Raw genomic sequence first — 111,682 nt, 5'->3', positions numbered from 1 at the left:
CGCGCGCAAAAGTCCGTGGTCCCAAATCCATTCCACGATATGCGTCATGATCTCTTTCCCGCTCGGAAATAAGCGTCCATCATCTCGGCATAGGTTTCGGCAAGGCGGCGCTGCGCCGTCTCGTCGATTTCGGAATCGATCAGGATCAATCCGACATAAGTTGCATATTCCAGTGTCGCCGCCATCGCCGCGCGGTCCTGCGCGATCCCGAACCGCTCCGCATAAAGCCCGGTCAAAACCTCAAGCCGCAGCGCGTCCGCCTCCCGCACGATCGCAGCCACATCCGGCGCGCGCCGCGCCACTTCGCGGATGCCAAGCTCGACGTGATAATCGATCTGCATCGCCATCTCGGTCAGCGCCCGATCGCGCGCATCCGGCGGCGCATCGCGCGGCAGTCGCGCCAGCAGATCATCGGTCTGGGTCTTGATCCAATGCCGGGTCATGGCCTGCAGGAACGCGCCATGATCGTCGAAATGGTGGTAAAACGACCCCCGCGTGACCTTGGCCGCAGACAGCATTGGGGCGAGCTTCACCGCCTCCGCCCCACCCGCCGACAATTGCCGCAGCCCCAGATCCAGCCAATCCTCTCGCGTCAGACGCGCGCTCATCCCACGATCCCCCACAGGCCAAGGGCCGCGACCGGCAGAAACAGCCACCCCTGCGGCAGTTTCGCGTGGCTTTGCCCGATCGCTACGACAATCCCCACTCCGCTTATCCAGAACCCCGCCGCCAGTACGAGCCCCGCCACCGCGTAGGCCGACTCGCCAAGGATCGCCGCCAGGGCAAAGAACAGCGCCATCGCCGCAATCGCGACCGAAGTGAAATGCCAGCACAGATACTGCGTGTCGCGCACAATCGGGTCGAGACCGCTGCGCCGCAAGGGCCCGGCAATCTGCCGCCCGCCGAGGATCAGGTGAACCGCAAACCAGATCGCAGCAAGCGCGGAGGCAAGGCTAAGGGGACCCATGGCTTACTCCTTTTCCATACCCAATGGTACGGAATCGCACGTATGTCAATACCATTTAGTATGGTACGCCTGTACCCAAACACAAAAAAGGGGCCACGGCGACCGTGACCCCTCGTTCATCTCTACGGATTAGGCGCCTTAGCGGCGGATGCCCAACCGCTTGATCAGGTCCTGATAACGGGCCTCATCCTTGGCGCGGGCGTAATCCAGAAGCTTCCGGCGCTGCGCAACCATCTTAAGAAGACCACGGCGACCGTGGTTGTCCTTCTTGTGGGTCTTGAAGTGCTCGGTCAGGGTGGAGATGCGGCTGGTCAGGATGGCAACCTGGACTTCCGGCGACCCGGTGTCGCCTTCTTTCGTGCCGAATTCCTTCATCAGGCGCTGCTTTTCTTCAGCTGTGATCGACATCGGGGTCTCCTTCAGACGTTTGTTTGGGCGCGATCCGTTCGGATCGACAGGGGTATGGCGCAAGCCGGGATGTCGTCCAGCAGGGCCCGTGGAGGGTCCGCGCAAAGGCGGATGCGGGGCCGTACACCGAATCTCGCGCCATGGGAACCCCCATCCCCGCTCGCCCGGCATCCCGACCCGATCCATCGCGCCTTTAGGACAAATTTTCGGGAGAAAGGGGCTTGGTGTTTAGGGTTCGGAAAGACACCTTCGCTATGCCTGTCCTTGCCGTCCCCACGACCAACGCCGTCAGGCACCAGTGCGGGACCGGAACTGCGCCAGGAGGCGGGGTCAGACCTCGGATCGGGGTCCATGCGTCCTGAACCCGTCTTAACCCGCCCATAAGCCCGAAGGAATTCATATGCTTGTCGCCGGAAGTGTCCTTGCCCTGCTGCTCGCCGGCCTCACCGTGGATGGCCTGCTTCATCCAACGCTAGACGAGGATGGCGCCGATACGGACGCCGATAACACCGATCAAGACGAACACAACGGCGAGGTCACCTCGCTGGAGAACTTCCTCTACCCCGACGGTGACGGCGACGCTGGTGACCAGTCGCTTCAGGGCCGCGCCGAGGCCTTGGGCTATACCCCCCTCGATGACGTCGACGCCCTGCCGACCGGCGATACCGGCACAGTGGACCCGGTGGCCGCAGCGGCCCCCGATGACGCGTCCGACCCCGTAGAAACGGCTTCCGACGCGGCTGAAGCCTCTGGCGACAGCGACGGCGTTTCGCTCGACGGCGATGTCGACCTCATCCCTGATGCGGGTGATCTTGGCTCAAATTTCGACGCGGCCGTTAACGCGCAGACCCTGCTCGACGTGACAGAAACCATCACGCTGCCAAATGGCAGCGAAGTGCCCTTGGTCAGCGATTTCGAAAGCGAAACGGACCTCCTCGTCATGGAATTCGACGGCGCAGAGGGCGACGCCCCCGAGATCACCGTCTCGTCCAACACCGAAAGCCCGGACAAGATCGTGGAAGCGAACGGGCTGCCCATCACCCTGGTGCAGGACGCCCCTGACTTCACCGAAAAGCACATCTCCGTAGTGATGAACGGCCTTGAAGACGACTTTGCCGGTATGGATTTCGATGAATTCGAAGGCCTTATTGATGACGTCGAATCGGCTTCCGACGACGCTGATCCCACCTCAGACACTATTGACTCCATACCCGACGGCCTGCCGAACGCCGAGGTGCTGGATGATCTCTTCGACACCCTCGAAGATAATCTATCCGATGTCGGCGTCACTTCGGATGCGCTCGACGCCCGCGCCATGCTCGATCCTGCCTTCGGGACCGGTGGCAGCGATGCCATGACCGGCAGCTTCAATGCAGACGTCCTGACCGGCGACGAAGGACAGGACGCGCTTTTCGGGGACGAGGGCGATGACACCCTGTCCGGAGGCGGTGGCAATGATGAAATACACGGCGACTTCGGCGACGATGAGCTCGACGGCGGCGACGGCATCGACTTCCTCGATGGCGGCGACGGCAATGATGCACTCGATGGTGGCGACGGAGACGATGTTGTCTTCGGCGGCGATGGCGATGATCAGATCGCAGGCGGTGCAGGTGACGACATCCTTCAGGGCGGCACGGGCGCCGACACTCTGGACGGCGGCTCAGGCGCCGACATCCTGAACGGCACCTTCGGCAATCACGACGGGGCTGATCAGGATGCCGGGGACCTGCTCCTGGGAGGCGACGGCGATGATTCCCTCCTTCTCGGCAAAGGGGATATCGCAACGGGCGGCGCGGGCGAAGATAGCTTCACCGGCGGCGATCACATGGGGGAAACCGCTGGCACCGTCACCGATTTCAACCCGTCTGAAGATCGAATCGAGGTGATCTACGACCCCGAAACCAACCCCGACCCGTTGATCGAGGTGCGCGACTTCGTGGACGGCTCCGGGGCCGATGTCATCCTGGATGGTCAGGTCATTCTAAGCGTATCCGGAGCGCAGGGCCTCAACCCCAACCTGATCGAACTGCGCGCAAGCACCTGATCCGCCGCCCGCGCGCCAGTCACGCTCCGGCGAAATGCGGCAGGACCGCCGCCAAAACCGCCTCCGGCACCTCTTCCATCGCAAAATGGCCAGAGCCTTCAAGCTCGACCCCGCGCAAATCCTCCGCCCAATCGCGCCAAACCCCCAAAGGATCGCCGGTCTTCGCGGGAAACCCACCGGATCCCCACAGGAACAGAAGCGGGGCCGCGATTTTCGCACCCGCCGCCCGGCTCTCCGCATCGATCCGCCGGTCAATCGTCGCCCCCGCGCGGTAGTCGTTGCACATCGCCGACACCCGGTCCGGATCGGCGCCTTGCGCGCGATAACTCTCCAACGCCGGGCATCCGAACACCTCCAGCGACCGGCCATGGGTCCAACTCGACAGCGTCCAATCCACATACCCCGGCCCATCTGCCGCAATCATCCGTTCCGGTAACGGCGCAGGCTGCGCCAGAAACGTCCAGTGATACGCGGCCATCGCAAGATCCGCGTCCCACGCCGCCCAGAAATCCCCGGTCGGCACGATCTCGATGATCCCCAAACGATCCACTCGCTCGGGCGAATCCAGGGCAAGCCGATACGCCACCCGGGCGCCGCGGTCATGGCCCAGAACATGCGCCCGCGGCAGGTCCAGCGCGTCCATCAATCCAACGATATCGCGCGCCATTTCGCGCTTGGCATAGGCCGCCACACCCTCCGGCGCGTCACTGTCGCCATACCCCCGCAGGTCCGGCACGATCACATCGAACTGTCCCGCCAGGGCTGGCGCGACCGTCTCCCAGCAATGGTGATTTTGCGGAAACCCATGCAGCAGAATAATCGGCACACCCGCGCCGGCGCGATGCACCGATAAACGCACTGCCCCGACATCGACCATGTTCTGCTCAAAGCCCTCAATCGCCATGCCACACCTCCGGCTGAACCCTGTACCCGATATAGAGCGGATGCTTCGGATGCCCCGCCTTGGACAAGCCAAGATGCATCAACGGCACCTCCGCCTTACGCAACATCGCCGCCACCTCCGGCCCGCGCCCGCGATGCGCCCCATGCGTGCCCCATGCACAGATCACCGCATCCGCCCACTCAAGCGAGCCCATGATCGCTGCGTCATTTTCCGGCCCGACCGGATCCGCCGCCGCGCGCATGTCGCGCGGGTCCGTCGCGCGCCAGGCAAAGATGTTCAAGACCCGAAACGCCCCGAACCCCAACGCCCGCGCGCGCCGTTCGCACCGCTCCACCGTTGGGTCATTCTGAAGTTCCGTTGCGGTCGACGGGTTCAACATGATGAACAACGCCCGCCGCCCCTCCGCATCCCAGACCCGTGTCAACGCATAGCGATACCGCTCACAAGGCGAATAGACCGCGACCGAGGCTGCATCCCCCTTCAAATGTTCCCGCTCGATCACGAAACGCCCCTCCTTGTTCCAGAAGCATGCAAATCACCCCCCATCTCGCACCATCGACCGCCCGTGGCGCGCCGACAGGGGGGCTGCATTCACAAATTGAAAACCCGTTCGGGATGCAATTCGCCGGCCCGAAACCGCCCCACCGCCACCGGAACCCCGTCCAGCGACGCCCATGCCAGATCGCCGTACTCCACCGCGCCTGGCAAAACGGCCCCGGGGTTGCCATTGCGCAACCGCACAGCCCCCTGCTCTGTCGCGCGCAGTTCCGGCAAACTGTCCAAAGCCAATCCCACCGGCGCCAGCAAAGCGTCGATCTCTGGCGTCTTGGCCAGCGTCTCCACCCGCTCCAGCGCCACCGCTTCGTCCAAGTCGAAGGGCCCGACCCACATGCGCTTCAACCACACGACATGCCCCAGACACCCCAGCGCTTCGCCAAGGTCCCGCGCGATCGACCGCACATAGCCCCCCGACCCGCAGACGAACCGCAAGTCCACATGATCCGCGTCGACCCGCCCGACAAGGCTCAATTCATCCACGAACAAATCCCGCGCGGCCAGCTCCATCTCGCCGCCACCGCGCGCAATGTCATAGGCACGCTCCCCATCGACCTTCACGGCGGAAAACTGCGGCGGCACCTGATGGATATCGCCCACAAACGCGGGCAGCGCGGCGGCGATGTCAGTGTCACTCGGCCGCTCGGATCGCTCGGCGATCACCGCCCCCTCGGCGTCGTCCGTGCGCGTCGCCTGGCCCATACGCATCCGGAAATCATAGGCCTTCAACGCATCGCCCAGATAGGCAATCGTCTTCGTCGCCTCGCCCAAAGCGATCGGCAGAAGCCCCGTCGCATCGGGGTCCAGCGTGCCTGCATGACCGGCCTTTTTCGCGTCGAAACACCACCGGACCTTGTTGACCACCGCGGTCGAGGTCATCCCCGCCGGTTTGTCGATCAACAGCCATCCCGATACGTCGCGGCCCTTGCGTTTGCGTCCCATCCCCACCTCCGGCGCTACGGACGCGACGCCCTAACCATCTCCCGAAGTGGCGTCAACATCCTCGCCCTCCACCACGCCCAGGATGGGCCCGACCGGAAAACCAAGGTCCGATCGCCCGATCTCGGGCGCATGAAGGCGCGACACGCGGCCGTCGAAATACAGCGCATTCGGCGTGTTCAGATGATCGCGGAAGAACCGCGCGAAATGATGAAAATTCACCGCCTGATCCGAGATCACCATCCAAAGACGGCGCCCATCTTCGTCCACACCCACCCCGTTGCGAATGTTCAGGCTCTCGCTGTCGCGCAGGAACCGGGGGTGCAAGGCGCCGTCAATCACCAACATCGGGCCCGATTGCGTCGCATGGGTGCAGGCCGGAGGGTCCTCGGCAAACTGCCGGCTCTCGACCACCGCGGCCTCGCCCTCGCCCAGGCACAGCACACCATTGGGCAGCAGCCCGAAATTCCCGGGCCCGTCGGAGGTGATGATGCGCATCTCCTCTTCGCCATCCTCGACATAGAGGCCCACCGGCGAGCGATCCTCGTGGAACATGCCCGCGTTCATCGCGATGCCAAGCCTGCGCCCCTCGGGCAAGGCATCCTCGACGCGCCCGAAGGTCCCGTAAACCTCGCCCTCGCCATTGCGCAGGAACAATTGCACATCCGCCTCGGCCAGATCGACGCGGCATGCCGTGAATTCCGCCTCGTCGAACAACACCGTCTCGCACTGCGCGCCGACCTGCGTCGGGGCCAACAGAGCCGCAAGAAAAGCTGCCGCGCGGATCATGCGTCCCCCTCGCCGCTCTCGGCATCCCGGCGCGCCACGGCTTCTACATCCCGGCGCACATCCGCCCGCGCCAGCATCTCGCGCGTCTCATCCATCCGATCGAACGTCTCGTCGATGACAAAGCGCAGGTCGGGCGCATATTTCAACGTCATGTCTTTCATCAAAGCGCGCCGCAATTCGCCCCGGTTGCGCTTGAGCGCTTCAATCGCCTCATCCCGTGCGCCACCGCCCAGTGGCATCACGTAGACCGTCGCGATCTTCAGGTCCGGTGAAGTGCGCACTTCGCCCACCGTGATCGACATCCGGTTCAGGTCGGGATCATGCACATCCCCCTTGGCCAGCACGCTCGACAACGTGCGGCGGATCAATTCGCCCACGCGCAACTGGCGTTGCGACGGGCCGGGGCCATCGTGATGCGTATTCCGCGCCATATCTACTCTCTCTCACTCTCCTCCAGAGGTAGGCCATGCGCCCGCCCCCCGCAAGCGCACGCTTCCCTGTCCGGCAGGGTTCCGTTACGACGCTTTCAAACGCGAAGGAGCCTTAGGATGGACAGCACCGCAATCGCCGTGATGGGCGCATCGGGCCGTATGGGCCGGATGCTGATCGAGGTCATCAACGCCTCCGACAAGGCGCATCTGATTGCCGTGACCGAACGCGCGGGCCATGACTGGATCGGGGCCGACCTCGGCGCGGCCATGGGCGGAGCCGCCTCGGGCGTGCCGGTCTACGACGATCCGCTCGACGCCATCGTCAAGGCGCAGGCCGTGATCGACTTCACCTCACCCGCCGCGACGCTGGCTCACGCGAAATTGACCGCACAGGCCCGCTGCGTCCATGTGATCGGCACGACCGGCATGGATGACGATCAAATCGCCGCGTTGGAGCCCTGCGCCCGCCACGCCACGATCATCCGCGCGGGCAACATGAGCCTTGGCGTGAACCTGCTGGTCAAACTCACCCAACAGGTCGCTGCAGCGCTTGATGAAGACTTCGACATCGAAATCGTCGAGGCGCATCACCGCCACAAGGTCGACGCCCCGTCAGGCACGGCCCTGATGCTCGGAGAGGCTGCCGCACAAGGGCGAAACGTCGATCTCGGCGCGGTCTCGGACCGTGGGCGCGACGGGCTGACCGGTGCCCGCACCCGTGGCGATATCGGCTTCACCGCGATCCGGGGCGGCGATGTGGTCGGCGAGCATGACGTGATCTTCGCGGCCGATGGCGAACGCATCATTCTGCGGCATCTGGCAACGGATCGGGCGATATTCGCGCGCGGCGCGCTCAAGGCCGCGTTGTGGGGACAGGGCCGAGGGCCGGGACAGTTCGACATGATGGACGTGCTTGGCCTGTGATTGATTGACGGCCCCGCAACGCTACCTCCCCCTGATCCGAAAGCTCAGAGCGTGGAGGCCCCTATGATCCTCAAAACCCCCATGTCCCTCAGGACCCTTATCGCCGCAACCGCTGCCACCTTGTGTCTGGTCGGCCCGGCGCTGGCCGAGCTGACCCGGATCACCGACCGCGACACGTTCCTCGCCTATGTTCAGGGCCGCGAGCTGAGCCGCATCGGCGTCTCGCTTCTGGTCAATCCCGATGGCTCCATCGCCGGGCGCGCGCTTGGGCGCGATGTGACCGGAACCTGGGTTTGGGAGGGCGGGCTTTTCTGTCGCACGCTCGATGCCGGCGATCGCCAGTTCGGTCGCAATTGTCAGGTCGTGTCCGTGGATGGAAATTCGATCCGCTTTCACGCCGATCAGGGCACCGGCGACATCGCCGATTTCCGCATCCGTTGATTTCCGCGCATTCCGTTCAGGTGGACGTTTCCGCGACCGCCTGAACGCATTTTTCGCCGAATTCCCATTCCGATACGCGCAAACCCGTCCCCGTGAACGCATCCCGGCCCTCAGAAATCAATGGCCAGGCCCTTCTTTTCCCAATCGCCGTAGCGCACCGGTTCCGGCCCGTCGCGCCCGCCCAATTCAGTAGGCAGGTCCAGCTTTTTCGCCGTTTTCCGGCGCTCTTCCGCCTCGGCCAAGGCCCGTTGCGCCTCGGGCGGCAGATCCTTTGGGTCGCTCATCGGCTCACAGCTCCGCTTGTCTCATCCGTCCCCCCTGATATACGCGGCGCTTGTCCCGGAACAAGGATCACGTGCCCATGCAGGCCCGACAAGCCGCCCTTCATCTTCTCGATGCCGTCCTGCGCGAAAAGCGCATGCTCGCCCATGTGAAGGTGCCCGCCGACGGGCCCGAGGCCGCCCGCGCCAGCCGTCTCGCCACGCAGGTCCTGCGCCAGATCGGGGCTGCCGATGCGGTCTTGGCCCCCTATGCGATGCGTAAGCCGCAACTCGCCGTGCAGAACATCCTGCGCCTCGGCGTGGTGGAGCTTCTGGGCAATGGTGAAGACGCCCATGGCGTTACCCATGACCTTGTTTCCATTGCGAAAAAGCACCCCAAATCGGCCAAGGCCTCCGGCATGGTCAACGCCGTGTTGCGCAAGGTGATCGACGATGGCCCCGGCGCCTTTGCCGCCGCCCCCGCGCAGCGCGTGCCACCCTGGGTCGACAAGGCCCTGCGTAAGCGGATCGGCAAGGAGGGCCTCGCCGCGCTTCAGGCCGCCCATGCCAAGGCCCCGCCGCTCGACATCACGCCGAAGGACCCGACTTTCTCCATCGAAGGCGCGGACCGCCTGCCCACCGGTTCCCTGCGCTTTCAAACCCATCCGCAGGTCACCGCCTTGCCCGGCTATGACAACGGCGCGTTCTGGGTGCAGGATGCCGCCGCCGCGCTGCCCGTGCGGCTTCTGCCTGACATCAAAGGAAAATCTGTTCTCGACCTCTGCGCCGCACCCGGCGGCAAGACGATGCAACTGGCCGCATTGGGCGCTGATGTGACCGCGCTTGACGTGTCCGAGCCGCGCATGGCCCGCGTCGCCGAGAACCTCGCGCGCACCGGGCTTGCGGCCACGCTCGTCACTGAAGACGCTTTCGATCACACCACGTGTTACGACGCGATTTTGCTCGATGCGCCCTGCACCGCTACCGGCACCATTCGCCGCCACCCCGACTTGCCCTTTGTCAAGAATGGGCGCGAGGTGGAGCCGCTGACCAAGCTGCAAATGCAGCTGCTTGACCATGCTTTGACGCTTCTGAACCCCGGCGGCACGCTGGTGTATTGTACCTGTTCGCTCCTGCCCGTGGAGGGCGAGCATCAAGTCACCGCCGCGTTGAAACGCCATCCCGATCTGCGCGTGATCGCCGCCGATCCCGTGGCCCTTGGCGGCGACGCCGACTGGGCCAGCCAGGAGGGCGGTCTGCGTCTTTTCCCGTCCCATTGGGCGGATCGCGGCGGGCTGGACGGGTTTTACATGGCCGCGCTGCGCCGTCCGTGACAGGCGGATTTCGACACCCTATCCTCCGCCGCACCCCAACACGCTGAGCCGCACCTGATGTCCGAGCCGCATTCCCCGTCCCCCGGCAGACCCCGCCTCCGCCAAGCCTATCGGTGGTCCGCTTGGCGCGCGGGGTTCGGGCCGCAAATACGGGGCTTTCTGTGGCGCCCGGAGCCGCGATTTCCCGGCGTCGCGGTGCGCGGGCGGCAATATCTTGCGGGCAATTACCGGCTTGGCGGCGCGCTCGTCGAGGCTCCCGGTCAAAGCCCGTGGGACATCGCCTGTCCCAGCGACGCGTTCGAGGCGGCTCTGCACGGCTTCGATTGGCTCGATGATCTGGCCGCACTGCCCGATGGCGGCGGGCGGGCCACGGCGCAGGCCTGGCTGTCGGATTGGCTGACGCGCTACGGTGCCGGCAAGGGGCCGGGCTGGACCCCTGATCTGACCGGTCGGCGACAGATCCGCTGGATCAGTCAGGCCCCGACCCTGACACAAGCCCAGGACACTGCCGAGACCGCCGCCTTCTTTGCCGCCCTGTCGCGACAGACGCATTTCCTGGCCCGCACCTGGCACAAAAGCTCCGGCGGTTTGCCCCGTTTCGAGGCGCTGACCGGGCTGATCTATTCGGCCTGCGCCTTGATCGGGATGGAAACTCTGCTCGACCCCGCGCTGCAGGGTCTGGCGCAGGAATGCACCCGCAACGTCGATGCACAGGGCGGCATCATCACCCGTAACCCCGAGGAATTGCTGGAGGTTTTCGTACTGCTCACCTGGGCCGCGCAGATCCTGCAGGAAACCGGCAAACGACCCGATCCGGCCATCGACACCGCCATCATGCGCATCGCCCCGACCCTGCGCGCGATCCGTCACGCCGATGGCGGGCTGGTGCGCGCCCATGGCGGCGGGCGCGGTGAGGCCGCGCGTTTGACCGGGGCACTGATCCAATCCGGCGTGCGACCCTCGCGCATGAAGGGCCTCGCGATGGGCTATGCGCGCATGGCGTCGGGCCGCGTCACCGTGATCACCGATGCCGCGCCGCCGATGATTGGCCCGGCCTCAACAAACGCCCACGCAGGCACCCTCGCGTTCGAGATGACATCGGCCAACCATCCGCTGATCGTCAACGCAGGATCGGGCGCGGCCTTCGGGCCCGATTGGCGCCGCGCAGGTCGCGCCACGCTCAGCCATTCGACCGTCTCGCTGCAGGGCTATTCCTCATCGCGGTTTTCCCCCAACGCCCGCAACACGCCGCCCGAACGCCTGGGCTTTGCGCAGGGCCCCTCGGATGTATCGGTGCAATGGTCCGAAATCGCCAATGGCGAGGGTGTGACGCTCTCTCATGACGGATGGCGGCGCACCCATGGGTTGGTGCATCTGCGCTCGCTCACGCTTGAAGATCACGGCAACCTGCTGCGCGGCGAAGACGGGCTGGCCGCGCTCGACATCAAGGGGCGCGAGACCCTGCAATCGATCAACCGTACCCTGCCGCCCGACGTCGGCCTGCGCTTTGCGGCGCGGTTCCACTTGCATCCGGATGTGATCGTGGAGCTGGACCTTGGCGGCGCGGCCATCTCGCTGACCCTGCCCAACGAAGAAGTCTGGGTGTTCCGCCATGGCGGCGAGGGTGAGATGTCGATCCTGCCCTCGGTCTACTTCGACGCTGCCCGCCTGAAACCCCGCGCGACAAAACAGATCGTTTTATCCAATCGCGTCCAGGGGTATGGGGCTGCCGTGTCCTGGTCGATCGCGCGGCCCTCCGCGCTGTTGCCTGCCCCTGACCTGCCGTCCTAAGGCGGCCACCACATGAGGTGCCCATGCAAGACCCCGCCCCGCTGACCCGCGCATTGTTGTCTGTTTCCGACAAGACCGGCCTTCTCGAATTCGCGCAGGCCTTGGCGGATCGCGGCGTCGCCTTGCTCAGCACCGGTGGCACGGCAAAGGCGCTGCGGGATGCGGGCCTCGCGGTGACGGATGTCGCCGAGGTCACCGGCTTTCCCGAGATGATGGACGGGCGCGTGAAAACGCTGCATCCGATGATCCACGGCGGCTTGCTCGCGTTGCGCGACAATCCCGATCACGTCGCGGCGATGGAGACCCATGGGATCGGCGCAATCGACCTGTTGGTTGTGAATCTTTATCCGTTCGAGGCGACCGTTTCGGCGGGCGCGGATTATGATACCTGCATCGAGAACATCGACATCGGCGGCCCCGCGATGATCCGGGCGGCGGCCAAGAACCATGGCGCGGTCACGGTGCTGACAACGCCCGGCCAATATCCCGGCCTTCTGGACGAGCTCGACAAGGCCAATGGCACCACCTTCGCGTTTCGGCAGCGCATGGCGCAGGCCGCCTATGCGCGTACCGCGGCCTATGATGCGGCGGTGTCGAACTGGATGGCGGGCGCCGCCGAGATCGAAACACCGCCCCACCGCGCCTTCGCCGGCACCCTCGCACAAGAGATGCGCTACGGCGAAAACCCGCACCAATCCGCCGCCTTCTACGTCGATGGCACCGGCCGGCCCGGAGTCGCGACCGCCACGCAGCATCAGGGCAAGGCGCTGAGCTACAACAACATCAATGATACCGATGCGGCGTTTGAACTGGTCGCGGAATTTCCGCCCTCTGACGGGCCCGCGGTGGCGATCATCAAGCACGCCAACCCCTGCGGCGTGGCGCGCGGCGACACAATGGTAGAAGCCTACCGCGCCGCCTTCGATTGCGACCGCACCAGCGCCTTTGGCGGTATCGTCGCGTTGAACCAGACGCTCGATGGCGCCACCGCCGAGGAGATCGTGGGCATCTTCACCGAAGTGGTCATTGCCCCCGACGCCGATGACGACGCCAAGGCCGTGTTCGCGGCCAAGAAGAACCTGCGCCTTCTGACGACCGGCGGCCTGCCCAACCCCAAGACGCGCGTGACCGCCTACAAGCAAGTGGCAGGCGGGCTTCTGGTGCAAGACAAGGACATCGGCCGTATCGACCCCGCCGCCTTGAAGATCGTCTCCAGGCGGGAGCCGACGGGGCAGGAGATGCTGGATCTGCGTTTTGCCTGGACGGTGGCCAAACACGTCAAATCCAACGCCATCATCTACGCCAAGAACGCCGCCACGGTTGGCATCGGCGCGGGCCAGATGAGCCGCGTCGACAGCTCGACCATCGCTGCGCTCAAGGCCGCGCGGATGGGGGCTGACATCGGCCTGCCCGACACGCCCGCCAAGGGCTCCGTCGTGGCTTCGGACGCATTTTTTCCCTTTGCCGACGGCCTTCTGGCCGCCGCCGAGGCGGGCGCGACCGCCGTGATCCAGCCCGGGGGCTCGATGCGCGATGACGAGGTGATCGCCGCCGCCGACGACGCGGGCCTTGCCATGGTGTTCACCGGCATGCGCCACTTCCGGCACTGAAAGGATACGCAGATGCGCTTCGCCCTCCCCATATCCCTTGCGGCCCTTCTGATCGCTGGCCCGGCCCTTGCCGATGGCAGACTTGCGATCACGGGCCTGGAAGAGGTCGCCGCCGCGTCCTGCGGGCATACGGCGGCAACGCTTGACCCCGATGGTCTGGCCGCCGCACTTGACGCGGCTGGTGGGGAGGCCATGGGCCTGCGTAATGCCGACACCATCATCGGCATAATTTACGAAAGCGATCCACCGGGCGGCGCGCGCATGTGGGCCTCCACCACGGCGGGCCGGGGCGGTTGCACGACCCTGATCCGCATCCTCAGTCAACCCGCTGAAGCCACCTTGGCCGAGGTGCAATAAGACGAGAAACGCCCTATCTGACACCGAACGCACAACCGAAAGGTCCCCCATGCGGCTCGTTTTCTTCAGCGCGGCAATTTGGTTCGCCCTCGATCAGGGGTCGAAATACGGCGTGCTTTACGGCCTGAATCTGATCGAACGCTGGCATATCGAGGTGATGCCGCCACTTCTGAACTTCCACCTGGGCTGGAACACGGGCATCAACTTCGGCCTCTTCGGCGGCGGGCCTGAGATCATGCGCTGGGTTCTGATCGGTATCGCGGCGGTGATCGTGGGATGGCTCCTGTACTGGGCCAAGACCGGGCTGACCCGCCCAATCGCCCTCATCGCGGCGGGTGCCGTGATTGGCGGTGCGCTTGGCAATTCGCTGGACCGGACGATCCACGGCGCGGTGATCGACTTTCTCAACATGTCGTGCTGCGGGATCTCCAACCCCTTTGCGTTCAATGTCGCCGATGTGGGCATCTTCGCGGGGGCCTTTGGTCTGATCTTCTTTGCGGATTCCCGCGCAGAGACGGCCTGATACCGCGTGACGCCCAACCCAAGTTGCGCTAAACCACGCGGGCAAGGAGAGGTTTGGATGCCGATGCACCGTACAGTTTTGGGAATGACACTCGCCGTTCTGGCGCTGTCGGCCTGCAGTGGCGGGGTGCCGACACTGATGAACCTGCGCAACACGGAATCGGGCCCTGACGAGTTCAGCGTCGTCCCAACGCGCGAGCTTGAACTGCCCACCTCGGGTGAGCTTCCCGCGCCCACGCCGGGCGGTTTCAACCGCGCCGATCCGACCCCCGAAGCCGATGCCATCGCGGCGCTTGGCGGCAACATCAACGCCGCGCCGACGGCCGATAGCCTTGTGGCCTACGCCTCCCGGTTCGGCGTCAGCGGCAACATCCGCGGCACGCTTCTGGCCGAGGACGAAGACTTCCGCCGCCGCAACGACGGGCGCGTGCTGGAACGGTTGTTCCGCAACAACGTCTACTTCGATGCCTACCGCGATCAGTCCCTTGACCAATACGCGGAGCTTGAGCGTCTGCGCAGGCAGGGAGTCCAGACCCCGACCGCCCCCCCGGCCCGCTAAGCCCCGTTTTTACGACCCTCCCGCGCTGGCCCGCCATCAGGCCTTTTCATAACGTCTGCGTCATGGCGGTTGATGCGGCCCGGCTTTCCCATACATTCCCTTCAACTGACCCAAAGCCGGAGACTGCCCCCATGTTCCGACGCCTTGGCCTGGCTCTTGCTACGGCTCTCGCTCCCCTGTCTGCCCAGGCAACAGGCGAGATCACCGATTTCACCCTCGACAACGGCCTGCAGGTCGTCGTGGTGGAAGACCACCGGTCCCCCTCCGTGACGCATATGATCTGGTATCGCGCGGGAGCGGCGGACGAATTGCCCGGACAGGGCGGCGTCGCGCATTTGCTGGAACATCTGATGTTCAACGGCACCGACGAATTGGCGCCCGGTGAGTTTTCCGAAACCGTGGAGGCCAATGGCGGCTCGGACAATGCGTTCACGTCGTGGGATTACACCGCCTATCATCAGACCGTGGCCGCCGATCGGCTTGGCCTGATGATGCAGATGGAAGCGGACCGGATGCGCGATCTGGTGCTGGTGCCCGAGGAGGTTGTGACCGAAATCTCCGTGGTGCTCGAAGAACGGGCGCAGCGCACGGATGGCTCGCCCGGTGCGTTGTTCAACGAACAGATGTCGGCGGCGTTCTATCGCAACCATCCCTACATGCGCCCGATTATCGGCTGGCGGCATGAGATCATGGACCTCAACATCGACATGCTGCAGGATTGGTACGACCTGCATTATCACCCCAACAATGCGATTTTGGTTGTCTCGGGCGCTGTGACCCCGGAAGAAGTCCGCGCGCTGGCCGAAGAACATTACGGCCCGATCCCCGCGAACCCCGATATCGCCTCCGAAGAGGCCCGCGTGCGCCCCTCCGAGCCGCCGCAAAACGCGCTGCGTCGCGTGACCTACGAAGATCCGCGCGTCGCCAACCCCTACATGTCGATGCTGTTTCCGGTCGATGACACGATGGTCAATGACGTCCGCTCCGCCGCGACGATGGAGTTGCTGCGCGCCGTGTTGAGCGACAGCGATTTCACCTCTGTCTTCGCCCGCGAATTGCAGATCGAAAACGAAGTGTCGCTGTTCGCCGCCGCCTACTACAACGCAACCAGCCTCGATCATCGGCCCTTCACGCTTCTCAACATGCCGGTGCCTGGCCGCAGTCTTGATCAGGCCGAGGCCGATATTCTGGGCGTCATCGACGACTTCCTCGCGGACGGCATTGACCAGGCCGCCTTCGACCGCATCCAGTTCCAGTGGCAGGCCAGCCAAATCTACGCCCAGGATGACGCCGCCGGGCAGGCGCGCAGCCTTGGCACCGCGCTGACCACCGGTTTCACCGTCGAAGACTGGGAAAGCTGGCTCGATATCACCGCGACGATCACCCCCGATGAGGTCATGGACATGGCCCGTGTGCTGTTCGCGCAAGAGCCCGCCGTGATCGGCCATATCACCCGCCCCGCCCCCGCAGATGAAGAGGTGTCGCAATGACCATCACCCGTTTCGTGATCCCGCTTCTGACCGCGTCGTTGCTCAGCGCGCCGGTCACGCTCCACGCCCAGGCCCAGACGCAGGCACAACCTGCCACCGAAGAGATGGCTCCGGTCGAGGCAATCATCGACATCCAGCATGTCGTGTCTCCCGGCGGAATCGAGGCCTGGCTCGTGCAGGACAATACGATCCCCTTCATGGCCATCGAGATGTGGTTTGATGGCGGCGGTTCGCTCGACCGACCCGGCGCGCGCGGCGCCACGAACCTGATGATGGCGCTGCTTGAAGAAGGCACCGCCGATATGGATGCGCAGGCCTTCGCCACCGCGCAGGAAGGCTTCGCGGCCAGCTTCGGCTTTGATACCTACCGCGATGAAGTCGCGATCAGCGCGCGCGTTCTGACCCAGAACCGCGCCGAGGCGCTGGCCCTGTTGCGCGAGGCCATGCTCGCCCCCTCGTTCGAACCCTCCGCGTTGGAGCGGGTCCGGCAGCAGGTGATCTCGGGCATTGAATTCGATCTCACCGATCCCGACACGATCTCGGGCCTGACCTTCAACGCCTTGGCCTATGGCGATCATCCCTATGCGACCAGCCTCGATGGCACCGTCGAAAGCGTCGCGGCGCTGACCCGCGATGACATCGTGGCCGCGCACCGCAGTGCTTTGGTCCGTGACCGGGTGTCCGTCGGGGTCGCCGGCGACATCACGCCCGAGGAATTGGGCCCGCTGCTCGACGATTTGCTCGGCGATCTGCCCGAGGCCGACCTGCCCCTTCCCGAACAGGCCACGTTTCAGGCGCCCGGCGGCATCGAAGTTGTGGACCTTGCCGTCCCGCAATCCTCTGTGCTCTTTGGCAATCAGGGGATCTCGCGGACAGACCCGGATTTCTTCCCCTATTTCGTGATGAACCAGATCCTCGGTGCGGGTGGGTATCGCTCCCGCCTCAATCAGGAAGTCCGCGAAGAGCGCGGCCTGACCTATGGCATCAGCACCTGGACCGCCCTGTCCGATTACATCGCGATGCATCAAGGCGCGTTCAGTTCGTCCAACGATCTGGTCGCGCAGGCCATCGAAGTGGTTCTGGCGGAATGGCAAGACCTGTCCGAGAACGGTGTCACGCCCGCGGAACTGGAGGCTGCGCAGCGCTACATGACCGGTGCCTATCCCCTGCGGTTCAGCGGCAACGCGTCCATCGCGGGCACCCTCGCCGCGATGCAGGCCGATGACATGCCCATCGACTACATCAACACCCGCAACGCCCGAGTGATGGAAGTCACGCTGGACGACATCCAGCGTGTAGCAGGGCGCGTGATCGACCCCGAGACCCTGCAATTCGTCGTGGTCGGTCAGCCCGAGGGACTTGAGCCGTCCAACTGATCCCTCGCACAGGGAATCGGTTCCAAGAGACCCGCGGTCATGCTATCCCTTGGGGCATGGCCGCCCCGAACCCCAACATAAGCGCAGATGACCGCAAGCCGGTGATCCGCCAACTCGACGACGCCGCGATCAATCGCATCGCGGCGGGCGAGGTTGTGGAACGGCCCGCCTCGGCGGTGAAGGAACTGGTCGAAAACGCCATCGACGCCGATGCCCGCCGCATCGTGATCGAGGTCGCGCAGGGCGGCAAAACCCTGATCCGCGTCACCGATGATGGCGTCGGCATGGAGGCCGAGGACCTGCCCCTGGCCCTGTCGCGCCACGCCACCTCCAAGATCGACGGCTCGGATTTGCTCAACATCCATTCCTTCGGCTTCCGGGGCGAGGCGTTGCCCTCGCTCGGCTCCGTCGGGCGGCTCTCGATCACCTCCCGGGCGTCCGACGCGGGCCACGTGATCCGTGTGGCGGGCGGCGATCACGATGCGGTCAAACCCGCCGCGCTGAACCGGGGCACTGTGGTCGAGCTGCGCGATTTGTTCTACGCCACGCCCGCGCGGTTGAAATTCCTCCGCTCCGACCGCGCCGAGATGCAGGCAATCACCGATGTCGTCAAACGCCTGGCCATGGCCGAACCCGCCGTGGGCTTCACGCTCAGGGACGTCACCGATGGCGAACGCCTGGTGTTCCGCGCCGATCCCGAAAGCGGCGACCTGTTCGACGCGTTGCGCGGACGGCTGACAACGATCCTGGGCCGCGCCTTCACCGAAAACGCGCTCGCCATCGACGCCGAACGCGAGGGCCTGCGCCTGACCGGTTACGCGGGCCTGCCGACCTATTCGCGTGGTTCCGCGGTGGCGCAGTTCCTCTTCGTCAACGGCCGTCCGGTGCGCGACAAACTGCTGACCGGGGCCCTGCGCGCCGCCTATATGGACGTGCTCAGCCGCGACCGGCACCCCGCGGCGGTACTGTTCATCGACTGCCCCCCTGAGCGGGTGGATGTGAACGTGCATCCAGCAAAATCCGAAGTGCGATTCCGCGAGCCCGGAATCGCGCGCGGCCTCATCGTGTCGGGCCTGCGTCATGCGTTGGCCGAGGCCGGGCACCGCGCCTCTTCGACCGTCGCAGACGCCACGATGCAGGCGTTTTCCGCGCGCCCCATCGGCGCCCCGCTTGGCGCACAGCCGACCTTGTCCGGCGCGCCGCGCGTGTATCAGATGGACCGCCCGTCGCAGGGCCGCATGGGCGGACTGGCGGAAGCTGCGCCGGATTGGGGCAACGCGCCCTCCGCGCGGGTCGAGGAACCGGTGATCGAAAGCGATGGCCCGCTTGGGGCCGCGCGCGCTCAGGTGCATGAGAATTACATCGTCGCCCAAACCCCCAACGGGATCGTTTTGGTGGATCAGCACGCGGCGCATGAACGGCTGGTCTACGAAAAGCTGAAGACGCAGATGGCGCAGCACGGCGTCGCCCGGCAGGCCCTGCTGATTCCCGAAATCATCACCCTCGGCCCCGAGGCGGACCGGCTGATAGATCACGCCACGGAATTAGAGCGCTTCGGCCTTGTGATCGAAGCGTTCGGCCCCGGCACCATTGCCGTGCGCGAGACCCCGGCCCTGCTTGGCGAGATCAACGCCGAGGCCCTTCTGCGCGACGTTCTGGATGAGCTCTCCGATCTTGGCGACAGCCAGACCCTGCAGGCGCGTGTTGAAGCGGTGCTAAGCCGGGTGGCCTGCCATGGCTCAATCCGCTCGGGTCGGCAGATGCGCGCCGACGAGATGAACGCGCTCTTGCGCGAGATGGAGGCGACGCCGCTCTCGGGCCAGTGCAACCACGGGCGGCCCACCTATGTGGAGCTGAAACTGAGCGATATCGAACGGCTGTTCGGGCGGAGCTGAACCATGGAAAATGCCCCTTTCTTCGCCTTTCTGGACGCCGTCGCGGCCCGTCTGCGCGCCGCAAGCCCGTTCGGCCCAGAGGTTGATCCGCTGCCCGCCTATTTCCTGTTGGTGCTGCTGGCCGCGCTGATCCTGTTCGTTGCATGGACGATCCGGGGCGCGCGGTTGCGCCGTGCCGCGCGCGATCTGACCAGCATGGAAGCGCTGCGCCGCGAGATGGCCGCGATGGAGGCTCGCGCAGAGCGTCTGCCGCAATTGGAACAAGCGCTCGGCGACACCCGCGACGAACGCGACGGCCTGCTTGGCGCGCTCAACCAGGCCGAGGCGCGGCTTGAGACGGAACAGGCGACGCACAAGGCCCGGCTGGAAGAGCTTCAAGGGTTGAATGAGACCCTGAAATCGCAGTTCAAGAACCTCGCCGGTGAGGTTTTGGAAGGCAATTCCAAGGCCTTTCTCGACCGTGTCACCGAACGTTTCGCCACCCATTCCGAGACCGCCAGGGCCGAATTGGACGCGCGGCAGAAGGCCATCGACGGCATGGTCAAACCGCTTAACGAGAAGCTCGGTGCCTTCGACACTGTCTTGCGCGACATGGAGAAATCCCGCACCGATGCCTATTCCGCGATCAAGACGCAGGTCAGCGAATTGAAACTGGGGCAATCGCAGTTGACCGGCGAGACGCGCAAACTGGTGCAGGCCCTGCGCGCGCCCAAAACGCGCGGGCGCTGGGGCGAGATGCAGCTGCGGCAGGTCTGCGAAATGGCAGGCATGTCAGAGCATGTGGATTTCGAAACCGAAGTCAGCCACCGCACCGATGACGGTCTGCAACGGCCCGATGCGATCGTGCGAATGCCCGGTGGCCGGTCATTGGTGATCGACGCGAAGACCTCGCTTGATGGGTATCTTGATGCGTTGGAGGCCGACACGCCCGAGGCGCGCGACATCGCCATCACTCGCCATGCGCGCCAGGTGGCCGACCACGTCCGCGCCCTCTCGTCCAAGCGCTACCACGACCTTTTGCAGAACACGCCCGATTTCGTCGTGATGTTCATCCCTGGCGACGTGTTCCTGTCTGCGGCGGTTGAGGCCGATCCGAACCTTATCGAACGGGCCATGGAAGCGCGCGTGGTCATCGCCACGCCCTCGACCCTGATTGCGCTGTTGCGCACCATCGCGTTCGGCTGGCAGCAGGAGGCGATTGCCGAGAACGCCATCACCATCCACCGCGAGGCGAAGGAGCTTTATGGCCGTCTCGCCACTTTCGCGGCCAATCTGCAAAAGGTCGGCACCGCGCTCAACCGCTCCGTGGACAGCTACAACAAGGCGATGGGTTCGCTGGAAGCGCGGGTCCTGCCCTCGGCGCGTAAGCTTGAGGCCATGCAGGTGGTGCAGGAGGCCTCCGACGATCTCAAGGATGCGCCCCGGGTCGAAGCCGTTCCACGGACCCTGACCGCTCCGGAATTGACCGTGGTGAATGGCGACGACGACTGACGCGCGCGCCGGTGCCTAACGCGCAAACGTATCCCGCAAGATCGCGGCAAGCTGCGCGGCATCTTCCTCGGTGAACGCGGCGGGCTGGTCGCTGTCGATATCCAGAACTGCGATGATCTCTCCCGCTCCGTCATGCACTGGCAACACGATTTCCGAACGTGTCGACGACGCGCAGGCGATATGCCCCGGAAACGCCTCCACATCCGCGACCAGCTGCACTTCGCCCGTGCGCGCCGCCGCCCCGCAAACGCCTTTTTCGAAGGGGATTTGCAAACAACCATGCCCGCCTTGATAGGGCCCGATCTTCAAAAGCCCCGGCTCCGTCACCCGATAGAACCCGGTCCAGTCGAACCGGTCATCGGCATGGTGAAGCTCAGAGGCAAGTGTGGCCATCAGGGCAACGTGATCGGTTTCGCCTTCGGTCAACGAGGCGATGATCTTGGCGAGATCAGCGTAGTCTGCACGTTTGGGATTTTGCATTTTCATGGAACAAAGATGGGCTCAGTTGCGCTCGATCGCGATGGCGGTGCCTTCTCCGCCGCCGATGCAGATGGCCGCGATCCCGCGTTTCAGGCCACGTGCCTCAAGGGCATGGAGCAGCGTCACCATGATCCGCGCACCGGACGCGCCGATCGGGTGGCCAAGCGCGCAGGCCCCGCCGTTCACGTTTACCTTGTCGCGGGGGATGTTCATCTCGTGCATGAAGGCCATCGGCACCACAGCGAAGGCTTCGTTGACCTCCCACAGGTCCACGTCGTCCGTCGTCCATCCCAACCGGTCGAGCAGTTTTTGCGCCGCGGGCACCGGCGCCGTCGGGAACAACGCGGGCGCCTGCGCGTGGGACGCATGGCCCAGAACGCGGGCGCGGATCGGCAGACCTTGCGCTTCGGCCGCCTCGGCGCGTGCCAGAACCAGCGCCGCCGCGCCGTCCGAGATTGACGAGGAATTGGCCGCCGTGACCGTGCCGCCCTCGCGGAACGCGGGCTTGAGATGCGGGATCTTGTCGGGGCGCGCATTGCCGGGCTGCTCGTCGGTCGCGACATCCGCGCGCGCGGCCCGCGTCGTCACCGTCACGGGCGTCACCTCCGCGTCGAACGCGCCCTCCTTGATCGCGTTCAGCGCGTTCTCCAACGATTGCAGCGCATAGGCATCCTGCGCGTCACGGGTGAACTGAAACGCCTCCGCGCAATCTTCCGCAAACGTACCCATCAGACGGCCCTTGTCATAGGCGTCTTCCAGTCCGTCGAGGAACATATGATCCAGCGTTTTCTGGTGTCCGATCCGCGCCCCACCCCGCATCGCGGGCACCAAATAGGGCGCGTTTGTCATTGATTCCATGCCCCCCGCAACAATCACATCCGCCTGACCAAGCGCCAGTGCATCATGCGCCATCATCGCCGCTTTCATGCCCGATCCACACATCTTGTTGAGCGTTGTCGCCGGCACACTGTCATCGAGGCCCGCGTGAAACCCGGCCTGTCGCGCGGGGGCCTGTCCTTGCCCTGCGGGCAAGACGCATCCCATGAGGACCTCGTCGACACGAGGCCCGCCCGCGCCCTGCAACGCCGCGCGCATGGCCGCGCCGCCCAGTTCAGACGCCGCTAGCGGCGAGAGGCTGCCCTGAAACCCGCCCATCGGCGTGCGCGCCGCCCCGGTGATGACAACTTGATTCATCTTTCCGAATTTCCCCCGGATGCTGACAACGAATTTGTAAGACTTGGCTCCTAGCCTCCCCAACAAATCGCTTTGTTGGAGAAAACGCCATGCCTCTCACGTCCAGTGACCACGATCACGCACAGGTTGTCCATGTTGAGGACAGCCGCCTTGATGCAAGTATCGCGATTCAGTTCAAGGAAGACTTTCGCAACCTGACGGATGGCGATGCGGATGTGATCCTCGATATGTCGCAAGTCGAGTTCCTCGATTCCAGCGGCCTTGGCTCGATCGTTGCCGTCTATAAGGCAATGGGACCGAATCGAGCCATGGCGCTTGCCGGGCTTCAACCCGCCGTCGAAAAGGTCATGATGCTGACCCGGATGAATACCGTCTTCGCGATCTTCCCGACGTTGGGGGATGCGCTCTCCGCCGCCGCCGCGCCGCACGCCGCCGAGTGATCAACACGCATCCAATCGGCAGATCACGTATGGGGAGGGGTCCGTTTGGCGCCGACTGAACATGTTTTCACCCTCACCTCCGAGGTGGAGGAAGTGCGCAGCACCCTTGAAGGGGTCCGGCAAAGCATCGACGACACTCCTGCCTTTGCGGAGATTGGGGATGTCGCTCAGATCATTCTGGGCGAGGTTCTCAATAACATTGTGGAACATGCCTATCAGTTCGAAGCCGGTCACCCGGTCGAACTGATTCTGGCCTTCCGTGATATGACCCTGGACGTCAGGGTCACGGATCACGGCATCACCATGCCCGAAGGAAGCCCACCAAACGGCGGCATGCCTGCGCTGGACGAGGACGGTCGTGACGCCTTGCCCGAAGGTGGCTTCGGATGGGCCATGATCCACGCGTTGACCACAGGGCTGAGCTATTCCCGGGACGGCGATTGCAATCTGTTGGCCTTTTCGATTCCGATTCCCGCATCTTGAATGGCGGCTCTGTACCGGGATCGCACGGTACAACAAGTTCGGCAGAAACCTTTGCATTGTTCAGAAATTGGAGCGTTTTGACACGACAATGCCTTGTTTCGATCAAACGCCCGCCCCCAACGCCGACGATACAGAGAGGGTAGCTGCAGAGGCTTCCCTCGACGTCGCGTGTCAAAGCCCCCACCCAGTGCGTGGCGTCGAGGTCCTCTGCGGCGACAACCTTCCCGAAATAAAATCGCCTGACACACCGCGCGTCGATCGCACTTGCCATCACCGCCACCGCGCCTAGGGTTCCCCAGCTGACAAGAAGGGGAGCATCATGCGCGATTTTCACAAACCAGGCCGGTCGGCCGTTTTCGCCGATCAAGGGATGTGCGCCACATCGCACCCCCTCGCCACGCAGACCGCCATCGCCCTGTTGCAAGCGGGCGGCAACGCGGTGGATGCCGCCATCGGCGCGGCAATCCTGCTCGGCTTTTGTGAACCGCAAAGCACCGGCATCGGCGGCGACATGTTCGCCCTCGTCTCGCAACCCGACGGCCAGATCATCGGCCTCAACGCGTCCGGCCGCGCCCCCGCCGGGATTGATGCCGACGCCCTTCGCGCCAAATACGACACCATGCCGCTTTATGACGTCGGCGCCGTCACCGTCCCCGGCGCCATCGACGGCTTCTGCCGCCTGCATGGCGATCACGGGCACCTGCCACTCGACCGCGTCCTCGCCCCCTCGATCCACTATGCCGACGCCGGTATCCCGGTCGCCCCGCGCGTTGCGTTCGACTACACCCAAAGCGCCGCACTCCTCTCCGGCCACGCCCGCAGCCTGTTCCTGAAAGACGACGCCCCCCTGCCGGTCGGCGCGCGTTTCGCCGCCCCAGGGCAGGCCGAGGTCCTGCGCCGTGTTGCCGCAGAAGGGCGCACCGGGTTCTACGAGGGCGAGGTCGCCGAGGATATGGTCGCCTCCCTCCGCGCGCTCGGCGGCAGCCACACGCTGGACGATTTCGCGGCAACGCAATGCACCTACGTCGAGCCGCTCCGCTCCAGATATCGCGGCGCGGAATTGCTTGAACTGCCGCCCAACGGGCAGGGCGCGACGGCGATGCTGATCCTCAACATGCTCGAAACGATGGACCCGCAGGACGACCCATTCAGCACCCAGCGCGCGCATCTGGAGGCCGAGGCCACCAAGCTCGGCTACGACGCCCGCGACCAGTTCATCGCCGATATGGATCACGTCACCCGCCTCGATCATATGCTGTCGAAGGGCACCGCAAAGGCCCTGGCGGACCTGATCAACCCCGACACGGCCATGCCCGACCCGCGCGCCGCCTCCGACAATGTCCACAAGGAGACGATCTACATCACCGTCGTCGACAAAGATCGGCGCGCCGTCAGCCTGATCTATTCGATCTTCCATTCCTTCGGCTCCGGCCTCGCGTCCGACACATTCGGTATCCTGTTCCAGAACCGCGGCGGCGGATTCACCCTCGAACAGGGGCACCCGAACGAAGTCGGCCCCGGCAAGCGTCCGATGCACACGATCATCCCCGGAATGCTGAAACTCGACGACGGATCGCTGATGCCCTTCGGCGTCATGGGCGGCGCGTATCAATCCGCGGGCCACGCGCGTTTCGTGTCGAATATCGTGGATTACGGCATGGGTCCGCAGGCTGCCATCGACGGCCCGCGCAGCTTTGCTGAGGCCGGGCATGTGAAGGTCGAACGCGGGTATGGGCAAGCGGTGCACGACGGGCTCGCCGCCAAGGGCCACAACGTGCAGATCCCCGAGACAGCGGTCGGTGGCGCGCAAGCCATCCGCATCCGGCCCGATGGCGTGCTTGAAGGCGGCAGCGACCCCCGCAAGGACGGCATCGCGCTGGGATACTGACCGCCGGGCGCACCGCCGCGCCTAGTTCGCGGCGGGCCCGAAGATCTGGTTCAACACCTCGTTGATCGCATTGCCCAGGTTGCCCTGACCCTGCGTATTGCCGATCGGAACCCGCGTCCCGCGCGGGGTCACCGGCCCCACAAGCCGCCCGCTTCCGTCCCGGACCAAACCGTAGTCATTCAACACTTGCGGTTGCTCGGCGGGCCGCGCTTCGGCGATTGGGTCGATCATAGGCAAGGGCCGCGCGGGTAGATCCGAGTGGATATTTTCCATTGCCTGCCGCCAGATCTCCGCGGGCAACCCGCCCCCGGTCACACCGCTGAGCGGGCGGTTATCATCATATCCCATCCACACACCGGCCACGTAATCCGCCGTGAACCCAACGAACCAGGCATCTCGCGCGCTGTTCGTCGTACCGGTTTTGCCAGCCGTAGGCCGATCCGACAGACCTGCCCGTCGCCCGGTGCCCGCCGCCGTGACCTGGCTCATCATGTAAGTGAGTTGCCGCGCCGAGCCTTCCGAAATCACACGTTCCTGGATACCTGTGCTTTGTTCGAACATCGGGGTGTCTTCCCCCAACAACCGTAGCTCCGTGAGGCCGAAGGGCCGCACCGCTGAGCCACCGTTCAGGATGCCCGCATAGGCCCCCGTCATCTCGATCAGGGTCGATTCCGACGCCCCCAGCGCCAGCGCCGGGCCCGCCGCCAGATCGCTCTCGATGCCGAATTGCGACGCCACCGTCCGCACCAGATCGCGGCCCACCTCTTCCGACAGGCGCACCGCGGTCGTGTTCAGCGAATCGCGCAGCGCATCGGTCAGCGTCACGGTCCCGGAATACCTGTTGGTGTAATTCTCAGGGCAATACGGCCCAGACCCCGGCACGTCGATGCACAGCTCCGCATCGAGCACCAGATCATCGAACCGGAACCCCAGATCCAGCGCGGTCGCGTAGACGAACGGTTTGAACGCCGATCCCGTCTGGCGGAACGCTTGCGTCGCGCGGTTGAACAAGCCCCCCCCGGCCAAATCGCGCCCGCCCACCATCGCGCGCACCGCGCCATCGGCGCTCATAACCACGATTGCAGTTTCCGCCTCGGACCCGTCGCGCACCTGATTGGCGAATACATTGGCCACCGCGGCCTCGGCCGCCGCCTGGATGTCGGGGTCGAACGTGGTGCGGATGATGACGTCTTCGGTGGTCTCGCCGGTCAGGAAATCAGGGCCGGATTGCATGATCCAATCGGCGAAATACCCGCCGGTGTCCTGCCCTGCGGCGGCCGACAAGGTCGCCGGGTTGGCCCGCGCGCGATCCGCTTCCGCAGCGCTCAGGTAGGATTGCTCTTCCATCAGACCAAGTACCAGATTGGCGCGTTCCTGGCTCCGTTGCAGGTTGTTGGTCGGCGCAAACCGCGTCGGCGCCACCAAGAGCCCCGCCAACATCGCGGCTTGCTGCGGGTTCACTTCGGTCGACGAGATGCCGAAATACCGCTGTGACGCGGCCTCGAACCCGCGTGCGCCCGCGCCCAGATAGGCCCGGTTCAGGTAGATCGAAAGGATTTCCGATTTGCTGTACCGCAGCTCCATCGCGAATGCGAAAACCATCTCCTGCGCCTTTCGCCAGAGGGTCGTGCGACGGCAATCGGCCTCATACGCGGCCTCGCTGTCCCATGTGTCCTGATCGAAGGGCACGCCAAGGCACATCAATTTCGCCGTCTGCTGCGTCAGGGTAGACCCGCCATGCCCGCGCAACGGCCCACGCCCTTCGCGCATGTTGATCCGGATCGCACTCGCGATTCCGCGCGGGCTGACGCCCAAATGCCGCCAGAACCGGCGATCCTCGGTCGCCACCACGGCGTTGACCAAATGCGGCGACGTGGTGTCGGGGTCGATCGCCCCGCCAAACTGCTCCCCGCGCCAGGCAAATACCTCGCCGTGCCGGTCCAACATCGTGACCGACCCACGCGCGCGGGCATCGACCAACGTGTCGGCATCGGGCAGCTGCGTGTAATAATAGCCAATCGCCATCGCGATCAGCAGCGTCACCACAACCGCACCGCGCCAGATCACGCGCCAGATCAATCCGAAAACAAACCGGAAGACCGCGCCGAAAAAGCCTGCGATGCCGCCGCGCCGCGGGGCCTTGCGGCGCGGTTGACGCCCGCCACCGCGTCCGCCGCTACCCGATCCACGACCCCCGCCGCCGCCCGAGGACGCGCGTTTCGACTTCGCAGGTCGTCTTGGGGCAGCCCGTTTCGGGGCTTGCGTGCCGCGACGGTCGGCAACCAACCGGCGTCTGCCATTTCCAGAAGGGCTCATTTGTGCCTCTTGCCTCATTCAGGGGCCCAATTGCGGCAAGTGCCGGGGCCTTCTTCATTTGGGGATGAAGATAGGCAAATTCGAGTCGCTTGCGAAGGGGGCAGAGCCAACAGGTGGATTTTCGTTTCGCACAAAAAATAGGCTTCTGCCTAAAAATGCGCAAAAATTTTGCAAATGCCTCTTCCGATGGCGTGGAATCCGCGCCGCATTCGTTGCTCTCGCCCCCCTCTCGGCCTGTCTTAACCCCACAGACGGCCCGGCCAGCAGGCCGTGGGGGACAGTTAACAACCGTGAGGGGTGGTAAAACGTGAAACTCATCATTGCAGCAATCAAACCGTTCAAGCTGGAGGAGGTCCGCGAAGCGCTGACCACCATCGGCGTGCGCGGCATGATGGTGACAGAGATCAAGGGCTTCGGCTCGCAATCCGGACACACCGAGATTTATCGCGGCGCCGAATATGCCGTGAATTTCGTGCCAAAGGTGAAACTGGAGATCGTTGTGGCCGCGTCCATGGCCGATCAGGTCGTGGAGACCATCCAGAACACCGCCAAGACCGACAAGATCGGCGACGGCAAGATTTTCGTCCTCGACGTGCAAAGCGCCGTGCGCGTGCGCACCGGCGAGACCAACGACGACGCGCTTTGACGCCAGCGTCCCTGCAATTCAAAGGTATGAGAGACAGATGAAAACCAAGTATCTCCTTCCCGTCGCAGCCGTGGCTCTTGCCACGCTTCCGACGATGGGCATCGCGCAGGACGCCGCGCCGTCCTTCGACGAAATCGGCCCCTACATCATGACCACCCTGCTGTTCTGCATGGCCGGTTTCCTCGTGTTCTTCATGGCCGCGGGCTTTGCCATGCTCGAAGGCGGGCTGGTGCGCTCCAAGAACGTCACCATGCAGATGACCAAGAATATCGGGCTCTTTTCTGTGGCCGCGATCATGTATTGGCTCATGGGCTTCAACCTCATGTATCCGGGCGATTTCAACGGTTACGTGGGCAGCTTCTTCCAGATCACCGTGCTCGACCCAGTGGGCGTTGCGGCGGCGGATGCGGCGCTTGACTATGCCTCCGTGGGTTCGGATTTCTTCTTCCAGCTGGTGTTTGTGGCTGCCACCGCCTCGATCGTGTCGGGCGCACTGGCCGAACGCATCAAGCTTTGGCCGTTCCTGATCTTCGTCGTGCTGCTGACCGGTGTGCTTTACCCGATTTCCGGCTCCTGGCAGTGGGGCGGCGGCTGGTTGTCCGAGGCTGGCTTCTCCGACTTCGCCGGTTCGACCGTTGTGCACTCCGTGGGTGGTTGGGCTGCTCTGGCCGGTGCCATCGTGCTCGGCCCGCGTCTTGGCAAGTACAAGGACGGCAAAGTGAACCCGATGCCCGGTTCGAACCTTGCCCTCGCAACGCTGGGTACGTTCATCCTGTGGCTGGGTTGGTTCGGCTTCAACGGCGGCTCGCAGCTTGCCATGGGCACCGTGGGTGACGTCTCCGACGTGTCGCGCATTTTCGCCAACACCAACATGGCTGCCGCTGCGGGCGCCGTCACCGCCCTGATCCTGACGCAGGTGATGTATGGCAAGCCCGACCTGACCATGGTGCTCAACGGCGCTCTGGCCGGCCTGGTCTCCATCACCGCCGAGCCGCTGGCGCCCACCCTCTTTGGTGCGCTCTGGATCGGTGCCGTCGGTGGTGTGATCGTCGTGCTGACCGTGCCGCTTCTCGACAAGCTCAAGATCGACGACGTCGTCGGCGCCATCCCGGTTCACCTCTTCGCAGGGATCTGGGGCACCATCGCCGTGGTCTTCTACAACGGCGACGCCGCCCTCGGCACGCAGCTCATGGGGATCGTCGCCTACGGTGTGTTCACCTTCGTCGCGAGCCTGATCATCTGGTTCATCCTGAAGGCCGTGATCGGCATCCGGGTCAGCGAAGAGGAAGAGATCAACGGTCTCGATGTCTCCGAACTGGGCATGGAAGCCTACCCGGAATTCACCAAGGCCTGAGCCTCGGCAGATCCATCCGGGCCGCGCCTCCCTGCGGTCCGGACCAAACCGAAAGGGCGCCCCGCAACGGGCGCCCTTTTTCTGTCATGAGGCAATCAAAAGACCCGTTCAGATGAACGCATTTTTTACGGAAATCCCATGCAACTGCATGAATACCCGATCCGCTGGACGCATCTTCCGGCTGCGGTTCAGCTGGCCGCGTTCACGAAACACGCGGTCCGCTCGGCCATATCCACCGGTGAAATTTCGCGCGGGAAGAAGTCCACGAATCCCGTTTCCGGCAGCATAAGATAGGTAAACGCCGTATGATCCACGAGGTAATAGGGATCGGTGCCATCGTCGTGGCTCTGATAATAGACCCGGTACGCATCCGCCGCAGCATCGGTCTGCTCCGGCGTCCCGGTCAGGCCCAACATCCGTTCGTGAATGTTGTCCGTGAAGGCCGCAACCACCTCCGGCGTGTCGCGGTTCGGGTCGACCGAAACAAATGTCGGCTGTACGCTAATTCCTTGACCTTCAAGAATATCTACCGCTTCCGCATTGCGCACCGCATCCAACGGGCAGACATCCGGGCAAAACGTATACCCGAAATACATCAACGTCGGTTCGGTGATCACATCCGCGTCCGTCACCGTGTCACCGGTCTCGGAAACCAAGGTGAACGGGCCGCCAATCGTCCCGCTCCCGCCCGCCACAACACCCTGACGGCATTGCGCAAATTGATCGTCCCCGCCCGCGCGCGCGATGTAGATGGCCGCGCCGGTGCCAATGAGAAGCGTACCGATCAACGCCGCAGAGGCCAGTGCGTAAGTCCGTGTCATCCGGAATGCTCCCATGTCCAACATCTCGCCACGTTGATTACCTAGGCACGCGGCCCTATCAATTCACGAACCCGTTGATGTGACAGGATGCCCCGCATGGCCGTGACCGAGCCTCTGAACGATCCGGCCCTGACGCTGGTGCAGGAGGACAGCCGCGTCGACTGGGTGCGGTTGCACACGCTTCTGGTCCTGCGCTGGCTTGCGATCCTCGGGCAAACCATCGCCGTCGTGATCTCGGCCTTCTACATTGGACTGCGCGTCGAACTGGGCCTGTGCTTTCTGGCAATCGGGGCCGGGGTCGTGTCGAATCTTGTGGCGATGACGATCTTTCCCGAAAATCAACGGCTTAGCGACCGAGATGCGATGCTGACCTTGCTGTTCGATCTGTCGCAGCTGGCGTTTCTTCTGTTCCTGACCGGCGGGTTGAACAACCCCTTCGCGCTTCTGATCCTCGCGCCCGTGACCATCTCGGCCACCGCGCTCACGCTGCGCTCGACCCTGATCCTCGGGGTCTTGGCAATCTTCCTGATCACCTGCCTTGCCTTCTGGTACCTGCCGCTGACCACCGTGTCGGGGGAGGTTCTGACCCTGCCGGGGCTCTTCATTTTCGGCTTCTGGATCTCGATTGTGATCGGCATCCTGTTCCTGTCGGCCTATGCCCGCCGCGTCGCCTCCGAGACGCATCGGATGAGCCAGGCCCTGCTGGCGACCCAGATGGCACTGGCCCGCGAGCAGAAATTGACCGACCTGGGCGGCGTTGTTGCAGCAGCGGCCCATGAACTCGGCACGCCGCTGGCCACAATCAAACTGGTCTCCTCCGAGCTGCTCGACGAGTTGGAAGGGCAGCCCGAACTGGCGGAGGACGCCGCCTTGATCCGCGATCAGGCCGACCGATGCCGCGATATCCTGCATTCCATGGGGCGCGCCGGAAAGGACGATCTGCACCTGCGCAGCGCGCCCTTCGGTGCCGTGATTTCCGAGGCCGCAGAACCACATGCTGACCGCGGCGTGGCGTTGCTGTTCGACTTTCATCCGAACGATGCGGCGGAAGCGCCGGAGCCCACGCAACAACCCCAAATCTGGCGCAAACCCGAGGTGATCCACGGCGTGCGCAACCTGATCCAGAACGCAGTGGATTTCGCGGAGGATCAGGTCTGGATCGAGGGCGCGTGGGGTGACGGAACCCTGCGCCTGAGTATCACCGACGACGGCGCTGGCTTTCCCGGCGATCTTCTCGGTCGACTCGGCGATCCGTTCCTGCGCCGTCGCGGGGCAGGCGCTCGCGATGCAAGGCCGGGCTATGAAGGCATGGGTTTGGGTCTGTTCATCGCCAAGACCTTACTGGAGCGTTCCGGTGCCGAGGTGCGGTTTCTCAACGCCAGCAATCCGTTCCTGACCGATGAGGAAAACTCCCGGAAAGCCGGTGCGCGGGTGGAGGTAACATGGCCCGAAAGCGAGATCGTGCCGCAGGAACCGCACGGTGCGCTTGGCCCCAACTTACTGCTAAATGATTGATTTCACGAAATTTTTGCATCTAACGTCACACATTGTCAACCCTTGGTTGATCGTTAACCTGCCGTTAACCGTTTATCCCCATGCTGTCCGACGGACCATAGAAAAGGGTCGGTTTTGGACAACGCCGCGACATTCGTATTCCTCATCATTGTGCTGTGTACCGGCGCCGCCGCAGTTATACTGACTGCCCGCCTTCTGCTTCGGGGGGGCGCGCGCAACGGCCCGGATAGCGCTGGCGCCCGGCTGTCGATGGACGTCATGCATTCCTATCGGTTCCGCGATGGATACCTGTTGTCCGATATCACGCCCGATGATGCCTTTCTCGACACCGATGCGGATCGCGCCACCGCGTTGCGGCAATTGGTGGCCGCGCTGTCTCCGCTCAGCCCGGACATGGCGGATCGCATCAAGGTGCTGCAGGATCGCGGGCAGGCCTTCGTGCTCGAGGCGCGCATCGGCGCGGACACGGTGTCGATCGGCGGTCGCAAGGAAGATGACGCGCTGGTGTTGACCATCGGTCCCACCGGCGGGACGACCGGGCGGCAAGTCGTCGAGGTCGCGACGCTGGAAACTCTGCAATCGGAATTGTCGGACCTGCGCACCATGCTCGACGGTCAGAACGCGCTGCTTTGGCGCGAAGATGAACGACGGCGCGTGGTCTGGGCCAATGCCGCCTACCTTCGCATTGTCGAACGGCTGCGGGACGGCGAAACCCCCGGATGGCCCCTGCCGCAGGTGTTTCCCGACCAATTGGTGCCCGCACCCGCAGACGGCACGCTGCGGCGGTGTCAGCTGGACCTGCCCGACCGCGAAGACCCCGCCTGGTTCGAGGTCAGCCGTGAAGGTCTTCCCAATGGTGCCGCGACTTACACCGCGCAGCGGATCGACCGTCTGGTTACCGCCGAAACCTCGCTCCGGACCTTTCTGCAAACCTCAACCAAGACCTTTGCCGCCCTGCCCATCGGCCTTGCCGTGTTCGACCGGCGGCGCGAATTGGTCACATTCAATCCGGCGCTGCTGAACCTGACGAATGTGCCGTTCAACATGCTATCGGACCGCCCGACGCTGAGCGCGTTCCTCGATGCATTGCGCGAACATCAGCGCATCCCGGAGCCGCGCGACTACAAGTCGTGGCGCAATGAGATCGCACGCCTTGAAGAGGGCGCGGAGACCGGCACCTATCAGGAGATCTGGGAACTGCCCGACGGAAAATCCTTCCGCGTTCTGGGCCGCCCGCACCCCGACGGCGCCATTGCCTTCATGTTCGAAGACATCAGCGCGGAAGTATCCCTGACCCGAAAATTCCGCGCCGATCTGGATATGTTCCAGGCCGTTCTCGACACCTTGCCCGTCGGCATTGCCGTGTTCCACGCCGACGGCACCATGCTCAGCAGCAACGAAGGCTACGCGCGTTTGTGGGGCGACAATCCCAATGGCCACGAGCAGATGCCAACATTGGGCGAGGCCTCCGCGCTGTGGGCTGCGCGCTGTGATCCCTCGGGCGTTTGGGGCGACATCCGCCAGTTCGTGGCGCATGAGATCGATCGCGGCCCCTGGGTCGAAAAGGTAAGCACCCGGGACGGCTTGCACATGGCCGTCCGGATAGAGCCCGCCCGCGGGCGCAGCACCGTGGTGCAATTCCTGCCGCTCGACGACAGCATGACCGACCCGCTTTCGGGCCTTGTGGCAGCGAGCGCTACGCCTTTGCTGGATGCCGCGAGGGCACTTGGGCAACCGGAAAGCGACGGCTCGGTTCAGACCGCCTGAACCCGCGCATGACGTGATTTCCGGTGCCGCCACATTGGCCGGACTTTTCCGATTCAGCTTCCGTCGAAACTCCGTTAGGCTTTGCCGGAAGATGACCTCCGCTGATCCCGTTTCCCTGCCCGATGACGATGCGCCGATCCTCCCGGATTGGCCCGTTCTCGCGCGCGCAGCGCTGGCGGATGAAGCCGCCACAGATGCGTTGGCGCATCGCTTGGCAAGGGCGCTGGAGCCGGGCGACACGCTGCTTTTGTCCGGCGCGCTCGGGGCCGGAAAAACCCATATCGCGCGGGCGGTGATCCGGGCGTGGACGGACCAGCCCGATGAACCCGTTCCAAGCCCGACCTTCACCTTGGTTCAGACCTACGCAACCGCCAGGGCCGAGATCTGGCATGCGGATCTCTATCGCCTTTCCGATCCGCAGGAGCTGGCGGAGCTTGGCCTTGACGACGTATTCGGCACGGCGCTTTGCCTGATCGAATGGCCCGATCGCGCCGCGCCCGATTGGCCTGAAGGTTGCCTTCTGCATCTCGACAGATGCCCCGACGACGCGCGCCAAGCCACGCTCACGGCCCGGCCCGGGACTGCCGCCGCCGCGCGTCTGTCCAAGGCATTGGAAGAATGATCGAAGGGTTCCTGGAGCAACACGGATGGGGTCAGGCCCGGCGCGCGTCTTTGGCCGGCGATGCCTCCACCCGCCGCTACACGCGGCTGATCGACGGCGCGCGACGCGCGATGCTGATGGAGGATCACGATGCTGATAACCTGGCCCGCTTCCTTCGCATGAGCGCGCATTTGCGGGGTCTCGAACTTTCCGCGCCGGATATTCTTGCAGAAGATCAGGCAAGTGGATGCCTTCTCATCGAGGATTTCGGCGACCTGACCCTGTCGCGACTCCTGCGCGACGATCCCGATACCGCGCGACGCGCCTACCGCGTGACCACCGCGATGCTGCCCCGGCTGAACGCGGCGCCACCCAGTGACCTCGCCGCGCCTGACCCCGCAGAGATGGCCGAGATGGTTGGCCTGACCTTCGACTTCATTCCCGAAAGCCAAGACCTGCGCGCGCAGCTTCTGCCTGTGCTGGCGGAAGCTATTGCCGAAAACGCGCCCGGCCCGCCGGTCCTGTCCTTGCGCGATGTGCATGGCGATAACCTGATCTGGCTGCCAGAGCGCGATGGGGATGCGCGGATCGGATTGCTGGATTATCAGGATGCGATGCTCCTGCCCGATGGGTACGACTTGGCCTCGCTTCTCGATGATCCAAGGCGTGAGATCCCTGAAGAATGGCACACACTTCTTGTAGATGATATGAAACGCTTCGCCACCCTGTCGCTGCAACGCAACCTTCGGATCCTCGGCATATTCCACCGCCTTGCCGTGCAATACGGCAAACCAAGATACCGCGCCTACCTCCCCCGGACGCGCGCCCTGATCTCCCGCGCCGCAGGCCGCCTGCCGTCGCTTCGCACGCCGGTCGCGGCACTGCTCGACCGCACCGCCCACTGGATCGCCTCATGACCGCGCCTTGCCTTATCCTGGCCGCCGGGTTTGGCACCCGCATGGGTGCACTGACGCGGGATCGCCCGAAACCTCTGATCGAAGTGGCGGGGCAAAACCTGCTGGACCACGCGCTCGCGGTTGCACGGGGCGCGCGCTGTGCACCCATCGCCGTGAATGCCCATTACCGCGCCGATCAGATCACCGACCATCTGCGCGATCAAAGCGACGTCACCCCCTTGATCGAAGCCCCCGATATTCTGGACTCTGGTGGCGCCGTGAAGAACGCAATGGCCGCGCTTGGACCGGGCGCGATCATGACTTTGAACGCCGACAACATCTGGCACGGGGCGAACCCTCTCACGGCGCTTTCCGACGCCTTCGACACTGCGGACATGGGGGCATTGTTGTTGCTCACCCCGGGCAATCGCGCAGTGGGGCGGCAGGGTGGCGGTGACTTCGTGATGGACCGTGACGGCCGACTGACCCTGGACAAATCCGACGACAGTCTGGTGTATCTGGGCGCTCAAATGCTCGACCCGGCCCCCTGCTACGCGGACCCGCGCGATGTCTTTTCGTTGCGCGACACGTGGCAAGCCTACGCCGCTGATGGGCGTCTTTTCGGCCTGATATACGCAGGCCTTTGGGCCGATGTCGGCCACCCCGATGGCATTGCCTTGGCCGAAGCGATGTTGGAGACCGGCGATGTTTGAGCCGTCCACCGCACCCCGCATTTTCGCGACGCCCTTGGGCGTGGACTTCTGCGCCGACCTCATCGCAGGGATCTCGGATCGTCTCGACGGTCAAGGGCCCGAGGCGCTCGCCCGTGTCGATGTTCTTGTCGCAAACGCGCGCATGCAACGCAGGTTGCAGGCGCTTTATATGGAGCGAGGGCCGGGGCTTTTGCCGCGCATTCGGCCGGTGCTCGCGTTGTCTGATACCGCCAATCTGGAAGGCCTTCCTCCGGCCAAAAGCCCGCTGGAAGTGCGATTGGAATTGTCGCAACTCATCGCGCAATTGATCGATGCCAACCCCGATCTTGCCCCGCGTGCAGCCCTTTATGACCTCGCCGACAGCCTCGCCGATTTCATGGGTGAGATGGCGGAAGAAGGCATCACGCCCGCCCAGATCACGGCGCTCGACATGGGCGGCCATTCCGAGCATTGGAGCCGCGCGCGCGCTTTCCTGCAGATCACCTCTGACATGTTGGCGCAAGATGATCGGCTGATCCCCGAGGCGCGGCAGGCGCTTGTCGTTGACCGGCTGATTGCGAAATGGCAGCACACGCCACCGATGCATCCGGTTATCGTCGCGGGCTCCACCGGATCGCGGCGGGCCACGTTTCGGCTAATGCAGGCAGTGGCCAGCTTGCCGCAAGGCGCGGTAATCCTGCCCGGGCTCGACACGGATCTGCCCCGCCCCGTCTGGCGCCGCCTGCTGGACGATCGACGGCGTGAATTGTCGGGCGAAGATCACCCGCAATTCCGGCTGGCACGCGTCTTGGACGAAGCCAGGATCGACCCCGCCGATGTGCTGCTCTGGACGCAAAGCCAACCCGCGAACGCGGCCCGCAACACAGCAGTGTCGCTTGCCCTGCGCCCCGCACCCGTCACCAACCAATGGCGTACCGAAGGGCCGAATCTGCCCGATATTGCTCGGGCCATGGCCGATGTCAGCCTGATCGAAGCCCCATCCCCGCAGGCCGAGGCCACGGCCATCGCCCTGCGCTTGCGCGCCGCGATTGAACGCGGCGAACGGGCCGCCTTGGTGACCCCGGACCGGCGGCTTGCCCGCAAGGTCACCGCACAGCTCGACCGGTGGCGCATTCTGCCTGATGACAGCGCGGGACAGGTTCTCGCCCAGACCGCGCCGGGTCGGTTCTTGAGGCAAGTGGCCGAGGCCCTCAGCGCGCCGATCACGGCGGAGGCACTGATTGCCCTGCTGAAGCACCCGCTCTGCCATTCCGGAACCGATCGAAGGAAGCACACCCTCCGCGTCAACACCCTCGAGCTCAGATTACTGCGGCGCGGGTTGGCGTTTCCGACACCCGAGGCTGTGCTGAGTTGGGCACACGATCAAGACGACGACGCGATGATCCCATGGGCCGAATGGCTGACTCCGTTGCTGGCCGAAAAGCACTCTGATGGCCCTCGCCCCATCGCCGATCACGTCGCGGCGCATGTCGAATTGGCCCGCCACCTTGCGTGCGAACCGAGCGCGGAGGGCAGTGGCGAGCTTTACGACCAGGAGCCGGGGCAGGAGGCCGCGCGCCTGATGGCAGACCTGGCCGCCGATGCGCCCCATGGCGGCCTGATGTCAGCGCGGGACTACGCCGATTTCTTCACCGCGCTCGCCCATGATCGCGAAGTGCGCTTCGCCCTGCGTCCCCATGCCGACATCCTGATCTGGGGCACGCAAGAAGCGCGCGTTCAGGGTGCCGATATCACGATCCTCGCGGGTCTGAACGAAGGCACCTGGCCCGGTGCTGCGGAGGCCGATCCGTGGTTGAACCGACCCTTGCGCGCCGAGGCGGGCCTGCGCCTGCCGGACCGCGTGATCGGCCTCAGCGCCCATGATTTTCAACAAGGCATCGCCGGTGGTGCGATCTGGCTGAGCCGGGCAAAGCGCGATGATGAAACCGACACCGTGCCCGCGCGCTGGCTGAACCGGATGGTGAACCTGCTGGACGGAGCCAGCCCGGCGTCAGCGCAAGCTCTCGAGGACATGCGGGCGCGTGGCGATGCGTGGCTGGCGCAGGTCAGCCATTTGACGCAGCCCGAGGCCTTCGAAAAACCTGCTCCGCGACCCGCCCCCGCGCCGCAATCCGGGCCGCGCCTGACCGAGCTTTCGGTCACCGAAGTCGAGAAGCTGATCCGCGATCCCTATGCGATCTACGCCAAGCGGATCCTCAAACTCCAACCCATCGAGCCATTGCGCGCCAGCCCCGATGCGCGACTCCGCGGCAATGTGGTGCATGCAATCCTGGATGCATTCGTCGATGAAACGCGCGCGGGCCTGCCCGACGGGGCCAATGACATCTTCATGGATATCGCGACGCAAATTCTTCTAGAAGAAGCGCCATGGCCCGCTGCCCGGCAATTCTGGGACGCCCGATTGCGGCGCGTGTTGCCTTGGTATCTTGCGGAAGAGGCCAAGCTGCGCGCTTTGGCCGAGCCCTGGATGCTGGAGCAGAAAAAGCATTGGGACATCCCCGGCCTCGACTTGCGGCTCACCGGCAAAGGCGACCGCATCGACCGTCTTCCGGACGGGCGCGTGGCGATTTACGATTACAAGACCGGCAACCTGCCGTCCGACAAACAGGAAATCGCCTATAACAAGCAGCTCCTGATCGAAGGCCTGATGGCGCGCGGCGGGGCCTTTTCCGACACACCGCTGGAAGTGGCAAAGCTGACCTATATCGGCTTGGGCAGCACGCCCGATATCCGCGACCAGCCCGTCGATGATGAAACCTTCGCACAGATCCTTGCCGGGCTGAAAACCTTGATCACGCATTACCGCCTCAGGGCAGTCGGTTTTCCATCGCGCCGGTCGGTCAAGCAGACCCGTTTTGACGGCGATTACGATCACCTCGCGCGGCTTGGCGAGTGGGACGAGACACAAGAGGCCAAGGTTATTCCGGTCGGAGGCGACGCCGATGGATGACGCCACCCGCGCCCAGACCCGCGCCGCGCAGCCTGACATGTCAACCTGGCTTGGCGCGAATGCGGGCTCGGGCAAGACACGCGTTTTGACCGACCGCGTGGCGCGTTTGCTGCTTGATGGCGTGCGACCGGAACGGATCCTGTGCCTGACCTACACCAAGGCGGCCGCGATGGAGATGCAAAACCGCCTCTTCGAGCGCCTCGGCGCATGGGCGATGAAGGACGATGCGGCGCTGCGGAAGACGCTGACAGACATTGGCGTGGACGGACTGCCGCCTGAAAAACTGGACGAAGCGCGCACCCTGTTCGCACGCGCAATCGAGGCCCCGGGGGGGCTGAAAATCCAGACGATCCATTCGTTCTGCTCTTCCGTCCTGCGCCGCTTTCCCCTTGAGGCGCAGGTCAGCCCGGCCTTCACCGAGATCGACGAGCGGGTGCAGACCCGGCTGCTGACCGACCTGCTTGATGACATGGCCGGAGACGAAAAGGGCCGCGAAGCGCTGCGCCTGATCGCGGCGCATCTACCGGACGATGAAGGCGCGGTCAGGCTGGCTCGCGACGTGGCCGGAAAGGCCGAGGCGATGACACCGGCCGCCACTTGGGACGACATCTGCAACTGGGCTGGGATCGACCCGACCCTGACCGAAGACAAAATCATCGCGAACGTGATCGAGGGCGGTGAGTCTGATCTGGCGCATGTCATTTGCACCCACCTCGACCCCAACACGTCCACCCACGTGACCCTCGGCAAGAAGCTCAAGACTATCACCTGGGACCACCCGACGCTCGACATGATTGCGACGCTCGAAGGTATCTTCGTTTTTCAATCTGGTGCGAAAATGGGCCTGCCCCGTACCGACGGCATCGCAAATCCCAAAGTGCGCGCCGGCATAGGTGACGCGATGGATGGCGTGAATGCACTCGCCGAACGTCTGGCCGACGCGCGCGTCATGCGCACCGGCCTTCTGACCGCGCAGCGCACGCACGCCCTGCACCGGTTCGCGGACGCCTTCCTTCCGCTTTACGCCAACGCCAAGCAGGCGCGCGGGTGGCTTGATTTCGACGATCTCATCGACAAGACCCGTGCGCTTCTGTCCGACCCGCGCGTGGCGCAATGGGTTTTGTTCCGGCTCGACGGCGGGATCGACCACATTCTTGTAGATGAAGCGCAGGATACCTCGCCCCGGCAATGGGACATCGTCAAACGCTTGGCCGAAGATTTCGCTGCCGGGGAAGGCGCGCGTGCCGATGTGCAGCGCACGATTTTCGTGGTCGGTGACAAGAAGCAATCGATCTATTCCTTTCAGGGTGCCGACCCGGACGAATTCGACCGCATGCGCGATTATTTCGAAGACCGTCTGCGCGCAATCGAAGCCCCGTTTCAGGACGCGGCCCTGATCCATTCCTTCCGTTCTGCGCCGCCGATCCTCGACCTCGTGGACCGCGTGGCGCGGCGGTTGGGCGCTCCTGGTCTGGGCGACAAGGTCGAACATCGCGCGTTCTTCGACAAGCCGGGGCGTGTCGACTTGTGGCCGCATGTTCCCAAGACCGAGACCGGCGCGAAACCCGAATGGGACGATCCGCAGGATCTGGTGAGCGAGGATCACCATTCTTCAAAGCTGGCCGAAGCGCTCGCCGTGCGGATCAAGGATATGGTCGAAAATCCTGTCGAATACGCGCCGGACAAACCAGTGGCGGCGGGCGATATCCTGATCCTTGTGCGCCGCCGGTCGCGACTTTTCCACAAGATCATCGCCGAGTTGAAGGCCCGCAATCTGCCCGTGGCGGGCGTGGACCGTTCGCAGCTGACCTCGCCGCTGGCGGTAAAGGATTTGCTGGCGCTTTGCCGGTTCCTCGCAACACCTGACGACGACCTGTCGCTCGCCTGTGTGCTGCGCTCGCCGCTGATCGGGTTGAGCGAGGCGCAGCTCTACGATGTGGCGCATGGCCGTCCGGGCTTTCTCTGGTCCGCATTCCGCGACCGCAAAGACACGTTTCCCGAAGCGCATCACATCTTGCGCGACCTGCGCAATCAGGCCGATTTTCTGCGCCCCTATGATCTGCTGGAACGGGCGCTGATCCGACACGACGGTCGCCGCCGGATGATCGCCCGGCTCGGGCCCGAGGCCGAGGATGCCATCGACGCGATGCTGGCTCAGGCGCTGAGCTATGAGGCTAGTGAGGTGCCATCCCTGACCGGGTTCGTCGGCTGGGTCGAATCCGGTGACGTGCAGGTCAAACGCGACCTGAGCCAGGCCGAAGGGCAGATCCGCGTGATGACCGTTCACGGCGCAAAAGGGCTGGAAGCGCCGGTCGTGATCCTGCCCGATTGCGCCGCGTCCACCGGGCGCGGCGGGGGAATCAACCTGCTGTCCCCTGAAGGGGGGCCGGTGATCTGGCCCCCGAGCAAGGGCGATGAAAGCGACGGGGTGCTGGAGGCGAAAGAGGTCGCAAAGCGGCGCGAGATCGAAGAATTCAACCGCCTGCTCTACGTCGCGTTGACCCGGGCGGAAAGCTGGCTGATCGTGGCCGCCGCCGGAAGTTTGGGCGCCAAGGACAACCCTGCATCGTCGTGGTACAAGATCGTGCAGGACGCCATGGAAGACACCAATGCCGCGCCCTTGGTCGTTCCGGGCCTCGACGGCGACGGGCTTCGGCTTGAAACCGGCGACTGGCCCGCCACAGCACCGCCCGCGGCCACAAAGGCGGCCGGCGCGCCGCTGCCGGACTGGGCTACGGCGCCGGTCACTGCCCCTGGGAACGGTCAAACGGTCAAAACCCCGTCGGATCTTGGCGGTGCAAAGGCGCTTCCCGGTGTGGGCGACGAAACGGACGCTGCCATGCGGCGTGGGTCCATCACGCACCTGCTGTTGGAACATCTGCCGCGCTTGTCCGCCGCCGCCTGGCGCGCCGCAGCACCGGGAATCGCCGCCCTTCACGGTGGCACTGTCACGCCCGATGAATTGGCCCCGATGTTGGACGAAGCCACGCGCGTCCTGACCAATCCCGCGCTGCGCCATCTGTTTGCGCCCGAGACGTTGGCCGAGGTCGAAATCACCGGCCATTCCAGCAGTCTCGATGCGCCGATGCTGGGAATCATCGACCGGCTGATCGTGACGCCCGACCGGGTTTCGGCGGTTGATTTCAAGACCAATGCAACCGTCCCTGACCGCCCCGAGGCCGTCCCGGAAGGCCTTTTGCGGCAGATGGGGGCCTATGCCGAGTTGCTCCAAGCCGTTTATCCGGATCGGGAAATTACCACTGCAATCCTGTGGTCGCGGACGGGAGCGTTGATGGAACTGCCACACGATCTCGTGTCCGACGCCCTCAAACGCGCTAGTGGTGCTTGACCCTTGGCACGGGCGTCCATAGCTTCGGCATCCGATTGAGTTCCCTGTTGCACGCACACGGCCCCCGGTCCGGTGCCCTGCGACGTCCATATCTGCCTGGAGGGCAAACCATGGCTACCACTGCCGTTACCGATGCCACCTTCGACGCCGAAGTGAAGCAATCCGACATCCCCGTCGTCGTCGATTTCTGGGCCGAGTGGTGTGGCCCCTGCAAGCAGATCGGGCCCGCTCTCGAAGAGCTGTCCACCGAATACGAAGGCCGCGTGAAGATCGTTAAGGTCAACGTAGACGAGAACCCGAACGCGCCGATGCAGCTTGGCGTGCGCGGCATTCCCGCACTCTTCATGTTCAACGGCGGCGAGGTCGTCTCCAACAAAGTCGGTGCCGCCCCCAAGGCCGCTTTGCAGAAATGGATCGACGAAGCCGTCTGATCCTTTCGAGGTCAGACCCAAAGGGCGCCCGATGCGGCGCCCTTTTTTCTTTGCAAAACCAGCGTTTTCACCTGCGACCGTTTGACCATTTCCCAAACATTCCTATACCTTAACCAAGGGGACCACAGGAGAGACGGCAATGGCAACGAACGACCGCAGCCTTCGGGACATCGGACCCGACAAATCGCTTTTGATTGTCGATGATGATGAACCGTTTCTGCGCCGCCTTGAGCGGGCAATGGAAAAGCGCGGTTTCGACGTCGAAGCGGCCGGGTCCGTTGCCGCCGGATCGGCCATCGCAACGGCCCGGCCGCCCGCATATGCCGTGGTGGACCTGCGGCTTGAGGATGGCAATGGCCTCGACGTGGTGGAGCGCCTGCGCGAGAAACGCCCCGATGCGCGGATTGTCGTCCTGACGGGCTACGGCGCGATTGCGACGGCGGTGGCCGCGGTGAAGATGGGGGCGACGGATTACCTGTCGAAGCCCGCCGATGCCAATGACATCACCTTCGCGTTGCTGGCCGAAGAAGAAGAGATGCCGCCGCCGCCCGAAAACCCGATGAGCGCCGACCGCGTCCGTTGGGAGCATATTCAGCGCGTTTACGAATTGTGCGACCGCAACGTGTCCGAGACCGCACGGCGGCTCAACATGCACCGCCGGACGTTGCAGCGCATCCTCGCCAAACGCTCGCCCCGGTGAAGCTGGCCTATGCCTTTCCTCTCTTGCTGGCCGGATGCGTCGGTGGTGGAGACGGCGGTCTGGCGCCGGTACCGGACGGGCCGGTATTTCCGATGGCTTACGATGCGCGGGGGATCGACGTGGTGGGCTCGGGCCAGCGCATTGATTTCGGACGCGCGCAGGCCGGTGTGATCGACACGATGACACGGTTGCAGGGCGACCGACCCAACCTTCTGCCCTGCGACGCCTCCACCCGGGCCGCCGCCCGTTGGCGCGACGGGCCTTTGCTTGTGTTTCGCAACGGCGCTTTTGTGGGATGGCAGACAGAGAATGGCGCGGCGGGCGAAACCTGTGCGCCACTTGCGGTCAATTAATCGTCTGAGCGCCGCTCGCGCCTTTCGACCAGCATACCCTTGAGGGGCTGTGACACGCCGCCCAGGGCAAACCCGAGAAGATTGCGGATCTTGTCGCCGATGCTGGCGTCGCTGCGCAGCGGTTCTCGCCCGTCACCATGCTCGTCGTCCGGGGCGTCCTCGATCAGATCACGCTGATCATGGGGGATAACCGTGCCGGTTGCGACCGCGTTCAAAAGCGCCGCCGCTTCATCCGCCTTGTCCCGGGGGACGTGAATCTCCAACGGACCGAACGCAAGGCTCGCATGCGGCATGGTGTTGGACAATTCCGTGCCCGGCGCGATGGTCAGAATGTCGGCTCCTTCCAGCGCGGCGACGGCCATGCGGATTTCCATCAGGTTGAAGCTTGAGGCGACACGTACGAAGCCTTTGAACTTTGCCATGATCCTTCCCTCTCGCCCCTATGTTCCCAGCGCGATGCACTGCGAGTCGCGACGTAGCCATGTCACGAAAGTCTGAGCACGCCGCGACAACGGGCCGGGCAAATGTAACAGGTGGTAGGCATAGTCGCTCTCCGCCTCCTCCGCCAGAACCTCCAACCGGCCATCGGCGATATCCGTCTCGACGAGGGCCAGCGGCTGCGCCGAAACTCCGGCGCCCGCCCGGCACGCGGGCAGCAGAAGCGCGTTGGATTGCAGCGCTGTCGCGGTCAGACGTTCGGGGTCGATGCCCAGGCGGATCAAGCGCTTGTTGAACTCGCTATGCGATTGATCAAGCAGCCACGGCAGCTCGACCACGCGGCTCCAGGCGGCTTTGCTTCGCGGGTCTTCGGGCGCGGGGCCAAAGCGGCCGGGCTGCGCCACGACCACCATCTTTGCGGGCGTCAGAACCATGCCCTCCAGCCCCGGCCACGGCCCCTTGCCATGGCGAATGGCCAGGTCCACGCCTTCACGGCGCAGGTCCACCATGTTCTGATCCGTCTGCACCGTCAGCGGCACGTCCGGATGCGCCGCCCAAAAGGACGCGAGGCAAGGCATCAGCCAATTCTGCGCAAAACTCGGCGTTGTCGTGAGGATCACCGGACGATCTTCGCGCCCCTGCCGCATCGCACGAACACCTGCCGCAATTTCGGCAAAGCCGGTGCCCAGATCGCGCGCCAGCTCCGCTCCGGCCTGCGTCGGCACCATGCCCCGCCCGGCACGGGTCAGCAGCGATTGACCGAACTCGGCCTCCAACGCGCGAACATGGGCGGCCACGGCAGCATGGGTCACGTTCAATGCGCGTGCCGCTTCGGACAAGGATCCAAGTCGAGCGGCCGCCTCGAACGCCCGAAGCGCCGACAGGGAGGGGATGTCACGCCAATCCATATGTAAATTCATCTGACATGTTGTCAGTATTGCGGATTCGGCCTTTCCGACGCAAGGGCGTATCAAGATGGCAGAAACCCGAAAGGAACACGCCATGTTTGGAATTATCGCAAATTCACTGAAAGTCGCCACGCGCGTTGAGCAAAACTGGGATGCGCCGGACCATTGGTCCAGCTATGATCACCGCACGTCCGCAGAGCGCAAACGTGATCAGGCCGATCGCCGCCGGTGGCTGCGCCACACGGGCATCCTGTAAGTCTGGTTACAGATCGAAGCGCTTGAGGATCTTGTCGACAACCGTCCCGTCGGCCAGCCGCAAGCCTTCGATCTTGCCATAATCCTCGAACCCGCGCGATTGGTAGTAGGTCAGCCCACTCGCGTTGTCGGCACGGATATTGGCATTGATCCAGCGGTAGCCAAGCGCCTTTGCGGCATGGCGGGTCGCTTCGAACAGCTTGGACCCAATGCCAAGCCCCTGCTGTCCCGCCTTAGCGAACGTCGCGATTTCCGCCGCGTCCATTGGCAGGTAATCCGCCCCGCGCGCGACCCATTGGAACCCGACGATCTCGCCCGCTTCGGTCTCGGCCACGTGCCAGGCCGAGGTTTCGGGCGCGTCAGAAATGCGGTCACGAATATAGCCTTCGGAAACAGCGTCGGTATAGGCGGTGGTGCCGCCAATCGCGATGATGTCATTCAGGATCGCGGTCATCTCACGCGCATCCAACGGGTGGGCTCTGCGGATCTTGATCACAGGGCCTCCATCAGGCGCGCGTGGCGGGCCGTGAAATCGGCGCGTACCTCGGACGGGGGCCGCAGATGCAGGGTCAGGCCGTCGATCACGGCGGGGGCAGGCTTGCCGAAGAACTTGTCCGCCTCCGCTTCGGTGAAGCCCGCCAATTGCGTGGCTTCCAACCAAGCAGAGATCTTGTCGGCTCGCTTGATGGCGGCCTTGACCGTCTTCGGCAAGGTGGCGGGCAGGCCAAAGCGCAGGTGAATGGCCGCAGTCAGGCGATCGTCCAACGCGCCATAGCCCGGACCGACCGCCGCTTTCACCGGGCTGATCATATCGCCGATCACGTATTCCGGCGCATCATGCAGCAGGGCGGCTAACCGCCATTTCACAGGGGCATCGGGCGCAAGGCGGACATGGATATCGGTCACGAGGATCGAATGCTCCGCCACGGAATATGCGTAGTCGCCATGCGTCTGGCCATTCCAGCGCGCAACGAAGGCCAGGCCGTGGGCGATATCCTCGATCTCGATATCCATCGGCGTCGGGTCAAGCAGATCAAGCCTGCGGCCGGACAGCATCCTTTGCCATGCGCGCGGTGTTTTCATCGGGGAAGCATCAGACCAAAAGAAAAGAGGCGCGGGAAATGCCCCACGCCTCCTGTGTCGTTGTTTCAGCTCGTCAGATCAAGCGGTCTTGCGACGCCGCGTAAAGGCGAACGCGCCAAGGCCGGTCACCAGGAGCAGGCCCCCGGCAGGCACCGGGATCGGCGCAATCTGCGACACGGCTTCGACGTCGGTGGTCGAGCTCAGCGAAAAGCTGCCCGAGCCGGAAAGGTCATCGATGCCCACGCCGGTTGCCAGAAGGCCAAGCCCAAGCGGATCTAGCAGGGTCTGCGTTGCGGATGCGAGGGCGTCGAGGTCGGCCTGAGACATGACTTCAAAGGCAATCTCGAACCCGCCTTCGAACCCGTTCGCGCCACGCGCGCTGGGGGTCACGCGCACGGAATACGCGCCGCCGCCCGCGAGATCGACCACGCCTCCGTTCGAAGCAACACCGTTGTCGAAGGTTGCCAAAGCGGCGTTCACGGTCTCGATGGCTTCAACCGCGCTCAGCTGCCGGTTCTTCGACCCGACGGACGACGTGATGCCCGTCGCGGTGCGCGCGGCAAACGCGCTGTTTGTGGTGTAGGAGCCAAAATCCGGGATTGCGCCACGGTCAACGGAGAACGCGATTTCACCCGAGATAAGGCCGAACCCGAAGGCGCCACCGGTGTTGGAGAGCTGGAACGCGCCCTTCGTTTCGAGCGTGTTGACCGGAACAGCAACCGCTGCAATGGCCCCTCCAAGGAATACAGACGCGGCAATCGCAGCCCCGCTGGCGATACGTTTAATATTCATTGCGGCCTCCCAGACCCAAGAGTTGAGCAGCTTTCCGCCACTTTTTCGACGTGTCCTTGACACCTTTAGACAAGGTTGACCGCACCGCAAGGCAATTGTGACGCGCAGCGCGGGGAATTTTCGCAAGAATGTAGCGCCCGTGCTAATTGTTTGCGATAACAGGAAAAATTTCCGCATTCGGGTGACCTCACGGCAGCGGAGCCGCCGAATCGTATATGGCGGCGCGGCTGGTCACGATCGGCCCCTGAAATAAGCACTCGGCCTACGGCCTGACCGGCGCCGTACCTCAAGCATACGCGGCGCATTGCAGACCCAAATCACCGCTATCAAAGGCGCGCGGCGCGTTGCATTGCTCCGCCTCCGAGGGGCTGGTATGGGATCGCGCAACAAGCATTTGATGCGCGCCGCAGGAGGCAGAAACATGAGTGATTACGTCGTCAAGGACATCGCATTGGCCGAGTTTGGTCGCAAGGAACTCGATATTGCCGAAACCGAAATGCCGGGCCTGATGGCGCTGCGCGAAGAATACGGCGCGGAGAAGCCGCTGAAGGGCGCGCGTATCGTCGGCTCGTTGCACATGACGATCCAGACCGCGGTTTTGATCGAAACGCTGGTCGATCTCGGCGCGGACGTGCGATGGGCCTCGTGCAACATCTTCTCCACGCAGGACCACGCGGCGGCGGCCATCGCCAAGGCGGGCATCCCGGTGTTTGCGGTGAAGGGCCAGTCGCTGGAAGAGCATTGGGATTATCTCGACCAGAGCTTCATGTTCCCCGATGGGCCGAACCTGATCCTCGACGATGGCGGCGACGCGACGCTCTACATCCTTCTGGGCGCGCGCGCCGAGGCGGGGGAAGAGATCATTCCCGTCCCACAATCCGAGGAAGAAGAGGTGATCAAGCAGCAGATCGCCAAGCGCATGGCGGCCAGCCCCGGCTGGTTCACCAAGATGCGCGATCATATCAAGGGCGTGTCGGAGGAGACCACCACCGGTGTGCATCGCCTTTATGATCTGCAAAAGAATGGCCAGCTGCCGTTCCCCGCAATCAACGTGAACGACAGCGTGACGAAGTCGAAGTTCGACAACAAATACGGCTGCAAGGAAAGCCTGGTCGACGGCATCCGTCGCGCCACCGACACGATGATGGCCGGTAAGGTCGCCGTGGTGATGGGCTATGGCGATGTGGGCAAAGGCTCCGCCGCGTCTCTGCGCGGTGCGGGCGCCCGCGTGAAGGTGACCGAGGCCGATCCGATCTGCGCGCTGCAAGCGGCCATGGACGGGTTCGAAGTTGTGCTGCTGGAAGAAAACCTCGACGCCGACATCTTCATCACCACCACCGGCAACAAGGACGTCATCCGCATCGAGCATATGCGCGAGATGAAGGATATGGCGATCGTCGGCAACATCGGCCATTTCGACAACGAGATTCAGGTGGCGAGCCTGAAAAACCACAAGTGGACGAACATCAAGGAACAGGTGGACATGATCGAGATGCCGTCAGGCAATCGTCTGATCCTGCTGTCCGAGGGTCGCCTTCTGAACCTCGGCAACGCGACGGGCCACCCCTCGTTCGTGATGTCCGCGTCGTTCACCAACCAGGTGCTGGCACAGATGGAGCTGTGGCAGCGCGGCGACGAATACGGGAATCAGGTCTACATCCTGCCAAAGAAGCTCGATGAAAAGGTTGCGCGTCTGCATCTGGCGAAGATCGGCGTGAAGCTGACCGAGTTGGACAAGGAGCAGGCCGACTACATCGGCGTGCCGCAGGACGGGCCGTTCAAGCCCGAACACTACCGTTACTGAACCCCGCCAATAGCGAAACGCACGGAACGCGCGGCCGGTCCCCATGGGGCCGGTCGTTTCCGTTTAAAGGATGTCTCTGGAGGATATGTCGGGGACGGATGCGCCCCCGATAAGACAGACAAGAGATACGCGGCGCCGCGCATGTGCGGCGGTTCGCATCCGATCAGTGTCACCTGACCGAACCGGAATTCTGCGCGTCCGAGATAACCGATCTGCGCCCAATGAAGGGGCGGTCTTTGGCCGGATACCCAAACCGTCGTCGTCACCGAGGCCCCCGTCAAAGGACCCCGCGTTGATGCATCGACAGGGTTTGTCCCGTGGCAGGGTTACGAAAGGATGAACGGCACGCAAAAAACCTGCGGGACCGCGATTGACCGACCGTCGCCAATGCTCGACGCTGCCCGAAACACCGAGGGCCCCATGCGCAAAACAGTCCGCTTCACCCAGATGAAAGACGGGACGCAGGCGGATTACGCTTTGCTGAGCGAGCTCGAAAAACCGTTCCTTGCGTTGACTGCCGACCGCGTGCTGGACGAGCTTCGCGGCCAGAAACACATCACTTTGGAAGGCTAGCCGATCACGCGGCTGGAACATGCCGTGCAATCGGCCACGCGGGCGGAGCGCGACGGCGCGGATATCGACTGGATTGTCGGCGCGCTCTTGCATGATATCGGCGACGGGCTGACCCCGCAGAATCACGATCGCATGTCCGCCGAAGTGATCCGCCCCTTCGTGCGTTGGGACGTATCGTGGGTGGTCGAGCACCACGGAATTTTCGAGATTCTGTACTACGGCCACCATTACGGCTGGGACCGCAACGCCCGCGATCGGCACCGCGATCACCCCTGTGTCGAAAGCTGCGCGACCTTCTGCGAACGCTGGGATCAGGCGAGTTTCGACCCTGATTACAATAGCCTCCCCCTCGATCATTTTGTGCCGATGGTGCGCGAGGTCTTCGGGCGCACGGCCTAAGCGGAGACGGTTTTGCGCAAAGGTGACGTCACCCCCCTTGTTGCAGCATGAGCGCAGGGGAGGGCGCCGATATTTTTCCCTGCAACTTTTCCTTTCAACCTTAGCGATGGGCCGTTTAACCTTTTGCGCGAGCCAGGCCGCATAGGCCGGGTGCGAGACCTGGAAAAACGAATGGGGGATAGAATCCTATGGGAAAACGTGACGATCTGATCGCGCAATATGCCGATGACCTGCGGAAAAAGTGCGGCATGGAGCCGGATATGGCGCTGCTGACCAAAGTCACCATTGGCTGCGGCCCGTCGATCTACGACGCCGACGCCTCGACCGTCGCCGGAAGCCAGCCGTCCGAGCTTGAGACGGTCAAAAACAACTTCCTCATGAAAAAGCTGGGCTTGCCTGACAGCCCCGACCTGATGAACGCGATCAATTCCGTCATCGAGACCTATGGCAAGTCCGAGCGCAACAAATACCGCGCCGTGGTTTACTACATGCTGACCAAGCACTTCGGCAAAGAAAGCGTCTACAAGTAAGCTTGGATCGCTCCGAAGCTGTTAGACCTGCCCCTCACCGGGCGGGTCTTTTTCGTATGGGAGAGCGCGCCGTGGCCTTGGCACCGTGGGCCCGTCCGCCCGGTGTCGCAGTGCATTTAGGTCAAATGCTGCGGGCTATTTCTTTGCTGCGAAGCGGCGAACGTGCCATAAGCCAACCGTCCGGCCAGGAAGGCGGACCCGATATTCAGATACGCGAGCGGAGCGAGGCCGCGCGTGGGTGGATGGGGGGTTCCTGAGGGGTCGGGACCCCCCATTTCTATTTGAAAACCAAGCTTTTCGCGCCAAATCTACATGCCGCATCTCACTTGTTCACGCGCCCGTCCCGCGAACGTGATTTTCCTTGCCCATACACAGACGCCTAGTCTGCGCACAGTTTCACTCGTGCCGGAGATCACCCCATGCGCCCTATCGCTCTTTCCCTCGCCCTTTGTGTCGGCCTCGCCGGACTGGGCGGTATCGTTCCCCCCGCAGAAGCCCAAAGCACCGCGTCCGCCGTGGCCAGCGGCACGTTCCAGGATATCTCGCCGCGTTACACCGGTTCGGGCACCGCCACCGTCGCGCAGACCGCCGATGGTCAGACCGTCTTGCAATTGAGTAATTTCTCGGTCACGCCCGGCCCGGACCTCGAAGTCTGGCTGGTCGCTGCCGATGCCCCAAACACGAACAACGCCGTCCTCGCCAGCACCTATGTCTCGCTTGGCGCGCTGCAATCGCCGACAGGCACGCAGACCTACGGCATCCCCGGCAGCGTCGACATCTCCGACTACGGCAGCGTCGTGATCTGGTGCGAAGATTTCAGCGTTCTCTTCACGATGGCCTCGCTGCGCTGAACTAGGCCCAGAGCCCGCCGAGGGCGCAGATCACCTTGAACTCGTCCTCGGTCACCGGCTGCACCGACAGCCGCGAATTCTTCACCAACACCATATCGGCCAACCGCTCGTCGGCCTTGATCTGATCAAGCGTCACGGGCGTCGGCAGCGGCTCCAGCGCCTTAATGTCCACGCAGTCCCACCGGTCATCGTCCGTTGTGCTGTCGGGATGCGCCTTGGCCGAGACCTCGACAATCCCCACCACGGCTTTCTCCTTCTGAGAATGGTAGAAGAACCCCTGGTCGCCGACTTCCATCTCGCGCATGAAATTGCGCGCCTGATAATTGCGCACGCCGTCCCATTCCTCGCCGGACGCGCCCTTGGCGACCTGTTGATCCCAGGACCAGGTCGAGGGTTCGGATTTGAACAGCCAGTAGCGCATCAGCCGATCACCTTCTTCCACTTTTCGATCCGCACTTTCTCGAACAGGCCCGCCTTTGCATAGGGGTCATTGTCGGCGAAATCATAGGCCTCCTGCATCGTGGCGACCTCGATCACCAGAAGGCTGCCGCACATCTGATCCTCGTCGTCCAGCAACGGCCCCGCCATCACCAGTTTGCCGCTGTCGCGCCCGTAGGCGAGATGCGCGTCGCGATTGTCGAGGCGGGTCTGAAGATGGCCGGGCTTATCGGTGGCGATCAGGACAACATGCATGGGGGGTCACTCCGGTTTCAGGGGTCGGTTCAAAAGGTGATCGAGCGCGCCCGAGATGTCGAGCCTGCCATCGGCCAGCGCCGCGACGGTATCCGCAATAGGCGTGTCAGCCGCGCTTTCGCTGAGCTGGCGGGCGGTGTGCAGCCCCTCCACCGTGGTATCAGCCGGAAGCGTTTCGCCGCGCGCCAAGGCATGCCCGAACCGGAAGTTGCGCGATTGCTCTGACCCGCAGGTCAATATCAGATCGCCCAGACCGCTCAGGCCCGTCAACGTCTCGGCCTGCGCGCCCTTTTCGGTCGCGTAGCGGGTCATCTCGGCAAAGCCCCGCGCGATCAGGGCCGCGCGCGCACTTTCGCCCAGACCCGCGCCGATCACCGCCCCGGCGGCGATGGCGATGACGTTCTTCAACGCCCCGCCCAATTCTGCGCCCACCACGTCGGTTGTTCTGTAAATCCGCAAAGTCGGCGTGCTGAGCGCCTGCTGCAAATGCGCGCCCAGGGCATTGTCTTCGCACGCCAGCGTCAACGCGGTCGGCAGCCCCTTGGCGATATCCGCCGCGAAGCTCGGCCCCGTCAACTGCGCCACCTGCGGAATGTGATCCGCGAGCAGCGCCGAGGGGCCGAGGCCCGAGGAACGGTCGATCCCCTTGGCGCAGGAAATCGCCACCTTGGCGCGCACGCGATGCGCCGACACGAACCCGCCCAACGCCTGCGTTGGCAGGGCGAACAACGCCGTTTCTGCCGTGCACGCGCCCAAATCGCCCGTCACGTTGATCGTCACCGGCAGCTTGTGCCCCGGCAACCGATTGCTTTCGCCGCCCACGAACGTGTCGATGTCGCGCGCCCAAAGGGTGATGTCGATGCCGCCGTTTGCGAACGCGATGGCCAGCCCGGTGCCAAAGGCGCCGCCGCCGATGATGTCGAGCCTCATGCCTTCGCCCCCTTCTTGCCCGAGCCGATCATCGGCGCGGCGGTGCTGTCCAGCGGCCAACGCGGGCGGGCGATCAGCGTCATATCATCCGTCCGGCCATCTTCGACCGCGAGCATTCCGGCATAAGCGATCATCGCCGCGTTGTCGGTGCAAAGCGCCAATGGCGGCGCCACAAACGGGAGATCACTCACTGCTTCGAGCCGGGCGCGCAGCTCTGTGTTCGCCGCCACGCCGCCGGCCACCGCGAAGGCCGTCACATCCGCATCGCCTAGCGCCCGGCGGGATTTCTCGGACAGCACATCGGCCACTGCCCTTTGAAACGACGCGCAAAGATCGGCTCGGTCTTGCTCCGTCATCCCGCCGCGCTCGGCCGCAAGGTCATCGCGGGCGCGCAAAACGGCCGTCTTCAGCCCCGAAAAGCTGAGGTCGCAGCCGGGCCGGTCCAGCAGGGGGCGGGGCAGTTTGAAACGGGTCGCATCACCCGCCTGCGCCGCACGCTCGACCGACGGCCCACCCGGTTGCGGCAGGCCCAGAAGCCGCGCGACCTTGTCAAACGCTTCGCCCGGAGCATCGTCGATGGTGCCGCCAAGCCGGATGAAGGCGTCCGGGCCGTCAACGCGCAGAAATTGGCAATGTCCGCCCGAGACCAGCAGCAGCAAATAGGGAAAGGCTACCCCATCGGTCAGCCGCGGCGTGAGCGCATGGCCCGCAAGATGGTTCACCCCGACAAGCGGCTTGCCAAGACCCATCGCCAATCCCTTCGCGGCCATCACCCCGGACAAGACCCCACCGATCAGGCCCGGCCCCGCAGTCACGGCAATCGCGTCGATCTCGGGCAACGTCACACCGGCCTGCGTCAGCGCCCGTTCCACCATCAGGTCCAGCGCCTCGGCGTGCGCCCGCGCGGCGATCTCGGGCACCACCCCGCCGAAAGCCGCGTGCAGGTCTGTCTGGCTGCGCACAACATTCGACAGGATGACCGGCGCATCGCCAGTGCCGCGCAAAATGGCGGCGGCGGTGTCGTCGCAAGAGCTTTCGATGCCGAGGAGCGTGAGGGTCATGGGTGCGCGCTGCAATTGTCTGCCAAGCCCACGCGGGGTATCACTCCGCCCCATGGCTGTCCACTCGCGCCCCACCCTCCTGCTGACCCGCACCAGAGCGGCGTCGGAACGGTTTGCCCAGGGCCTCGAAGGGGTCGATGTGGTCATCGCCCCGTTGATGGAGATCGTGGGTATCGGCGATGCCGTGACGCTCGACGGAGTATCGGGCCTGATATTGACCTCCGAAAACGCTGTGCCGTTCCTGCCCCAGGCGCGCTTGCCTGCGTTCTGCGTCGGCCCGCGCACCGCCGAGGCTGCCAATGCGGCGGGCTTTGTGGCAGAGGTTTTGGGCCCGGATGCCGATGGTCTGGTGGCGGCCTTCAGTGCGCATGCGCCCGAGGGGCCGTTGTTGCATGTCCACGGCGTACACACGCGGGGCGACGTGGCCGGACGCCTGCGGAAAGCGGGCCACGATGTGCGGGAACAGGCGGTCTACGCGCAAAACGATCTGCCACCCGGCCCGGAATTTCACAAAGCCATGGGGTGTTCCGAGCTAATCGTACCGTTGTTTTCTCCGCGCAGTGCCAAGCGATTTGCGAAGGCCATGGGGCATTCGCCCGATCAGATGACCCTTTTCGCCATGAGCCCTGCCGTGAAACAGGCGCTGCCCGACGCGTTGCACGCGCGCACTCATGTCCTTGCCCATCCGACCGGCGCGGAAATGCACGAGGCGGTGAAACGATGCGGAATGCGGCGGAATTCCCCCTAGAAGCCGTCGCGGGGTCGTGACACCTTAGGCCGGGCTGACTCGGCGTGCGTGCCACGCGGGCGAGGTAGCCGAAAGTGACAGAGATGAGGGGCCTCAGCACATGGCGAAGCAACCGTCCTCCGGTTCGGGCAGCCGGACCAAGAGCGAAACCGACGCGGGCGACAGCGTCGCGCCTGACGTCACAGAGGATGCGTTGGGCGGCGATACCGTTCTTCTGGGCGACGATACGCTCGGGGAAGATGCCGTCGCGGCGGAACCTGACCCCGGTGGCCGCGTCACGATCGAACCCGGCGAAACAACCGCCGCTGAAAGCGCGGGCGACGACAGTGTGCAGACCGAGATCGTCGAAGAGGCCGCGCCAGCCGACGCGCCTGTTGAACGCATCGTCGAGAGAACCGGCCCCGGTTTTGGCCCGCTTCTGATCGGTGGTGTGGTGGCAGCGGCGCTTGGCTATGGGGCCGCCTTTATGGGCTTGCGCCCGACCGACACCGCCGCAGAGGACCCCGCGTTGACTGCCGCCCTTGAGCAGATCGAGGCGCAGCAAGGCACTATTTCCGATCTGCAAGAGCAGGTCGCGACCCTCGCCAATGCCGAACCGCCTGCCGCCCCCGAGGTGGATCTTTCGGGCGTTGAAAGCGCGATTGCGGGTGTCTCCGACGACGTGGCCGGTGTCGGCTCCGCCGTCGAGGCGTTGACCGGTCGTGTTGTGGCCCTGGAAGATCGTCCGATCTTCACCGGCGAGGTTGCCGAAGACAGTGCCGCGATGGCGGAGGCTGTCGAAGCGCTGGAAACCCGGCTTACCGAAGAACGCGCCGCCGCCGCCGAAGCGGTGGCCGAGGCCGAAGCCGTGCAGGCCGCGGCTGCCGCCGAATTGCAGGCCGCCTCCGACGCCGCGCAGGCCGCCATTGCCGAAGCTCAAGCCGAAGCGCAGGCCACTGCCGCCGCCACGCAAGCGCAGGCCGCGCTGAGCCGCATCCAGATCGCCATGGCCGCAGGTGACCCCTTCGCCGACGCGTTGGGCACCCTTCCGGTCGATGCGCCCGACGCCCTGCAAGCGGTGGCGGAAACCGGCGTGCCGACCCTTGAGGATTTGCAGGCCAGCTACCCGGCCGCCGCTCGCGCCGCCTTGGCCGAAGCCAACCGCGAAACCGCCGGCGACAACGTGATGGGTGGTCTGGGGGCGTTCCTTCAGAACCAGATCGGCGGGCGGTCGGTTGTCCCGCGTGACGGCAATGACCCTGACGCCGTGCTCAGCCGGGTTGGGGCCGCCGTCGAAGCGGGCGACCTGTCTACCGCGCTCACCGAAATCGCCGCGCTACCCGAAGGTGCAAAAGCGCTTCTGGCCGATTGGGTCGGACAGGTTCAAACCCGCGCCGACGCCGACGCTGCCCTGGCGGAGCTTGCCGCCACGCTCGACAATTAAGGAGAGCGGGACATGCTCTGGTCGCTACTGAAAATCATTCTGTTCATCGCCATTGTCGTGGGCCTGACCCTCGGCGTGACGATCCTGTTCGAGATGGAAAATCTCGGTCGCCTGGAATTGTTGGGCACCGAATACATCATCACGCCGATCCTTGCCGTGGTCGGGGCGCTGGTTCTGCTGATCGCGGTGTGGATCCTGTTCAAGATTGTGGGCCTTCTGGTCGCGACCCTGAAATTCCTCAACGGTGACGAGACCGCTGTCAGCCGCTATTTTGATCGCCGGTCCGAGCGTAAGGGCTTCGAGGCGCTCAGCGAAGGCATGATGGCGCTGGCCGCAGGCGAAGGCCGTCTGGCGATCCGCAAGGCCGAGCGTGCGGGCAAATACCTCAACCGGCCCGAACTGACCAACCTCGTGAAGGCGCAAGGCGCTGAGATGGTGGGCGACAATGCCCTCGCCACGAAGACGTTCAAGGCGCTGGTGCAGGACGACCGCACGCGGTTTGTCGGCGTGCGCGGCCTGATGAAGCAAAAGCTCGACGAAGGCGACACCGACACTGCGTTGAAACTGGGTGAAAAGGCGATGGCCCTGCGCCCGAAAAACGCAGAGGTCCAGACCACCCTGATGCAGCTGCAATCGCGCAGCGAAGATTGGCAAGGCGCGCGCAGCACGCTGGCCCAGGCGCTCAAATCTGGCAACGTCCCGCGCGATCTGCACCGCCGCCGCGATGCGGTTCTGGCTCTGGCCCATGCCCGCGATGCGATGGCCGAAGGACAGGTCGTCACGGCCACCCGCGACGTCGCCGAGGCCAGCCGTCTGGCCCCGGGATTGGTGCCCGCATCGGTCATGTCCGCGCGTCTGGCAACCGAAGCCGGCAACAAGCGCCAAGCCGCCAAGACCATCCGCAAGGCCTGGGATCAGGCCCCGCACCCCGACCTGGCCGCGGCCTTCGCAGAGATCGAACCGGATGAAACGCCCGCCCTGCGCCTGCGCCGGTTCCGCCCCCTTCTGGCGCGCCATACAGGCCACCCTGAGGTCAAAATGCTCGACGCCGAGCTGCAGATCGCGGCCGAGGATTTCCCCGCCGCCCGCAAGGCGCTTGGCGATCTGGCCGAAAGCAACCCAACCGCCCGGTCCCTGACCCTGATGGCTGCCATCGAACGCGGCGAAGGCGCCGAGGATCGCGTTGTGCGCGGCTGGCTTGCGCGCGCCGTCACGGCTTCACGCGGCAACCAGTGGGTCTGCAACAACTGCGGCCACGTGCATGAGGATTGGCGCCCGGTCTGTGCGAATTGCGACAGTTTCGACACGCTGGACTGGTCCGAAGTGCGGCAATCGCAGGCCGCATTGGCCGGACCCACGCAGATGCTGCCGCTGATCGTCGGCGCGTTGGAAGATCAACGCGAGCCTACCGAAGAGGCCGATATCCTGGTCGCCGAGCCTGAGATTTCCGAACCGGACACGATGTCCGAGCCGGACCCTGAGACGCCCGATGCCGAGACCGTGGAAATCACGACCGAAGCGCGAAATTAGGTCTATCCATCCGCCGCGCGGCTTGCTATGAGCGCCGCCGGTAAGCCGCTGTAGCTCAGATGGTAGAGCACGTCATTCGTAATGATGGGGTCGGGGGTTCGAGTCCCTTCAGCGGCACCAAATTCTCATCCAAACATGGTTAAAGACATCCGATAAGGCCCTGTATCCAAGGGTATCCGGATGCCCTCACATGCCCCTGAGCGGTGCGAAGCTCGGGACGCTGAAACCGGAGGCCAAGCCCAAAGGGATCGGTGAAATTGATCTGCCTTATGTGACCCGAACGCATGTCGGGTCTCGCCGTTGGCAAGGCCAGCCTTGGCGAGATGTGCAGGGGCCCGCGGAGTCGCATAGCCCACCGAAAGCTACCCAGACCGCTCAACCGATCCGGTAGAACCATCGAAGCAGAAGCGGCGTCAGGTACATCGGCAGTTGGTAGCAACCGATGAAAACCAGCAGCTCATCGGTCACCCCCGCAGGCAGCGCCAGCAGGAACATGGCGACGTTGCGGTTGCCGGAAATGATGCTGAGCGGGGCCGCGCGCGGCGCCGGGACGATGTGTCGAATGCTGCGGTAGGAGACGATCTGAAGGCCGAAATTCGCCGCGAACACCAAGGCGACCCATCCCAGCAAGCTTAGCGGCGAGGCCTCAAGGATCGGTCCGATCCCGGCCATCAAGCCCACGACGATGATGGCAAGTGCCAGGACGCCCACGCCGTCAAGGCTCTGCAACTGGGCTGCCGTCGGGCGCGGCAGCACAATCGCGCGCAACGCGAACCCGGCGCCGGTCGCCAGGAAGATCACTGCAATCAGGGTCAAGCCGATGGACAGAACCGTGCCTGCGCCGCCGAACGCGGACCCCAACAACAACAGCACGGGGATGCTGGTCAGTGGGAACAGTGCCGTTCCAACCACCAGGACTTGCATCGCGGGGGCAGGGTCGTGGCCCATGAGGATGCTGAAGTTCGGGCTCCCGCTGATCGAGGGGGCGGCCAGCATCAACACAATCGCCGTCGCCGCCAGCGCCCCATTCAGCCCAAACACCCAAAACAGGCCGAAGCCGAAAAGCGGCAGGCAGAGTTGGAGCACCAGCGCCTCGGCACAGACCCGTGGCAGATCGGTCACCTTGCCGACAGACGCGCTGTAACCGATCCGAAAGGCGGTTATGAACAACAGACCCGCCACCATCTGCGGCAGCCACGGGCGCATTGCGGCGGCCAAGCCCGGAAGGGTCAGACCGCAGGCCAGCCCCACCACAAGACCCCATCGACCGTGCCGGGCGCAAAACGCGAGCGCCCGGGCGAGCGGCGTCATTGCGGCCCGGATCGCATCGTCTCCGGCAGCCACATCGCCAGATCCGGCACCCAGATCAGGATGAAGCACATCAGCACCATGATCAGGAACATCGGCAGGGCTGCTTTGGCGATGTAGCCCATTTCGTGTCCCGTCATGCCCTGCAGCACGAAGAGGTTGAACCCGATGGGCGGGGTGATCTGCGCCATTTCCACCACGACGATCACGAAGATGCCGAACCAGATCAGGTCAATGCCCGCCTCGACAACCATCGGCTCCACCACCGCCATGGTCAGCACCACCGAAGAGATGCCATCGAGGAACATGCCGAGGATGATGTAGAACACCAGAAGCATCATCAGAAGCTCGAACCGCGACAGCTCCATTGCCGCGATGCCATCGGCCAGCGCCCGGGGCAGACCGGTGAAGCCCATCGACAGCTTCAGAAACGCCGCTCCTGCGAGGATCAGCATGATCATCGCCGAGGTGCGCGTGGCCCCCATCAGACTTTCGCGGAAGCTGGACCAGTTGAGCGAGCCTTGCGACGCGGCCAGAACCAGCGAGCCGATCACACCGATGGCCGCCGCCTCCGTCGCCGTGGCGGTGCCGGTGTACATCGACCCGATCACAACGAAGATCAGCAGCATGACCGGGATCAGGAAGCGTGAATTCTTCAGCTTCTCCCCAATGCTCATCGCCGTTTCCATCGTCGGCGCCCATCCCCGCGAAAGCACCGAATAGATCGCCACATAGCCCATGAACATCAGCGCCAGGACAAGGCCCGGAAAGACGCCCGCAAAGAACAGTTCGGTGATCGATTGGTTCACCGCGACGCCATAGACGATCAGCGCCAGCGAGGGCGGGATCATCAGGCCAAGCGTGGCCGCGCCCGCCAGCGTGCCGATGACGATATGTTCGGGGTAGTTGCGTTGGCGTAGTTCCGGGATCGACATCTTCCCCACGGTCGTCAACGTCGCCGCAGAGGAGCCAGAGACCGCGGCAAAAACGGTGCAGCCGACGATATTGGTGTGTACGAGGCCGCCCGGAAGGCGGGCAAGCCATGGCGAGAGGCCCTTGAACATGTCCTCGGACAAGCGCGTTCGGTAGAGGATTTCGCCCATCCAGATGAACAGCGGCAGCGCCGTGATGGTCCAACTCGACGAGGTGGCCCAGATCGTGGTGATCATCGTGTCGCCGACGGGACGTGTGGTGAACAATTCCATCCCGACCCAGGCCACGCCCATCAGTGCAACGCCGACCCAGACACCGGTGCCCAGAAGCAGGAAGAGTACAAAGAGAAAGAGGATGATGGCATAAAGTTCGGTCATCTGATCACTCCCCCAAGCTTTGGTCGACGACATTGCTGCCGAGGCGATGGTCGCCTTTCGAAAGCACCGAGACGAGGTTGTCGATGAACGCGATCAGAAGTATCACACCGCCGATCACCATGACCGATTGCGGGATCCAGAGCGGACTGGCGTCTTGCGCCTGACTGACTTCGTTGAAGCGCCAGGACCAGTAGACGAACCAGTAAGCGTAGTAGACGAAATAGGCGATCACGGCCGTTGCGATGCCGAAGCACCAGACCTCAAGCACCCATTTGATCTTGGGCGGGACAGCGTTCAGCAGGATCGACACGCGGATATGCGCCCCGCCGTTCAGCGCGTTGGCGAAGGCGAGGAAACTGGCGGCGGCCATCAGGTAGCCTGCGTATTGCGGGGCACCGGGAAAGATATCGCCGATCCAGCGCGCCACCATCTGCGCCACGATCATCAGCAGGATGCCAATGAGGCACAAGGCGGCCAACACGCCGGAGATGCGGTAGAGCCAGTCGAGGGAGGTCCGAATAACGCCCATGGCACGTGATCCTGTCTGGAGAATGTGGAAACGGGCAGGCCAGATGGTCCGGCCTGCCCGAGGTCTTGGGCGCTGTGGCTTATTCGGAGGCCGCAGCAGCCGCTGCTTCGCGGTACGCGTCCACGATCGCCTGACCTTCGGGGCCTGCGGCCTCCAGCCATTCGGCCGTCATCGTCTCCCCGATGGCACGCAGCTCGCCCATCAGGGCCTCGCCCGCAGGCTCAACAGTCATGCCACCCGCGGCAAGGCCCGCCAGCGTGAAGCCGGTGTATTCCCGCGCCCGCCATGTGCCGGCGTACTCGGCCAGTTCTGCGCAGGCATTGATGACATTCTGGTTGGCCTCGGACGTGCCTTCCCACACCTCGGCATTCACCATGATGTAGTTGCGCGGCAGCCAGGCATCGACTTCGTAGAAGTGGCTCAGGCTTTCCCAGACGCGGCGATCATAGCCGGTCGCACCGGACGACACCATCGACGAGGCCACGCCCGTGGCAAACGCCTGGCTGATTTCGGCCGCTTCGATCTGCACCGGCAACATACCCGTCAGCTCTGCCAGGCGGTTGGTGGCGTTGTTGTAGGAGCGGAAGCGAATGCCCTCCATATCGGCGACGGAATTGACCTCCTGGTTGAAATACAGGCCCTGCGGCGGCCATGGCACGGAATACAGCAGATGCAGGTTCTGACCTTCCAGAAGCTCGCGGATGGGGCCCTCGGCGGCTTCCCAAAGCATGTCATGCTCATCGAAGGAGCCGACAAGGAAGGGGATGCTGTCGAACCCGAACAGCGCATCTTCATTCTGGTGACCTGACAACAGGCGTTCGCCGATCTGAACCTGCCCAGTCTGGATCGCGCGCTTGATGTCAGCGCCCGCAAACAGCGAGCCGCCCGGGTGTGTCGTGATCTCGATCTCGCCGCCGGTGCCGGTGGTCACACATTGCGCAAACTCGGCGCCGGTCACAGAATGGAAATTCGAACCGGAATACGCCATCGGCATGTCCCAGGTTTCGGCAGCCGCCGGGAAGGCGACCAATGCGGCGGCCATGCAGACCGCGATATGGGTGGTTTTCATTGTTTTCTCTCCTTGTTGAAGTGTCGTGATTGTTGCTCTTGTTGTTATGGTTCAACCTGCAAATCGTGCAGGGTCGAAGGGGGTCATGTCCATATTCGGGGTCTGACCCGTCATCATCTGCGCCAGAAGGCGGCCGGTTTTCGGCCCCCCCGTCAGGCCGATGTGGTGATGCCCGAAACCCACGTAGACGCCGGTGCGCCCGACCTGCCCGATCAACGGCAGGCTGTCGGACGGGGCCGGGCGGTGGCCTTGCCATTCGACCTCTTCCCCGGCCTTGAGATTGGGGAACGCCTTGCGCACTTGCCTGCGCAGCAGCGCCAGCGGAGCTGCGGACGGCCCGGCCTCCAACCCGCCGAATTCAACGACCCCGGCGCATCTGAGCCCCGCGGCCATCGGCGTGGCCACGAATTTGCCCGCCGCAACCATCATCGGCACCGACGGACCGCCCGTCGCGCCCTCGAACACGATATGATAGCCGCGTTCGGTCTCAAGCGGGATCGTGAGGCCCAGTTGCTTCATCAAAGACTTCGACCAGACCCCCGTGGCCAGAACCACATCGGCGCAGGCCAGCGGCCCCGTGCTGGTTTCCACCGCACTGACCTTATCACCGGAGAAGCTGAATCCCTTGACGTCGGCCTGATGCCACACCCCGCCAAGGCTCAGGAACTCCTCAGCCAAAGCGGCGACATAGCCGCCCGGATCACGCACGAAACCGTGGTCCTTCATCACCGCGAGGCATCCCACTGCGGGCCCGAGGTTCGGTTCGTATTCCGTCACGGCGAAGCCTTCGACCAGGACCGGATCAAACCCCGCCTCGTGTCGCAAATCCCAGACGTAATCGTCGGCCTCGAACGCCGCGCGATCTGCGTAAGCAAAGGTGTAGTCGCTGTTCACGATCCAATCCTGCGCCCGCGTTCCATCGCTCAGCGCGTGATGTTGATCGGTCGCATCGCCGACGATCTGGGTCAGCCCGCCCGCAATGCGGCGCGTATCGGCATCGTTGGCATGGCCCAGATACTTCACCAGCCAGGGCAAAAGACGCGGCAGATACGACCATCGCACGAACAGCGGAAAGTTCGGATCCAGCGCCAGCTTCGGGCCTTTCCGGATCAGGCCCGGCGTCGTGACCGGCACCATGGAGCAATTCGCGATCACCCCGGCATTGCCATAAGACGTCCCCTGACCCGGCGCGCCACGGTCGACCAGCGTCACCGGCACACCGCTCCGCCGCAGCCAGATCGCGGTCGAGACACCCACGATACCGGCACCGATAACAACGGTTGGACGGCCGGTTGTCATGTCCACATCCCCTTGTTTCGAACAGCGCATGGTGGCGTGCCATGCGCGCGGCGGCTGCGAAAGACTGCGCATCTCATGGGCTGACCCTTACGGTATTGCGCGCAAGCGCGTCGGGGCTGATCTCGCACCCAAGGCCGGGTGTGTCGGGCACGATGACGTGGCCGTCTTTGATCGGGAACGGCACGTCGAGGATGTCTTCGTTCAGGAAATAATAGGCCTGATAGAACTCGCACCCCAATGTGATTTCCGGTGTCGCTGCAATCATATGCGCGCCTGCCAGATGCGCCAAACCAGCCTCGAACATATCGCCACCGTAGGCCGACAGCCCATTGGCTGCCGCCATCCGCGCCACGGTCTGCGCGCGGGTCAGCCCACCGGATTTCATGATCTTGATCGACACCCCATCCGCGATCCCGGCCAGCCGCGCCATGTCTTCGGGGCCGAATATGCTCTCGTCCGCCAGCAGCGGCACATCAATGCTGTCCCGGATGCGCGCCATGAGGTCATGCAGATGGGCCTTCACTGGTTGTTCAATGAAGCTCGGCGCAAATTGTGCCACATCGCTGACACGGGCCATCGCCTCGTCTTGGTGAAGCCCCTGATTGTAATCGACGCGGATATCGAATTCCGGGAAATCACGGCGCAGGCGTTCGAGGCGCATCATGTCGAACTCATGATCCTTGAACCCTGTCTTGACCTTGATGATCCGCACCCCATCGCCGCGCAGCCGCGCCATCAGCGTCAGGTCCTTGTCGAAATCCGGATCCGCGATGGAACACGATAGCGGAATGCGATCCTTGTACCGCCCGCCCAACAACGCCCAGACCGGCACCCCCGCCGCCCGGGCCCGCAGATCGAAAAGCGCCGTATCAAGCGCCGCCTTGGCTTCGGTGCAATGGGCGACGGCATGGCGCGCGTGCTCCATGATTGAGGCGTGATCGGCCAGACGCTGACCCACAACCAGCGGGCGAATGTAGCGATCAAGCGCTGCGTAGGTGGCCTCTGCCGAGCCGGTGAAAACAACCCAGGGCGCCGCCTCACCATAGCCCATAGCACCGCCCTCAGACGTCAGTCGCAAGACAACAATATCAACCGCATGCTCGACCGATCCGATGCCGTGATCGCGCCGCGCATTCACCGGCAAAGACAGGTGCCAGATCTTCAGATCAGTGATCTTGGACTCGGTCTCTGACATCGTCGCCCCCAAACGCGCCCGACGTCACCGGGCGCACTATGAACTCTGCCCATGCGGCAATATCATTTCAAATACCGTATTGTGGCATATGCATAACAAAAAGTGATACGTATACCGAATGGCCATCCGATTCCGACAGCTTCAAGCCTTCCATGCGATTTACGAGACCGGCACCGTCACCGGGGCGGCGGGTGTGCTCGGCATCTCACAGCCGGGCACCTCGAACCTGATCGCGCAGCTTGAGCGCGAGACCCGGTTCAAGCTGTTCGAACGCGTGCGGGGCCGCCTGATCCCCACGCCCGAGGCTGGCGTGCTCTACCAGGAGGTCGACACAGTGGTGCGCGGCCTTGATCACGTGGGCCAGGCGATTACCGATCTTCAGAACAAGCAGGGCGGGCAATTGCAGGTTGCTTCACAACACGCGCTGTCGTTCGGCTTCATGCCCCGGCTGATCGCGCAATTCGCCCGCGACCGGCCCGACATGTCGATCTCGTTTCAATCGCAATACTCGCCTAAGGTGCAGGAATGGGTCGTCTCCGGCCTGTTCGAGATCGGGGTCTGCGAAACGCCCGTGCTCTACGACGCCCTCGACGTGCATCCATTCAGCCTTGAGATGGTCGTCGCGATGCATCCCGACACTCCGTTGACGCAGCATCAGGTCCTCACACCGGAACTGCTCGCGGGCGAGCCGATGATCGCAATGGGTCCCGATCACATGAGCAACCGCCGTATGCGCGAGGCCTTCGACAGCGCCGGGGTGACCTGGACCGTTCGCGTGCATTCGCATCTGTTCAAGAACATCCTCAGCTTCGTGAAGGAAGGTATGGGGGTCGCCGTCCTCGATCCGCTGTTGTTGAAATATGATGAGGTCGGCGGGTTCGTGACACGACCATTCCGCCCCCGGATCATGATGGATATGGTCGTCGTCACCTCGCGCGACCGGCCCATGTCCGCGCTTGGGCGGCAGTTTCTCGACCTGCTTCTGGCCGAAATTAACCGCGCGCGCTCCGACAGCACACTGCCATGGAATGCCGAGACCCCCTAACCCATCCACCGCCGTACGGGCGCCGCGGCCTCTTCCAATGGCTGCGTCACGACGTCGACAAGCGTGGGTCCATCGAAGGCAATGGCCGCCTCCAGACTGCGCTGCAAATCGCCCGGATCCCCCACCCGCCAGGTCTTCAATCCATAAGCCACAGCTATCGCCGCGTGATCGACCCGGCCAAAATCTACGTTGTAATATCGCGCGCCTTTGTCGGCCATCTGGCTGGCCTTGATCCACCCGAAATTCGCGTTCGAGACCACCACAAACGTGATGTTCGCCTCCGCTCGCGCGACGGTCTCCAATTCCCCGCAGGTGAACCCGAACGATCCGTCGCCCATCAAGGCCACGACCTTTGAGCCTGGCCGTCCGAACCATGCGCCCAGCGACGCCGACAGGGAATAGCCAAGCGCCCCATGCGCCCGATTGGTGATGAAGAACCGCCCCGGCTGCGCCTGTTGGTAATAGGCCGAGATGTAGGGGCAGCTTGTGCCGGGGTCCGACACGATGATGGCGTCATCCGGCAGGATCCTGTTGAGCGTCGCGACGATCCGTTCGGGCCGGATGGGGGCCGCATCGCTTCTTGCAAGCGCCTCAAACCGATCGAATTTGCGGGCCTTGATGTCGGCCACGGTTTGCGCCCCGCCGAAACGCGTATCCCCCTGCCCGCGCGCATCCAGCGTCGCGTTGACCGCCGCCAGCGAGAGGCGCAAATCGCCCACAACGCCCACCTCGGTCGGGTAATTCGCGCCGATCACCATCGGGTCGCTGTCGAAATGCACGATCCGCGCGCCGGGCTTCGGAGCTTCCCAGCGCGCCGTGGTGGTCGATCCCGCGCGGCATCCCATGAAGACCACCAGATCGGCGGCTTCCATCGCTTCCCACGTCTCGTCCGTGCCCCCGTTGGAGCCGACCACGCCAAGCGATTGCGGATGCCGGTCCGCCAGGGATCCCTGGCCCGAAATCGACGTCGCCACCGGGATGTCCAGACGATTGGCCAGGCGCGCCAACTCCTCCATCGCACCGGCGATCACAACCCCGCCCCCGCACACGATCAGCGGCGATTTCGCAGACAGGATCGCATCAACCGCCGCCTCGGCCGCGCCGGGCTCCGGCCCCTGCCGGTAGGACGGAAAGCTCTGGTGCTGCGTATCGGCCCAGATATCCGCCGGATCGACGGCATCGTATTGGATGTCATACGGCAGCCCCAGATGCGCCGCGCCGGGCCGCCCCGTGGTCATCGCGCGAAACGCGGTGCGCACCATGCGCGGGATATGCGCGGCCTGCACGATCACCTGATTCCACTTCGTGACCGGCGCCATCAAGGCGTTCTGGTCCACTTCAGTCAGGGGATATTTGCCGTAGGTCCCAACCGAAATATCCGTTGTAATGCCAAGCACCGCATAGCTGGATTCACTGGCCTCGATCAGGCCTGGCAGGATATAGGTGGCGCCCCCGCCTGACGGCCCTTCGGCAACGCCGGGCCGCCCGGTCACACGGGCATAGGCGTCGGCCATATAAGTGGCGGAGCGTTCGTCGCGGGTCAGCACGTGGGTGATTTCGCCGCCATGGGATCGCATCGCATCGTAGAACGGCAATGACGTGTCGCCGCACAGCCCGAAGATGTGCCGGACTCCGTGCGCCTTGAGCATCCCGACCAATGCATCGGCCCCATTCATCTTGTTCGACATCGCGCCTTTCCCTTCTGGCAAAACTGCATGCAGGGCTGTATACAGTACGGTATACTTTGCAACGCGATGGCTGACGTTTCAAGCTTGCGCAGTCTTATGAAAGAGGCACGCATTGGCAGACAACAACGTGGATCGCCTGACCGCGCATTTGCGCCGGATGGCCGCTGACTTCGAAATCCGCCCGGAGGAACGGATCCGTGAAGGCGCGATGGCCAAGGCTCTCTCGGTCAGCCGCACCCCCCTTCGGGAGGCGTTGAACCGTTTGGTGTCAGAAGGTTACATGACCTTCACCCCGGGTCAGGGCTTCTTTTGCCGGGCGCTGACGCCGGAGCAAATCCTCGACCTTTACGAGGCGCGCGCCGCCGTGGAATGCGAAGCACTGCGCCTTGCAAGCCACCGCGCCAGCGCGGCCGACATCGCGGCGATTGCGGCGCAACTCGACACCATCGAACCGCTTTACGAAGAGACCACGGACCGGCTAACGCTTCTGAACATGGATGAGGATTTTCACCTCGCGCTTGTGCGCCTCTCGCGGAACGCGGAATTGGAACGGATGTTGGTCAACATAAACGGACGCATCCGCTACGTGCGCATGATCGGCTTGAAGATGACCCGCCAACAGGGCGCAACCACCGGGCGGATGAAGGCGCATCGCGCGATCCTCGACGCGCTGCGTGACGGCGATCTGGACGCGGCACTGACGGCGCTGCGCGACCATATCGCAATGCGCAAGGAAGACGCAGCGCAGGCCGTGCGCAATGCCTTTTCCCAGATCTATGTGCGGGCGGGTTAAGATGACGCGACCCAATGACCCCAAGACGCGCGGCGGCAAAACGGTCTACGGCGCAAGCGTCGGCATCCTGATGCTTGAGACACAATTCCCACGCATCCCCGGCGATATCGGCAATGCGCTGAGCTGGCCATTTCCGGTGCAATACGGTGTCGTGCGTGGCGCCACGCCGGACAATATCGTGCGCGGCAATCCCGAGGCGCGGCTGGAGGATTTCATCGCTGCCGGGCGCGATCTGGTTGCCATGGGCTGTGACGGGATCGCCACCAATTGTGGCTTTCTCGCCCTCCTGCAGGATGAACTGGCCGAGGCGCTTGGCGTTCCCGTGGCGACCTCCGCGTTGATGCAAGCGCCGATGATCGCGGCGACCCTGCCGCCTGGCCAACATGTCTCGATCCTGACCATCTCGCAGCAGACGCTGACGCATCGGCATCTGGCCGCGGCCGGTGTCGAGGACGGCACGCCCGTGGTCGGTACGGATCAGGGCACCGAATTCACCCGCGCCGTCTTGGGCGACGAAATCGAGATCGATTTCGCGGCCTGTCGCACCGATCTCTTGACCGCGTCCGAACAGCTTGTGACCGATCATCCCGGCACCGGTGCTATCCTTTTGGAATGCACCAATATGGTGCCCTATGCCGCCGACATCCGCCGTCATGTCGGGCGGCCCGTCTATTCGATCCACAGCTTCGTGACGTGGTTCCACATGGGCCTCATGCCCCGCCGTTTCCCCGGCGAATTGGACGACTGGCGTTAGGCCGCATACAGCCCGCCGGTCGGTGTCGCGAGGAAGGCGTCGAGGTCAATATCCTCCTGTTTCAAGAAACCCGAGGCCGGAAGCAGACCATCGCGCACCATTTCAATGATCGCCACAACCGATCCCGCCGTCGTCCACGAAATCGCCGTGCGCCGCTCGCCCATGATCTCGATCGGTCGATAGCCGCGCACAAATTCGCGCCGCCGCAAGGCCCCGTCCTGCACCCCTTCGGCGGAGGCGTGCACATAGACGACATCATCGTCCACCGGCGGTTTTGCGTTCACCAGGATCGCACCGGCCTCCGCCCGCCGCTCGCGCATCAAAAGCTCGTGGAAGAAGAAGTTCATCAGCTTCGCATGACCCGGATAGCGCATTGTCTTGTAATCAATATTCCCGACCTTGCCATGATAGGTATCGCACATGGTGCCAAGCCCGCCCGAGGTCGTGAAGGCCTCCAGTTTCATGCCATCGATATAGATGTCCTCGATCCATTCCATCGGCGAGATCATCTTGCGCGCACCGTCTTCAATCACCTCGCAATCGTTCAGATATTCGTTCACCACCCCCTCGGGCGACCAGTTGAACGAATACCCCATCAGCCCCGTGGGATGCTGCGGCAAGGCTCCGACGCGCATCTTGCACGACCGGCAATCTTCAAACTGCGCAATCAGCGACGCGCCGACAATGCCGATGAACCCCGGTGCCAGGCCGCATTGCGGCGCCATCAGCCCCTTCGACGACGCGCTCAGCTCAAGGATCCGGTGCGTCGTCGGAACATCTTCGGTCAGGTCGAAATAGGCAATCCCCGCGCCATGGGCGGCCTCGGCCAACGGGATATTCAGATGGAACGGCAAGCACGACAAAACCGCGTCCTGCCTTCGAAACATCGCCTCCACCCCGGCGCTGTGGCCCAACTCCAGCGTCTTGACGGGAAACGGCAAATCACTGCGCGCCGCGACGTCGATGCCTGTCACCTCGAACCCCGAACTGTGCAGAAGCTCCGCCGCAAGCCGGCCCACCTTGCCAAGTCCCAGTACAACAATCTTTTTCATGCCAAGCCTCCGCCGCCGATCAATCGCTCGATTGGACCCCAAGCCCGCGTCAATCAGAATGGCAAAATATCTTGCAATTCGTCATTCTTTTGACATTCCGCCAAAGTGTACTGCAACATGGCCGCCATGGACGACCTCGATCAACGGCTGCTGCACCTCCTGACGAAAGACGCGCGGGCCTCGGTGACGGTGCTGGCCCGAACGCTCGGCGTGTCGCGCGGCACCGTTCAAAACCGCATCGACCGTCTTCTCCACCAACATATCATCAACCGCTTCACCGTCGATCTCTCACCCGGCGGCGCCGACGCGCAGATCAGCGCGTTCACCCTCATCCGATTGCATGCCGACGATGGTCGCGCGGCCATCGTGTCGCTGCACCGCATCCCGGCCATACTCGACATTCACACCTTGAGCGGCAGTTTCGATCTGGTCGCCGAGGTGCGCACGTCCTCGCTGTCCGAACTCGACACAATTCTCGACCGTATCCGCGCCTTGCCGGAGGTTGCAGAGACCCAAAGCCACATCCGCCTGTCGGCGACGAAATCGCAATAAATCCCACGCTATCCGACATCGAAAAGGGCGCACCGCAGCGCGCCCTTCCAGTCTCCCGCGCCTGTCGCGTCGGGGCGGTATGTCCACCGTTCTAGCGCCAGACAAACGTCACCGTGCCGCCCGCGAATGCGCCAAGGTTCATCACCATCGCGCGGTTGGCCTGCGCGGGCTCGGTCCCATCGACCATGCCATAGGCGACCCGGCTTTCAGACGAGAAATTCGCGCAGCTCTGGCTGCCGGGATGCGCCACCAGCGCGTTGATGCCAGCGACCGTATGGGTGAAGGCCCGCTGCACGGCCCCAAGGTTCATGACGCAAACCCGCGTCACCGTGGCGTTCGCGCCGGTGTCGGGGATGAAGAACTGATCCATCTCCGACCCGCCCCGGGTCGAGTTCACCGTGAGGGTCTGAATGTAGCCGGGCTGGATCGTCTGGGCCGTGGCGGCCCCGGACACGGCGCTAGCTGCGACAAGTGCGGAGGCAAAGGCGATGCGAAGGGAATTGAAGGTCATTTGAAAAATCCTGATCTGGGTCATTAAAGTTGGAGGGACCACGTTTTGCGGCCGCTGACCCAGACCTACCGACACACCGCCCCCGGCCATATGGGGGGGATTACCCATATGGGCCCCCGGCGTTGCCTGCTAGCTTTGGTGGGCCACATGCCGGAGGCCCCGATGCCGTTACTTCAGACCATGCTGTTCGATCAGACCCTCTTGCAGGGCCTTGGCCATCAACTCCGACAGGCTGCGCACGTCGAGCTTGGCCATCATGCTGGCGCGGTGCTTTTCGGCGGTTTTCGGGCTGATGCCCATCAAGGCGGCCACTTCCGCATTGGTCCGCCCGGCCAGAACCATATTGAGCGTCTGCCGTTCGCGCGCCGTCAGCGTCGCAGGCGTGGGCGCGTCGCGCACAATCTCAAGGATCGCCGGATCGACCTTTTGACCGCCTCGAAGGATCAAGGGCAGTGCTTCCAGCATTCCTGCCGCGTCCGACCCCTTCGCAAACAGCCCATGCACCCCCGCCTCGATCAAATGCGCCAAAAGCCCAGGCGAGGTGACGGCGGAATAAACGACGATCTTCGTATCGGGGCTCCACCGCTGTACATCCACCACGATCTCGGCCCCCGACGCGATCGGCATGGACACGTCAAGGATCAACAGATCGGGCCGGTGCGCCTTGACCTGCGCGATGGTCTGCAAGCCGTCCTCCGCTTCGGCGACGATATCGACCGGCGTATCGCGCAGCATCTCACCCTGCTCCAGCGCGGATTTCAGGCCCATACGGACGATCTTGTGATCATCGGCGAGCATTCCGGTGTAGCGTTTCATCATCGAGCGGGTTCGGTGTCCACAATTGGCCGTGCGCGTGCCCGAGCCTATCCGACCGGAGCCCCATGACAAAGGCGATATTCACCCTCTGCCCCTCTCTGCTCGCGCTGTCCTTCGCGGGCCTGCCCGCAGGTGCGGTGACCTTCGACGTGCCCGCTCAGAACCTCACCGATGTGGCTGACGCGGCGATCGTAACGGCGGCGTTTTTCACCGGCACGCTGACCGCGATTGTCGTGCTGATCGCCATCGCGCTGTCGCTCCGGCAATGGATCTGGGCGCAATATACGGTGTTGGTACTTTTGGGTCTGATCTACATCGCACTCTTTGAGCAGAACATCACAGGCATCGTCTGGTCCGGCTTCGATATCAGCGCGCGTATGCTGGTCGCCTGCGGCTTTGCGATGCTGGCGATCAACTATCTGATCGCGGCGCAGGCGATCCCGCCGGGCCACAGATGGGCATGGCTCAAGGGACCGTTTCGGCTCGCCGCTCTTGCGATGGGCGGGCTCTGGCTTCTGTCCACCGCAGTGTCGCCAGATGCGCAATACCTGCTGTTCAGTGCCGCGGGCTGCACCGTCGCTGTGGCGCATTTCTTTCCGGTTGCGACTTTCTCGAAACTGCGCGGCGGGTATGACCGGATCATTCGCAACCTGATTTGGATCCTGCTCACCGCAGTGCTGATCGGGGGGACTTTCGTGATCGCGGGCGGGCGCGAGGGCGCAAGCCTGACCATCGCCGTCAACCGGGTCCTGATTGCCGCGATCACCATCGGCTTCGGTGCCCTGTTCGTGCGCAACATCTTCATCCTGAAATCCGACCGGGAGCTGGCCGTGCAAGAGGCCTTGGAGCGCGCCGAGGAAAAGGCCCGCATCAACGAAGCCCTGCTCGTTGCCCGCGATAATCACCGCGCCGCCGTCGAGATCGCGCACAACCGCAACCTGCGCCTTGCCACCGCGTCGCATGACATCCGCCAGCCCTTGTCGTCGCTGCGGACCTCCTTCGCCGCGCTGACCCGCGACATGCCTCAGGACACGCGTGACCATTTGCAGACCTCCCTCGATTACCTCGATGAACTTGCCGCCAGCTACATCACCGAGGCCGCCACTGATGCCGGCCCGCTGGCAAAACAGGAGCGCGTGCCTGTCGACGACGCCGAAGATGTCCGCACGGAACAAATCGCCGAAACCCTGCGCCGGATGTTCGCCGAAGACGCCGCCGAGCGCGACCTTGCGCTGCGGATGGAGGTCGCTCCCGCCGCCCTGCGCACCCAACCGCTCGCGCTGATGCGGGTGCTGTGCAACGTGATGTCGAACGCCATCGCCCACGGTACGCCCGGCCCCCTCGATGTAAGCGGCACCCAAACCGCCGCGGGCTACGTGTTCGAGATCCGCAACCCCGGCGCGTCGGATCTTGCCTTCGCGACATGGGACAAGGGCGAGGCCTCGGGCGGCAGCGGGCTTGGCCTGGCCATCGTGCGCGAACAGGCCGCGCGCGCGGGCCTGTCCATCGCAACTCCCGATCGCGGGCCCGACACGACCTGTATCGCCATCACCGTCCCAACCGACCCCGAAAGCCGCGCACGATGATCCGTCTCATTCTCCTCGCCCTGATCCTGCCACTCGCCGCCCTCGCGCAGCAACCCGGCCCACCGTATCCGCTCGATGGCGTCTGGCAAACCGGGGCGCGGAACGGGTCTTGGGGCATCGTCCGCTTCGCCCCCTGCGGGTCCGCCTATTGCGGCACGCTGACCGGGGGCGGCGGCGCAAATGTCGATCCGCAGTATTTCGGTACACGTCTCGTGCGCGACATGACCTGGGACGGCGCGGCCTTCACCGGCGGCACGCTTCTCGATGTCGAAAACGGCCGCATCTACCGCGCCCGCCTGCGGTTCCGCAGTGCCGACCGCTTGCGCGTCTCGGGCTGCGTCCTGGGCGGCGTGATCTGCGGCGGCCAAACCTGGACACGGCTTGAATAACCGCTCCCGGTGTCTTTTGCGCCGCAAGTTTGCTACGCCAAGACGACGCCACAAATCGACCCCTATCCCGTGACCCAGACCACAGACACACCGCCACATACCCGCTCAAGTCGCACCGCCGCGATCGCATTCGTCGTGGTCGCGCTAATCGTGGCTGCCGGGGTCTGGGCCGCGACCTATCGCTATTTCACCGCGCAGGAGCTCCAGCGGGCCGAAGCGCGCATGTCGCTTTACCACAGCACCGTGCTGTCGGAACTGGAGCGGTTCGAACATCTCACCCATGTTCTGGCCGTCGATCCCTACGTCATCGCCGCCCTCGAAGATGGCACCACCGGGGCGCTCAACCCGCGCCTTGCGTCCTTCTCGGACGCCGCCGGGCTCGACGCCATTTTCCTGATGGACACCGCCGGCCTGACCATCGCCGCCTCCAACGCCAACCAAGACCGCAGCTTCGTTGGCCAATCCTACGCCTTCCGCCCGTATTTCCAGGATGCGCTTGGCGGCGCGACCGGCGCATTCTACGGCATCGGCGCCACCACCGGGCTTCCGGGCTACTTCATCGCCGATCCGGTGCGCGACGCTGCGGGGCGGGTGATCGGCGTTGTCGCGCTGAAACTTGACCTTGCCCCGTTCGAACAGGCCTGGCGGGATGCCGGAGAGCAGGTTTTTCTGACTGACCGGCAAACCGTTGTGCTGCTGTCTTCGAACCCGGCCTGGCGCTACGGCACCCTTGACCCGCTTCCACCCGAGGCGCGCACCCGCATCACCGAGACGCGGCAATTCCCCGGGCAGCCGCTCGATTCGCTCGATTGGATCGCCAATGCCGATGGCGGCCGCGCGCGGATCGACGGGGTCCGTCGCCTCCATGTGGCCAGCGCCGATCTCCCCCATGCCTGGCGGCTGCACTACCTTGGGCGCAACGACACCGCCATCTTGCGCGCGTGGCTGGCGACCGGCGGCTTCTTCGTGGTCTCGGCCCTGGGGCTGCTTTTCGCGCAATATCAACGCGGGCGGCGACTTGGGCACGCGCTACGCCGTTCGGAAGAAGAAGAGGCGCAGTTGCGGCGCGCGAACACTGCGCTTGCCCGCGAGATCGAGGAGCGCAGGCGCACAGAACAACGCCTCGACGAGGCGCGCGGTGAATTGGAACGCACCTCCCGGCTTGCCGCGCTGGGGCAGCTTTCGGCCTCCGTCACGCACGAGCTTGGCCAACCCATTGCCGCGATGCGCAACCGGCTGACCGCCCATGAGATCAAACATGCCGAAAGCCCGCTGACCCAAACCATCGGCGGCCTTGTCGACCGGATGGAAGGCATCACAAGGCAGCTCAAGTTCTTCGCCAGGTCCGGCGATGAACCCTTCGAAAACGTCGACCTGCGCGATTGCATCGACGCGGTGTTGGAGCTGATGGTGCCAAGCCTCGATGCGCTCGACCTGGTGCCTGACTATACCCGACCCGAACACCCGTTGTGCGTTCGCGGATCGCGTCTGCGGCTGGAACAGGTGCTCACGAACCTGCTGCGCAATGCCGTTGACGCGATGGAAGATGTGGAGCATCCGGCGCTCAGCCTGCGCACCGGCATGACGCAAGGTGTGGTCTGGATCGAGGTCGCCGATACCGGGCATGGCCTAGGCAGCGCCACGCTTTCGGACCTGCGCGAACCCTTTGTGACCACCCGGGCCAGCGGGCAGGGCATGGGCCTTGGTCTGGCGATCTCGTCGGGCATTCTTGAAGATCACGGTGGCCAGCTTGAAGGGCGCAACCGGGCCGATGGCACCGGGGCGGTGTTCCGCATGACCCTGCCCGAGCGCACCGCGCTATTGCATCCGGAGGTCGCCGCGCAATGACGCTCGACGTCACAAAGCGAGACACCACAAAACCCGACGCCCCGTTCCGGGCGCTCGTGGTCGAAGATGATCGCGCCATGCGGCAATCCGTGGTAGATTTGCTCGACGCCGATGGATGGCGCGTCTGCGATGTACCGCGCGGCGATCGCGCCGTTGCGGCTCTGGCCGAATTTGACGCCGATGTCATTTTGTCGGACGTGCGCATGCCCGGGATTTCGGGCCTTGAGTTGTTGCAATCCCTGCCGCGCGACCACGCCGTGCCCGTGGTTCTGGTCACCGCCCATGGCGATATCCCCATGGCGGTGGAGGCGATGCAGGCCGGGGCCTATTCCTTCGTCGAAAAGCCTTACGAGCCGCGCCGCCTTCTGACGATACTGCGCCATGCCGCCGAGCAAACCCGCATGCGCGCCAGCAATGCCCGCCTGCGGCAGCGTCTGTTGCAGATCTCCGGCCTCGACCGTGTGCTGGTTGGCGCAAGTGCGGCGGTGCGCAATCTGCGCGCGCAGGTGGCCGATCTTGCCGATACGCCCGCCGCCGTTCTGATCTTGGGCGAGACCGGCACCGGCAAGGATCTCGTGGCCCGCGCGCTGCATGACCTTGGCCCCGCCCCCGACCGACCCTTCATCGCCGTCAACTGCGCGCTGCTCTCGCCCGAAAGCTTCGTGGCCGAAATGTTCGGTGTTGCCGGTGGCGCCGACGGCCGCATCCTCCAGGCCGATGGCGGCACCCTCTTTCTTGATGAGGTCTGCGCCTGTCCGCCCGATGTGCAGGCGCGGTTCCTGCGGGTGCTCGAAGACGGCGCCGTGATCCCCGAAGGCGCCAGTGCGCCGGTCCCCGTCCGCATCCGTGTGCTTGCCGCAACCAACGAAGATGTCACTGCCAAGGTCGCCGCAGGTCTGTTCCGCGAGGATCTGCTTTACCGCCTCAACACCTTCACCCTCGCCCTGCCCCCTCTGCGCGACCGGCCCGAGGATCTGCGTCCGCTCCTGCTGCATTTCCTCGCCGATCTGGCGCAGCTTTACGGCATCGACGCGCCCGATCTGAGCGCCGATGACCTCTCCGCCGCGCTGGCCCATGGTTGGCCCGGAAATGTCCGCGAACTCCGCTCGGTGGCCGAGCGTCGCATCCTCGCCGCGCGCATTGGCACCGGTACGCTCGCGCAGGCCATCGCCCCACACACCAGCACCGCGCCGCGCGCCGACACGCTGCGTGCCGCCGTGGCCGAGCTTGAACGCGACATGATCGCCACCGCCCTGACCACCCATGCCGGGCGCATGGATGATGTGGCCGAGGCGCTTGGCATCGGGCGGCGCACACTCAATGAGAAAATCGTCAAGCTTGGCCTCGACAAGGACGCCCTGCTATAAGCCTGCGGGTATCCGCAGGGCATCCTGCCGACGCGGCGCGGATTTCTTCATAAACAGGTCCCTCAATGGGCCGCATAGTCGCGTCACCATGACATCGCATGTGATCTAGGGAGGACATCATGCAAAAACTTCTCAGCCGCACGGCTCTCGCCGCGCTTGCCATCTCCATAGGCTCCGAAGCCTTCGCCGTTGAATGGAACGTCTCGCTCTGGGGTCAGCGTCGCGCGTTCACCGAACATGTGGAGCGCCTGGCAGAGCTGGTCTCTGACCGCACCAACGGCGAATTCACCATGAACATCTCCTACGGCGGCCTGTCGTCGAACCGTGAAAACCTCGACGGAATCGAAATCGGCGCCTTCGAGATGGCGCAGTTCTGCGCCGGCTACCACCCCGACAAGAACCGCGCGATCACCGTGCTCGAACTGCCCTTCCTCGGCGTCACAACGCTCGAAGAAGAGGTCGCCGTTGCCACAGCCGTCTACAACCACCCCGCCGTGGCCGAGGAAATGGCGCAGTGGAACGCGATGCTGCTGATGACCTCGCCGATGCCACAATACAACCTCGTCGGCACCGGCGATGCCCCTGCGGGCCTGGCCGATTTCGACGGCATGCGTGTGCGGGCCACCGGTGGCCTGGGCCGCGCGTTCGAGGCCGTCGGCGGCGTTCCAACCTCCGTGACCGCGACCGAAGCCTACCAGGCGATGCAGGGCGGCGTCGTCGACACGGTCGCCTTCGCGCAGCACGCCCACCTGTCGTTCGGCACCATCAACGAAGCCGATTGGTGGACTGCCAACCTCAACCCCGGCACGGTCAACTGCCCCGTCGTGGTGAACATCGACGCCTACGAATCGCTGTCGGATGAACACCGCGCAGCGCTTGACGAATCCGTCTCCGAGGCGCTCGACCATTACCTCGCCAACTACGCCGAGCTGCTGGAGCGCTGGGACAGCGTCCTGGCCGAGAACAGCGTCACTAGCGTGGAAATCCCGCAGGCCGAGCTGGACGCCTTCCGCGAGGCCGCCACGCCACTCCACGCCGCCTGGATCGAGGAAATGTCAGGCCAGGGTCTGCCCGCACAGGAACTCTACGACCTCGTGCAATCCTCGCTCGCCGAAGCGCAGGGCAACTAAGCCTCCCTTTCGGGACACCTGACGGCTCCGGCACATCCCGCCGGAGCCGTCGCAATTTTCGGGAAAATCACCATGTCCAGTGCCTCTTCGGTGCTCGCGGATGACAGCCTCGTCAGCCGTCTGGATCGCATGCTTCTGCCGGTAGAGATGTTGATGATCATCGTCTCCGGCCTGTTCACCTTCGGGCTCATGTTCCTCGCCGTCTTTTCGGTGGGCGGGCGTGAATTCTTCGGCTCGCCTCTGCGCGGGTATGTCGACTGGATCGAAATGGCGATGCCCTTCATCGCGATCTTCGGCATCTCCTATGTGCAACGCTCGGGCGCCCATATTCGCATGGATATCGTCATCGGTGCCTTCCGGGGCCGTCTGCTCTGGGCGGTGGAACTTCTTATGACGATCCTGATCTTCCTGCTCATCGCGCTTTTGCTTTGGGGCGCGTGGTCGCATTTCGACCGGTCGTTCGATTTCTCCCGGCCCAACTGGTCCCGCGACAGCTCGATCGACATCAACCTGCCGATCTGGCCCGCGAAACTCGCCGTTGTGGCCGCCTTCGCGGTGCTGACCCTGCGCGCCGCGTTGCAGATCTGGGCCTATGGGCGCGCGCTTTGGCTCGGCCTTGACCGGCCAGCCGCCGTGCCCTTCACCCTCTCCGTCGAACAACAGGCCGCCGCCGAGGCGCAACAGGTATCGGGGCGCGACTGATGGACAGCACCACAATCGGACTTTGGGTCACCGGCGGGATGCTCTTGCTCGTCGTGTTGGGCATGCGCGTGGCCTATGCCACCGCCATCGCGGGCCTTGTCGGCCTCTTCCTGATCAACTGGGCGCGGCGTGATTTCGGCGGCGAAGACATCTTCTGGGCGATCGAAGTCGCCGTGAAAACCGCCGGACAGGTGCCCCATTCCAAGGTCGCGAACCAGGCGCTTTCGCTGATCCCCACCTTCATCCTCATCGGTTTTCTCGCCTATCACGCCGGGCTTACCCGCGCGCTGTTCGAGGCCGCGAAGCGTTGGATCGCCTGGGTACCGGGCGGCCTCGCCGTCTCTACCGTTTTCTCCACTGCGGGCTTTGCCGCCGTCTCCGGCGCCTCCGTGGCCACCGCCGCTGTCTTCGCCCGCATCGCGATCCCCGAGATGCTGAAGGTCGGCTATGACAAGCGTTTCGCTGCCGGTGTCGTCGCCGCGGGCGGCACGCTCGCCTCGCTTATTCCACCCTCCGCGATCCTCGTGATCTACGCGATCATCGTGGAACAGGACGTCGGAATGCTGCTCCTTGCGGGCTTCATTCCCGGCATTTTCTCGGCCTTCGTCTATGCGCTTCTGATCATTGGTCTGGCGCTCACGATGAAGAATTTCGGTCCTCCCGTGACCGGCTTTACATGGGGGCAACGTTTCGCCTCGCTTCCCGCCGCTTTGCCCATCGTGGCGGTTGTCGTGATCATCATCTTCTTCGTCTATAACCCGTTCGGCGATGCCTGGGGCACCCCGACCGAAGGCGGGGCCATCGGGGCCTTCATCGTCTTCTGCATGGCCCTGTGGAAGGGCATGCGCTGGCCCGAGTTGAAAGACGCCCTGATCGAAACCGCCAAGCTTTCGGTGATGATTTTCTCGATCATCTGGGGCGTGCTGATCTACGTGCGCTTCCTTGGGTTCGCCGATCTGCCGGGCGTTTTCTCCGACTGGATCACGGCGCTTGAGATGTCGCCGATGCTGATCCTGGTCTGCATCCTTCTGGCCTATGCCGTGTTGGGCATGTTCATGGATGCGATCGGCATGCTGCTTCTGACCCTGCCTGTGGTGTTCCCGGCGGTCATGGCGCTCAACGGCGGGCTCGATGTGTCGGCGGCGGACAGCACCTTTGGCATGTCGGGGCCGATGTGTGCCGTGTGGTTCGGGATCTTGGTGGTCAAGATGGCCGAGTTCTGTCTGATCACGCCGCCGATCGGGTTGAACTGCTTTGTGGTGGCGGGTGTGCGCGATGATCTCTCGGTGCAGGATGTGTTCCGCGGCGTGACCCCGTTCTTCATCGCCGACGCCATCACCATCGCGCTTCTGGTGGCTTTCCCCGGCATCGTGCTCTGGCTGCCCAGCCTTGCGTGAGATCGCCGTATGAGCGGGTTAAGAAAAGGTAAACAAAAAATGCTTTGTTGTTTATTTTCTATGGTTTAGGTATCCCGTGCACGCGTGCACAAACCCGAGCCAACGCTGTAATTGAAGGGAGGCCTCGCATGGCCCTGAAACGCCTTCTGACCGAGTTCGGCATGGGATCCTCCCTCCGCCGGCAAGACTACACCCAAGCCGCGACACGGGCCGTCCAGGACGCGCTGTGGCACAATTCCATCAACCTCGCCGAGCTCTTCGGCAAGGATAAATCCGACATGCAGATCACCGTCGAGATCGGCGTGCAGAACCCCGAAGCGGTCGATAAAGCCGCCATAGCCGCCATCTTCCCCTACGGCCAGATCACAGTCGTCCCCCGCAAAGGCGGCCTCGACGTCCCACGCCAGGACGGCGGCAATCCCACCGTCATCGCCAACGTCGCGATTTCCGTGGCCCTCGACGTGGAGGACGCGGCATGACCGACCAACGTTTCATCATCGAAATGGGCATGGGCAACGATCAATACGGGATGGATTACACCAAGGCCGCCGCCCGCGCGATCGAAGACGCCATCCGCCATTCCGCCCTCCCCCTCTTCGAGGCCACCGGTGTGAGCCACGATCAGATGCGCGTGCAGGTCACCATCGGCGTGCAGGATCCAGGCGCCGTCGATTGCGACGCGCTGGCCGCGAAGCTCCCCCGAGGCCGCGCCAGCGTTACGGCCGTCTTAGGCGGCCTGAACGTCGAGAATCCCGATACCGGCAAGACCCTCGTCATCGCATCGGCCGCGGTCGAAGCCTTCCTGCCGAAACAGGCCTGAAGGCTGCATTGGTTGCGAACGGTATTGCCGTTCCACCCGATGCCGCTATCGTCCCGCCTTGGGGAGGATGCGCGTGCGAACACAGGTTGCAATTATTGGCGGGGGCCCCTCCGGCCTGCTACTCGCGCAGCTTCTGCATGCGCAGGGTATTTCCTCGGTCGTGTTGGAGCGCCAGACCCGCGCCCATGTGCTCGGCCGTATCCGCGCGGGCGTTCTTGAACAGGGCCTCGTTGGCCTTCTGGAAAAAGCCGGCTGCGCGGACCGCCTCCATGCCGAGGGTTTCACCCACGACGGCACGCTCTTGTCCTACGGCGACCAGATGTTCCGCGTCGATTTCACCGAACATGTCGGCAAACCGGTGGTGGTCTACGGCCAGACCGAAGTCACCCGCGACCTCTACGCCGCCAGTGATGCCGCTGGTGGAAAGGTGCTGCATTCGGTGCAAAACGTCGTCATCGACGACGCCGATGGTGACAGCCCTTCCGTGACCTGCGAAATCGACGGCGAGCCCTTTCGGATCGACTGCGATTTCGTGGCGGGCTGCGACGGGTTCCACGGTGTCAGCCGCAAGACAATCCCCGAAAGCGTTCGGAAGGAATTCGAGAAGGTCTATCCCTTCGGCTGGCTCGGGGTGCTGTCCGAAACGCCGCCGGTGAACCACGAGCTGATCTACGCCAATTCCCCCCGAGGGTTCGCGCTCTGCTCGATGCGAAACGCGAAATTGAGCCGCTATTACATCCAATGCAGCCTCGACGATTCCCCCGACAATTGGAGCGACGCAGCCTTCTGGGACGAACTCAAGCGCCGCATTCCCGAGGATCAGGCCGCACAGCTGATAACCGGCCCGTCGATCGAGAAATCCATCGCCCCGCTGCGGTCCTTTGTGACCGAGCCGATGCGCTGGGGCCGCCTGTTTCTATGCGGCGACGCGGCCCATATCGTGCCGCCCACCGGCGCGAAAGGGCTGAACACGGCCGCCTCGGACGTCCATTATCTGTTTGAAGCACTGGTCGCGTTTTACAAATTCGGCTCAACGGAAGACATCGCAGCCTATTCCGACCGCGCATTGGCCCGCGTCTGGAAGGCCGAGCGGTTCTCGTGGTGGTTCACCACGCTGATGCACCAATTTCCGGGCCAGTCCGAGTTCGATCTGAAAATGCAGATTGCCGACCTCGAATTCCTGCGGTCCAGCGCATCGGCGCAGAAGGCAATGGCCGAGAATTACGTCGGGCTGCCGTATTGAATGGGGACCCTGACGTGACAGATCGCTTCGAGAAAGGCATGCAAACCCGCCGCGCAGTTTTGGGCGACGCCCATGTTGACCGCGCCGAAGCCGCAAAAACCCCCTTCGACGCTCCGTTTCAGGAGATGATCACCGAAGGCGCCTGGGGCACGCTCTGGGCAGATGAGACGATCTCGCACAGGGATCGCTCGCTCCTGACGCTAGCGCTTCTGGCAGCCTGCGGGAATTTCGACGAAATCCCGATGCATATCCGCGCCACGGCACGCACGGGCGCGACACGCGATGAGATCATGCAGGCCTTCCTGCATGTCGCCGTCTATGCGGGCGTTCCCAAGGCGAACCACGCGATCAAACTGGCCAAGACGACGTTCGATGAGATGGACGAAGGGGCCTAGGCCGCTCGCATATCATTGACATGTGGACGCCTCGCGCAAAGATGTCGCTCCATGACAGACCGCGAGAAACAGATTGCCGAGGCTGCTGTCCGCGTATTCACGCGCTACGGGATCAAGCGCGTGACAATGGCCGATATCGCCGAAGAAGCAGGCATTGCGCGGCAGACGCTTTACAACGTTTTCGCCAACAAGGACGAGGTGATCCACGCCACCGTGCTGTTCTACATGGAGGGCCAGCGCGCGCGGACAGAGGCGGCCTGGACCGAGCAGAACAGCCTGTCCGACAAGCTGGACGCCGTGTTCGAGTTCAACGTGTTCGAACCATGGGATCATATCACCGCCTTGCCTGACGCTAGCGACATCGCACAGGCCGATCACAGCGCCGGCAAGGCGGCGACTGCCATTGCAGGCGCGGCGATGCGCGAAAGCCTGGAACGGCTCTTTGCACCGCATGAGGCAAGCTTGGGTCGGAACGGGCATTCCCCGCGGAGCATGGCCGCTTTCGTTCAATCCACGATGTTAAGCCTCAAGCATGAGATCAATAACCGCGCGGAACTTGAGCGTCTGATTGGCACGTTGAAGGCCATGGTATTGCAATCCGCTTTTAGACCATTGGACAAATATTGACTATTTGTCTATTTTTGGGCATCCTGGACAATGCCGCGCTCATGGAAAGGACTGATCGATGCAACTGACCGTGAATGGCGACCTGCTTGAGATCGACGTCGAACCGGACATGCCGCTTTTGTGGGTCCTGCGCGAAGAATTGGGTCTGACCGGGACGAAATACGGCTGCGGCGTTGCGCAGTGCGGGGCCTGCACCGTACATATCGACGGCTTTGCAGAGCGGTCGTGCCAAGCCCGCGTCGGCGATCTTGAAGGGGCCGAGATCACAACGATCGAAGGTCTGGGCAACCCCGCGGCGCTGCATGCGGTACAAGCGGCCTGGGTCGCGCATCAGGTTGCGCAATGCGGCTATTGCCAATCGGGGCAGATCATGCAGGCGGCGTCACTTCTGTCTGAAACGCCCAATCCAAGCGATGAAGACATCGACTTTGCCATGTCCGGCAACCTGTGCCGTTGCGGCACGTATCCTCGTGTCCGCGCCGCGATCCATACCGCCGCCAGAACAATGGGGGGCTAAGGCATGAGCAAGCTGAAAACCTTCAGCCGCCGCGCGTTTCTTGTCGGTTCGGCTGCAGTGGCTGGTGGCGTGGCGTTTGGCGGCTATCTCGTTGCCCGAACGCCCGAAAATCCGAACCTCGGCAATCTCGGCGAGGGTGAAATGTCGTTCAACCCGTGGGTGCGGATCGATCGTAACGGGATCACCCTGATCACCCCGCATGCCGATATCGGCCAGGGTGCGGCCTCGATGCAGGCGGCCCTGATCGCGGAGGAGATGGACCTTGCGTGGGGTGGATTCCAGACCGATTTCGGACGGCCTTCCGCGGCCTATTGGAACACTGCGATGGCGGAGGATCAGGCGCCGCTTTTGCCGTGGGACGACGGGTTTGGCGCGCGGGCCATGCGCGCGTCGATGGATGCGATGCTAAAGGTGATCGGTATGCAGGGCACCGGTGGATCGACGTCCGTTGCCGACAGTTTCACCAAACTGCGCGAAGCCGGAGCCATGGCGCGCGAGACGCTGAAGCTGGCCGCCAGCGAGCGAACCGGTATTGCCGTCAGCGAATTGCGCACAGAGGACGGAGCGGTGATCCTTCCGGGCGGTGAGGTGTTGCCCTACGCCGAACTTGCAGAAGTTGCCGCAACGCTCGACCCGGTCGAGGGCACGCCTTTGCGGGATCCGTCGCAATGGCGGCTTATTGGAACCCCGATGCCCCGCCTCGATACCATGGCGAAGACCACCGGCACGCAGAGCTATGGGCTGGACATCGAATTACCTGAGATGCTTCGGGCCAGCGTGCGGATGAACCCGCGCAAGGGCGGCGCGCTGAACGGGTTTGACGCCAGCGCAGCCGAGGGCATGCCGGGTGTCGACCGGATCGTGGAGATCACCGGTGGTGTTGCCGTGATCGCGTCCAACACTTGGTACGCAATCCAAGCGCTGGATGCGATTGACTACGATTGGGGGCCTGCGCCTTATCCTGCGGAACAGGCGGCGCATTGGGGTGCTTTGGACGCCGGGTTCACAGCCGACAACCTGGACCGCGAATGGCGCAATGATGGCGACGTGGACACGGCCATCGCGGACGGCTCCGACATCAGCGCTGAGTACCGCGCGCCCTATGTGGCGCACCAACCGTTGGAGCCGCTCAACGCGATCGTGTTGGTCGAAGACGCGCAGGTGCAGGTTTGGACAGGCCACCAACTGCCGCGTTTTTTGCAACAACAAGTAGCCGCCATCACGGGACACGACACAGATCATGTGATCGTTCACAACCAATATATCGGGGGTTCGTTTGGCCACCGGCTGGAACTGGAATATGTGAAACAAGCCACTGAAATCGCAGTCCAGTTTCGCGGCAAGCCAGTGAAACTGACCTATAGTCGGGAGGAAGATTTCGCACAGGACTTTCCACGTCAAATCAGCTTGGCCCGCTGCCGTGGTGCGGTTGCAGACGGTCGCGTGACGGCTTGCGATATCGAGATCGCCGCTCCTTCGGTTCTGGGCTCACAATTGGGCCGCATCGGTGCCCCGGCGCTTGGACCCGACAACCAGCTTCCCGCCGGTGTCTGGCAACAGCCCTATGCGTTGGAAAACATGCGCGTGCGGACCTATGCCGTCCCGGACCTGTCTCCGGTATCGTCCTGGCGCTCGGTCGGGGCTTCGGTTGGCGGTTTCCTCGCGGAGGGATTCCTTGACGAATTGATCGTTGAGGCCGGCGCAGACCCGTTGGAAGAACGGCTCCGCCTTTGCACCTTGGATGACACCAGCCGCAGGACGTTGGAGGCGGTGGCCGAGATGGCGAATTGGGGAGAGCCCGTGCCCGCGGGAACCGGGCGCGGCGTGGCTATGGTGCATTCGTTTGGCGTGCCGTGCGCGCAGATCATCGAAGTCACCGATGTGGATGGGGCCATTCGCCTCGACCGCGTCTGGGTAGCGGCCGATGTGGGGCGTGTCGTGGATCCGGTGAATTTCGAGAACAACGTACAAGGCGGCGTCATCTGGGGGCTCGGGCACGCCATCAATTCAGAGATTACCTATGCGGACGGGATGGCGGAACAGACCAATTATCACGCCGCGGAAGGCATGCGCCTCTATCAGACCCCGCAGATCATGGTGCGCGGGCTTGAACACGGTGCTGTCCGCGGGATCGGCGAGCCGCCCGTTCCCCCCGCCGCACCGGCCCTGGCGAACGCGATCTATGCCGCCACTGGGCAGCGTTTGCGCGCCATGCCGTTCTGGAACGAGATCGATTTCATATGATGGGATGGGCCTGGTCGACCGGGTTGCATCTTGAGTCAAGCCGCACCGATTAAGCGTCTGTTCATGGCTTTCCCCTAAACATGCCCTTTAAAGGCAGGAGTTTAGGGATGGCCGACAACGACGTGCGTCCAATCATCATCAAGCGCAAGAAGGTGACCGGCGGCGAGGGGCACCATGGCGGCGCTTGGAAGGTGGCCTATGCGGATTTCGTGACCGCGATGATGGCGTTCTTCATGCTGATGTGGCTTCTGAACGCAACAACCGAAAATCAGCGTAAAGGCCTGGCGGACTACTTCAGTCCCAGCATTCCGATTGCGCGGGTGTCGGGCGGAGGCGACGGCGCCTTTGGCGGCGAAAGCCCCTTCTCGGAAGAGGTTATGACCCAAAACGGCATTGGCGCGTCCAGTCGTCAGCCGACCGAAGGTCGGCAGGCGATGGGTACACAAGGCACCGACCACGATGCCGAGCGCGAAAATGCCGAACTGTCCGAGATCGAAGGCGCCCTGATGGGTGAGGGCGGCGACAGCGCCGTGAGCGAATTGGCACGCCCCCATATCGAGACGCGCCTGACCGATGAGGGCCTGCTGGTCGAGATCTTCTCCAGACCAGGCGCACCGCTTTTTGACCCCGAAACGGGCATGCCGCAGGCCTGGCTAGCCGAGTTGGCGATTACCATGGCCGACCTTTTTAGCACGGTCAGAAATGGCGTTGCCATCGAGGCGCACATCGCGACCGAACCGTTGGTACGGGCAAGTGTCAGTGGGTGGCAACGCACGACGGAACGCGCGCAGCTGATGCGCGCCTTGCTGGAGGCCGGCGGCCTTGACCCTCTACGCGTGTCGCGCGTCACCGGTCATTCCGACCGGGAGCCTGCGGTCGAGCCCGGCATTGCCCCCCGCAATGACCGTTTGGAAATCATTCTACTGCGAAATGCCTACTGAAAACGCATCGCATTTTATTTGTTAGGACGGCGTTAAACCGTCGCTGCGCACAGTACGGAAAATCCCAGGTGCAGCAGAAAGGTGCATGTGATGACAATATCTTCTTCGCTCAACGCGGGTGTTGCCGGCCTCTCGGTCAATGCAAGCCGCTTGGCCACCATTGCAGACAATATCGCGAACTCCGGAACCAACGGCTACAAACGAGCTGTTGCGGATTTCCACTCCATGGTCATCGAATCCGGCAGCGGCATCTATTCCGCTGGCGGTGTTCGCGTGACCACGCAACGCCTCATCGACCAACCAGGGGCGCTGGCGACCACCAACAACCCAACAGACCTCGCAGTCCGTGGGAGGGGGTTTCTTCCCGTCACCACCGGTGCCGCAGCTGGCGTCGATGGATCCGGTGATTTGCCACTGTTTCTCGCAACAACTGGATCCTTTCGCACCGATGCCGAAGGGTTCCTGCGGACATCGACCGGTGTGACCCTTATGGGTTGGCCTGCAAATGCCGATGGCACCGTGCCCTCTTTCCCGCGCGACACGGGTGCCGGGCTTGAACCGGTGCAGGTCAACGTCAATCAGTTCACCTCCGAGCCGACGACGCGAATCTCCATGGGTGTGAACCTTCCCGGCACGGACACAACGTCCGACTCGGCCGGTGACACCCGCCAGCTCTCGGTCGAATATTTCGACAACCTCGGAACATCGCAATCCATTGATGTCTCCTTCACGCCGGTTGTTCCGCTAGCCGGTGATCCGGCGTCCAATACTTGGAACATGGTGTTGACCGACTCTGCGCAGAACGGCGCTGTGATCGGCGAATATACCGTGGAATTCGACGACAGCCGCACCGGCGGGGGCACAATTCAGGACGTGACCCAAGGCGTGCCCGCTGTAGGTGGCGGATGGAGCTCCACAACTGGTGCGTTCACAATCGACGTCCTCGGCGGACCGATCGAAATTGATATCGGTGCGCAGGGCATCGGCTCGGGCCTGACACAATTGTCGGACAACTTTGCGCCGACAGCCATCTCGAAAGATGGCTCGCCGGTTGGCAATCTGGTGTCGGTAGAGGTCGATGCGAACGGCTACGTACATGCGAATTTCGACGTTGGCATCACCCGTACCGTCTATCAGATCCCACTGATCGATCTGCCCAACCCCAACGGGCTCATCGCGCATGACAACCAACTCTACTCAACTTCGTCGGAAAGCGGCTCCTTCTTCCTTTGGGACGCCGGGGACGGTCCAACGGGTGATGTCGTATCGTATGCTCTAGAGGAATCCGCGACCGATGTGGCCGCTGAACTGACACAGCTGATCCAAACGCAGCGTGCCTATTCCTCGAACGCCAAGATCATCCAGACAGTGGATGAAATGTTGCAGGAAACTACGAATATCATCCGGTAGTTCATCTCTTTCACCCCTTTCGTGAGATACCTGAATGAGCATCTCTTCCGCCTTATCAAACGCACTAAGCGGGCTGACAACGTCAGCCCGCCGCGCGGATATCGTATCGTCGAACATCGCCAATGCGATGACCGAAGGCTACGGAACACGGCGACTCGAAACGGGGAGTCGCATTCTGGGAGATGCGGGTTCCGGTGTGCGTGTCCTCGGAGTGACCCGGCAAGAGGACGCAATCCTCACCGGTCAGAGGCGGCAGGTCGCGGCAAACCTTGGCGCCGATCAAACCGAGGTCGCCTTCGCATCGCGCCTCGAAAGCCTGATCGGAACCCCGGATCAATCCGGCAGCCTGTCAGCGCGGATCGCGGATTTCGAAGCAAAACTCGTCGCCGCCTCGAACACGCCTTGGAACACAACGCATCTGACGGGGGCGGTCAGGTCGGCGCAAGTTATGGCTGAAACGGTCAACCAGATCAGCGATGGTATCCAAAGCGAACGCAAACGAGCAGACGCAGAGATTGGACGGTCGGTCGATCAGATCAATTCAGCGCTTGAGGGATTGGAAAATCTCAATAAGCGCATTCTGTCCACACCGGCAAATGGTGGCGAAATGGCGGCCCTCTATGATGCACAAGCACAACTCGTGGACCAAATCGCGCCCTTCGTTCCTCTCGAGTCCCGACGTGAATCCAACGGAACACTGCAACTCTACAGCAGCGATGGACATGTTCTTCTGAGCCACCGTGCCGCAGAATTGAGCTTTGATCCGGCGGCGGGCATGGATCCCTTTCTGTCTCTCGCCAACGGCAACCTTTCCGGATTGAGCCTCGACGGAAGGCCACTGCGACTCGAAGGGGTAAATCCCGCACTCGGTGGTGGGCAGTTGGGTGCCATGTTCAACGTACGAGACGCTCTCGGCCCAGAAGCCCAGGCGCGCATGGACGCAGTGGCGCGCGATTTGGCAGAGCGCTTCGACCAGGCAGGCCTCGACCCGAGTGTTGTGGCAGGTAGCCCCGGACTGTTCACTGATGCAGGGGCGTTTGTGGACCCTTTGAATGAAGTGGGGCTAGCAGGCCGGCTGCGGGTCAATTCAGCGGTTCTGCCTGAGCAAGGTGGCGCCGTCTGGCGGCTGCGTGACGGGATTGGCGCAAATGCGGAAGGCCCGACCGGAAACGCGGCGTTCTTAACCGCCCAAATCGAAGTCCTTGCAGATCAACGCCTGACAGCGTCGGGTGGTTTTTCATCGACAACACGGTCTCTGTCGGGTCTCGCATCAGAGGCTCTTTCACTCGCCGGGCTGTCGCGCATCAGCGCCGAAACAGCGCTGAGCCACACAGCGAACTTGCACAACGTACTCACTACCTCCGAACTCGCCGGAGGTGTCGACACGGATGATGAATTGCAGCGGCTCTTGAAAATCGAACAGGCTTATGCCGCGAATGCTCGTGTGATCAATGTTGCGGAAGAATTGATGGACGAGTTGATGAGGATCGCATCATGACACTTGTGACGTTCGGCGACATGGCACAGTTTCAGACTCTGCGCAGGCAAGGTGCTGACCTGCGCTCCGATATGGCGCGCCTGACTTCCGAACTTGCTTCGGGAAAAGTTACCGATAAGGGCCGGGCGTTAGGTGGTGACTTTTCGGGCCTTGCCGACATCACCCGTAGCTTGCGTCTGAACGATACGTTCAAAAATGCGATCTCTCACGCAGCGACATCGGCTGCAGGGCGCCAAACCGCACTGGGTCGCATTTCAGCAGAGCTGGAGGGGTATGGCGCCTCCTTGCTTTCGCTCGCAGGGGTTGGGAACACAGGCGATCTACAATTGGAACTTGCAAAGGCGCCTGACCGGTTTGACGCCGCAGTAAGCGCTTTGAACACAAGCTTCGCGGGCCGCAGCCTTTTTTCTGCCGACGAACCCAATGTAAAACCACTGGTCTCAAGCGATGCGATCCTGACCGAATTGCGCACCGTGACGGCAGCTGCCACAGATGCTGCTACTCTAGAGGCAGCCGTCAACGCGTGGTTCGACAATCCCGGTGGCGGATACGAGACCGTCGCCTGGCAAGGTGGCAACGGGCCTGCACCGGAATTTCTTATTGCAGAAGGTGAAGTTGCGGAGACGGGCATCACTGCCCTGGATCCCGCCATCCGCGAAACACTCAAAGGACTAGCTCTGGCGGCGCTTGCCACCGATGACGCCTTTGGCCTGTCCCCGGATGAACGGAGCGACCTAATAGTTTCCGCCGCGCAACAGATACTCAGCAGCGAAACTGAAGTGGTTGGGCTGCGAGCGCGATTGGGGGCCGAAGAGGCCCGGATAGAAGAGGCGAAAGTCTCTGCGGAAACCGCGCGCGGAGCCTTGGAACTTGAGTACGGCCGCCTTTTGGACGCCGATCCCTACAGGACAGCAACCGAGCTGGAAGCCGTAAATCTGCAGCTTGAAAGCCTTTATATCCTCACATCGCGCATGTCGCGCTTGAGCCTCACGGAGTTCCTTCGTTGATCCGATTTCTCATAGTTCTCCTCACAACCAGTCTCGTGGCGACCGCCACCGCTGCAACACCTATCCGCATCAAGGATCTCGTTGAATTTGACGGCGTACGCGGCAACGACTTGGTCGGCTACGGGCTCGTCGTGGGCCTGAATGGCACGGGGGATGGCCTCAGAAACGCGCCCTTCACCGAAGAGATCATGGTGAATATTCTCGAACGGCTTGGCGTTAACGTCACGGGCGAGCAATTCCGCCCGCAGAATGTGGCCGCGGTCATCGTAACCGCAACGCTGCCACCATTTGCTCGACAAGGCGGCCAGATCGACGTCACCGTTTCAGCAATCGGCGACGCTGATAGTCTCTTGGGTGGCACCCTGGTGATGACCCCTCTCACAGCTGCGGATGGCGAGATCTATGCGGTCGCGCAAGGAGCTGTCATTGCCGGCGGCGCCACGGCCGAAGGCGACGGCGCTCAAGTGACCCAAGGCGTGCCAACGGCCGGTGTTATCCCGACTGGTGCCCGTGTCGAGCGGGAGGTTGAATTCGACTTCACTGCACTGGGCCAGATACGGCTCGCGTTGAGATCTCCGGACTTCACTACAGCGGCCCGTATTGAGGCAGCCATCAATGTGGAGTTCGGAGGTTCTGTCGCTGCGATGCTGGACTCTGGAACAGTACTTTTGGATATCAACCGAACGCGCGCGCCCTCGCCTGCTCATGCGATTACACGGGTCGAGAACATTCTGGTTGAGCCGGAAACGCGGGCACGCGTCGTCGTTGACCAACGCTCAGGTACCATCGTCATGGGTGAAGACGTCCGGATAAGTCGCGTTGCGGTAGCGCAAGGCAATCTGACCTTGCGGATTCAGGAGACCCCGATCGCCGTGCAGCCCAACCCATTCGCCGAAGGGGAGACCGTGATCCTTCCACGCACAAACGCCGAGTTGATCGAAGAGCCAGGAACGGGCTTGGCGGAAGTGTCAGGCGGGACCTCGCTCTCGGAAGTCGTCGGGGCACTGAATGCGCTTGGCGTGTCTCCAAGAGACATGATTGATATCTTGTCGAGCATTGAAGCCGCCGGCGCCTTGCATGCAGAATTCATTGTTCGGTGACGCGCCAGTTGTTTGGCGGTAAACTAGTGACCTAGCAAAAACTGCTTCAGGAATGCGCGGATATCACGCGGCGCTTCCAAGCCCTTAATTCGACCATGTTTCGCCGCAACAACCTGATCAAAAAATCGACGGTCTGGTAGTCAGATAGGCCCGCAGCCTGTCCCGTAGTTCGAGCCATCTTTCGGATCGGGGTCGTACTGGAACATTCCCTGCGTCCAATATCGCCCCCAGAAGCCCACCGGTTGCCAAGACCGACTCAACGAATTCTACGAAGCACAGCTCTTGCGACTGGTCCTGGAAGAGCTTTCATCGCATGCACCCGGTCTCCGCGCGGCATCTTGCACAGGAGGTGTGCAATAACCGCAGGGTGTTCCAAGGCAAGATTTGATGGCATCCCAAGCCCGCTTAACCGGTCTTCGATTGTCACCCGCTTAGTCCCTTGCGAGGGGTTTGGCTTGACGCCTTCTCCTGCCAGATCTGAAATGCTTTCATCTTTGGAGGGGACATTTTCTTCGGCATTCAGGCGGAAGCGCTCGAGCAAGCGGTTACGGTGCCACTCGGCACGGGAAGGATCGGGCTCTGTGACTTCGGAAGACGATGCTGGCCCATCAGCAGGCTGCTCCGATTTCAATTTCGCCAGCGTCTCCGGCCCGAGGATCGCAGAAAGGATACTGAGCTTCTCTTGCCGGGAGGTGGATGCTTTGTTTTGACGGTCGGAGTTCTGGTTCATGGTCGTTTCCCGAAATCTGAAGTGGCTAGAAATAGCTTCTCACAAGCGCCCCGGTGATCAGGGTCCATCCGTCTGCCACAACGAAGAAGGCGAGTTTGAAAGGGAGCGAGACGATTGCCGGCGGCACCATCATCATCCCCATGGACATCAGGATAGCCGCTACAACAAGGTCGATCACCAAGAACGGAAGGAAGATCAAAAAGCCGATCTGGAACGCCCTTTCGACCTCGCTGAGCATGAATGCAGGTATAAGGACCGAAGCGTCCGGATCATCCGCCGTCGTTTCCGGGCGCATCTCCGCCAAACTCACCAATGTCGACGTGTCCACGCGGTTCAACATGAACCCCCGGAACGGCTCGTAAATCTGAGGAATGGCCTCCTCGACTGTCAAATCGCCTGCAATCAGAGGGGCAACCCCAATGCTGTAAGCCTGCTCAAAAACCGGAGCCATCACGAAGTAGGTCAGAAAGAGCGCCAGGCTGACGATGAGCATGTTAGGGGGTGACTGCTGTAACCCGATTGCCTGCCGCAGGATCGACAGAACCGTTACAACAAAGGGGAAGCACGTCACCATGATCGCGAGACCAGGTGCGAGACTGAGCAAGGTAATGAGTGCAATGAGCTGGAAGGTCCGCGCGGTCAGACTTCCGCCATCACCGAGATCCAGCGTCACTTCCTGAGCCACCGCACCGCCCGGCACGGCCAGTACAAGCGCGATCGCGAAAAGGAACGCCGCGGCGTTAACCTGCCGCATCGCCGCGATCCATGAGTTCCGTGACCCGGACGGCCAATTGACCTTCCCGGTCTCCGTCCAGCTCAACCAATTCGCCTTCGGCAATCATCTTGTCGCCGACCCAAAGGCCTACTTTGTCTTCGATGCGGCTGTCGAGCGGCAAGACCGTCTCAGGATCCATGGCCAACATATCCGATAAACGCGGGCGTGCCTTGCCGACGCACACCCGGATTTCGATTGGTACGGAATGAAGGGCGGAATTGCGCCCGGTCGCAGCAGCATCGGCCATCACGCGGCTCCTTGTGAGACGAGGGGATCATCGGTTTGGGATTGGAAAGCGCAGACGGCTTCCGTGATTTTTCTGGTGATGTCAGACAAGTCGATATCGCGGCGTTCTGATCCGACGCGCAGAGACACCTGGGTCTCCGAAAAGGCCGGTTCGGCTCGCACCGAAACGTCCTCAAACCCTTCGGCTTCAAGAAGTCGTTGGACGCTTTCGCACGACGCTGGAGCCGCCATGACTTCGATTGAGGCAGACGCGTCGTGTTGAAGGAGCTCGTGCAACTCTTGCGCGGCCATCGGGGCGACAGAATCTGAAGCGAGACGCGGCAGCAGCGCCGTGACAAGTTCTTCGAAAAAGGGGGCCAAGGAGGCGAGAATATCTTGCCGTGCCGTGGAATACGTCAGTTCCGCTTCACGCAAGCGTTTCGCAAGGTCGGCCCCGACTGACTTGCGCACTTCTTCTTCCGCAGCTGCGCAATCCGCCCATCCTGATTTGTAGCCGGCTTCATAGGCATCGAGAGCTTCTGCTTCGTCAGGCACCACAGCGGAGACGGAGTCGCGCGGCACTGGCGAATCACCGCCTGCAAAATCCTCCAGCGACAAAGACCGGTTCATTGCGGTGCCTCATCATCTTCGTTCATCCAGTTGCGAAGAATCTGCACGGTTTCCTCTTCGCGCTCCTGGATCAGGAGTCGCAAACGCTCGACTGGATCCATTTCTGTCAGGTTCTGGGCCGCTTCCTCAGACATCGCACCTGCCATCATCATGGGCAGAGCCCGGTCGAAGGCGTCTCCGATGTTTTCCGGCCGCGTGGATTTCTCTTCTGAGACGGCTGGGAGGCTTTCCGTTTGTCCCGCATTACTAGCAAAAGCAGCCTCACCAAGGGCGGCGATCGGGTCGATGGCGGGGTCGGTCGCGCCCGCCGGTGCGGGCAAGCCTGGGCTTGGTTCGAGCGGCGGCAGGTCTATGGAACGTGCCGCAGCATCTCGACTGAACGAAAGCATCGGGCGCAGCAGGCCGAAAACAATGGCCAGCGCCACGAGAGACAAGAGCGCGGTCTGGACAATGCGTCCGAGATCAAGATTGAAGCGATCGGCAAACCCCGCTTCGGTCAACTCGGTGACTGCGGCCGCGTCGAAGGCCATGGATTGGATGGTGACGACATCACCCCGGGTTTCGTCATACCCGACGGCCGAGCGAACCAAGTTGGTGAGCGCTTCGACCTCGGCGTCGGCCCTTGGAACCGTTTGCACAGCCCCGTCGGCGCCGACTTCTTCGACCCCGTTCAACAAGACCGCGACCGTTATGCGACGAACGGCGCCCGGCTCGCGCTCTACCTCACGTTGCAGTTCCGACATATCGAAGGTCACGCTTTCGCGCGACTCGGTTGATTGCGCAGACGAACCTTCACCGGCTGCACCTTCCCCATCGGGCAGGTTTGAGGCGACCGTTACGCCGCCACCCGCAGCGTCGCGCGATGTGTTATCAAGCTCTTCCGTTTCGGTTGCGATAATCACGCGGCTATCGGGATCAATCACACGCTCCAGCACCGTCTCGCGCGCCATTTCCAACTCTACAGACACCTGCACAACCGCATTCCCAGGACCAACCCGCGCCGCAAGCAAACGCTCGATATTGGTGCGCATCTGCTCGGCCCGACCAGCAGCATCAGCGGCAGGGGACATTTGATCCTGCGCCCCCATAACCTGGCCCGAATCGGCATCTATAACGGTCACGTTGTCCGGGCTGAGGCCTGGAACGGACGATGCAACCAGATACCGCAATGCTTGCGCGTGTCCGGGCGCCAAACCGCCGGCAGAAGGTCTTATCGCGACCGAGGCAGTGACATCGCGGATGGGCTGGAACGGGTCGGCAGATGGGTTTGCGATATGCACACGCGCCGCGCGGATTGCGGGCGAGGAGATGATCGTGCGCGACAGCTCGCCTTCCTTGGCACGCCAATAAGCGGCGTCGAACATCTGCGATGTGGTGCCGAAACCGGATAGCGAATCGAGCAATTCGTAGCCTTGCGGACCGTTCGCAGGCAGGCCCTCGCTGGCGAGCGCCAACCGAAGCGCATCCCGCTCGCCGCTGTCGACGAAGATCGAATCGCCTTCAACACGATGCATGACACCCCGCGCAGAGATTGCTTCGACGACATCCCCCGCAGCCGCAGCATCAAGGCCACTATACAAAAGCGTATAGGAGGGTTGGGACGCGATCCGCGTCAATATCAGAAGGACAATCCCAAGGGCCGCGATGCCCCCGATAAGGAGCCCCCGACGGCGTCCGTCCATGTCATTCCAGAGTTCAAGCAGCTTGTTCACCGCAGCACCATTTTTATCGACCCGTTCTGGCCCGTTGCTTCGGTGATAGCCGCTGTACGCTTAACAATCGGTTAGTGCCTTGCCGCTAAAAAGATGAAGAACGAAACAAGATCGTGAGAATCATGGCGGACGAAACCGAAACCGAAGAACCTAAAAAGAAGAAGGGTTTACTCATCCCGCTTCTGATCGGTGTGCTTCTGGCCGCTATGGGCGGCGGCGGTGGCTTCTGGGCGGTGACCCAGGGTCCTTTGAGCGGTGGCACGGATGAAGATACTCATGAAGACGTCGCGGGTGATCACGGCCAAGACGATCAAGGCGGCGGGACTGTCGCTGATGTTGCATTCATCCAGCTTGAGACACTCGTCGTTTCGCTCGGCTCCGAAAATTCGGGGCGGAACCTGATTTTCACCGCCGCGCTGGAGGTCGCACCCAGCCATCTGGAGGAGGTGACACGCCTTAGTCCTCGCGTGCTCGACGTCCTGAACTCCTACCTCCGCGTCGTCTCTGTCTCCGAACTCAGCGATCCCACAAGCCTCGCCAGGCTGCGCGCGCAGATGCTGCGCCGCATTCAGGTGGTCACAGGCACTGGGCGCGTTCGCGATCTGCTTGTTACACAATTTCTGGTGAACTGAATGACTATTCTCTTAAACTACGGCGCCGATATTCTGGTGATCCTCGCAAGCCTTGGGGCCATGGGCTACTGCATGGTGCTGTCTCGCAGGCTTAATCGTTTAACAAGTTTCGACAAGGGTTTGGGCGGAGCCATTGCGGTCATGTCGAGCCAGGTCGACGAAATGAAAGCCGCCTTGCGAGAGGCAAAAGCGGGCTCAGATGGGGCCGGAAAACAGCTCCATGATCTAGTGCATCAGGCACGCGACATTTCGACTGAGTTGGAGATGATGATCGCCGCCTGCCACGATTTCGCAGAAGAGGCGATCGCGGCACAGACCACCGACCCAGAAATCAGTGCCGAAATCCCACCCGCATCAGAATCCCACCAGATCGTTGAACCCGCGTCTCAGGAGCCCGTCACCGAAGAAGCCCCAGTATCCGATGTGACCCCGATCTTTGGGTCGCGACGGGCAGCAGCGGACGCGTCTCAATCAAATGAAACGGTGCCAGCGCCCTTGTTCCGGCATCGCAGGCCTTTGGCAGTCTGATCATGGCAAAAAAGAAGAAAACCAGGCAACTGAAGCGCGGGAGTCTCCTCGTTACACTCGGTATTATTTTTGCAGCGTCCATCGTGTTGCGTCTCGGGACAATGGAGCTTGAATTCGTCACGTCGGCGTCCGCGTCCGATCCCGAACCCATGCCTTCAGTGATGGGTCCGACATCGCCGTTACGCGCTGCGATGGACGAAGTGACGATGTTACGGGATCGCCTTGCGGCACGCGAAGCCGAACTCGATGACCGGGAACGCGCCGTCGACGTTGCCCAAGTGCTGATCGATGAACGCCTTGCGGCATTGGAGGCTGCGGAACAACGATTGCAGGCTCTAATTCAGGTATCGGATACCGCCGCAGAGGGCGATCTGGCCCGGCTGACCGAAGTCTATGAGACCATGGGCCCGGATCAAACGGCAGCCCTATTCGCCCAAATGGACCCGAATTTCGCGGCAGGTTTCCTGACGCGCATGTCGCCTGCCGCGAGTGCTGCGATCATGTCCGAACTGGACCCAGCCTACGCCTACGCTGTCTCGGTCGTGATCGCGACCCGGAACGCAGGTGCTCCAACACTGGAAAACCCGGACAACGGGCCCGCGGCAGACACGGATTCTTAATCTCTGACTGCCAAACCAGATTGATATGCAGGAGAATCCGCAATGCTCGGAATCGTAGGAATTCTGGTCGTCTTGGGAATGGTGTTTGGCGGCTACAAGCTCGCTGGTGGCAAATTCGGCATCATTATCAAGGCGTTGCCATTCGAAATGATGATGATCCTCGGCGCCGCCCTGGGGGCCTTCCTGATCTCAAACGACAAGGGCACGATCAAGGCCACGCTGAGTGGTTTGAAGAAGGTCTTCAAGGGCCCCTCTTGGAAGGACGAGGACTACCAACAACTCCTGTGTCTGCTCTTCGAATTAATCCGCCTACAGCGACAGAACGCGGTGGCCGTAGAGGAACATATAGAGAACCCCGGCGAGTCCGAAATCTTTGGCCGCTATCCCCGAATCCTGGCCGATCACGAAGCGGTCGAACTGATCTGCGACACGATGCGCGCGGCGGCGATGAATTACAACGATCCGCATCAGGTCGAAGAGGTTCTAGACAAGCGACTCGAACAGAATGTGCATCATCAAATGCATGGCAGCCACGCGATGCAAACCGTGGCCGACGGCTTGCCCGCACTCGGGATCGTCGCCGCCGTTTTGGGCGTCATCAAGACGATGGCGTCGATTGACCAACCACCAGAAGTTCTTGGCGGCCTGATTGGCGGTGCGCTTGTCGGGACGTTCCTCGGCGTGTTCTTGGCATACGGTTTCGTGGGCCCCTTTGCATCCAAGATGAAAGGGGCAATCGAAGAGGATCACCAATTCTATCTTTTAATCCGCGAGGTCCTCATCGCAAACCTCCACAACCACGCAACAAATATATGCATCGAGGTCGGCCGCCAGAACGCCCCCCACCATATGCGCCCGAATTTCAACGATCTGGAAGAGGCGTTACGCGGCCTCAAGCAAGCCGCATGATGCGCGCGCTCGTCCTTGCCCTGACCTCGGCAATTGTCGCTCACAGCGCATCGTCCCAGACATTGCGCGTTCAATCGGGCGATCACAGTGGGTTCACGCGGTTGGTCCTTTCCATCGGCGCAGATCGAGAGTGGGATATCGTCCAAAGCGATCCACGCACGTACCTTTTGACGGTCGATCCAGCCGTGGACGCGTTTGATACTTCTGCAGCGTTTGACCTCATTCAACGCAACAGGCTTGCCGCCCTTACCTCCGCTGGCGGTAGCCTGACGCTTTCACTCGCCTGCCCTTGCCAAATCACCGGCTTCCGGCATCAGGAGGAATACCTTGTTCTGGACATCGCTGACCCTGACCCGGCCACCGTCCAAGCCGAAACCGAAGCCGACGCTACACAGACTGAACCAGAATTCGAAGACGAAGTTGCCGCGTCAGATGACAGGCAGCGCGCAGCCGAAGCTTTGCCGCAACTGGCAGATCTTTTGCGCGCGCCAACCGAGCTACCGGATTTCAACAACACCCCCTTCGTCCCTTCAGAAGTCGAGCAAGCGACGCCTGATGAAGGCTTGACGACAAGCGTGCCAACGCAAAACCCGAGCCTTGAAGAAGCCGCAGAAATCATGGCCGAACAATTGGCCCGGGCGGCTGCGTCAGGTTTGCTGGAAGCGTCTCTTGGCCAATCGCAAAGTTTCGCTGATCCGGTGAGCACCGGCGCCCCAGAAACCGTCGCTCCCGATACGCACGCCGAAGAAGCGCACGAAAGTTCACATGAGACGACGGCCGATCATCATGAAACCCGGACCCCTCACCCCAGCGCAGATGAGCTTCCGGTTCGCACACATACCGCGCTGGATCCGGCGGTTTCTTTCGATACACCTCTCGCGGTTGCCGACGTTCCAGGCGCCTGCCGCGCCGAGCCGTTCGATGCGCGTGAATGGGCCGAAACCGAGAGTTTCGAACAGGGTTTGGGGGAGCGTCGCCTTGCCCTTTTCGATGAGCGGGATGCCATGACCCAGGACGGCGCGGAGGCGCTGGCCCGTTACTACCTTTATTATGGATTTGGGGCCGAGGCGCAGCATTGGTTGCTGCAAATGGATGAGCCGCCGCAAGACTTTCTGAACATCGCCGAATTGGTCGACGGTTCCGAAACCGCAGATTTTGTCCAGGTCACATCAACGGCCGATTGCTCTCCGGGTGAGCTTTTGTGGCGCTATGTGGCCGGTGCCGTGGAAGTTGATCTCAACAGCGATGATATCGCTGCGATACAGCGCGCATTTTCCGAATTACCGGCGCATCTGCGAGACCTTCTGGGTCCAAGGCTGGCACGCAGATTGCACTCCGAAAGGCATGGACCAGCCGCGCGCAATGTGCGTGAAATCCTGCATCGTGGTGGACGGGTCGCCGCAGCAGAACTGCAATTTCTCGATCTAGATCTCGGTATTTCTCTTGCCTCAACCGAAGAGGAAACCCGAACCGCCCTGTCCGACATGCTCACCAATGGCGGGGCGAATGCGGTTGAAACGATGGCCCAAGCCCTCGCTTTTGATCGAAGCGCTGGCGTGTTGCCGACGATGGAGCGTCTTACTGCAGCTCAAGCCCTTCTTCGGGAGACCGGGGATGGGCCACGGAGCGCTCTTCTCTGGCAAGAAACCCTCCTTGGCTACGCAGCACTTGGGGCTCCAGACACAGCACTTTCCATGCTGAGCGACCCCGCCCGTGCAGGAAGCGCCCGGGAGGCCGCCTTGACCGAGCTAATAGCAGAACGGGTCGCGGTCGAAGACACCGCAGGCTTGCTCATCTTGGCCTATACATTCGGCTCAGAGTGGCGGCCCGAAGGATCGGATGCAGGTCGCGCGCAAGTCGCAGCCATCGGATTGCTGCGCGACGAAGGTCTCTACGAGGCAGCACAGATCCTGCGCGATGTTCGCCGACCGCTCATTTTGCCAATCCGGGAAGATGACGAACTTGGCTTGCCGGACCCAGTGACCGAGGCTTGGGAATCCGCGGATTGGTCAAACTTGGCCGAATTGACTGAAGGTCCACACGCAGACGTGGCTACACGTATGGCCGCGCGCTCTTCCGAAGCAGGACCCCCTGACACGATCCAACAGGATCTCGCCGCGCTCGATGCCACCGTGGCGGACAGTCAATCACTTCGTGAAGCGATTGCAGCACTTCTTAACGACCCAAACCCTCAATGATGCAAGAACTTGGAAATAGTAGAATGCTTTTCATCCTTTCATCGAATTTGCATCAATGCCTCCGCATTTCGGATCCGCGCCCACCCTTTAACTTGGCGAGTTCGGATAAATGAACGCGCGGGCCATATTCCATCCGACCATTCTGTTTGCGCTCGCGCTGATGGCTGTGATCATCATGATGATCCTACCGGTTCCGTCGATTATCCTCGACCTTGGCCTCGCCGCATCCTTCGGTTTGGCGATCCTCATATTCACAGTGACGTTGTTCATAGAACGCCCCTTGGATTTTTCTGCCTTCCCGACGGTTCTCTTGGCGTCGTTGATGCTCAGACTGTCGCTCAATGTCTCCTCGACGAAACTGATCATCGGTCAGGGTCATACGGGAACTGACGCCGCAGGTGGGGTGATCGAAGGCTTTGCTATGTTTGTCATCGGAGGCTCGGTGGTGATGGGCCTGGTCATTTTCTGCGTTTTGTTGATCGTGAACTTTATCGTCATCAACAAGGGCGCCGCCCGCATGGCCGAGGTGGGGGCCCGTTTCGCCCTCGATGGGATGCCGGGCAAACAGCTGGCCATCGACAGCGACATGGCCGCCGGAGCCATCGATCACACCGAAGCCAAGGAACGGCGAGAGCGAGAGCAAGCGGAGACAACCTTTTTCGGGTCACTCGATGGTGCGTCAAAGTTCGTGAAAGGCGATGCGATTGCGGGATTGCTCATTACCCTGCTGAACCTCGTGGTGGGGTTGATTATCGGAACGACACTCCATGGTATGCCGATCGGTCAGGCGTTTGAAACCTACACCATCCTCACGGTCGGCGACGGCCTTGTCAGCCAGATCCCCGCAGTGATCATCGCCATCGCGTCCGCGTTGCTGTTGGCGCGCGGCGGCGCAACGGGTGCCACGGATACCGCCCTTCTGTCGCAACTGGGCAAGCACCCTTCGGCCCTCGCCACGGTCGGGATTCTGATGGGTATCTTCGCACTCGTTCCCGGCCTTCCCGTGTTTCCGTTTCTGCTTGGTTCAGTCGCTTTGGGTACGGCAGCCTGGTGGCGCATGAAAGCCATGAAAGCCGAAGAGCTGCCCGAGGTCCCTGCTTTGGAAGCTGCGGAAGAAGGCCTCGCATCGACCGGTGATCTGCTGGATGTTGATGACATTCATGTGGAATTTGCCCCCGACCTCGTCAGCCTTGCGCTTGACCCCGCGACCGGGCTTGACGCGAGGGTCAAGAATATGCGGGAGCACGTTGCCCGTGCGTTCGGGGTCCTTTTGCCTGAGATGCGCCTGACTGATCGCGGGGACTTGCCGCCCGGCACATATTCCATCCGCTTGCTGGGTGTTGAGCATGCAACAACAACCCTCAAACCGGCCCATGTGCTGATGCTGACCCAGGATGGCGCGGTTGATCTGCCGGAAGGCTTGGACACTTCGGAACCGGTCTATGGCGCGCCAGCCCGATGGATCAGTCCCGCTGATCGCGAACGCGCCGCGCTGGCGGGCATGACTGTTGTCACGCCATCTGAAGTTCTGGCGACACATCTCTTGGAGGTTCTGAAACGCAACCTCTCCCGCCTCATGACCTTCAAGACATTGCAACGGCAGCTCGACGCTTTCGTTACTTTGTCCGACGGCACCCGATCCGAGGAAAACCGCCGTCTTCTGAACGAGTTGGTCCCCGACAAGGTGCCGCTTGACTTGCTTCACACCATCTTGCGGCTCTTGTTGGCCGAACAGGTTTCAATCCGAAACCTACCGCTCATCCTTGAGGCAATCGCGGAATCGCGCGGCGCGTCGTCCCAGCCGGAAATGATCTGCGAACACGTGCGGCAGCGTCTTGGCTTCCAGCTGATTGCCGAGATCCGGCGCACCGACGGAACTCTACCCCTGGTTCAATTGTCCAGTGACTGGGAAGATGTCTTTCTGAAATATCAGATCGGCGGCGACGCAGGGTTGCCCGAAGTGGCCCTTCCGCCAGACGAATTCAACGCGCTTGCGAAATCGGTAAGCGAGAAGGTCGCCACCGCTAGCGCAAAAGGCACCTACCCCGCCGTTGTGACATCTGCGATGAGACGGCGTTTTCTTCGAACCGTCCTGACCGCGCGAGGGATTCCAAATCCGGTTTTGTCATTCGAGGAAATCGGGCTCGACGCAAAACCGTCGCTGGTGGGTTTGGCCGCCCCATGACAGCGCTACTGTCGGATATTCTGGCGATCTCGCAAATCTGGCTCGCGACAGCTGTGGCTGTTTTCCTCAGGATCGGTGCCTGCTTCATGGTCTTGCCTGGCTTCGGGGAACAGATGATCCCGATCCGCATCCGTTTGGGCGTCGCCTTGGCGTTTACCGTATTTCTGACCCCGATGTTGCAAGGAACCCTTGGGCAGATTGACGTTCTTCCACCAACCACGGCGTTCTTTTCGGAAGCGATTTCGGGGCTGATCATCGGGTTGGCTTTGCGGCTTCTCGTACATGCCCTTCAAATCGCCGGAACAATTGCCGCACAATCCACATCACTCAGTCAGATCATGGGCGGCGCCACCCCGGATCCGCTACCTGCGATGGGTGCGATCCTTATGCTGGGGGGGCTGACCCTTGCAGTGTTGTCCGGCTTGCATCTCCACCTTGTCCAGACATTCCTTCGCTCCTACGAGATCTTGCCATTTGGGGATCTTCCCGGGCCTCGGGATCTTGCTGGATGGGGCGTCGCCCAAGTCAGCAGTAGCTTTTCACTCGCGATGTCGCTGGCTGCCCCGTTCCTGATCGCATCGCTGCTCTACAACGTGGCCCTCGGTGTCATTAACAAAGCGATGCCGCAATTGATGGTCGCCTTCGTGGGCGCCCCCGCCATCACGTGGGGTGGGATGGTACTTTTGTTGGTCACGACGCCGTTCATTTTGCCAGTTTGGCTCAACGCGTTCGAAGGCGCTTTGGCGGCTCCCTTGGGAGCGCGATGATGGACGACTCGCAGAGCCCGTCAGATAAGCCATTCGACCCAACGCCACGAAAACTGGAAGAGGCACGAAAAAAAGGTGAGATCGTTCGATCGGCAGATCTCAACACCGCCGTAGCATACGGAGGATTCCTATTGTCCGGCGCGATGCTAGCGCCTTGGATCATGGACAAGATTGGGATGCTGACACATGCCAGCCTTGGACGCGCTGACACATTGGCGCCAGCTCTCCTCAGCCCAGGTGGGGCGGTGCCCGCAGCCGGCTTGTTGTCCGGGCCCCTTGTTGCAGCGGCCGCTGTCACGTTGATACCCGCGGCGTTGCTGCTTGTCTCACTGATTGCCCAACGCGCGCTTCTTTTTACCCCATCGAAGCTCGCGCCCAAAGCCAACCGCATCTCGGTTCTGGAGAATGCGAAGCAGAAGTTCGGCTCACAGGGCATGTTCCAGTTCGCGAAATCAGCCGTGAAGCTGTTTCTGGTATCCTTGTTTCTCGCGTTCTACCTTTGGGCTCGCGCCGAGGCGATCCTGGTGTCGATTTACGCCGCGCCAGGGCAAATCCTTGCGATGCTGGGGAAGCTTTCTCTTGATTTTCTTGCAGTCATAGCCGGGATGACTGCGCTGATTGGTGTCGCAGATTGGTTTTGGGAATGGAGTCAGCTGCAACTGCGCAATCGCATGTCCTATCAGGAGCTGGTTGATGAAACGAAAAGCTCTGAAGGCGATCCCCATTTCAAACAGGAGCGCCGACAAAGGGGCCAATCCATCGCGATGAACCAGATGATCGCTGACGTTCCGACCGCTGATGTGATCGTCGTGAACCCAACCCACTATGCGGTCGCGCTGAAATGGAACCGATCCGAAGGCGGTGTGCCGATTTGCGTTGCGAAAGGCGTCGATGAGGTTGCCCGTCGGATCAGGGAAGCAGCTTCGGAAGGCGGCGTTCCCATCTTTTCCGACCCGCCGACGGCGCGCGCGCTGCATGCCTCCATCGAGATCGGAAACCCGATCCCGCCCGACCATTATCGCGCCGTTGCCGCGGCGATCCGGTTCGCGGATTTGATGCGCAAGAAGGCGAGGTCCCAGCGATGAGCAATAGGGACGTTCGGATGGACCGCCTTAAAGCGATCACATCTTTGCTGGCGGACAAGGCACTTTCACCTGTTGCGCTAGCGGGTGCACGGGTTCGGGCCATCGAAACCCAGGTTGAGGGGATTGCCGCGCACCGCAAGGATCTGATGCGCGCGAGTGTCGATCCTTCCGTCGCCGGAAGCATGCTGGCCCAAGCCGAGCGGCTTCGTAAGCAGCAAGCGGCAGCGATGAGCCAACTCGCAGGAGCGCGCGTCGCATTCGAGAAGGAAAAAGTGGCCGCCGCCAAAGCTGTGGGCCGGGACCTTGTGCTCGGTAAACTGATCGAGAAACAGAAGGCGGCGGCCAAGCAAGAGCAAGACCGCCGCAAGTTACGGTAGTTTGCGCGTCAGGCGTCTTGCCGCGTGATGTCTGTGATCAATACATCAAATGCATCGGCCCGGCCGAGAATGCTCTGGGCCGCCTCGCGCAGACCCTCCCGCAATGGAGCCATGGCCGCCGCTTCCGTGAAGACGCCATCAAAACCACCCGCGTTTGCATGGGCGAATAGGACACGCAGGAAGCTGTCCCGCAGCCGGGGTTCTTGATTGAAGACCTCGCTGTTCAGCCCTGTCGTCACTTCAACAGTCAGACCCATGACAACCAACGATCTCACGTTGCCATTTCGGACAATCGGGACAACGAACTGATTATTGAGCCGAACAAATTCCGTACCCTCGCCGGTCTGCTCGACACGCGGTGGCGTTCCCGACCCATGATCGTCATCGCCGGCGTGGTCGTCATCTCCATTGTGCTCATCATCACCGGCGTGTTCAGCCTCATGGCCATCGCCGTGACCGTCGTCCGATCCGTCTTCGTGACCCTCTTCGACATGTTCTTCAGCGCCGGCAGACGTGTCAGATCCGCCAAGAACAAGCCCGGCTCCAACCCCTCCACCTACGCCGACCAACAAAAGCAGAACCGGCAGCAACATACGCATCATGGGCTCTCTCCTTCTTCAGAACGGCAAGATCGTATCGACGACTTCCTGACCGTAACGCGGCCTCTGCACGTCGGTGATCAAGCCCCGGCCGCCATAGGAAATCCGGGCCGCGGCAATGCGATCGTATTCAATGGAATTCTGGCGCGAGATATCCTCGGGACGGACGTAGCCAGACACCAGCAATTCGCGAACCTCGTTGTTCACGCGAACCTCCTGGCTGCCTTCGATGCGCAGAACCCCATTTTGCAAGACTTCCGTGACCGTTGCGGCGACCCGTAGCGTCAATTCTTCGTTGCGTCGGACGGCTCCTTCACCAGCGGACCGGCTGGTGCTGTCGAATTCGACGGCCTCTCCCAAGGATCCGCCACCGGTCATGAGGCCATCAATGCGTTGCGGCAATCCGAACAGGTTTGGAACACCGAGCTCTTCGGAGCCGGTGCGCTCTCTTTCGGAAGAGTTTGAGAACTCAGCGCTGTCATCAATCTCGATCACAACCGTCAAGATATCGCCGCGTTGCCCGGCACGCCGATCGCCAAGCAATGACGCGCGTCCGGATGTCCAAAGCGACGCCCCCTCCGCCCGGTCAGGCACGTGTGCCGCCTCCGGAACGGCGGTGACATTCATGGCAAAAACCTCGTTTCCGCTTGCTGGAGACGTAAGTTCTGGAACCTGACCGACCTGCCCCAGTCGGGCACATCCTGTCATCGCCAATCCGGCAAGACAGACGCAGAGAATTTTGGCGAAACGTGATTTCATTGAGACGGTCCAACGATGACAAGGCCGGGCGCGGAGGCCACAGCGGTAACGGTTTGACGGGACGTGAGGTTGATGACGCGCAATCTTTCGCCCTCCGCCGCACGGTCCAGCGCGCGCCCTTCGGTAAGGATCAAAAGGCCGCCATGATTGTAACGCAGAGAAACGATCTCATTGCGCTCTACGATTGCAGCGGGACGCAGATCGCCTGGGCGAATAGGGCGTCCGGGGTAAAGGTTGATACGCGCTTCCATACCGACGGCCTCGGCCATATCCGACAGGGCGCCCGGCGTCTCGCCCTCCACGGTCGCAACGTCGGAGGGTCCGATCAGTGTTGCGCCACGGATCGTGCCAGCGGCAATGACGGTTTCCTGAGCGGACACCGGCGGGGCAAGGAAAAGGAGCAGAAAAATCCATCTCATCAGCGCACCTGTGTCGTTGCGCCAAGCATCTGGTCAGCGGCGGTCAGAACCTTGGCATTCAGCTCATAGCCGCGCTGTGCCTCGATCAAATCAGTGATTTCGCGTACGGAATCAACGGAGGATTGTTCAACATACCCCTGCCGCAGGGTCCCCAAACCATCTTCACCCGGTTGCCCGGCAAGAGGCGCGCCAGAGGCGCCGGTTTCGAGAAACAGATTCGACCCGATGGCCTCCAAACCGCTGTCATTGGAAAACGCGACAAGGTTAAGCTGCCCAAGGAGTTGTGGCTCAACTTCCCCAAGGAAGCTGGCATAAACCTCGCCCGATGCGTTGATCTCAATGGAACGCGCATCGGCTGGGATCGTGAGGCCCGGGTTCACCTCGAAACCATCCGCGGTGACGATCAGCCCGTCACCCGTTCGCTGCAGCGCTCCGTCGCGGGTATAGGCGCTCTCGCCGCTCGGCAGAGTGACCTCAAAGTATCCGCGGCCCTCGATCGCCACGTCCAGATCGCCACCGGTCGCAGCCACAGTGCCCTGTTGCCAGGTAACCGTGACGGCGGCTGCGCGCACCCCAAGACCAACTTGAACTCCTGCGGGCACTACCGTGCCGTCTGCGGCGTTGATCGCACCAGCACGTGTCATCTGCTGATAGTGCAGATCGGCGAAATCGGCGCGGCGCGGCGAGTATCCGGTCGTCGACATATTCGCGATATTGTTGGAGATCACATCGACACGCAGTTGCTGCGCGCTCATGCCGGTTGCGGCAATATCCAAGGCTCTCATTGGTTAAATCCTTTCTGGATCAGCTGCGCTGGCCTGCGGTGCGCAGGAAATCGCGGATGCGATTGTCTTCGGCATCCATGAAGCTTTGCCCAAGTTCATAGGCGCGCTGGACTTCGATCATGCGCGAGATCTGTGCGACCGCACTGACATTTGATCGTTCGAGAAATCCCTGCATAACGCGTGGATTTTCGGCCGGAACGTAGCCACTCTCGGCGGTGAATGACGTGCCGGACTGGCGCGAAAGCTCCAGCGGGTCGATCGGCATGTAGAGGCCGACAACGGTCAAAGGCTGCCCATCGGCGGAAATTGTGCCATCCGGGGCAAGCGCGACGCCGCGCGCGTCGGGCGGCACAAAAATCGGCGCACCTCCGGCATCAAGCACGCGTCCGCCTTCCGGCGTCACCAACTCGCCAAAGTCATTGCGGATGAAGGCTCCCGCCCGGGTCAATGCCTGACCTTCCGCCGTTTCCACCAAGAAAAAGCCTTCGCCCTCGATTGCGAAGTCGAACGTACCGCCGGTTTGTTCCAATGCGCCTTGCTGCGGTGAAATCGACCTCCCGACCGCGGTGCCCATGCTCAATGACGGCTCTCCACGACCCGTTGCGGCGATGTGTTCGGCAAAGATCAGACCCTCGGATCGGAAGCCCGTGGTCGAAATATTGGCGATGTTGTTGGCCACGACCGACATCTCTCGGGCAAGACCAGACAGTCGGGTAAGCGCGGTGTATCCAGGATTGTCCATGGCCTACATTCCCGCGATGATCGGCACCAACGTGCCGGTAAAATAGGTCGTGAGGGTCTGCGTCATGAACCCCATCGACACCCAGAAAACGACCACGATCGCGGCGAGTTTCGGCACAAAGGTCAGTGTCATTTCCTGCACGCTGGTCAGGGCCTGAAACAGGCCGACCACAATGCCGGAGATGAGCGCCGCGGCGAGGATCGGCGTCGCAACGGCAACGGATACCCAAAGCGCCTGGCGCAGCGTGTCGAAGAAGATCATCTCATCCATGCGCTTACACCGGCATCCGGAGGATTTCCTGATACGCTTCGACCACGCGGTCCCGGATCGTAACGGCCGTTTCCACGGCCAATTCCGTCTGTGCCAGTGCTGTCACCAGCGAATGTGGGTCGGCGCCGGTTGTCATCGCGGCGTGCGCTTGCGCCTCACCTTGAGCGACGGTTTCGGCGAAGCTCGACACAGCTTGGGTGAAGGCACCGCCGTCGGCGGTTTCGGTTGATTGTGCTGCCTGACGCAGGGGTTGATAGGCCTGCGCGGCAAGGGATTGGCGAATATCCATCCGGGATTCTCCTCAGATGATGGGGTTAGCGTCGTAGCAATTCGTTGAGCGATGAGGACATCTGCCGGATCTGATCGAAGATCCTCAGATTGGCCTCGTAGGACCGTTGCGCTTCACGCGCATCGGCGAGTTCGATGACCAGGTCGACATTCGACCCTTCGTAGTTGCCCGTCGCATCGGCCATAGGATGCGACGGATCAAAAATAACGGGTAATACACCTTGGTCGAGGCGCACCGGGCCTGGCCGCACGGCGCCCTGCGGGGCCTCGAGCGCGCGTTCCACCTCGAAACTGGTGATCTTGCGGCGATATCCGGGTGTGTCCGCGTTGGCGATGTTTTCTGACACATGGGTCAGGCGCTGCGCCTGTGCGCGCATACCGGATGCGGCGACGGAAAGGGCACTGGAAAACTCGGTCATCGCACGCCCCCCTATCGACCAATACTGGTGCGCAGGATCGACATCGCCGAGCCGTAAACACGCAAGGCGCGATCGTGGGCGCGCTGCGCCTCAATTCCACGCAGCATTTCGAATTCGAGAGAGACCGTGTTTCCGTTGGGAGACGCAGGCGTTCCGGCATCAACAACGCGCATCGGCATTTCGCCACGGCCAAGGCGGTTTTCCTGTGTCATGGCGCGCCAAGTGTTCGCGAAGTCGGCAACGTCGCGCGCCCGGTAGCCCGGTGTATCCGCATTTGCGATATTCTGCGCCACCACCGCCTGCCGTGAGGCGGAGTGTCGTGCGAGGCCACCGGCCAACTGAAAAATCTCGAGCCTATCGAACATCTGGGTTTCTCCCATTTCGGCTACACGAAGGCTTAAGACTGATTCCTTTACATTCCGTAATTGTGGCGCGCCTTTGCGCCGCTGATCGGAGAATCCATCATGCAAAATCCGGATGCCATCGACCTGCTGCGGGCACAATTGCGGGGCATCACACCGTCTCGCGCGGTCGGAGAGGTCACAGCTCTCGGCCGGTCCAGTGTCTCTGTTGTGGGTCTAACGCGCGTCGCCGCTCTTGGGGATCGCGTACGCTTTCACACGGAACTGACCGGCGAAATCCTCGCGATGGAAGACGGGATCGCGCGCGTCATGCCCGAGGGTCCAACCGACGGCCTGCGCCTCGGCGCCACCGTGTCGCACATCGGGCCACAGGTGATCGCGCCCGATATCAGTTGGCTCGGGCGCGTCATCGACCCTGACGGCGCACCTCTGGATGGACGCGCCTTGTTCCAGGGCGCGCGTGCGTATCCCTTGCTTGCTTCACCGCCTTCTCCGACGCACCGCCGGGGTCTTGGCCAGCGACTGGAAACCGGTCACGCGGCCTTTGATACACTTCTTCCAATCGTCGAAGGCCAACGGGTCGGATTGTTCGCTGGATCAGGTGTCGGGAAATCACGGTTGATCGCTGCGTTGGCACAGCAAATGCAGACCGATGTGGTTGTCATCGGGCTCATCGGCGAGCGGGGGCGAGAAGTACGCGATTTCGTAACCGATACTCTTGGGCCCGACGGCCTCAAGCGCGCCGTGGTGGTGACCGCAACGTCCGACCGCCCCGCACCAACACGGGCGCGCGCCGCGTATACGATGATGGCCGTGGCGGAATTCTTCCGTGATCAGGGAAAGAACGTCCTTCTACTGGCCGATTCAATTACTCGCTTTGCCGAAGCGCAGCGCGATGTCGCTGCGGCTGCAGGAGAGCCATTCGGACCGTCCGGATTCCCGGCCTCTATGGCACAATCGGTCATGGGGTTGGCTGAACGCGCCGGACCAGGTGTCGGGGATCAAGGAGATATCACCGCCATCTTTTCGGTTCTGGTTGCCGGATCTGATATGGAAGGTCCCGTGGCGGACGTCACACGCGGCGTGTTGGATGGCCATGTGGTTTTGTCACGTGACATTGCAGAGCGAGGGCGTTTTCCCGCAATCGATGTATTGCGATCGGTCAGCCGGTCGCTACCGGGCGCCGCGGACGAGGCGGAAAACGCGTTGATCCGCGAAGCACGGCATTTGCTGTCAGCTTATGACAAGGCTGAAATGATGGTACAGGCAGGCTTGTACACTCCCGGTGCCGATCCCACGACTGATGCAGCCGTCAAGGTCTGGTCCGATCTCGACCGGTTTGTGGCGGGGTATTCCGAAGGAGGTGCGGCTGAGAGTTTCGAAGCGCTGCGCAAAATACTGTCGCGGGCCGGATCCATTTCAAAGGCGCCGTGAGAGGCGATGATCGGAATGAGATTAGACGAGATTCTGAAGAAGCGTTATTGCAGTGGCCCCTGGGGTGGACGCTGATATGCCAGCG

At 62.8% G+C, this 111,682-nt stretch carries 117 protein-coding genes and 1 tRNA gene (1 of these 118 running past the window's edge); 71 read left to right on the top strand and 47 right to left on the bottom strand.

The annotated features are described in order from the left end of the window. Window positions 1-44 precede the first annotated feature (44 nt). The 3 genes from V8J83_RS12045 to rpsO all read right to left on the bottom strand — a co-directional run bounded on the left by V8J83_RS12045 (window position 45) and on the right by rpsO (window position 1,375). Complete coding sequence (locus tag V8J83_RS12045) at window positions 45-608, bottom strand: TetR/AcrR family transcriptional regulator (protein ID WP_339986630.1); 564 nt, start codon at window positions 606-608, stop codon at window positions 45-47. Next, the gene (locus V8J83_RS12040) at window positions 605-967 is read right to left on the bottom strand and encodes a hypothetical protein (RefSeq protein ID WP_339986629.1); all 363 of its coding nucleotides are present in this window, start codon (window positions 965-967) and stop codon (window positions 605-607) included. Before V8J83_RS12040 ends, V8J83_RS12045 begins: the two co-directional genes overlap by 4 nt. 138 nt (window positions 968-1,105) lie before the next feature. Further along, window positions 1,106-1,375: a 30S ribosomal protein S15 gene (gene rpsO, locus V8J83_RS12035; protein WP_339986628.1), complete on the bottom strand. Its 270-nt coding sequence runs from the start codon at window positions 1,373-1,375 to the stop codon at window positions 1,106-1,108. A gap of 400 nt (window positions 1,376-1,775) precedes the next feature. On the opposite strand from rpsO, the gene V8J83_RS12030 reads away from it, so the two are divergent. After that, window positions 1,776-3,422 carry a calcium-binding protein gene (locus V8J83_RS12030; RefSeq protein ID WP_339986626.1) on the top strand — a complete coding sequence of 549 codons (1,647 nt, stop codon included), beginning with the start codon at window positions 1,776-1,778 and terminating at the stop codon, window positions 3,420-3,422. Between the two features lie 19 nt (window positions 3,423-3,441). Here V8J83_RS12030 and V8J83_RS12025 read toward each other — a convergent pair whose 3' ends face one another. From V8J83_RS12025 to rbfA, 5 genes are all read right to left on the bottom strand, one after another. Next, window positions 3,442-4,326, bottom strand: a complete 885-nt coding sequence (locus V8J83_RS12025; RefSeq protein WP_339986624.1) for an alpha/beta fold hydrolase — start codon at window positions 4,324-4,326, stop codon at window positions 3,442-3,444. Beyond that, complete coding sequence (locus tag V8J83_RS12020; RefSeq protein ID WP_339986622.1) at window positions 4,316-4,828, bottom strand: DUF1643 domain-containing protein; 513 nt, start codon at window positions 4,826-4,828, stop codon at window positions 4,316-4,318. Before V8J83_RS12020 ends, V8J83_RS12025 begins: the two co-directional genes overlap by 11 nt. Before the next feature lie 89 nt (window positions 4,829-4,917). Next, a complete protein-coding gene (gene truB, locus V8J83_RS12015; RefSeq protein ID WP_339986619.1) occupies window positions 4,918-5,823 on the bottom strand; it encodes a tRNA pseudouridine(55) synthase TruB in 906 nt (301 codons plus the stop codon). A gap of 30 nt (window positions 5,824-5,853) precedes the next feature. Then, complete coding sequence (locus V8J83_RS12010) at window positions 5,854-6,609, bottom strand: phosphodiester glycosidase family protein (protein ID WP_339986617.1); 756 nt, start codon at window positions 6,607-6,609, stop codon at window positions 5,854-5,856. Further along, window positions 6,606-7,040 carry a 30S ribosome-binding factor RbfA gene (gene rbfA / locus V8J83_RS12005; protein ID WP_339986614.1) on the bottom strand — a complete coding sequence of 145 codons (435 nt, stop codon included), beginning with the start codon at window positions 7,038-7,040 and terminating at the stop codon, window positions 6,606-6,608. The genes V8J83_RS12010 and rbfA overlap by 4 nt, the downstream gene beginning before the upstream one ends. A gap of 117 nt (window positions 7,041-7,157) precedes the next feature. Between rbfA and dapB the strand changes: the two genes are divergently transcribed. Both dapB and V8J83_RS11995 read left to right on the top strand, forming a co-directional pair. Continuing rightward, entirely contained in the window at window positions 7,158-7,964 is an 807-nt protein-coding gene (gene dapB, locus V8J83_RS12000; RefSeq protein ID WP_339986612.1) for a 4-hydroxy-tetrahydrodipicolinate reductase, read from the top strand. A gap of 63 nt (window positions 7,965-8,027) precedes the next feature. After that, window positions 8,028-8,405: a dihydrodipicolinate reductase gene (locus V8J83_RS11995; RefSeq protein ID WP_339986609.1), complete on the top strand. Its 378-nt coding sequence runs from the start codon at window positions 8,028-8,030 to the stop codon at window positions 8,403-8,405. 110 nt (window positions 8,406-8,515) lie between these two features. Here V8J83_RS11995 and V8J83_RS11990 read toward each other — a convergent pair whose 3' ends face one another. Next, window positions 8,516-8,689 (bottom strand): DUF1674 domain-containing protein, encoded by a 174-nt coding sequence (locus V8J83_RS11990; RefSeq protein ID WP_339986607.1) that lies wholly within the window; start codon window positions 8,687-8,689, stop codon window positions 8,516-8,518. Between the two features lie 77 nt (window positions 8,690-8,766). On the opposite strand from V8J83_RS11990, the gene V8J83_RS11985 reads away from it, so the two are divergent. The 10 genes from V8J83_RS11985 (at window position 8,767) to V8J83_RS11940 (ending at window position 21,090) form a co-directional block, all read left to right on the top strand. After that, entirely contained in the window at window positions 8,767-9,999 is a 1,233-nt protein-coding gene (locus tag V8J83_RS11985; protein WP_339986605.1) for an RsmB/NOP family class I SAM-dependent RNA methyltransferase, read from the top strand. Between the two features lie 195 nt (window positions 10,000-10,194). Further along, entirely contained in the window at window positions 10,195-11,790 is a 1,596-nt protein-coding gene (locus tag V8J83_RS11980; RefSeq protein ID WP_339986603.1) for a heparinase II/III family protein, read from the top strand. Window positions 11,791-11,813: 23 nt separating this feature from the next. After that, window positions 11,814-13,400, top strand: coding sequence for a bifunctional phosphoribosylaminoimidazolecarboxamide formyltransferase/IMP cyclohydrolase (gene purH / locus V8J83_RS11975; protein ID WP_339986600.1), 1,587 nt, complete (start codon window positions 11,814-11,816; stop codon window positions 13,398-13,400). Between the two features lie 12 nt (window positions 13,401-13,412). Further along, window positions 13,413-13,757, top strand: coding sequence for a hypothetical protein (locus tag V8J83_RS11970; RefSeq protein WP_339986597.1), 345 nt, complete (start codon window positions 13,413-13,415; stop codon window positions 13,755-13,757). Window positions 13,758-13,806: 49 nt separating this feature from the next. Next, the gene (gene lspA / locus V8J83_RS11965; RefSeq protein WP_339986595.1) at window positions 13,807-14,280 is read left to right on the top strand and encodes a signal peptidase II; all 474 of its coding nucleotides are present in this window, start codon (window positions 13,807-13,809) and stop codon (window positions 14,278-14,280) included. Window positions 14,281-14,337: 57 nt separating this feature from the next. Further along, on the top strand, window positions 14,338-14,838 hold the full coding sequence (locus tag V8J83_RS11960; protein WP_339986592.1) for a DUF3035 domain-containing protein: 501 nt from the start codon (window positions 14,338-14,340) through the stop codon (window positions 14,836-14,838). 131 nt (window positions 14,839-14,969) lie between these two features. Continuing rightward, complete coding sequence (locus V8J83_RS11955) at window positions 14,970-16,328, top strand: M16 family metallopeptidase (protein WP_339986590.1); 1,359 nt, start codon at window positions 14,970-14,972, stop codon at window positions 16,326-16,328. Continuing rightward, window positions 16,325-17,704, top strand: a complete 1,380-nt coding sequence (locus V8J83_RS11950; RefSeq protein WP_339986588.1) for a M16 family metallopeptidase — start codon at window positions 16,325-16,327, stop codon at window positions 17,702-17,704. Before V8J83_RS11955 ends, V8J83_RS11950 begins: the two co-directional genes overlap by 4 nt. 56 nt (window positions 17,705-17,760) lie before the next feature. Next, complete coding sequence (gene mutL / locus V8J83_RS11945; protein WP_339986584.1) at window positions 17,761-19,599, top strand: DNA mismatch repair endonuclease MutL; 1,839 nt, start codon at window positions 17,761-17,763, stop codon at window positions 19,597-19,599. Window positions 19,600-19,602: 3 nt separating this feature from the next. Then, window positions 19,603-21,090: a DNA recombination protein RmuC gene (locus V8J83_RS11940; RefSeq protein WP_339986582.1), complete on the top strand. Its 1,488-nt coding sequence runs from the start codon at window positions 19,603-19,605 to the stop codon at window positions 21,088-21,090. 15 nt (window positions 21,091-21,105) lie between these two features. Here V8J83_RS11940 and V8J83_RS11935 read toward each other — a convergent pair whose 3' ends face one another. Both V8J83_RS11935 and V8J83_RS11930 read right to left on the bottom strand, forming a co-directional pair. Next, a complete protein-coding gene (locus V8J83_RS11935) occupies window positions 21,106-21,576 on the bottom strand; it encodes a free L-methionine (R)-S-oxide reductase MsrC (RefSeq protein WP_339986578.1) in 471 nt (156 codons plus the stop codon). A 15-nt stretch (window positions 21,577-21,591) separates the two neighbouring features. Beyond that, window positions 21,592-22,764, bottom strand: a complete 1,173-nt coding sequence (locus tag V8J83_RS11930; RefSeq protein ID WP_339986576.1) for a thiolase family protein — start codon at window positions 22,762-22,764, stop codon at window positions 21,592-21,594. Window positions 22,765-22,853: 89 nt separating this feature from the next. Between V8J83_RS11930 and V8J83_RS11925 the strand changes: the two genes are divergently transcribed. The 3 genes from V8J83_RS11925 (at window position 22,854) to V8J83_RS11915 (ending at window position 25,575) form a co-directional block, all read left to right on the top strand. Further along, window positions 22,854-23,204: an STAS domain-containing protein gene (locus tag V8J83_RS11925; protein WP_339986574.1), complete on the top strand. Its 351-nt coding sequence runs from the start codon at window positions 22,854-22,856 to the stop codon at window positions 23,202-23,204. A gap of 45 nt (window positions 23,205-23,249) precedes the next feature. After that, window positions 23,250-23,687, top strand: coding sequence for an ATP-binding protein (locus V8J83_RS11920; RefSeq protein ID WP_339986573.1), 438 nt, complete (start codon window positions 23,250-23,252; stop codon window positions 23,685-23,687). A 319-nt stretch (window positions 23,688-24,006) separates the two neighbouring features. Then, on the top strand, window positions 24,007-25,575 hold the full coding sequence (locus V8J83_RS11915; protein WP_339986572.1) for a gamma-glutamyltransferase family protein: 1,569 nt from the start codon (window positions 24,007-24,009) through the stop codon (window positions 25,573-25,575). A 21-nt stretch (window positions 25,576-25,596) separates the two neighbouring features. Here the strand turns inward: V8J83_RS11915 and V8J83_RS11910 are convergent, their stop codons facing one another. Further along, complete coding sequence (locus V8J83_RS11910; RefSeq protein ID WP_339986571.1) at window positions 25,597-27,891, bottom strand: transglycosylase domain-containing protein; 2,295 nt, start codon at window positions 27,889-27,891, stop codon at window positions 25,597-25,599. A 307-nt stretch (window positions 27,892-28,198) separates the two neighbouring features. On the opposite strand from V8J83_RS11910, the gene V8J83_RS11905 reads away from it, so the two are divergent. Together V8J83_RS11905 and V8J83_RS11900 are read left to right on the top strand one after the other, a co-directional pair. Then, window positions 28,199-28,537 (top strand): P-II family nitrogen regulator, encoded by a 339-nt coding sequence (locus V8J83_RS11905; RefSeq protein WP_339986570.1) that lies wholly within the window; start codon window positions 28,199-28,201, stop codon window positions 28,535-28,537. 37 nt (window positions 28,538-28,574) lie between these two features. Then, window positions 28,575-29,891 carry an ammonium transporter gene (locus tag V8J83_RS11900; protein ID WP_339986569.1) on the top strand — a complete coding sequence of 439 codons (1,317 nt, stop codon included), beginning with the start codon at window positions 28,575-28,577 and terminating at the stop codon, window positions 29,889-29,891. A gap of 188 nt (window positions 29,892-30,079) precedes the next feature. Here V8J83_RS11900 and V8J83_RS11895 read toward each other — a convergent pair whose 3' ends face one another. After that, window positions 30,080-30,712: an SCO family protein gene (locus V8J83_RS11895; RefSeq protein WP_339986567.1), complete on the bottom strand. Its 633-nt coding sequence runs from the start codon at window positions 30,710-30,712 to the stop codon at window positions 30,080-30,082. 96 nt (window positions 30,713-30,808) lie between these two features. On the opposite strand from V8J83_RS11895, the gene regB reads away from it, so the two are divergent. The 10 genes from regB (at window position 30,809) to V8J83_RS11845 (ending at window position 43,987) form a co-directional block, all read left to right on the top strand. Next, window positions 30,809-32,227: a sensor histidine kinase RegB gene (gene regB / locus V8J83_RS11890; protein WP_339986566.1), complete on the top strand. Its 1,419-nt coding sequence runs from the start codon at window positions 30,809-30,811 to the stop codon at window positions 32,225-32,227. 114 nt (window positions 32,228-32,341) lie between these two features. Next, window positions 32,342-33,994 (top strand): PAS-domain containing protein, encoded by a 1,653-nt coding sequence (locus tag V8J83_RS11885; RefSeq protein WP_339986564.1) that lies wholly within the window; start codon window positions 32,342-32,344, stop codon window positions 33,992-33,994. A 91-nt stretch (window positions 33,995-34,085) separates the two neighbouring features. Further along, window positions 34,086-34,616, top strand: coding sequence for a tRNA (adenosine(37)-N6)-threonylcarbamoyltransferase complex ATPase subunit type 1 TsaE (tsaE, locus tag V8J83_RS11880; protein WP_339986563.1), 531 nt, complete (start codon window positions 34,086-34,088; stop codon window positions 34,614-34,616). Continuing rightward, a complete protein-coding gene (locus V8J83_RS11875) occupies window positions 34,613-35,512 on the top strand; it encodes an aminoglycoside phosphotransferase family protein (RefSeq protein ID WP_339986562.1) in 900 nt (299 codons plus the stop codon). Before tsaE ends, V8J83_RS11875 begins: the two co-directional genes overlap by 4 nt. Beyond that, window positions 35,509-36,204, top strand: a complete 696-nt coding sequence (locus tag V8J83_RS11870) for a nucleotidyltransferase family protein (RefSeq protein ID WP_339986560.1) — start codon at window positions 35,509-35,511, stop codon at window positions 36,202-36,204. Before V8J83_RS11875 ends, V8J83_RS11870 begins: the two co-directional genes overlap by 4 nt. Then, entirely contained in the window at window positions 36,197-39,154 is a 2,958-nt protein-coding gene (addB, locus tag V8J83_RS11865; protein WP_339986559.1) for a double-strand break repair protein AddB, read from the top strand. The genes V8J83_RS11870 and addB overlap by 8 nt, the downstream gene beginning before the upstream one ends. Further along, complete coding sequence (gene addA, locus V8J83_RS11860) at window positions 39,147-42,503, top strand: double-strand break repair helicase AddA (protein WP_339986558.1); 3,357 nt, start codon at window positions 39,147-39,149, stop codon at window positions 42,501-42,503. The genes addB and addA overlap by 8 nt, the downstream gene beginning before the upstream one ends. A gap of 110 nt (window positions 42,504-42,613) precedes the next feature. Next, window positions 42,614-42,934 (top strand): thioredoxin, encoded by a 321-nt coding sequence (gene trxA / locus V8J83_RS11855; RefSeq protein WP_339986555.1) that lies wholly within the window; start codon window positions 42,614-42,616, stop codon window positions 42,932-42,934. Window positions 42,935-43,073: 139 nt separating this feature from the next. Beyond that, window positions 43,074-43,634, top strand: coding sequence for an ActR/PrrA/RegA family redox response regulator transcription factor (locus V8J83_RS11850; RefSeq protein WP_339986552.1), 561 nt, complete (start codon window positions 43,074-43,076; stop codon window positions 43,632-43,634). Beyond that, on the top strand, window positions 43,631-43,987 hold the full coding sequence (locus V8J83_RS11845) for a hypothetical protein (RefSeq protein ID WP_339986550.1): 357 nt from the start codon (window positions 43,631-43,633) through the stop codon (window positions 43,985-43,987). Before V8J83_RS11850 ends, V8J83_RS11845 begins: the two co-directional genes overlap by 4 nt. Here V8J83_RS11845 and V8J83_RS11840 read toward each other — a convergent pair. Then, window positions 43,984-44,409: a hypothetical protein gene (locus V8J83_RS11840; protein ID WP_339986549.1), complete on the bottom strand. Its 426-nt coding sequence runs from the start codon at window positions 44,407-44,409 to the stop codon at window positions 43,984-43,986. The two genes, V8J83_RS11845 and V8J83_RS11840, sit on opposite strands and share 4 nt — an antisense overlap. 18 nt (window positions 44,410-44,427) lie before the next feature. Next, window positions 44,428-45,333: a LysR family transcriptional regulator gene (locus V8J83_RS11835; protein WP_339986547.1), complete on the bottom strand. Its 906-nt coding sequence runs from the start codon at window positions 45,331-45,333 to the stop codon at window positions 44,428-44,430. Window positions 45,334-45,427: 94 nt separating this feature from the next. On the opposite strand from V8J83_RS11835, the gene V8J83_RS11830 reads away from it, so the two are divergent. After that, entirely contained in the window at window positions 45,428-45,589 is a 162-nt protein-coding gene (locus tag V8J83_RS11830; protein WP_339986546.1) for a hypothetical protein, read from the top strand. A 6-nt stretch (window positions 45,590-45,595) separates the two neighbouring features. Here V8J83_RS11830 and V8J83_RS11825 read toward each other — a convergent pair whose 3' ends face one another. The 3 genes from V8J83_RS11825 to V8J83_RS11815 form a co-directional block, all read right to left on the bottom strand. After that, window positions 45,596-46,042 carry a GNAT family N-acetyltransferase gene (locus V8J83_RS11825; RefSeq protein ID WP_339986545.1) on the bottom strand — a complete coding sequence of 149 codons (447 nt, stop codon included), beginning with the start codon at window positions 46,040-46,042 and terminating at the stop codon, window positions 45,596-45,598. Window positions 46,043-46,080: 38 nt separating this feature from the next. Beyond that, entirely contained in the window at window positions 46,081-46,671 is a 591-nt protein-coding gene (locus tag V8J83_RS11820) for an HD domain-containing protein (RefSeq protein WP_339986543.1), read from the bottom strand. Between the two features lie 78 nt (window positions 46,672-46,749). Beyond that, window positions 46,750-47,463 (bottom strand): VPLPA-CTERM sorting domain-containing protein, encoded by a 714-nt coding sequence (locus tag V8J83_RS11815; protein WP_339986541.1) that lies wholly within the window; start codon window positions 47,461-47,463, stop codon window positions 46,750-46,752. Between the two features lie 421 nt (window positions 47,464-47,884). Between V8J83_RS11815 and ahcY the strand changes: the two genes are divergently transcribed. The 5 genes from ahcY to V8J83_RS11790 all read left to right on the top strand — a co-directional run bounded on the left by ahcY (window position 47,885) and on the right by V8J83_RS11790 (window position 51,620). Next, entirely contained in the window at window positions 47,885-49,267 is a 1,383-nt protein-coding gene (gene ahcY, locus V8J83_RS11810) for an adenosylhomocysteinase (protein ID WP_339986539.1), read from the top strand. A gap of 420 nt (window positions 49,268-49,687) precedes the next feature. Further along, the gene (locus V8J83_RS11805; protein WP_339986537.1) at window positions 49,688-49,840 is read left to right on the top strand and encodes a hypothetical protein; all 153 of its coding nucleotides are present in this window, start codon (window positions 49,688-49,690) and stop codon (window positions 49,838-49,840) included. 3 nt (window positions 49,841-49,843) lie between these two features. Continuing rightward, a complete protein-coding gene (locus V8J83_RS11800; RefSeq protein WP_339987007.1) occupies window positions 49,844-50,239 on the top strand; it encodes an HD domain-containing protein in 396 nt (131 codons plus the stop codon). Between the two features lie 188 nt (window positions 50,240-50,427). After that, window positions 50,428-50,769: a DUF2853 family protein gene (locus V8J83_RS11795; protein WP_339986535.1), complete on the top strand. Its 342-nt coding sequence runs from the start codon at window positions 50,428-50,430 to the stop codon at window positions 50,767-50,769. Between the two features lie 419 nt (window positions 50,770-51,188). Then, window positions 51,189-51,620, top strand: coding sequence for a DM13 domain-containing protein (locus tag V8J83_RS11790; protein ID WP_339986534.1), 432 nt, complete (start codon window positions 51,189-51,191; stop codon window positions 51,618-51,620). A gap of 1 nt (window position 51,621) precedes the next feature. Here V8J83_RS11790 and V8J83_RS11785 read toward each other — a convergent pair whose 3' ends face one another. From V8J83_RS11785 to tsaD, 4 genes are read right to left on the bottom strand one after another with little or no spacing between them, the layout of a single operon-like run. Further along, a complete protein-coding gene (locus V8J83_RS11785; protein WP_339986531.1) occupies window positions 51,622-52,041 on the bottom strand; it encodes an EVE domain-containing protein in 420 nt (139 codons plus the stop codon). Further along, entirely contained in the window at window positions 52,041-52,313 is a 273-nt protein-coding gene (locus V8J83_RS11780; RefSeq protein ID WP_339986529.1) for a YciI family protein, read from the bottom strand. Before V8J83_RS11780 ends, V8J83_RS11785 begins: the two co-directional genes overlap by 1 nt. Before the next feature lie 6 nt (window positions 52,314-52,319). After that, window positions 52,320-53,243 (bottom strand): NAD(P)H-dependent glycerol-3-phosphate dehydrogenase, encoded by a 924-nt coding sequence (locus V8J83_RS11775; protein ID WP_339986528.1) that lies wholly within the window; start codon window positions 53,241-53,243, stop codon window positions 52,320-52,322. Then, the gene (gene tsaD / locus V8J83_RS11770) at window positions 53,240-54,304 is read right to left on the bottom strand and encodes a tRNA (adenosine(37)-N6)-threonylcarbamoyltransferase complex transferase subunit TsaD (RefSeq protein WP_339986525.1); all 1,065 of its coding nucleotides are present in this window, start codon (window positions 54,302-54,304) and stop codon (window positions 53,240-53,242) included. The genes V8J83_RS11775 and tsaD overlap by 4 nt, the downstream gene beginning before the upstream one ends. A gap of 52 nt (window positions 54,305-54,356) precedes the next feature. On the opposite strand from tsaD, the gene V8J83_RS11765 reads away from it, so the two are divergent. From V8J83_RS11765 to V8J83_RS11750, 4 genes are all read left to right on the top strand, one after another. After that, window positions 54,357-55,052 carry a uroporphyrinogen-III synthase gene (locus V8J83_RS11765; RefSeq protein WP_339986524.1) on the top strand — a complete coding sequence of 232 codons (696 nt, stop codon included), beginning with the start codon at window positions 54,357-54,359 and terminating at the stop codon, window positions 55,050-55,052. Window positions 55,053-55,152: 100 nt separating this feature from the next. Beyond that, window positions 55,153-56,475: a COG4223 family protein gene (locus V8J83_RS11760; RefSeq protein WP_339986522.1), complete on the top strand. Its 1,323-nt coding sequence runs from the start codon at window positions 55,153-55,155 to the stop codon at window positions 56,473-56,475. Between the two features lie 12 nt (window positions 56,476-56,487). Next, window positions 56,488-58,005 (top strand): heme biosynthesis protein HemY, encoded by a 1,518-nt coding sequence (locus V8J83_RS11755; RefSeq protein ID WP_339986519.1) that lies wholly within the window; start codon window positions 56,488-56,490, stop codon window positions 58,003-58,005. A gap of 44 nt (window positions 58,006-58,049) precedes the next feature. Further along, window positions 58,050-58,125, top strand: a tRNA-Thr gene (locus tag V8J83_RS11750). 255 nt (window positions 58,126-58,380) lie between these two features. On the opposite strand, the gene V8J83_RS11745 is transcribed toward V8J83_RS11750, so the two are convergent. The 6 genes from V8J83_RS11745 to V8J83_RS11720 all read right to left on the bottom strand — a co-directional run bounded on the left by V8J83_RS11745 (window position 58,381) and on the right by V8J83_RS11720 (window position 64,715). Continuing rightward, window positions 58,381-59,349 carry a hypothetical protein gene (locus V8J83_RS11745; protein ID WP_339986518.1) on the bottom strand — a complete coding sequence of 323 codons (969 nt, stop codon included), beginning with the start codon at window positions 59,347-59,349 and terminating at the stop codon, window positions 58,381-58,383. Continuing rightward, window positions 59,313-60,623, bottom strand: coding sequence for a TRAP transporter large permease (locus tag V8J83_RS11740; protein WP_339986517.1), 1,311 nt, complete (start codon window positions 60,621-60,623; stop codon window positions 59,313-59,315). The genes V8J83_RS11745 and V8J83_RS11740 overlap by 37 nt, the downstream gene beginning before the upstream one ends. Window positions 60,624-60,627: 4 nt before the next feature. Continuing rightward, window positions 60,628-61,152 (bottom strand): TRAP transporter small permease, encoded by a 525-nt coding sequence (locus tag V8J83_RS11735; protein ID WP_339986516.1) that lies wholly within the window; start codon window positions 61,150-61,152, stop codon window positions 60,628-60,630. Between the two features lie 79 nt (window positions 61,153-61,231). Continuing rightward, window positions 61,232-62,221, bottom strand: a complete 990-nt coding sequence (locus V8J83_RS11730; protein ID WP_339986515.1) for a TRAP transporter substrate-binding protein — start codon at window positions 62,219-62,221, stop codon at window positions 61,232-61,234. Window positions 62,222-62,272: 51 nt separating this feature from the next. After that, window positions 62,273-63,520 (bottom strand): NAD(P)/FAD-dependent oxidoreductase, encoded by a 1,248-nt coding sequence (locus V8J83_RS11725; protein ID WP_339986514.1) that lies wholly within the window; start codon window positions 63,518-63,520, stop codon window positions 62,273-62,275. A gap of 73 nt (window positions 63,521-63,593) precedes the next feature. Next, on the bottom strand, window positions 63,594-64,715 hold the full coding sequence (locus V8J83_RS11720) for an enolase C-terminal domain-like protein (RefSeq protein WP_339986513.1): 1,122 nt from the start codon (window positions 64,713-64,715) through the stop codon (window positions 63,594-63,596). A 118-nt stretch (window positions 64,716-64,833) separates the two neighbouring features. Here V8J83_RS11720 and V8J83_RS11715 point away from each other — a divergent pair, with 118 nt between their 5' ends. Beyond that, window positions 64,834-65,760 (top strand): LysR substrate-binding domain-containing protein, encoded by a 927-nt coding sequence (locus V8J83_RS11715; protein ID WP_339986511.1) that lies wholly within the window; start codon window positions 64,834-64,836, stop codon window positions 65,758-65,760. Here V8J83_RS11715 and V8J83_RS11710 read toward each other — a convergent pair. Further along, complete coding sequence (locus V8J83_RS11710; RefSeq protein ID WP_339986510.1) at window positions 65,757-67,448, bottom strand: thiamine pyrophosphate-binding protein; 1,692 nt, start codon at window positions 67,446-67,448, stop codon at window positions 65,757-65,759. The two genes, V8J83_RS11715 and V8J83_RS11710, sit on opposite strands and share 4 nt — an antisense overlap. 112 nt (window positions 67,449-67,560) lie before the next feature. Between V8J83_RS11710 and V8J83_RS11705 the strand changes: the two genes are divergently transcribed. Then, entirely contained in the window at window positions 67,561-68,241 is a 681-nt protein-coding gene (locus tag V8J83_RS11705; protein ID WP_339986509.1) for a GntR family transcriptional regulator, read from the top strand. 1 nt (window position 68,242) lies between these two features. After that, the gene (locus V8J83_RS11700; RefSeq protein WP_339986508.1) at window positions 68,243-68,995 is read left to right on the top strand and encodes an aspartate/glutamate racemase family protein; all 753 of its coding nucleotides are present in this window, start codon (window positions 68,243-68,245) and stop codon (window positions 68,993-68,995) included. Here the strand turns inward: V8J83_RS11700 and V8J83_RS11695 are convergent. Then, window positions 68,992-70,047 carry a saccharopine dehydrogenase family protein gene (locus V8J83_RS11695; protein WP_339986507.1) on the bottom strand — a complete coding sequence of 352 codons (1,056 nt, stop codon included), beginning with the start codon at window positions 70,045-70,047 and terminating at the stop codon, window positions 68,992-68,994. The two genes, V8J83_RS11700 and V8J83_RS11695, sit on opposite strands and share 4 nt — an antisense overlap. A 126-nt stretch (window positions 70,048-70,173) precedes the next feature. Here V8J83_RS11695 and V8J83_RS11690 point away from each other — a divergent pair, with 126 nt between their 5' ends. After that, window positions 70,174-70,599, top strand: a complete 426-nt coding sequence (locus V8J83_RS11690; protein ID WP_339986505.1) for an Lrp/AsnC family transcriptional regulator — start codon at window positions 70,174-70,176, stop codon at window positions 70,597-70,599. Window positions 70,600-70,690: 91 nt separating this feature from the next. On the opposite strand, the gene V8J83_RS11685 is transcribed toward V8J83_RS11690, so the two are convergent. Together V8J83_RS11685 and V8J83_RS11680 are read right to left on the bottom strand one after the other, a co-directional pair. Then, window positions 70,691-71,110 (bottom strand): hypothetical protein, encoded by a 420-nt coding sequence (locus tag V8J83_RS11685; protein ID WP_339986504.1) that lies wholly within the window; start codon window positions 71,108-71,110, stop codon window positions 70,691-70,693. A gap of 168 nt (window positions 71,111-71,278) precedes the next feature. Next, window positions 71,279-71,926 (bottom strand): response regulator, encoded by a 648-nt coding sequence (locus V8J83_RS11680; protein WP_339986502.1) that lies wholly within the window; start codon window positions 71,924-71,926, stop codon window positions 71,279-71,281. A 65-nt stretch (window positions 71,927-71,991) separates the two neighbouring features. Between V8J83_RS11680 and V8J83_RS11675 the strand changes: the two genes are divergently transcribed. The 19 genes from V8J83_RS11675 to V8J83_RS11585 all read left to right on the top strand — a co-directional run bounded on the left by V8J83_RS11675 (window position 71,992) and on the right by V8J83_RS11585 (window position 92,147). Continuing rightward, window positions 71,992-73,512 carry a sensor histidine kinase gene (locus V8J83_RS11675; protein ID WP_339986501.1) on the top strand — a complete coding sequence of 507 codons (1,521 nt, stop codon included), beginning with the start codon at window positions 71,992-71,994 and terminating at the stop codon, window positions 73,510-73,512. After that, window positions 73,509-73,901, top strand: coding sequence for a DUF2147 domain-containing protein (locus tag V8J83_RS11670; protein ID WP_339986500.1), 393 nt, complete (start codon window positions 73,509-73,511; stop codon window positions 73,899-73,901). The genes V8J83_RS11675 and V8J83_RS11670 overlap by 4 nt, the downstream gene beginning before the upstream one ends. A 69-nt stretch (window positions 73,902-73,970) precedes the next feature. Next, window positions 73,971-75,749: a sensor histidine kinase gene (locus V8J83_RS11665; protein WP_339986499.1), complete on the top strand. Its 1,779-nt coding sequence runs from the start codon at window positions 73,971-73,973 to the stop codon at window positions 75,747-75,749. Continuing rightward, complete coding sequence (locus V8J83_RS11660) at window positions 75,746-77,116, top strand: sigma-54-dependent transcriptional regulator (RefSeq protein ID WP_339986497.1); 1,371 nt, start codon at window positions 75,746-75,748, stop codon at window positions 77,114-77,116. Before V8J83_RS11665 ends, V8J83_RS11660 begins: the two co-directional genes overlap by 4 nt. A 119-nt stretch (window positions 77,117-77,235) precedes the next feature. Further along, window positions 77,236-78,246 carry a C4-dicarboxylate TRAP transporter substrate-binding protein gene (locus V8J83_RS11655; protein ID WP_339986496.1) on the top strand — a complete coding sequence of 337 codons (1,011 nt, stop codon included), beginning with the start codon at window positions 77,236-77,238 and terminating at the stop codon, window positions 78,244-78,246. 72 nt (window positions 78,247-78,318) lie between these two features. Then, window positions 78,319-78,948, top strand: coding sequence for a TRAP transporter small permease subunit (locus V8J83_RS11650; RefSeq protein ID WP_339986495.1), 630 nt, complete (start codon window positions 78,319-78,321; stop codon window positions 78,946-78,948). After that, window positions 78,948-80,345, top strand: a complete 1,398-nt coding sequence (locus tag V8J83_RS11645; RefSeq protein ID WP_339986494.1) for a TRAP transporter large permease — start codon at window positions 78,948-78,950, stop codon at window positions 80,343-80,345. The genes V8J83_RS11650 and V8J83_RS11645 overlap by 1 nt, the downstream gene beginning before the upstream one ends. 128 nt (window positions 80,346-80,473) lie before the next feature. Then, window positions 80,474-80,824, top strand: a complete 351-nt coding sequence (locus V8J83_RS11640) for a Lin0512 family protein (RefSeq protein ID WP_339986493.1) — start codon at window positions 80,474-80,476, stop codon at window positions 80,822-80,824. After that, window positions 80,821-81,165: a Lin0512 family protein gene (locus V8J83_RS11635; protein ID WP_339986492.1), complete on the top strand. Its 345-nt coding sequence runs from the start codon at window positions 80,821-80,823 to the stop codon at window positions 81,163-81,165. Before V8J83_RS11640 ends, V8J83_RS11635 begins: the two co-directional genes overlap by 4 nt. Window positions 81,166-81,238: 73 nt before the next feature. Next, complete coding sequence (gene pobA, locus V8J83_RS11630) at window positions 81,239-82,408, top strand: 4-hydroxybenzoate 3-monooxygenase (RefSeq protein WP_339986490.1); 1,170 nt, start codon at window positions 81,239-81,241, stop codon at window positions 82,406-82,408. Between the two features lie 14 nt (window positions 82,409-82,422). Further along, window positions 82,423-82,803: a 4-carboxymuconolactone decarboxylase gene (gene pcaC, locus V8J83_RS11625; RefSeq protein ID WP_339986489.1), complete on the top strand. Its 381-nt coding sequence runs from the start codon at window positions 82,423-82,425 to the stop codon at window positions 82,801-82,803. A 51-nt stretch (window positions 82,804-82,854) separates the two neighbouring features. Next, window positions 82,855-83,430, top strand: coding sequence for a TetR/AcrR family transcriptional regulator (locus V8J83_RS11620; protein ID WP_339986488.1), 576 nt, complete (start codon window positions 82,855-82,857; stop codon window positions 83,428-83,430). A 58-nt stretch (window positions 83,431-83,488) separates the two neighbouring features. After that, window positions 83,489-83,947 carry a (2Fe-2S)-binding protein gene (locus tag V8J83_RS11615; protein WP_339986487.1) on the top strand — a complete coding sequence of 153 codons (459 nt, stop codon included), beginning with the start codon at window positions 83,489-83,491 and terminating at the stop codon, window positions 83,945-83,947. A gap of 3 nt (window positions 83,948-83,950) precedes the next feature. Continuing rightward, complete coding sequence (locus V8J83_RS11610; protein WP_339986485.1) at window positions 83,951-86,191, top strand: xanthine dehydrogenase family protein molybdopterin-binding subunit; 2,241 nt, start codon at window positions 83,951-83,953, stop codon at window positions 86,189-86,191. Between the two features lie 107 nt (window positions 86,192-86,298). Next, the gene (locus tag V8J83_RS11605) at window positions 86,299-87,132 is read left to right on the top strand and encodes a flagellar motor protein MotB (RefSeq protein WP_339986484.1); all 834 of its coding nucleotides are present in this window, start codon (window positions 86,299-86,301) and stop codon (window positions 87,130-87,132) included. 90 nt (window positions 87,133-87,222) lie between these two features. Continuing rightward, the gene (locus V8J83_RS11600) at window positions 87,223-88,542 is read left to right on the top strand and encodes a flagellar hook protein FlgE (protein WP_339986483.1); all 1,320 of its coding nucleotides are present in this window, start codon (window positions 87,223-87,225) and stop codon (window positions 88,540-88,542) included. Between the two features lie 34 nt (window positions 88,543-88,576). Further along, entirely contained in the window at window positions 88,577-90,040 is a 1,464-nt protein-coding gene (gene flgK, locus V8J83_RS11595) for a flagellar hook-associated protein FlgK (protein WP_339986481.1), read from the top strand. Beyond that, window positions 90,037-91,047 (top strand): flagellin, encoded by a 1,011-nt coding sequence (locus V8J83_RS11590; protein ID WP_339986479.1) that lies wholly within the window; start codon window positions 90,037-90,039, stop codon window positions 91,045-91,047. The genes flgK and V8J83_RS11590 overlap by 4 nt, the downstream gene beginning before the upstream one ends. Before the next feature lie 35 nt (window positions 91,048-91,082). Further along, entirely contained in the window at window positions 91,083-92,147 is a 1,065-nt protein-coding gene (locus V8J83_RS11585; protein WP_439649785.1) for a flagellar basal body P-ring protein FlgI, read from the top strand. 256 nt (window positions 92,148-92,403) lie between these two features. Here the strand turns inward: V8J83_RS11585 and V8J83_RS11580 are convergent, their stop codons facing one another. The 5 genes from V8J83_RS11580 to fliF are packed head-to-tail and all read right to left on the bottom strand — an operon-like array spanning window position 92,404 to window position 96,219. After that, a complete protein-coding gene (locus tag V8J83_RS11580) occupies window positions 92,404-92,877 on the bottom strand; it encodes a hypothetical protein (protein ID WP_339986478.1) in 474 nt (157 codons plus the stop codon). 25 nt (window positions 92,878-92,902) lie between these two features. After that, window positions 92,903-93,631: a flagellar type III secretion system pore protein FliP gene (gene fliP / locus V8J83_RS11575; protein ID WP_339986476.1), complete on the bottom strand. Its 729-nt coding sequence runs from the start codon at window positions 93,629-93,631 to the stop codon at window positions 92,903-92,905. Then, on the bottom strand, window positions 93,618-93,899 hold the full coding sequence (locus V8J83_RS11570; protein ID WP_339986475.1) for a FliM/FliN family flagellar motor switch protein: 282 nt from the start codon (window positions 93,897-93,899) through the stop codon (window positions 93,618-93,620). Before V8J83_RS11570 ends, fliP begins: the two co-directional genes overlap by 14 nt. Continuing rightward, window positions 93,899-94,495 (bottom strand): hypothetical protein, encoded by a 597-nt coding sequence (locus tag V8J83_RS11565; protein WP_339986473.1) that lies wholly within the window; start codon window positions 94,493-94,495, stop codon window positions 93,899-93,901. Before V8J83_RS11565 ends, V8J83_RS11570 begins: the two co-directional genes overlap by 1 nt. 8 nt (window positions 94,496-94,503) lie before the next feature. Next, the gene (gene fliF, locus V8J83_RS11560) at window positions 94,504-96,219 is read right to left on the bottom strand and encodes a flagellar basal-body MS-ring/collar protein FliF (RefSeq protein ID WP_339986472.1); all 1,716 of its coding nucleotides are present in this window, start codon (window positions 96,217-96,219) and stop codon (window positions 94,504-94,506) included. Window positions 96,220-96,341: 122 nt separating this feature from the next. On the opposite strand from fliF, the gene V8J83_RS11555 reads away from it, so the two are divergent. The 9 genes from V8J83_RS11555 (at window position 96,342) to V8J83_RS11515 (ending at window position 105,520) form a co-directional block, all read left to right on the top strand. After that, window positions 96,342-96,851: a flagellar basal body-associated FliL family protein gene (locus tag V8J83_RS11555; protein WP_339986471.1), complete on the top strand. Its 510-nt coding sequence runs from the start codon at window positions 96,342-96,344 to the stop codon at window positions 96,849-96,851. Then, on the top strand, window positions 96,852-97,379 hold the full coding sequence (locus V8J83_RS11550; protein ID WP_339986470.1) for a DUF6468 domain-containing protein: 528 nt from the start codon (window positions 96,852-96,854) through the stop codon (window positions 97,377-97,379). Between the two features lie 2 nt (window positions 97,380-97,381). Further along, a complete protein-coding gene (locus V8J83_RS11545; RefSeq protein WP_339986469.1) occupies window positions 97,382-97,999 on the top strand; it encodes a MotE family protein in 618 nt (205 codons plus the stop codon). A 42-nt stretch (window positions 98,000-98,041) separates the two neighbouring features. Beyond that, a complete protein-coding gene (gene motA / locus V8J83_RS11540; RefSeq protein WP_339986467.1) occupies window positions 98,042-98,908 on the top strand; it encodes a flagellar motor stator protein MotA in 867 nt (288 codons plus the stop codon). Next, window positions 98,905-101,106 carry a hypothetical protein gene (locus V8J83_RS11535; protein WP_339986466.1) on the top strand — a complete coding sequence of 734 codons (2,202 nt, stop codon included), beginning with the start codon at window positions 98,905-98,907 and terminating at the stop codon, window positions 101,104-101,106. Before motA ends, V8J83_RS11535 begins: the two co-directional genes overlap by 4 nt. Before the next feature lie 160 nt (window positions 101,107-101,266). Beyond that, window positions 101,267-103,291, top strand: a complete 2,025-nt coding sequence (gene flhA, locus V8J83_RS11530; RefSeq protein WP_439649784.1) for a flagellar biosynthesis protein FlhA — start codon at window positions 101,267-101,269, stop codon at window positions 103,289-103,291. Then, window positions 103,288-104,058: a flagellar biosynthetic protein FliR gene (locus V8J83_RS11525; RefSeq protein WP_339986464.1), complete on the top strand. Its 771-nt coding sequence runs from the start codon at window positions 103,288-103,290 to the stop codon at window positions 104,056-104,058. The genes flhA and V8J83_RS11525 overlap by 4 nt, the downstream gene beginning before the upstream one ends. Beyond that, the gene (gene flhB, locus V8J83_RS11520; protein WP_339986463.1) at window positions 104,058-105,143 is read left to right on the top strand and encodes a flagellar type III secretion system protein FlhB; all 1,086 of its coding nucleotides are present in this window, start codon (window positions 104,058-104,060) and stop codon (window positions 105,141-105,143) included. The genes V8J83_RS11525 and flhB overlap by 1 nt, the downstream gene beginning before the upstream one ends. Before the next feature lie 17 nt (window positions 105,144-105,160). Beyond that, window positions 105,161-105,520, top strand: coding sequence for a hypothetical protein (locus tag V8J83_RS11515; RefSeq protein ID WP_339986462.1), 360 nt, complete (start codon window positions 105,161-105,163; stop codon window positions 105,518-105,520). Between the two features lie 8 nt (window positions 105,521-105,528). Here V8J83_RS11515 and V8J83_RS11510 read toward each other — a convergent pair whose 3' ends face one another. Genes V8J83_RS11510 through V8J83_RS11470 form a run of 9 tightly spaced genes read right to left on the bottom strand, consistent with a single transcriptional unit; the run spans window position 105,529 to window position 110,166 of the window. Continuing rightward, window positions 105,529-106,113, bottom strand: a complete 585-nt coding sequence (locus tag V8J83_RS11510; protein ID WP_339986460.1) for a flagellar basal body-associated FliL family protein — start codon at window positions 106,111-106,113, stop codon at window positions 105,529-105,531. A gap of 24 nt (window positions 106,114-106,137) precedes the next feature. Then, a complete protein-coding gene (flgH, locus tag V8J83_RS11505; protein ID WP_339986459.1) occupies window positions 106,138-106,878 on the bottom strand; it encodes a flagellar basal body L-ring protein FlgH in 741 nt (246 codons plus the stop codon). After that, the gene (gene flgA, locus V8J83_RS11500) at window positions 106,875-107,297 is read right to left on the bottom strand and encodes a flagellar basal body P-ring formation chaperone FlgA (RefSeq protein ID WP_339986458.1); all 423 of its coding nucleotides are present in this window, start codon (window positions 107,295-107,297) and stop codon (window positions 106,875-106,877) included. The genes flgH and flgA overlap by 4 nt, the downstream gene beginning before the upstream one ends. Continuing rightward, window positions 107,297-108,082, bottom strand: coding sequence for a flagellar basal-body rod protein FlgG (gene flgG, locus V8J83_RS11495; RefSeq protein ID WP_339986457.1), 786 nt, complete (start codon window positions 108,080-108,082; stop codon window positions 107,297-107,299). The genes flgA and flgG overlap by 1 nt, the downstream gene beginning before the upstream one ends. Before the next feature lie 19 nt (window positions 108,083-108,101). Beyond that, entirely contained in the window at window positions 108,102-108,824 is a 723-nt protein-coding gene (locus tag V8J83_RS11490; protein WP_339986456.1) for a flagellar hook-basal body complex protein, read from the bottom strand. A gap of 3 nt (window positions 108,825-108,827) precedes the next feature. Continuing rightward, window positions 108,828-109,094: a flagellar biosynthetic protein FliQ gene (locus V8J83_RS11485; protein WP_339986455.1), complete on the bottom strand. Its 267-nt coding sequence runs from the start codon at window positions 109,092-109,094 to the stop codon at window positions 108,828-108,830. A gap of 4 nt (window positions 109,095-109,098) precedes the next feature. After that, window positions 109,099-109,383, bottom strand: coding sequence for a flagellar hook-basal body complex protein FliE (gene fliE / locus V8J83_RS11480; protein ID WP_339986454.1), 285 nt, complete (start codon window positions 109,381-109,383; stop codon window positions 109,099-109,101). 25 nt (window positions 109,384-109,408) lie between these two features. Continuing rightward, complete coding sequence (gene flgC / locus V8J83_RS11475) at window positions 109,409-109,801, bottom strand: flagellar basal body rod protein FlgC (RefSeq protein ID WP_339986453.1); 393 nt, start codon at window positions 109,799-109,801, stop codon at window positions 109,409-109,411. An 11-nt stretch (window positions 109,802-109,812) separates the two neighbouring features. Beyond that, complete coding sequence (locus V8J83_RS11470) at window positions 109,813-110,166, bottom strand: FlgB family protein (protein WP_339986452.1); 354 nt, start codon at window positions 110,164-110,166, stop codon at window positions 109,813-109,815. A gap of 99 nt (window positions 110,167-110,265) precedes the next feature. Here V8J83_RS11470 and V8J83_RS11465 point away from each other — a divergent pair, with 99 nt between their 5' ends. Further along, window positions 110,266-111,597: a FliI/YscN family ATPase gene (locus V8J83_RS11465; protein ID WP_339986450.1), complete on the top strand. Its 1,332-nt coding sequence runs from the start codon at window positions 110,266-110,268 to the stop codon at window positions 111,595-111,597. Between the two features lie 21 nt (window positions 111,598-111,618). On the opposite strand, the gene V8J83_RS11460 is transcribed toward V8J83_RS11465, so the two are convergent. Continuing rightward, on the bottom strand, window positions 111,619-111,682 hold the final stretch of the coding sequence (locus V8J83_RS11460) for a DUF1217 domain-containing protein (RefSeq protein WP_339986449.1). It continues 734 nt past the right edge of the window; 64 of the gene's 798 nt are visible here — the last part of the coding sequence; its start codon lies beyond the right edge, outside the window; its stop codon occupies window positions 111,619-111,621.

The organism is Gymnodinialimonas ulvae (genome assembly GCF_037543845.1).
Classification (GTDB): Bacteria; Pseudomonadota; Alphaproteobacteria; order Rhodobacterales; family Rhodobacteraceae; genus Gymnodinialimonas; species Gymnodinialimonas ulvae.
Note: the sequence above shows the minus strand (reverse complement) of the source record. Positions and strands in the feature narration are given on the sequence as shown.

Coding starts and splice junctions, on each gene's coding strand:
- V8J83_RS12045 (WP_339986630.1), bottom strand. CDS start 608: ATGAGCGCGCGTCTGACGCGAGAGGATTGGCTGGATCTGGGGCTGCGG.
- V8J83_RS12040 (WP_339986629.1), bottom strand. CDS start 967: ATGGGTCCCCTTAGCCTTGCCTCCGCGCTTGCTGCGATCTGGTTTGCG.
- rpsO (WP_339986628.1), bottom strand. CDS start 1,375: ATGTCGATCACAGCTGAAGAAAAGCAGCGCCTGATGAAGGAATTCGGC.
- V8J83_RS12030 (WP_339986626.1), top strand. CDS start 1,776: ATGCTTGTCGCCGGAAGTGTCCTTGCCCTGCTGCTCGCCGGCCTCACC.
- V8J83_RS12025 (WP_339986624.1), bottom strand. CDS start 4,326: ATGGCGATTGAGGGCTTTGAGCAGAACATGGTCGATGTCGGGGCAGTG.
- truB (WP_339986619.1), bottom strand. CDS start 5,823: ATGGGACGCAAACGCAAGGGCCGCGACGTATCGGGATGGCTGTTGATC.
- V8J83_RS12010 (WP_339986617.1), bottom strand. CDS start 6,609: ATGATCCGCGCGGCAGCTTTTCTTGCGGCTCTGTTGGCCCCGACGCAG.
- rbfA (WP_339986614.1), bottom strand. CDS start 7,040: ATGGCGCGGAATACGCATCACGATGGCCCCGGCCCGTCGCAACGCCAG.
- dapB (WP_339986612.1), top strand. CDS start 7,158: ATGGACAGCACCGCAATCGCCGTGATGGGCGCATCGGGCCGTATGGGC.
- V8J83_RS11995 (WP_339986609.1), top strand. CDS start 8,028: ATGATCCTCAAAACCCCCATGTCCCTCAGGACCCTTATCGCCGCAACC.
- V8J83_RS11990 (WP_339986607.1), bottom strand. CDS start 8,689: ATGAGCGACCCAAAGGATCTGCCGCCCGAGGCGCAACGGGCCTTGGCC.
- V8J83_RS11985 (WP_339986605.1), top strand. CDS start 8,767: ATGCAGGCCCGACAAGCCGCCCTTCATCTTCTCGATGCCGTCCTGCGC.
- purH (WP_339986600.1), top strand. CDS start 11,814: ATGCAAGACCCCGCCCCGCTGACCCGCGCATTGTTGTCTGTTTCCGAC.
- V8J83_RS11970 (WP_339986597.1), top strand. CDS start 13,413: ATGCGCTTCGCCCTCCCCATATCCCTTGCGGCCCTTCTGATCGCTGGC.
- lspA (WP_339986595.1), top strand. CDS start 13,807: ATGCGGCTCGTTTTCTTCAGCGCGGCAATTTGGTTCGCCCTCGATCAG.
- V8J83_RS11960 (WP_339986592.1), top strand. CDS start 14,338: ATGCCGATGCACCGTACAGTTTTGGGAATGACACTCGCCGTTCTGGCG.
- V8J83_RS11955 (WP_339986590.1), top strand. CDS start 14,970: ATGTTCCGACGCCTTGGCCTGGCTCTTGCTACGGCTCTCGCTCCCCTG.
- V8J83_RS11950 (WP_339986588.1), top strand. CDS start 16,325: ATGACCATCACCCGTTTCGTGATCCCGCTTCTGACCGCGTCGTTGCTC.
- mutL (WP_339986584.1), top strand. CDS start 17,761: ATGGCCGCCCCGAACCCCAACATAAGCGCAGATGACCGCAAGCCGGTG.
- V8J83_RS11940 (WP_339986582.1), top strand. CDS start 19,603: ATGGAAAATGCCCCTTTCTTCGCCTTTCTGGACGCCGTCGCGGCCCGT.
- V8J83_RS11935 (WP_339986578.1), bottom strand. CDS start 21,576: ATGAAAATGCAAAATCCCAAACGTGCAGACTACGCTGATCTCGCCAAG.
- V8J83_RS11930 (WP_339986576.1), bottom strand. CDS start 22,764: ATGAATCAAGTTGTCATCACCGGGGCGGCGCGCACGCCGATGGGCGGG.
- V8J83_RS11925 (WP_339986574.1), top strand. CDS start 22,854: ATGCCTCTCACGTCCAGTGACCACGATCACGCACAGGTTGTCCATGTT.
- V8J83_RS11915 (WP_339986572.1), top strand. CDS start 24,007: ATGCGCGATTTTCACAAACCAGGCCGGTCGGCCGTTTTCGCCGATCAA.
- V8J83_RS11910 (WP_339986571.1), bottom strand. CDS start 27,891: ATGAGCCCTTCTGGAAATGGCAGACGCCGGTTGGTTGCCGACCGTCGC.
- V8J83_RS11900 (WP_339986569.1), top strand. CDS start 28,575: ATGAAAACCAAGTATCTCCTTCCCGTCGCAGCCGTGGCTCTTGCCACG.
- V8J83_RS11895 (WP_339986567.1), bottom strand. CDS start 30,712: ATGACACGGACTTACGCACTGGCCTCTGCGGCGTTGATCGGTACGCTT.
- regB (WP_339986566.1), top strand. CDS start 30,809: ATGGCCGTGACCGAGCCTCTGAACGATCCGGCCCTGACGCTGGTGCAG.
- tsaE (WP_339986563.1), top strand. CDS start 34,086: ATGACCTCCGCTGATCCCGTTTCCCTGCCCGATGACGATGCGCCGATC.
- V8J83_RS11875 (WP_339986562.1), top strand. CDS start 34,613: ATGATCGAAGGGTTCCTGGAGCAACACGGATGGGGTCAGGCCCGGCGC.
- V8J83_RS11870 (WP_339986560.1), top strand. CDS start 35,509: ATGACCGCGCCTTGCCTTATCCTGGCCGCCGGGTTTGGCACCCGCATG.
- addB (WP_339986559.1), top strand. CDS start 36,197: ATGTTTGAGCCGTCCACCGCACCCCGCATTTTCGCGACGCCCTTGGGC.
- addA (WP_339986558.1), top strand. CDS start 39,147: ATGGATGACGCCACCCGCGCCCAGACCCGCGCCGCGCAGCCTGACATG.
- trxA (WP_339986555.1), top strand. CDS start 42,614: ATGGCTACCACTGCCGTTACCGATGCCACCTTCGACGCCGAAGTGAAG.
- V8J83_RS11850 (WP_339986552.1), top strand. CDS start 43,074: ATGGCAACGAACGACCGCAGCCTTCGGGACATCGGACCCGACAAATCG.
- V8J83_RS11840 (WP_339986549.1), bottom strand. CDS start 44,409: ATGGCAAAGTTCAAAGGCTTCGTACGTGTCGCCTCAAGCTTCAACCTG.
- V8J83_RS11835 (WP_339986547.1), bottom strand. CDS start 45,333: ATGGATTGGCGTGACATCCCCTCCCTGTCGGCGCTTCGGGCGTTCGAG.
- V8J83_RS11830 (WP_339986546.1), top strand. CDS start 45,428: ATGTTTGGAATTATCGCAAATTCACTGAAAGTCGCCACGCGCGTTGAG.
- V8J83_RS11825 (WP_339986545.1), bottom strand. CDS start 46,042: ATGACCGCGATCCTGAATGACATCATCGCGATTGGCGGCACCACCGCC.
- V8J83_RS11820 (WP_339986543.1), bottom strand. CDS start 46,671: ATGAAAACACCGCGCGCATGGCAAAGGATGCTGTCCGGCCGCAGGCTT.
- V8J83_RS11815 (WP_339986541.1), bottom strand. CDS start 47,463: ATGAATATTAAACGTATCGCCAGCGGGGCTGCGATTGCCGCGTCTGTA.
- ahcY (WP_339986539.1), top strand. CDS start 47,885: ATGAGTGATTACGTCGTCAAGGACATCGCATTGGCCGAGTTTGGTCGC.
- V8J83_RS11805 (WP_339986537.1), top strand. CDS start 49,688: ATGCGCAAAACAGTCCGCTTCACCCAGATGAAAGACGGGACGCAGGCG.
- V8J83_RS11795 (WP_339986535.1), top strand. CDS start 50,428: ATGGGAAAACGTGACGATCTGATCGCGCAATATGCCGATGACCTGCGG.
- V8J83_RS11790 (WP_339986534.1), top strand. CDS start 51,189: ATGCGCCCTATCGCTCTTTCCCTCGCCCTTTGTGTCGGCCTCGCCGGA.
- V8J83_RS11785 (WP_339986531.1), bottom strand. CDS start 52,041: ATGCGCTACTGGCTGTTCAAATCCGAACCCTCGACCTGGTCCTGGGAT.
- V8J83_RS11780 (WP_339986529.1), bottom strand. CDS start 52,313: ATGCATGTTGTCCTGATCGCCACCGATAAGCCCGGCCATCTTCAGACC.
- V8J83_RS11775 (WP_339986528.1), bottom strand. CDS start 53,243: ATGAGGCTCGACATCATCGGCGGCGGCGCCTTTGGCACCGGGCTGGCC.
- tsaD (WP_339986525.1), bottom strand. CDS start 54,304: ATGACCCTCACGCTCCTCGGCATCGAAAGCTCTTGCGACGACACCGCC.
- V8J83_RS11765 (WP_339986524.1), top strand. CDS start 54,357: ATGGCTGTCCACTCGCGCCCCACCCTCCTGCTGACCCGCACCAGAGCG.
- V8J83_RS11760 (WP_339986522.1), top strand. CDS start 55,153: ATGGCGAAGCAACCGTCCTCCGGTTCGGGCAGCCGGACCAAGAGCGAA.
- V8J83_RS11755 (WP_339986519.1), top strand. CDS start 56,488: ATGCTCTGGTCGCTACTGAAAATCATTCTGTTCATCGCCATTGTCGTG.
- V8J83_RS11740 (WP_339986517.1), bottom strand. CDS start 60,623: ATGACCGAACTTTATGCCATCATCCTCTTTCTCTTTGTACTCTTCCTG.
- V8J83_RS11735 (WP_339986516.1), bottom strand. CDS start 61,152: ATGGGCGTTATTCGGACCTCCCTCGACTGGCTCTACCGCATCTCCGGC.
- V8J83_RS11730 (WP_339986515.1), bottom strand. CDS start 62,221: ATGAAAACCACCCATATCGCGGTCTGCATGGCCGCCGCATTGGTCGCC.
- V8J83_RS11725 (WP_339986514.1), bottom strand. CDS start 63,520: ATGACAACCGGCCGTCCAACCGTTGTTATCGGTGCCGGTATCGTGGGT.
- V8J83_RS11720 (WP_339986513.1), bottom strand. CDS start 64,715: ATGTCAGAGACCGAGTCCAAGATCACTGATCTGAAGATCTGGCACCTG.
- V8J83_RS11715 (WP_339986511.1), top strand. CDS start 64,834: ATGGCCATCCGATTCCGACAGCTTCAAGCCTTCCATGCGATTTACGAG.
- V8J83_RS11710 (WP_339986510.1), bottom strand. CDS start 67,448: ATGTCGAACAAGATGAATGGGGCCGATGCATTGGTCGGGATGCTCAAG.
- V8J83_RS11700 (WP_339986508.1), top strand. CDS start 68,243: ATGACGCGACCCAATGACCCCAAGACGCGCGGCGGCAAAACGGTCTAC.
- V8J83_RS11695 (WP_339986507.1), bottom strand. CDS start 70,047: ATGAAAAAGATTGTTGTACTGGGACTTGGCAAGGTGGGCCGGCTTGCG.
- V8J83_RS11690 (WP_339986505.1), top strand. CDS start 70,174: ATGGACGACCTCGATCAACGGCTGCTGCACCTCCTGACGAAAGACGCG.
- V8J83_RS11685 (WP_339986504.1), bottom strand. CDS start 71,110: ATGACCTTCAATTCCCTTCGCATCGCCTTTGCCTCCGCACTTGTCGCA.
- V8J83_RS11680 (WP_339986502.1), bottom strand. CDS start 71,926: ATGAAACGCTACACCGGAATGCTCGCCGATGATCACAAGATCGTCCGT.
- V8J83_RS11675 (WP_339986501.1), top strand. CDS start 71,992: ATGACAAAGGCGATATTCACCCTCTGCCCCTCTCTGCTCGCGCTGTCC.
- V8J83_RS11670 (WP_339986500.1), top strand. CDS start 73,509: ATGATCCGTCTCATTCTCCTCGCCCTGATCCTGCCACTCGCCGCCCTC.
- V8J83_RS11660 (WP_339986497.1), top strand. CDS start 75,746: ATGACGCTCGACGTCACAAAGCGAGACACCACAAAACCCGACGCCCCG.
- V8J83_RS11655 (WP_339986496.1), top strand. CDS start 77,236: ATGCAAAAACTTCTCAGCCGCACGGCTCTCGCCGCGCTTGCCATCTCC.
- V8J83_RS11650 (WP_339986495.1), top strand. CDS start 78,319: ATGTCCAGTGCCTCTTCGGTGCTCGCGGATGACAGCCTCGTCAGCCGT.
- V8J83_RS11645 (WP_339986494.1), top strand. CDS start 78,948: ATGGACAGCACCACAATCGGACTTTGGGTCACCGGCGGGATGCTCTTG.
- V8J83_RS11640 (WP_339986493.1), top strand. CDS start 80,474: ATGGCCCTGAAACGCCTTCTGACCGAGTTCGGCATGGGATCCTCCCTC.
- V8J83_RS11635 (WP_339986492.1), top strand. CDS start 80,821: ATGACCGACCAACGTTTCATCATCGAAATGGGCATGGGCAACGATCAA.
- V8J83_RS11620 (WP_339986488.1), top strand. CDS start 82,855: ATGACAGACCGCGAGAAACAGATTGCCGAGGCTGCTGTCCGCGTATTC.
- V8J83_RS11615 (WP_339986487.1), top strand. CDS start 83,489: ATGCAACTGACCGTGAATGGCGACCTGCTTGAGATCGACGTCGAACCG.
- V8J83_RS11610 (WP_339986485.1), top strand. CDS start 83,951: ATGAGCAAGCTGAAAACCTTCAGCCGCCGCGCGTTTCTTGTCGGTTCG.
- V8J83_RS11605 (WP_339986484.1), top strand. CDS start 86,299: ATGGCCGACAACGACGTGCGTCCAATCATCATCAAGCGCAAGAAGGTG.
- V8J83_RS11600 (WP_339986483.1), top strand. CDS start 87,223: ATGACAATATCTTCTTCGCTCAACGCGGGTGTTGCCGGCCTCTCGGTC.
- flgK (WP_339986481.1), top strand. CDS start 88,577: ATGAGCATCTCTTCCGCCTTATCAAACGCACTAAGCGGGCTGACAACG.
- V8J83_RS11590 (WP_339986479.1), top strand. CDS start 90,037: ATGACACTTGTGACGTTCGGCGACATGGCACAGTTTCAGACTCTGCGC.
- V8J83_RS11580 (WP_339986478.1), bottom strand. CDS start 92,877: ATGAACCAGAACTCCGACCGTCAAAACAAAGCATCCACCTCCCGGCAA.
- fliP (WP_339986476.1), bottom strand. CDS start 93,631: ATGCGGCAGGTTAACGCCGCGGCGTTCCTTTTCGCGATCGCGCTTGTA.
- V8J83_RS11570 (WP_339986475.1), bottom strand. CDS start 93,899: ATGGCCGATGCTGCTGCGACCGGGCGCAATTCCGCCCTTCATTCCGTA.
- V8J83_RS11555 (WP_339986471.1), top strand. CDS start 96,342: ATGGCGGACGAAACCGAAACCGAAGAACCTAAAAAGAAGAAGGGTTTA.
- V8J83_RS11550 (WP_339986470.1), top strand. CDS start 96,852: ATGACTATTCTCTTAAACTACGGCGCCGATATTCTGGTGATCCTCGCA.
- V8J83_RS11545 (WP_339986469.1), top strand. CDS start 97,382: ATGGCAAAAAAGAAGAAAACCAGGCAACTGAAGCGCGGGAGTCTCCTC.
- motA (WP_339986467.1), top strand. CDS start 98,042: ATGCTCGGAATCGTAGGAATTCTGGTCGTCTTGGGAATGGTGTTTGGC.
- V8J83_RS11535 (WP_339986466.1), top strand. CDS start 98,905: ATGATGCGCGCGCTCGTCCTTGCCCTGACCTCGGCAATTGTCGCTCAC.
- flhA (WP_439649784.1), top strand. CDS start 101,267: ATGGCTGTGATCATCATGATGATCCTACCGGTTCCGTCGATTATCCTC.
- V8J83_RS11525 (WP_339986464.1), top strand. CDS start 103,288: ATGACAGCGCTACTGTCGGATATTCTGGCGATCTCGCAAATCTGGCTC.
- flhB (WP_339986463.1), top strand. CDS start 104,058: ATGGACGACTCGCAGAGCCCGTCAGATAAGCCATTCGACCCAACGCCA.
- V8J83_RS11515 (WP_339986462.1), top strand. CDS start 105,161: ATGGACCGCCTTAAAGCGATCACATCTTTGCTGGCGGACAAGGCACTT.
- V8J83_RS11510 (WP_339986460.1), bottom strand. CDS start 106,113: ATGTTGCTGCCGGTTCTGCTTTTGTTGGTCGGCGTAGGTGGAGGGGTT.
- flgH (WP_339986459.1), bottom strand. CDS start 106,878: ATGAAATCACGTTTCGCCAAAATTCTCTGCGTCTGTCTTGCCGGATTG.
- flgA (WP_339986458.1), bottom strand. CDS start 107,297: ATGAGATGGATTTTTCTGCTCCTTTTCCTTGCCCCGCCGGTGTCCGCT.
- flgG (WP_339986457.1), bottom strand. CDS start 108,082: ATGAGAGCCTTGGATATTGCCGCAACCGGCATGAGCGCGCAGCAACTG.
- V8J83_RS11490 (WP_339986456.1), bottom strand. CDS start 108,824: ATGGACAATCCTGGATACACCGCGCTTACCCGACTGTCTGGTCTTGCC.
- V8J83_RS11485 (WP_339986455.1), bottom strand. CDS start 109,094: ATGGATGAGATGATCTTCTTCGACACGCTGCGCCAGGCGCTTTGGGTA.
- fliE (WP_339986454.1), bottom strand. CDS start 109,383: ATGGATATTCGCCAATCCCTTGCCGCGCAGGCCTATCAACCCCTGCGT.
- flgC (WP_339986453.1), bottom strand. CDS start 109,801: ATGACCGAGTTTTCCAGTGCCCTTTCCGTCGCCGCATCCGGTATGCGC.
- V8J83_RS11470 (WP_339986452.1), bottom strand. CDS start 110,166: ATGTTCGATAGGCTCGAGATTTTTCAGTTGGCCGGTGGCCTCGCACGA.
- V8J83_RS11465 (WP_339986450.1), top strand. CDS start 110,266: ATGCAAAATCCGGATGCCATCGACCTGCTGCGGGCACAATTGCGGGGC.